Origin of the sequence: Roseburia sp. 499, assembly GCF_001940225.2 — a bacterium.
Lineage (GTDB): Bacteria > Bacillota > Clostridia > Lachnospirales > Lachnospiraceae > Petralouisia.
Window position 1 is genome coordinate 1,268,774 of the sequence record NZ_CP135164.1, and the last position, 115,343, is coordinate 1,384,116.

Genomic DNA, 115,343 nt, shown 5'->3' on the forward strand with positions numbered 1-115,343 from the left:
AAACAAATACAGTAGATGAAACAGAGGAAGATAGTGAGACAGAAGAAATAAGGCCTGATTATCTGTTGGCAGATTTGCCATTCGATGGAGAGGAATGTACTGTTCCGGATACAGTAGCTTCTCCGGAAAAATATACCTATGTTGATGAGACATTAAGAATTACACAGGAGCAAAAAGATGCTTTTATAGCGGAATATGGCGAAGAAGAGTATGAAAGTGCAACATCTTCACTTTCACAAATGTTTCATATACAGAAAAATTCACCGATATATCCTTCCTATACAACAGAATTGAAAGAAACGTATACAATGGAGGATGTAGTTCTTACGTCTGAACTGGATGGACATCATATTACTGCCGATTATATTTTGCAATCCGGTTCCAAAGATAATGATACAGTTATCATGGTTCATGGAATTAGTGGAACACGTCGCAGTATGAAAACAGATATATTATTTTATCTTAGTTTAGGATACAATGTGTTAACTTATGACCAGAGAAGTTCCGGTGAAAACGATGGATTCTTCTATACATTAGGAGTATGGGAACAATATGATCTTATGGACTGTGTGAATTATGTGGATGAACAGATTTCAGCAGATAAGAAAATAGTTGTTCTTGGTCAGTCATCAGGTGGTACAAGTGCAGGACTAATACTTGGAAATAAGGAAGCACAGGAAAAAGTTGATTATGTAATTTTTGATTCTCCGGTTATGAGTATGTATGATATTCTGAAGTCTAACTTATATCGATATGTTAAGAAAGATCAGGTTGACTATGTGATGCAAAGCTGTGAAGATTTTATGAAATTTATGTATGGTTTTGGATTTGAAGATGGAGAAGTGGCGAATTTTGTGGCTGACACAACGATTCCGGTTCTTATTTTGACAAGTGAGGTGGATGATATTGTGCCTATGGAGCAACCACAGCGTATATATGACACAATCAAAAGTAATAATAAAAAAATTGTGATTTCAGAAATTTCCGGTCACTGTGCAATGAAAGATACCGAACACGAATTATATGAAAAAGAAGTGAGAGATTTTTTAGGATTATAAATTACCTGTCATAAATCTACGTTCCGTAGGTTGTAGTCATGATGTGAATCCTTTACAATACATGTAACGATTAAATGTGAAAGAAAAGAGGATGAAGGATAATGAACTATATAACAGGAACTGTGATTAGAGAATTGCGGGAAAAGAAAAAGTTGACACAGAAGGAATTGGCTGAAATTCTATGCGTTAGCGAAAAGACAATATCTAAGTGGGAAACAGGCAGAGGCCTTCCGGACATCGGGATTTTACCTGAATTGTCCGGAAGTCTTGGCATTTCCGTTGCGGAACTTCTTACAGGAAAACTTGCCGAGAACGAAAATCGTGAGGCAAATATGAAAAAACAGCAGTTTTATGTATGTCCTGTATGCGGAAATGTAATTGCAGCAACAGGGAAGGGAGTATATAGCTGTCATGGCATCACCCTTCCTGCGTTAGAGCCGGAGGAACCGGATGAAGACCACAAAATTATTCTGGAAATGGTAGAGAGCGAATACTGCGTGATGGTAAAGCATCCGATGACAAAAACACATTACATTTCTTTTATTGCCTATGTGACCAGTGATTGTATGGAATATAAAAAACTCTATCCGGAGCAAGATGCGACAGTGAGGTTTACACGAAAAGGGCATGGGTTGATTTATGCATATTGTAATAGACACGGATTGTTTCAGGTAAGGGTATAGGAGAGGAAAGTATGTGTACAGTTTTTACCGGTATAGAACCGCAGTGTTATTTTTTGGCAAAGAATTATGATTGCTTTGTAAATGGAGGAATGGTGTTTACCAATAAACGAAAGGTAAAAAGAAAATCACTGGTTGTTCCACCCGAAAAAGAGTTGGAATGGGTATCTCATTTTGGAAGTGTGACTTTCTCACAATCGGGGAAGGGGATGCCTGTCTGTGGAATCAATGAGAAGGGACTTATTGTAGAGCAGGCAACTTTTCCGGCTGCGTTGTATCCGGATACCACAGAAAAGGAACATATCAGCTGTCTGGAAGCCATTCAGTACCTTTTGGATTGCTGTGCAGATGTGGAACAGGCGATTCAGGCATTTTCAGATTTTGCAATTAGTAATCAGTCGGCGAAGCTCCACTATTTTCTCATGGATAAAAAGGGGAATCGGGCAATCGTAGAATTTGTAAATGGAGACAAGAAGGTGTTTCAGGGAAAAACAATGTTACCCATTCTTACCAATAGCAGTTATGAAGCACTTTGCCTTGGAAAAAAGCAGAACACATCTGAGTATGAAGAAAATTCCTTTATGCGTTTTCAAATTGTAAAGGAAGCCTTGGAAAAAGAAAATTCCTTGACAGTGGATTCTGCTTTTGCTATTTTGGAAAAAGCAGAGAGAAAGGATACGGTCTGGAGTGTTGTCTATGATCTTACAGCGAATAAAATTTATTTCCGGGATGAAAAGCGAAGGATTAAGGAAATTCATTTGGAGGAGATTGATTTTAGCGAAAATGCGGCTTCTAAACTTTATGACTTGGAGGATGACAGGGATGAGTTTTTATGGGAGCCATACAGCAGACAAGAGAATCGGAAAAACATTGAAAAATTCTATGGGAATCCATTGGTATTGCAGGTTCTGAATTTACCTAATGCAAAGTTTGTCATTGATTCTTTTGATGAGCATATTTCAAGAATAGAAGAGGGAAAGCTGTAAGTTGCCGTAAGAAAAATGAAAAGAGGTATAAGAAGTGGAAGTAAGACAGATATCAGAAATGAATAGAGAGAAAATGCGAGAGCGTATTATTTCGTATTTAAATAAATATGGTTTTTCTGAGTATGAAAGCATTGAAATTGCAAGTATGTTTCAAATGGAGAAGGTGAAGAAAAATCAAGTGATTATTGATATGAATGAAAGTCTAGATAAGATATTTCTTATAACCGAAGGAATTGCCAGAGGCGTATATTTTGATATGGATGGGAAAGAGTGTACAAAATGCTTTGCCACAGAAGGAATGTGGTGTGGGGTATATAACTATATAAAAAGAACACCATATGAATTTCGGATAGAGGCAATAGAAGATATGGCATTGGCAGCAATTTCCGTGAAAGATTTAGAATTGGTATTTCAAAGAATAGATAGATGTGAGAAGATTTTTAACCAACTGTGTATGGAGACTTTTTTGAAGGAAGAGCAGAGAAATTATCAGCTCCTGATGCTAAATGCTGAGGAAAGATATAAAAAGTTTGTAGAAGATTTTCCGAATATAGCGAACCGTGTGAAGCAGGAATATATTGCCTCATATATTGGAGTTACACCTAGTTCGTTAAGTAGAGCATTGAAAGAAAAAGATAATTTATTGTCATATGACAATGAAATAAGCTCTCCAAAATGATATATTGCATTCAAATATAATAGAAAAGAGGAAAGAAAATGAATGCAGTATTAATAACAGGTGCATCATCAGGTATTGGTGAATGTTTTGCTAAGAGATGTGCAAGTCAGGGAAAGAATTTGGTTGTAGTTGCCAGAAATGAGGAAAAACTTTTTCAGTTAAAAAAGGAATTGGAAGAGAAAAATAAGATAACAGTAACCGTGATAAAGGCAGATTTATCCAATGCCAATGCGGCAGAAGAAGTTTTTCGAACAACACAAAGTAATAATATATTTGTAGAAATGCTTATAAATAATGCAGGTTTTTCTACCAAAGGGTTATTTCATAAAGACGATTTTGAAACAATGGAAAATGAGATGAATGTGAATATGCTGGCGTTGACAAAACTATCATATTTCTATGTAAATGAAATGGTTGAGAAAAAGAAAGGGATGGTCATAAATATTGCATCCGCAGTCTCATTTAATCCATTGCCATATGGTGCGGTTTATTCAGCCACAAAGTCATATGTGTTGGCATTAACGGAGGCATTGTATTATGAATATAAAGACATGGGAATCAAATTTTTAGCAGTGTGTCCGGGTGCAACGGATACTCATTTTTTTGATAAGATAGGAAGAATGAAAGGAGAATTAAGGAAACCGGAAGATGTAGTGAATACAACATGGCGAGCTGTTGCAAAGAAAAAGATAGTTGTGTGTGATGGAGTGATGTCAAAACTACAATCATTCATGCCAAAAATTCTGTCAATGAAAAAAAGAGTTGCAATAACAGGAAGAGTAGGAAAAAATACTTGGGGAATATAGTGGAGAAAAAGAAATTTTATATTAAAAATTGAAAAAAGAACAAATGTTTGGTACAATAAGGACATCTAGAAAGTGGAAGGAGAATTCACATGGAACAGATGTCCTTATTTGATGATAGAAAAGTATATGCACCTTTGGCAAGCAGACTTCGCCCGGAGAATCTGGATGATTTTATCGGGCAGGAGCATCTTTTGGGGCAGGGAAAGATGCTACGTCAGCTTATAGAAAGAGACCAGATATCCTCCATGATTTTCTGGGGACCGCCCGGTGTGGGGAAGACAACACTTGCAAGTATTATTGCCGGTCATACCAAGGCAGATTTTATTAATTTTAGTGCAGTTACCAGTGGGATTAAGGAAATAAAGGAAGTTATGGCACAGGCAGAGAATGCCAGAAAGATGGGGATTCGTACCGTGATGTTTGTGGATGAGATACATCGGTTTAACAAGGCGCAGCAAGATGCTTTTTTACCCTTTGTGGAGAAAGGAAGTATTCTTCTTATCGGTGCTACTACGGAGAATCCTTCTTTTGAGATTAATGCGGCGCTTTTATCTCGTTGCAGAGTGTTTGTCTTAAAGGCACTTACCGAGGAAAATTTGGTGCAGCTTTTGAAAAATGCATTAAAAGCGCCGGCAGGTTTTGGCAATCAGAACGTTCATATGACAGAAGAACAGATTCTGGCAATTGCAAAAGTGGCAAATGGAGATGCGAGAACAGCGCTAAATACATTGGAAATGGCAGTGTTAAATGGGGAACTTGCGGCAGATGCTTCTATTACTGTGACAAATGAGGGGATGGAACAGTGTATTAGCAGAAAATCTTTACTCTATGATAAGAACGGCGAAGAACATTATAACCTGATTTCAGCTCTGCATAAGTCTATGCGTAATTCCGACCCGGATGCGGCAATATATTATATGCAGCGAATGTTAGAGGGTGGGGAGAATCCACTTTATATTGCAAGGCGGCTGATACGTTTTGCCAGCGAAGATATAGGAATGGCAGATAGCGGAGCTTTACAGGTGGCAATAGCAGCATATCAGGCATGTCATTTTAATGGTATGCCTGAGTGCGATGTGAATCTGGCACATGCGGTAACCTATCTTTCCATGGCACCGAAGTCAAATGCACTTTATATGGCATGTGAGGAAACAAAGAAGGATATTCGTACCAGACGTACTGACCCGGTACCACTTCAGATTTGTAATGCACCTACCAAACTGATGGAAGAACTTGATTATGGAAAGGGATACGAGTATGCTCACGATTATGAGAATAAGCTGACGCGAATGCAGTGTTTGCCGGATGCCTTGGCAGAACGAAGATATTATCGTCCAACCAGTCAGGGAGCGGAACGGCAAGTAAAGGAGCGCCTAGAAGAGATAAGGGAGTGGAAAAGGAAAAAATAGATAATTTAATCTTACATTGACAGAATAAAAGTAAAGGTGTATAACATAAATACGAACAAAAATATAAAACGGTCGTAAATGGAGGAGAAAATGAGAACGAGAACATTTTCAGAAGAGGAAAAGAAAGAAATAAAACAAAAAATGAAAGAAGTGGGGATGCCAATGTTAAAAGAGCAAGGGCTAATACATATGTCCATTAGCAAACTTGCGAATGCAGTTGGAATAGGGAAAAGTACATTTTATAGTTTTTATCCATCAAAAGAGGAATTTGTAGAAGATATGCTGGCTGACAACAGGAAACAACTGTTAGAAGATTTGCAGGCTGGTTTACAGGGGAGAGAGAGATACTCTATTGAAGAAAGCAAGGCAATAGTGCGAAAGATGGTAATGGATGCAGATAATATTTATCAGAATTTTTCTTCTGAAGACGAGGCTGCCCTTAAGAAAATGTACGAAAAAAGAGGGGTTCCTTTTGTAGACTTGGAGAAAGAAAAGCGTGTTATTGAGTTCATTACATCTATGATGGATGGTGTAAAGAAAAACCTCGATTATGCGGTTATTGCAAATATCATTAAGATTATTGTTCTTTCCTATGAGCAAAAAGAGATGCTACATGAATCAGGGGTTGAGAGAACCATGGATATAATGGTTGATTTATTAATTGATTCAATTTTTGAAATGTAAGGAGACGATGGTGATGATAAAGGTATTCGCAATTATAGGTATCATAGGCGGAATGTTATGTGCAGTGGCAGATTTGCTTTTGGATTTAAAAGGGGACGATAATCAGAAGCTTGGAAAAATGAAAATGATAGACAGTAAGTGGAAAGTAATGTCTCATGGAAGATTTGTATGGTCAGATATTCTTGCGATGTTTGCTGTTCCTATGTATTCATGTGGCTTCGTGGCACTTATGATGCAGCTATATAAGGTAAAAGTTGAACTGGCAATGGGAATGACAATCATGTTTTTGTGTGGGGCAATGGGGGGATTTATGATTCACACATTTCTGTGTATGATGCCTACGATATATCAGAAGATAATAGAGAAGGCAGATTTTGAAATAGCTGAGGATGTAATTGAAGGAGTATTTCGACAGATATATGTTCCGTTCTTTGTATTGTATTCTATGTTAGTTATTGTTCCTGCATTTATAGTTATGGGACTTATTGCTTTTGGAATCTTAGAACTGCCATTGTGGTGTATCATTCTTAATCCCTTGTGTTTTCAACTAATAGGTCTTTTATTTAGAGCAACCGGACTCAAGATTTTCGTTGATGCGCCAAGTTGCTGTGCAGCAAGTCTTGGACTTGCAATGTATGGAGTATTAGCATTGATGCTGATTTAGTTGGGAGAGGGGATTACTTTACAGTAAGAATGAAACGGTCACACTTTTTTCACAATTTTATTAGCACTCGCCTCTTGACAGTGCTAATAACAAGTGTTATAGTACAACTAGAACAAAGGAAAAGGAGGAAGGACCTATGATGGCACCAGGAAAACATTATCCAATGAAAAGTGATATAAGGGAAAGGGATGATAAATATGTGTTGGAAATTGACCTTCCCGGATTTCGAAAAGAAGACATAAAGGCATATATCCAGAATGGATACCTGATTGTATCTGCATTCCGAGAAAGGGAAAAGAACAAAGAAAATCACAAGTGGATTCGTCAGGAACGATATTTTGGTAACTATCAGAGAAGCTTTTATATTGGCACAGGAATTTCACAGGAGGATTTGAAGGCATCTTATCGATTCGGTGTTTTGAGAATTCAGATTCCAAAGATACCAAAGCATTTGGAAGATAATGCAGGAAACATTCAGATAGCATAAAATAGTAACAATTTAGAAATAGAATTTTATAGAGTTTAAGGAGGAATGACGTATGTTAGCACCTAGTATTTTGGGAAGAAGTTTTGTAGATGATTTTTTCAATGATTCATTTGATGATATGTTTCAAGAGATGTTTCGTACACCGTATGAACATGCCAGTGCAGGCGGTCTGATGTGTACTGATGTGCAGGATATGGGTGACCATTACCAGATGGAAATGGAACTGCCGGGGTATCAGAAGGAAGATTTAAAGGCAAATCTGAAAAATGGATATCTGACTATTTCTGCGGAACACAAAGAAGAAAATGATCAGAAGGATGAAAATGGTAAGTTTGTCCGCAGGGAGCGTTACATGGGACATTGCCAGAGAAGTTTCTATGTCGGTGAAAATATTACTCAGAATGATATTCATGCCGGATTCGAGGATGGTGTTTTGAAACTGACGATTCCGAAGAAAGAAGCAAATGCAGTCGAAGAACAGAAATATATCGCTATTGAATAATAAGTAGAACGAGATGAAACACGCTTTGCGAGTTTCACTCGTTATCGCGGTGCTCCTCGAATGCCCATGCAAGCATGGCATTCTCATCGCTACTCGCGTAAATAAAAAGAGGAAAGAAATCTTAAAAATTTAGGATTTCTTTCCTCTTTTCATATGTTATATTACCACAAAATCGCTAAAATTTCAAGACTACTAATCAATCCGTGAACGCTGTATAATCGAAAAACCATATGCAGAAGGGAAGGTAACGAAATGGAAGAAAAGGATTGGTTAGAGCTATTGTCGGGAAAAAATCAGCTTCAAAAAGTAATTGATATGAATCAAAAAACGGAGAAGTTTGGGCTTGCACTTACTGAGGAAGAAGCAAAGTTGTTAGTAGAAAGGAGGCAAGAAAACTTAAGAGAACAGCAGCGTGTAGAATTTGGAGAAGGAATACTGCCGAAGCTGATTTTTACTTTTTGCGATTCGCCTTATATTTATCAGGAAAATTATGTGGAGACAATCACCAGATTGCAGGAGATTTTTTATCTATACAAAAATGAGTCTATGGATGAATTAACAGATGATGAGTTGCTTGATTATATGAAAGAGGCTTTTGAAGGGGAATGTGAAGGCTCTTTGGAATTTTTAGAGGAAACAGTGTTGGAAGGATTTGCCAGAAATATTAGAAGAGAAGGAAATTTTTTCTTCGGAAAGAACTATAAAATAAGGGGAGGAGAGAAAGAAGATGAATAATTATGAAATGGAAGAGCTCTTACCCCTTGTTGCAGAGCTTACAGAAAAATACACTTCAAAGGAAAGTACCTCTATTTCTTATGAAAGGGCGAGACAGCTCATGGAGGCAGTTATTTACTGTATTCATCAGTGTGAGGATGACAATCAGTTAATCAGTGCAGAAAAATTGTCTGCAAAAGATGCGTATTATTTTGGGTGTGAAAAGCTAAAGGAAAAAGTGAAAAGGACCCAGACCGCCTATAATAAAATGATTATAGATTTTAATTCCTTTGGCAATGAGAATTATAATGATACGGTAACCAAAGGGATTCCGGGATTTTTTCGATATTATGATATTTGGTTTGCGCCGCAGGAAACTATTATTACAATGGATTATCCCACAATCTGCCCAATGAAAGGAGTTACCGGAATAGATGCCATTGAAAAATATGTGGAATACATTTCTTATGAACAAAGATTTATGGGAGCATTGCCGGAGAATTATGTATGTGAAATACTATATAGATTTCAAAAAAGCTACAAAAAGCAGTTTTACAATATTTGCAGTATTATTTTGCGCCATATTTTAGGGCATATGATAACCGGACAAAAATTAGGGATGGTTGCTTCTGATGAGGATTATATAAGGTTACAGGAGATTATTCAGGCACATGACAAAGCCTGGCTAGAAACGAGACTTGTGAATTTATTGGAAAGTCTAATCCGGGAAAAGTACGAGGGAAACCTATTGATGCAACTTTATCTGAAAGAGGACCTCAAAGACTTTGCAACAGAGATGTATCTTGCAGCACAAACCCAAAATCTACCGAAAGTGATTGTGTTATAGTAACAATACAGCATTGAAAGGTAAAAATAATTCGCACTAAATCATATGAAATTACTGTGGTTTTCTCTGTAATAAGGTAAAATAGAAGAAAAACTTTATCGCAGAGGTGCAAAATGAGCCGAGAGCAGGAAAGAATCAGAAAGAAACTTGAAAACAATCCCATTGCTGAATGTAATAAGATTCAGAACAGATTTTGTCCGGAACTATTTTCGATGTTCGGCAGAGTAAAAGATCCCCGTAATCAGAGTTACATTGATTATTCTTCAAGAGTCATGCTTGGAACTATGTACTATAAAAGTATTGCAGGGATTTCGAGCATGCAGGAAATGACAAGAACCTTTAATGATGAGAAAATCTGCAGAAATTTATACAGATTCATGGGAGAAGAAGTAAAAGATTATATGCCCCATGGTGTGACAGAAAATGAATTTCTGGAAAGATTAGATCCAAGGGAGTTAGAGAATGTTCAGCAGAATATCGTATATTCCATGATTCGTCGAAAGACCTTTGATAATGCCAAGGTGTTAAAGAAATGGCAGATTATTGTAGATGCAACCGAATTGGACGAAGGATACCAAAAGAAGAATGAGCATTATCTGAGCCGGTGTTACAACAGAGGCTCAGATAAAGAGTACATTAAGTATCACAGAAGCATACTTGAGGCAAAAATATACTTTGGAGAAAATCTTGTATGCAGTATTGCATCAGAAACAATAGAAAATTCGGAGAAATATATAAATCAAAGTGATGAAGCAGTAAAACAGGATTGCGAAAGTAAAGCTTTTGTAAGACTTGCTGCCAAAATCAAACAGAAATTCCCGAGGCTGCCAATTATCATTACGGCAGATGGACTGTATGTTACAAAAACAGTTTTACAGATATGTAAAGATTATCATTGGGATTACATTATCCGATATAAAGAAGGCTGCGCTTCATCAATAGCTAAAGAATACCGTGCACTTCCGGAAAAAGAAACAATTGGAACTGATATAGAGTATCAGAATAAAATCATGTTCAATGACTTTGACGTGAATCTAATCTATTATCGGGAAAGGTGGATTGTAAAAGGTGAAGAGAAAGAAAGAGAGTTTGCCTGGATTACAAGCATCGAGATTACGAAAAGTAATGCAAAAAAAATCGTACGTGCCGGACGTAACAGATGGAAAATAGAAAATCAGGGATTTAACCGCCAGAAGCATTGGCAGGGAGATATAGAGCACGCATGTAGTTGGAATGAGCGGGCACAGAAGAATCACTATCTGATGGAACAGATAGCGGATTTTGTGAAGCAGCTATATGAGTATTTCTATCTTGAAAAAAATGGAATAAAAAAGCTGCAAAAAAATATATCTCCTGAATTGTTAGCCAGCTTTGGACGGCAACTAACAGAAACAGAAGATATACCAGTTCAACTGAATAACTCAGTTCAAAACTGAATTAATTGTAGCAAAGAAGGTGATGCCTGCCAAGAGGAAAATGCAAAATTTATTCACAATTTTTTTTGACAGGAATTTGTGTAAGTATGCAATGTGGATAACTTAAGACATTTTCACACGAAATGTCGAAGATAAGCATTTTACGGAAATGGTAGGCTATAAAACAAATTTACCTTTCAATGCTGGTAACAATACAATTTGATTGATATTATGACACTGGTACTATAAAATAGTAATTGTGAAACAAAGGATAAAGTGTTTCACAAGGAGGAAATAAGGAATGTATCATATAGTAATATGTGACGATAATACAGAGGATTTGAAGCGGTTCGTGGATTTTGTTCAATCAAGTAGAGAGTATGAGAATAGTATGAAAATCAGTACATATTCTTCCGGTGTTGATTTTTTAGAAGCGGGAAAAGAGGCAGTTGATTTGATGATTTTGGACATGCAGATGACTGGAATGGATGGATATGAGACTGCCATGGAACTGCGTACCTATAATAGTCAGGCGGTGCTGGCATTTTGTTCTTCTGTGTGTATGCCAAGTCCGGAACATTTCAATGTTCAGCCTTACCGTTATCTTTTAAAAGATTATTCAGATGAAAAAATAATGCAGGCAGTAGATGAGTTATTGATAGAGATGAAACGTCGCAGTTATAAAAAACGGTTGGAAGTAACCCAGGACGGCAAAGCAATATTATTAGAAGCAGAGGAAATCTTATATCTTGGTAAACTAAAACGGGGAACTAAAGTAGTGCTTGCGGCAGATGCAGCATTATATGGGAAGGTCACAGATCTTGTGATTCGGGAAAAGTTGGAAGAATTAGAGAAGGAACTACTGTCGGAAGGATTTGCAAAGCCGCATTCCAGTTATCTGGTGAATCTGAAAAGAGTGAGGGCAGTAGATAATATGGAATTGTTGTTGGAAAATGGAGAAGGAATTAATATTAGCCGTTCCTGTCGGGAGAAATTTCACCATGCTTTTTCAGAGTTTTTTAGCAGAAAATACAGAAGAAGGACAAGTTAGAGGTTATTTCTTCCATATTATTTTTGAATAAAGGCAAAGTGATATAATGGGAAAAAAGATAGGAGGGGCATATGCAGGAATTTTTTTGGCTAGTATCAGGAATTTTAGAAGTTTATCCTGATTTATTCACGGTTGTGCCGTGAAAGTGGCTGAAAGCCACATTGTTACTGTATTTTAACTGAATATTGCTTTTCACTTATTAAGTGAATAAAAAAAGAGCATCCAAATGTGGTAAAATTAAGGTGTCGAATCTTAAATCATAACCCAAAAGGAGCCCTTTATGAGTATTGTAAACACCTTATCTCTTGAAAGCAATAGACAAATTAAAATAAATTTTGACGGAGGTGATTTGTCCTCCGATGCAGGCTTACTTCTTATCAAAGAATTCGTAAGCAAACTTGGTATTGATAAGCTTTTTGACAAAGCTTTCAAGACCAATGATTCTGCATTATTCAGATATCATACGGATCAGAAAAATCTGCTCCAGATGATATATATGATCATTGCCGGTTATTTCGAAGATGATGCTTCCGATGAACTTACAAATGATCCTGTATTCAAGTCTGTACTTGAAAAAGATGCCCTTGCATCACAACCTACGGTATCAAGATTTTTTAACCGTACGGATGAAGATACCTTAAACCAGTTCCTTACTATTGGCAGAATGCTGAGAAAGAAAATCTACAGTATCCAGATGCCACAGGCTGTTATTCTGGATCTTGATTCCACTCTTCTTGATGCATATGGTAAACAGGAAGGAAAAGCCTTTAACTTCCACTATCAGAGTAATGGATACCATCCGCTTGTCTGTTATGATGGAATGACCGGGGATCTGATTAAAATCCAGCTTCGTGATGGAACACAGTATTCCTGTACCGGAGTGGTTGACTTCCTGCAGCCGATACTTGATGAATACCTGAACGATTATCCGGCAATCCGTATTCTGCTTCGTGGTGACAGCGGTTTCGCTACGCCTGATCTTTATACGCAGTGTGAGGAAAATGGCACAAGCTATGTTATCCGGCTGAAAGAGAATGGAATTCTCCGTGAAAAAGCATCCCATCTTGTGGATGAACTTGATGAGATAACAAGGAATAACAAAGTTGATTATGCGGTAGTTTATGGTGAATTCATGTACAAAGCAGGTTCATGGCCTTATGAAAGGCGCGTGGTCTGCAAGGTTGAAAAGCCAGAGAACCAGATGATTTACATGTACACATTTATTGTCACAAACATGGATTCCTCACCAGAGTATCTCATCAAATTTTACTGCAAAAGAGGACTGATGGAAAACTTCATCAAAGAAAGCAAATCCGGTTTTGATTTCGCTTCCGTAAGCAGTCATACCAGAATGGTAAATGCCAACAGGCTTCAGGTACACGCTCTTGCGTATAACATATTTAATTGGTTTAGACGATTGGCGTTATCAGCAAATATGCGAAAGCAACGCATTGATACCGTCCGTTTAAAACTGCTGAAGATTGCTGCGAAAGCAGTTCATTCAGCAAGATATATAACATTCAAGCTGTGTAGTAGCTGTCCTTACAAGAATGAGTTTTATGAAACTCTGTCAAATATCAGCAAGCTTAGTATACAGCTGGAATAGCAACTATTAACGAACCTTGACAGCTCGATAACTGCTCTGAAATTTTCCATAGGTATTTTATACCCTTTTGCAGGTGATTTGAGAGAAGTTGTTACGGCAAGGATTAGATTTTTTGATTCACGGTAAATTTATTGGTTCAGATACTGATCCGTGAATAATTCAGGGTTGATACAAAAAATATTTCAATAATAGGTATTGATGGTCTTGGTGGCGCGGGGAAGAGTACAATATCTGAAAAGATATGTCAGAAATTTATAGACAACAATTATCATACACTTTTACTTCATATTGATGAGTTCACCAAGGTGCGGGAAGTAAGATACGATTCTGCATATCCTGAGTGGCAATGTTATTATGACTTACAATGGAGATTTGATTATTTTTCGGAGGTAATAAAGGAAATCAAAAATAACAAGAAAGATTATATTGACATTGAGTTATATGATAAAGACAAAGATACATATTTTCATCGGCGTTTTGATGTGGGGAAAAATACCATTGTGATTGTAGAAGGAATATTTCTTCAAAAAAAAGAATTCGAAAATGTATTTGATTATATGATATATCTTGATATTCCGGAGAAAGTCAGACTTAACAGAGTGATAAAAAGAGATACCTATATTGGTGATGAGCAACAAATCATTGATAAATATCAAAATAGGTATTTCCCAGCCGAGCATAGGTATATAGAAGAATACCAGCCTAAAAACAATGCTGATTTTGTAATAGGTGAATAAGAAACAACAGGAGGAATAGAATGGAACGAATAGAATTAAGAGAACTTCATGTTGATGTTATTGAAGAAATTAAAACATTTTTTGTAGAGATTTTTACAAAAGAACCATGGAATGATGATTGGAGTAATCAGGAACAACTTCATGCATATATCATGGATTTGATAGGAAATAAAAACTCCTTGGCACTTGGATTATTTGAAGACAATGTCATGGTTGGACTTGCCATGGGAAATATAAAGCATTGGTATACCGGAACAGAGTATTACATTGAGGAACTTTGCATTAAAAGGGAAGAACAGGGAAGAGGTCTCGGAACACAATTTCTGAAAGCGATTGAAGGATATATAAAGTCAAAAGGAATTACTCATATTTTCCTACAAACAGAGAGAACTGTTCCGGCGTATAGTTTTTACAAGAAGAAGGGGTTTGTTGAATTAACAGAACATGTTTCCTTTATTAAAGAATGCTAGAAATAGTTGAGGAAGTAATGGAGAAATAATTATGAACAGTAAAGAAATTATTGAGGAATTAAAATCAGAGTCATCTGAAAAGTATAAGGCAAATGTTGTAAAAATGGGAATACCGGAAGAATATAGTATAGGAGTTTCCACAACTATAGTAAGAAGTATTGCTAAGAAAATAGGTAAGTCTACGGAATTGGGATTTGAGTTATGGAATACCGGTTACCATGAAGCCAGGCTGCTTGCAGTTCTATTATTCGACCGCAAAGACATAACCCATTCTGATATAAAAAGGCTTATGTCAGATGTTATTTCATGGGATTTATGTGATCATTTGTGCAAGAACTTAATTATTAAGATGAAAGATTATCAGGATTTTATATTTGAGTGGATTACTTCTCCTCATGTATACGAAAAACGTGCTTCGTTTACCTTAATAGCATCATCTGCGATACATGATAAAAAATTATCAAATGATGTTCTGGATACATATCTGAAGTTAGTACGAGAAAATTCGGATAGCGAACATGAACATATTAAAAAGGCGGTTTCGTGGGCATTAAGGGAAATAGGGAAAATAGATTTTAGCTATAACGAGAAAGCATTATTATTAGCCCATGATTTAAAGGAAAATGGAAATAAAGTACAAGTATGGATTGCTAAAGATGCTATGAAAGAATTAGAAAATGTCGTTAAGGTGGAAGGAAGAACACGTCTGATTTCCACTAAGACCAAAATGGGAAGCACGATATCATAGTTTCTATTAGTGCAGAATTTAAATGGAAAGGGTACTATTATGATAAAAAAATATAAGCTAGGATTTAATGTATGGGGATTGCTATTGTTTTTGATAATTATGTTACCAAATTTTTATTGGTTTGCTGTTCCGGCGCCAAATGATGTATTAAGAGCAGAATCTACTACCGGAACAATAGATACAATAGCATCTATAGCACAAGTGTTAATGATTATTGCTTTGTGCATAATTGTGAATAAAGACAGTAAAAAAATCATGATGAGTCCGCTTATTATAGCTACAATTATAAGTTGTTTCTTATATTTTATGGGATGGATATTTTATTATCAGGGTGTGACAAATGCAGTAGTTATTTTAACATTGTGTGTGTTTCCATGTCTGGCATTTCTATTTTTTGCTATTGATAGGAAAAATAGGGTCGCAATTATACCTATATTGATTTTTACAGTATGTCATTTAATATATGGGGTAATAAATTTTGTTTAAGTTGTAGGTCTATACCATTCATTGAAACAGAGTGAAAAGGAAATTGTAAGGAGATGAAGAAACTATGAGAGCAAATAGGAAGATAAGCTTATTGTTGTGTATTTTTAGTTTGATTTTTTTCTGTATAGGTTGTGGCGAAGGTAAATTTAATGGTAGTATGGTGGGCAACGAGAATGAGTTTAGTTTAGAATATTCAGTGTTTAATACAACGTATGAACATAACTTTAATCTGGAAAAGGGAGACGTTATTCGGTGTAGTATTGTGGCGGATAAAGGAAGTATTGACATTAGTATTCATAAAGGTGAGGATGTAAGAGCATATCAAGGAAATGATGTCACTACGGGAAATTTCGATGTAGAAGTGGAAGAAGCTGGAGAATATACCATTACTGTTACAGGAAATGAGGCATCCGGCAGTGTGTCTTTTGAAATACTGGAATAGCTTGTAGAGGTATATGGAAAAGAGGTATGTGAAGTGGAAATAAGACAGATATTAGAAAAGGATAGAGCAAAAGCCTTAGAACTTGTGTGGAATGTGTTTTTACAGTATGAATCCCCGGATTATTCAAAAGAGGGGATAGAAGCCTTTTACCAATCTGTTATTATAAATGAGGATTACATAAATAATATTGTGATGTATGGGGCTTTTGAAAACAATGAAATAAAGGGTGTCATTGCTACTAGAAATAAAGGGAATCATGTCGCATTATTTTTCGTGGATGGAAAATATCATAAGCAAGGAATAGGAAAGTCTCTATTTCAAAAAGTATTAGCGGAGAGCACAGGAGATGAAATAACCGTGAATTCATCTCCTTATGCAGTAGAGGTGTATCGACATCTTGGATTTTGTGAAACAGATACCGAACAGATCGAAGATGGTATCAGATATACGCTAATGAAATATCAGAAATCATACTTATATACAAAGATTCGGGAAAATATATGGCAGATTGAAGAAGAGAATGGGGTTTGTTGTACGTTAATCAAGGGAAGTGAAATGGCGATACTGGTTGATACCGGATATGGACACCGTAACCTGAGAGCTTTTGTAGAAAAGAATATTTCGACTCCGTATATAGTAATCAACAGCCATGGGCATCCGGATCACATCGGAGGGAATCATTGGTTTGATGAAGTTTATGCGATAAAAAAGGAATGGGATGTAATAAAGCATTTTGAAGAACCGGGAAATAGAACATACGGGTTAAAGGAATTACAGGTGGATAGTCACATTTCTTTAGGGGATATTCAGGTCGATGTTGTATTATTAGAAGGCCATACAAAGGGCTCCATAGGCTTATTGGTGTTGGAGGAGCAGCTTTTGATTGCGGGAGATGCATTGAATGAAGGGTTATGGTTATTCAACTATGGCTCTTTGTCTATGAAAAAACTTTACGAAACCATGCAAAAAGTGATGCAGATGAAATTTTCTACTTATTTATGCGGACACAGTAATCAAGAATATAAGAAAGAAAAATTATTGGCACATATTCATAATCTGGAAAATTTAAAAGTGGATGAAAATACGAAACAGGATACGATAGGTTTCGAGACATACTGTAGCAGTTATGAGGATTCTCATGGAAAGTCAGAAATCGTATTTACTATTGATAGACTAGAGGTATAGAATATTAATAAGTGCAAACAGTTATAGGAGTGTAAAAGAATGAGAGAAAAAAATATACAATTAAAAACAAAACGACTACTGATTTCCCCCATGTCCGATGAAGAGATGAGGCAGTTAATCATAGAAACACCGATTAGTGAATTAAAGCGGGCTTATAAGGAAATGTTGGGTGGATGTCTGAAAAATCCAGAACATCGTTTATGGTATACTGCTTGGAAGATAAGTTTAAAGGAAAATAAGCAACTTATCGGGACTGCGGGATTTAAAGGACCTGCAAACAACTGTAGTGTGGAAATAGGTTATGGAATCGATGATGGATTTGAAGGAAATGGATACGCTACGGAAGCCGCAAAAGCACTCATTGACTGGGCATTTGAACAGGAAGGCATCTGTTTCGTTGAAGCTGAAACAGATCCTGACAATATAGCATCCCAGAGAATATTAGAGAAATTGTCGTTCAAATCAGATGGAGCAGGGGAAGAAGGACCACGATTTGTATTGGAGAAGGGGGAAACTTCATGGATGGCAATTTATATGTGTTTTGGACTTAGTATAGGAACGGCATTGGGAGCAACCATGAACAATATGGCAATAGGGATGTGTTTTGGTATGGCAATAGGGATGTGTCTTGGAGTAGCAATTGATTCAGCATCAAAGAAAAAACGGAAAGAAATTCGGGAAGAACGGGAAAAACAGTAAAATACCAGATAAACAGGAGGATATTATGGGAGAATTAACAAAGTTACCTAATTTGGGAAAGGTATTAGAGGAACAATTAAATAGTGTTGGCATTTTTACAGAAGAAGAGTTAAGAAAAACAGGCGCCAAACAGGCATGGTTGAAGATACAGCAAATAGATACTTCTGCCTGCCTGCATCGTCTTATGGCATTAGAAGGAGCAATACAGGGGGTAAAAAAGACTTTATTGCCGGAAGAAGTAAAAGCGGAATTAAAAGAATTCTACCAGTGGAATAAGAAATGAGTGGAATAGGAGTGCTATTAAAATGAATATAAGTAATGAGTTGCTTGAAAATTTGGATAAATTACATACAACGGAATTAGGAGTTGTACGAATTAAGAAAAATCTTTCTTTGGATACAGAGGATGTAGTTGACTGGTGCAGAGTTAAAATAGAATCGCCGAATGCTGTTATTACAAGGAACGGAAAGAACTGGTATATTAATGTAGATGGTAGCATCATAAGTGTGAATGCTTACAGTTACACAATCATTACAGCCCATAAGGAAAAATTAAAGTAGTGGAGGGATAAGAATGAAACAATATATTGTAGATGCATTTACAGATAAAGTTTTTTCAGGAAATCAAGCAGCGGTATGTGTTCTTGAAGAATGGGTTTCGGAAGAATTGATGATAAATATTGCAAAGGAAAATAATTTTTCAGAAACAGCATTCACTGTGAAGGAAGGAGAGAAATTTCGTCTTCGGTGGTTTACTCCCGGTGGAGAAATTGACCTTTGCGGTCACGCTACACTTGCAACTGCGTATGTTATCATGCAGTTTTATGAGAAAGAGATATCTTCTGTAGTATTTGAAACTTTATCAGGAACTTTAAAGGTTCATAAAAAAGAAGAATTGTACGAAATGGATTTTCCGGCTTATGAATTTAAGCAAATTCCTGTGACAGATGAAATAGAAGAAGCAATGGGAGCACGACCGATAGAAGCATACTTGAGTAGGGATCTTTTAGTTGTATTCGATTCAGAAGACACAGTTAGAAATTTAAAACCAGATCAGGAAAAAATGAAGAAACTGGATGGATTAGTTGTTGGAGTTACAGCAAGAGGAAAAGAATATGATTGTGTTTCCAGAGTATTTGGCCCTAAGTTAAATGTACCCGAAGATCCGGTCACAGGATCCACACATTGCCTGATTATTCCTTACTGGGCTGAAAAACTTGGAAAGAATAAATTGATTGCATATCAGGCCTCAGAGAGAACAGGCATATTATATGCAGAGCAGATTGGAAACAGAGTAAAGTTGGCAGGAAAAGTTGCGCTGTATTCGGTGGCGGATATTTTAGCAAAATAAATTTATAAGCATTAAAGTAAGAACAGCAATTGGGAAGTAGCATTTCTTGGACATAAAAGAGTCCGCGAGCGGACTCTTTGTTTTAATTTATTATTGGAAGTGTTCAGAAATATATTGTTGTACTGCGGAACACATTTCGTCTTTACATGTCCAGTGCAGATAATGTGGACCATTTAAGGAAATCACCTTTTGCAGAGAAGGATTGGTTATATATGTTTCATAGAATGAAACACTTGTTTTTCCGTCATCGCGAGGTTTCTGATTGCTGTCGTCGGTAGTAAAGAATAAGACTGGTAAATCTTTTCCAAATGTCATATCATGTGTTTTAGCAATACTGTCACTAATATGATTCATCTGATCAATTACATTTTTGTTCTGCGCTTTCCAGGAGGCAATATGGCGTTGCAAGGAAAGGTTCTCATCGGTATAATAATTATTGCTGTTGTCAGAAATAAAAGTGTCTGGTGCGAAAAGAGTAATCAATCGCATAACGCCCAGATTAACAAGCTGGCCTGTTGCAAGCAGGGTATGCTTGGGAAGTTCTTCGTCAAAATACTCAGCCATTCTAGGCAATGTACAGTCAATACCAATGATTCCGGCCACTTCATCAGGATAGGTATTTGCATAATAGACGGAATGGATACCGGATATGGAATGTGGCATAAGGATATAAGGCGCATCAATTTCGGCAGTATGTAGCGCAGAATGTATTTCTTTTACTTCATTTTCTATTGTTCGCTCTTTCGATGTAATATCGCTCCATCCATATCCAAAGGGTTCAACTATTACAACGCGGTTTTCCTTGGCAAGGCCTTGGGCGAGTGGCAGAAAATCAAGAACAGGTGAAGCAGTGCCAAGACCAGGTAGAAGGACTATGGTATTTTTACCTTCGCCTAGGATATATAGATTCATGTCCTTTCCATCAACATTGACATATTGTCCAATCGTAGGATTATTTTTCTTTTCGATAATGGTTAGAATCTGATGAATTGTAGTGATTAGTATTAAAACAGTAATAATTACAAGTAAAATAATTTTAATGATTTTAACAAATTTCTTCATAAAACTCCTTTCGTATCTAAAATGTAATATTTTTGAGGTAAATAAAATATATCAGATGAACCTTGAGATAATCAGGAGTAAACCTTGAGATAACCTTGAGATTTCTTTTTTTCTCCACAAAGAGGCGCAGAAAAGGTATAATCAAAGAAGAAAGGAAGGAATATTTAATGAAGAATAGCTGGATAAAAGAAAAATCAATTTTGATTGTTGATGATGAAATAGAATTACTAACGATGTTAAAATCAATTTTCGAACGTGCCGGATATATAAATATTATGACTGCGGTTTCAGGAGAAGAAGCATTAAAGATGATATCAGTGAAAATACCGGATATGGTCATATCTGACGTAATGATGCCGAATATTGATGGATTTGAACTTCTACAGGAAATACGTGCTGTAAGCAAAATACCTGTACTTATGTTGACCGCACGGGGAGAAGCTGAAGACCGTTTTGCTGGTTTTGAAATGGGAGCAGATGATTATTTGGTGAAGCCTTTTCTTCCGAAAGAACTTCTTTTGCGGGTAGAAGCAATCATGAAACGTGTTTATCCGGAAGAAAATCGTTTGGTAACGCTAGAAAATGTGGTAGTTGACCTTGATAGAGCAGAAGTACATAAAAATAATGAGGTTATTCCATTAACAGCAAAGGAATATGGAATTTTTTTAAAGCTTGCAGAAAATGCAGGCAGGATAGTGACAATTGGTGTTTTGTGCCAGACTGCTTGTGGTGAGATATGGCAAGGCTATGAAACGACACTCATGACACACATCAGACATTTGAGAGAAAAAATTGAGAAGGATCCCTCTAATCCTGTTTCATTGCTTACGGTAAAAGGTCTTGGCTATAAATTAATAGTGAAATAGTAGTGTTTTGTGTACGAGATGGAGAAGGTATGAATACAATAAACAAATTTTTTAAAAAGTATTTATGGAAAAGTATATTGATATTACTTTTATTTTTAGTATTGAATTTAGTCTTTGGAATAGGTTTTTTAACGGCAATGAAAAACCATACTATTGATGCAGAAAAGGAAGTTAGCAAAATTGCAGAAGGAATCAGGCAAAATGATTTAAAGCAAATTTCAATAGATGAAAATACAAGGGAATTATTGTCTGAAAAAGATTCCTGGGCAATGATTCTTGATGATAGTGGAAAGGTTATATGGGACTATTATATGCCGGAAGATATTCCCCAATATTATTCTGTTTCTGATGTGGCAAAATTCAGCCGATGGTACTTGGAAGACTATCCTGTTCTGGTGCATGAACTATCCTTTGGACTTTTAGTTGTTGGTTATCAGCCGGATAATATATTGGGAAGCAGTATGATAAAGCTGCATTATGTAACAGATTCTGGTTTTGTCAAGGTGGCATTTATTGGTGGAATATTACTGTTGCTCGTGAATATAGTGGTGGTTGTGTTGATTTTTTTGAATAATACCAGAAAGGTAGAAAAGGAAATCGTCCCTATTTTGTGTGGAATTGAAGAGATTTCCCATGGAGGAGCGGTTTCTCTTCCGGAAAAAGGAGAGCTGGCCAATATTAATATAGAACTGAATTATGCAAGCCAATATATCATGAAAAAGGATAAGGCAAGGGCAGATTGGATCAACGGAATATCTCATGACCTTCGAACACCATTGTCTATGATTATGGGATATGCAGGAGAGATAGAGGAAGATGAACTGATATTTTCTGAAACACGAAAACAGGCAGGAATCATTCGAAGTCAAGCAGAAAAAATAAAAAAATTGATAGCAGATTTGAACTTAGTTTCAAAATTAGAGTATTCCATGCAACCATTGAGAATAGAGAGTATAGACTTGCTGGAGTTAGGAAGACAGGTAGTAGTAGAATTTTTAAATGATGGTTTAGAGGAAAAGTATGAAATCGATTATGACATTTCCGAAATTTCACAAGAGCCTCTTTTAATAGAAGGGGATGTATTCCTTTTAAAACGAATGCTTGCGAATCTTATTCAAAATAGTATTTCTCATAACCCTGAAGGGTGTCATATTGTTCTGGCGATAAGGGATACCGGGAAAGAATGGGAATATTCTGTATCTGATAATGGAATTGGAGTGCAACAAGAAAAGATAGAACAACTAAATCGTGGTGTTATTTCCGGCGAAGATTATTTGGACAACGGAGAAACATCCCATGGATATGGACTAAAACTGGTCAGACATATTGTAGAAGCTCACCGGGGCAGGATTTTTTTGAAATCCAATGTTCCACAAGGCTTGTGTGTGGAGATTTTTTTGGGGCATAGGAATGATTTAAGAAACAAAACTTAGCGAGAGCGTAAAGAAAAAGTGTGTTGACAATTAGCATCTATGTTTGTATAATACAGATATAGACCGACGGTCGGTCGTAATAATGGAGAAGATTTTGCGAAAGTAGATTTGCAATATGTAGAAAGAGGTAAAAGTGTGAGAATTGTAAAGGAGCATGATGAGCGAAAGAACGAAATTATTGATACAGCGGAACGTTTATTTGCAATGAAGGGATACGAACAGTGCAGCGTAAACGATATTCTGACAGAAATAGGAATTGCTAAAGGAACCTTTTATCATTACTTTAAATCGAAGGAAGAAGTGTTGGATGCCGTTATCGGAAAATCTACGGGAATGATTGCAGAACGTGTAACTGAAGTAGTGGATAATAAAAGTTTAGCTCCGGATGATAAAGTGTTACAGGTATTTCTTGCAATGAAGATAGAAAACCAAATGGAAGAAGGGTTTCTAGAAGAAATGCATAAAGTGGAGAATACTTTGATGCATCAGAAGTCTTTGGTTTCTATTATTGAGGTATTAACTCCCATATTGACACAGGTGGTAGAAGAGGGAAATCAAAGTGGAGCGTTTCATTGTGAATATCCGGAGCAGTTTATGCAGATTTTTCTTTCCTCTGCGATAACATTACTGGATGATGGTATTTTTCAGGTCGCACCGGAAAAAATCCAGGGATTGTTTATTGCCTTAGTTGCAGTATTGGAAAAGATGTTGGGAGTAGAAAAGGGAAGGTTTTGGAAGAGAATTGGGGAGTATTTGAGTGCATCCTAATTATGAAGTAATGTTTTATAAAGTAGAAGGTCACATGGAAGACCTTCTATTATTTGACAAAGCAACAGACCGACAGTCGGTCGATGAAGAAAGGAGAAAAAGAAATGAAGAAGTTTTTATTGATTTGGATAGGGGAGTTGATTTCCAGTATAGGAAGAGGGATGACAGCATTTGCATTATCTATTTATGTTTATCAAATGACAGGGAGTGTAAGTTATGTATCGTTAGTTACCTTACTTGCCTATATGCCAACGATTTTATTAAGTCCCATTGGAGGTGTATGGGCTGACAGATATGACAGGAGACTTCTTATGATTATAGGAGATTCCTGTTCGGCATTGGGGCTTGCATATATTTTGTGGCAGATACAGTTTGGCACCTTTCAAATGCTACCGATTTTGTTAGGAGTGGCATTTAATGCAGTTTTTGTGGCCTTAATGGAGCCTTCCTACAGAGCTACGGTTACAGATCTTTTGACGGAAGAAGAATTTGCAAAGGCAAGCGGAATGGTGCAGATGACAGGAAATGCAAGATATCTGATTTCACCGGCGATTGCAGGTGTACTTCTTGGCGTAGCAGATATTCGATTGATTCTAATAATTGATATTTGCACCGTTGTAGTTACAGTTTTTACGACTGCAATAGTGAGAAAAACAACCAAGAAACCAATACCGAAAGAAGGACAGGGCTTTATAAAAGAAATGAAAGTCGGACTTGGTGTGATTAGGGAAAATAAGGGTGTTTTGTCATTGGTTGTTATTATGGCATTTGTCTGCTTTTTCATTGGATTTGTTCAAACATTGTCCGGACCGATGGTATTGGCAATCAGCGATGCAAAAACAGTAGGTATCATGGAATCGGTATGTGCCATAGGTATGCTTGTAGGAAGTGTGTGGATAGGAATTGTTGGAATTAAGAAAAAGTATGCCACAGTTTTGTGTGGAGCAGGAATCTTGAACGGTCTATTTATGGCATTGGCAGGTGTAAGCACAAATCTGATTTTTACGGGCTGCAGTATCTTCTTATTTTTCTTGTCCTTACCGTTTGTGAATACTTGTGCAGATGTAATGGTAAGAGTTAGTGTTCCGAATGAAGTGCAGGGAAGAGTATGGGGAATGATAAGCCTTTTGACACAGTCGGGAACAGTATTGGCATATGTACTTTGTGGAGTGTTGTCTGATTATATATTCGAGCCAATGTTAGCAGAGGGAGGAATACTTTCGGACAGTATTGGCAAAGTGATTGGTACTGGAGAAGGAAGAGGAATCGGACTATTGCTTATTTTATCGGGAATTGGAATGATGGTAGCAGTATGGATGACAGGACGTAGTAAAGCAGTTCGTAGTATAAAGGTATCTTAAAAGAAGGAGGAATTTATGTATTTCAAGTTGCTGAAAAATGATTTCAAAAAGAATCCGGGAAAACATTTGATTTTATTGTTGTTTATGTCTTTATCAGTGACACTTGCAGTATCCGTTTTTCTGATGCTGGTACAGTTATTTACTTCTATTTCTTCTATGTATGAGACCGCAAGACCACCCCACTTTTTACAAATGCATAAGGGCGAAATAAACCAAGAGTCTATTGATGAGTTTAACCAATCTTATCCGGGTATGGAACACTGGCAGACGGTTCCTATGATTGATGTTTATGGGGATGAACTGGTCGTGAAAAAAAACGATGAGCAGAAGGAATTTACATTAGGGGAATGCAGGCTGGATATTAGTCTGGTAAAACAGAATGAACAGTATGATGTACTACTTGACCGGGAGAGAAATGTACTTCATATAGAAAAAGGAGAAATTGGTGTACCGGTTATTTTGCTGGAGAATTATCCCATTGATATTGGAGATGAAATCTGCTTAAAAGGGGAAAATATGGAGAAGCACTTCGTGGTAACGGAGTATGTTTATGATGGACAGATGAATTCCACACTTTGCTCTTCTACAAGATTTTTAATTAGTGAGGAAGATTTTGAAGAGTTGTTTGGAAAAGCAGGAGAAACAGAATATTTGATAGAAGCGTATTTTGAAGATTCTGCTATGGCTGCTGATTATCAGACTGCATATGAACAAAGCGAGAAAAATCTGCCAAAGGATGGACAGGCGATAACCTATACGTTGATTTTTCTTTTAAGTGCCATGACGGATATTATGATGGCAATGGTATTTTTGCTGATTGGCATATTGTTGATTGTTGTTGCTATGATTTGTCTGCGGTATACCATTCTTGCCAAGATAGAAGAAGACATGAGAGAAATCGGAACTATGAAGGCTATGGGAATTCCGGGAGCGGGAATCCGAAGTCTTTATCTGGGGGAAATTCGGATACTAATGGGTATTGGATGTGTAATAGGATATGGTGCAGCTTTACTTGTAGTTACTTTTTTGACCGGACATATGAGCCGTACCTTTGGAAAACATCAGGTAGGAATGGGAGTCTACATAGCGGCAGTGGGAATCTGTATTCTGGTATATGGAATTATAATTCTATTTACGCGGAAGATACTTGGCAGACTGCGCAAGGTAACGGTAGTAGATATCCTTGTAACAGAAAAAGGCTTTGGAAAGGAAGGAAAGACAAGAGATGGAATTCATAAGTCGCTTCGGCTTCCGGTGAACTTACTTGTGGGCTTACATGAAGCAAGAAATGGATATGGGATTATTTTCAGTTTACTGTTGATTGTTACCTTTCTTGTTACAGTACCTTATCGTATGGTGCATACTATGGAAGATAAGGAATTTAGTACCTATATGGGAAGTGCAATTTGTGATGCACCAATAGAAGTGGAACAGGGGGAAGAACTGGAAGCAAGAAAGGAAGCAGTAGAGAAACTTTTACTGTCGGAAAAAGAAAAGGATTATGTATCTGATTATAAGATGCTACGCAGAGTGCGGTTACAGGTAGAAGACAGCGAAGGAAAATTACAGGGGATTCACATTGATACCGGAGAACAGGCAGGAGAAGGAATAAAGTATCTCACGGGAAAACAGCCGGAAACAGAAACGGAACTGGTATTGTCTAGCCTTATGGCAGATCAGCTTGGAAAAAAAGAAGGGGATATGGTTACCATTTTTTGGAATGAGAAAGAACAGGAATTTGTGGTAAGCGGCTTTTATCAGGATGTGACAAGTGGAGGAAGAACTGCAAAAGCGGTGTATGATTTTAAAGAGGTAGAGGCAGAACAGTATACATTTGAGGTGAATTTCGGCAAAGCACCTGAAAGCAAAGAACGGATAGCAGTATGGAGAGAAGAGTTGGGCAGTGGTTATACTGTGGAATATATGGAGGATTTCATTGCACAAACTCTAGGCGGAGTAACAGCACAGGTACGGCAGGCATCCATGACAGCATTTGTAATAGGTATTTGCCTGATAGGAATGATTGTCATGTTGTTTTTGAAACTTAGAATTGCAAGGGAAGGAAGAATGCTGGCAGGAAAGAAAGCAATGGGCATTTCATTTTCAGCTATTTGCCGGCAGGAATTATATCCTGTTTTGCTGGTAGGTGGACTTGGAGCAGTGGTAGGACTTGTATTGGCGGGAATCGTAGGAGACAAGATTTTTGGTGCTCTATTCAGTGTGATGGGACTTGGAATTGAACAGATAGAATTTGCTGCAATGCCTGTAATGATGTATGTTTTGATACCGGTTATATTATTAGCAGTATTGGGAGTAGTTACAATAATTTCTTGTCGTCAGATAAAAACAATGAAGATAACAGAGTACTTTAGTGAATAAAGAAGGGTAGGAATAAGATGATAAAAATAAACGGGATTTGTAAGAAGTTTGGAGAAAACGAAATATTAAAGAATATTGATTTTCATATAAAAGAGGGTGAATTTGTTGCAGTTATGGGACAGTCAGGCTGCGGAAAATCCACGCTTCTGTATAGCATTAGCGGAATGGATAAACCTACCGGTGGTCAGGTGTTGTTTGAAGGGAAGAAGTTGTATGAATTTTCGGAAAAGGAGATGGAAAAGCTGCGTCTTAACCGTATGGGATTTATTTTCCAGAAGGCAAATTTTTTAAAGAATCTTTCTATCGAGGATAATATTGTATTTCCGGCATTTCAGGCAGGCAAAAAAAGCCGTGGGGAAGTTGTAAAGGAAGCTGAAAAACTAATGGAACAGATGGGGATTTTACATATTGCAAAGCATGATATACGAAAAGTATCCGGTGGACAGTTGCAGCGAGCCGCTATTTGCAGGGCAATGATAAATCATCCTGCTATACTATATGGAGATGAGCCTACGGGAGCACTGAATTCTTCGGCAACAAGAGAGGTCATGGACATTATCAACCGGATTAACAAACAGGGGACGACTGTTTTATTGGTAACGCACGATGCTAAGGTTGCAGCAAGAGCAGACCGTGTGATTTATTTAGAAGATGGAAGGCTAAAGGAAGCCTTAGAGTTGGGAAAATTTGTAGAAACAACGGCGGCAGACAGAGAAGAAAAATTAAAAGAATGGCTAGAAAAAATGGGATTTTAGAAAAAGTATAATTTAGATGTTGACTCTCCCCTTACGGGAGGCATTAGGATATCCTCGTAAGGAGGATATGAGATATGAGTACATGCATTGAAGTGAGAAACCTCACAAAGTCTTTTCGTGGAAGAACGGTTGTAAATAACCTGTCTTTTGAAGTGAAGAAGCAGGAAGTGTTTGGGCTTTTAGGTCATAATGGTGCAGGAAAAAGTACCACCATTGAAACCATTCTGGGTATGAAAAAGCAGGATAGCGGAAGTGTAAAAGTGTTTGGCAGAGAGCCTCGTAAGAATCGCAAAGAAATTTTTGAACGCGTAGGTGTGCAATTACAGGCTTCGAACTATCAAAATAACATTAAGGTAGGAGAAATCTGTCAGGAGATATCTGTGTTGTATAAGAATCCGGCAGATTATCGGGAACTTTTACGAAAGTTTAAGCTGGAACAATTTGAGAAAGCTCAAGTAAATAAGCTGTCAGGAGGAGAACGTCAAAAACTGTCTGTTGTGTTGGCATTGATTCCGAAACCGGAAATTGTCTTTTTGGACGAATTGACCACAGGACTGGATACAGCTGCCAGGCGGGAAGTATGGAAAACGCTGAAAGAACTAAAAAAGGAAGGTACAACGATTTTTCTGACTACACATTATATGGAGGAGGCAGAAAGTCTATGTGACCGAATCTGCCTGATCAAAGAGGGAAAAAAGGTTATCGAAGGTACAGTAGAGGAAGTTGTAAACAAGAGTCCTTATGATAATTTGGAAGAAGCATATCTTTGGCATATGGGCGAGGAGGTTACATTATGAAAAGATTTTTAAAACTTTATTCGGTGGAACAAAAACTGGGATTTCGTTCTGCAGATTCGATGATATTCGGTGTTGCAATGCCGGTGGGCGTGTTAATGTTAATTGCTATAGTTGCAGGTGGAAAAATAGCAGGAGATAGCGGGTATACTTTTTTAGAAAGTGCCTTTGCATCTTTGATTGCAGTTGGAATTTGTGCCAGTGCCTTTATGGGAATTCCACTGACGATTGCAGATTACCGGGATAAAAAGATATTGAAGCACTTTTTTGCAACGCCTTGTAGTCCAATTTGGATTCTCGGAGCAGATGTATTGTGTTGTACTGTAAATGCTATACTGTCAGCGGTTGCAGTAACAATAGTTGCGGTATTTGCCTTTGACTATCGGATGGCAGGAAATATACTACTTTTTTTAGGTGCGTGGGTGTTGACCTTAGTTTCCATGTTTAGTATAGGGTTATTAATGGCTAGTTTTTGCAGAACAGTAAAGGCAACGAATGTAATTACAAGTGCGGTATACTTTCCGATGCTATTTTTATCGGGAGCAACGATTCCGTTCGAATTGTTTCCGGAAGGTTTACAGAAAGTAGCTTCTGTGTTACCGTTAACACAGGGAATTAAGTTGATGAAGGAAGCATCTCTGGGAGTACAAACCGAGGATGTAATCTGGAGAATTGTACTTCTTTTAGGGATTACTGTAGTATGTACAGCTATTTCTGTAAAAACATTTCGTTGGGAATAGCAGATAAATTTGAAAGAGTGTTTGGAGGGAGAACGGAAATGAGAATGTATCGAGAACATGATTATTGTAAAGAAGAGAAAGAACCGCCTAGATTGTATAAGATTGGTATGTTTGCGGCAATGAATCATGTAACGATCAAGACCTTGCGGTATTATGACGAGCAAGGTCTTTTGAAACCGACGTATGTAGATGAGATAAATGGATATCGTTATTATCTTGCCAGTCAGATTGCAGATCTGCATCAGATTCTTGCCTTGAAAAATATGGGATTTTCCCTAGATGATATCAGAGCGATTCTGAAGGGAAAATCAGAAAAAGAATTGCTTATGGCAAAGAAACAGGAAATTTTAAAGGAACTGGCAGAACTTACGACAAAATTGGCACAGGTGGAAAGTTACTTGGCGGAAGAAAATTTGGACTTGTCAGCACCGGTATTGATTAAGCGTATACCGGAAGTGATTGTGTCAACTATGGAAGAAAGAATAGATACTTATGATGCCTTGTTTGAGGTGATGCCAAAGATGGGGGCAGAGATGGAGCGACTTGGGTGTGTATGTGCGGAGCCGGATTATTGTTTTACGCATTATTTAGAGGAAGGTTATAAGGAAGAACAGATACTGATTGAAGTTTGTGAAGCAGTTACGGAGGTAAAGGAAGACTCAGAATTAGTTCGGTTTAAAGTGTTTCCGGAGATAAAAGAAGCGGCATGTATTTTCCATAAAGGGTCTTATGATACATTTCCAAAATCTTATGGGATTTTATTGAAATTTATCGAAGAAAATGGATATGAAATCTGTGGAAATATCAGAGAATCCTATATTGACGGTGTGTGGAATAAAGAGTCTGAGGAAGAATGGCTGTCGGAAATTCAGATACCGGTTTGCAAAAAGGGAGGAAAGGAACATGTCTAATCAGAGCAGAATTATCATTAAGGGATTACATCAGAATAATCTGAAAAATGTGTCATTGGAAATCCCTAAAGGGAAGATTGTAGTTTTTACCGGAGTCTCGGGCTCCGGTAAATCCAGTATCGTGTTTGATACTATCGCAGCAGAAAGTCAAAGGCAGATGAATGAAACGTACACTGCATTTATGCGTGGACGTTTGCCAAAGTATGAGAAACCCAAGGTGGATTCTATTGAAAATTTGTCTCCTTCTGTTGTGATTGATCAGACCAGACTTGGAGGAAATGCCCGTTCTACTGTAGGAACAATCAGCGATATGTATGCAGCTTTGCGATTGCTATATTCCAGAATCGGAGAGCCTTATGTTGGAACGGCATCTTACTTTTCTTTTAATGATCCTAATGGTATGTGTAAAACCTGTTGTGGTATCGGTAAGGTGACAGATGTAGATGTTTCGGTAGTATTAGATGAGGAGAAGAGTTGGAATACGGGAATGGTGGAGCTTCCTGGTTTTCGTAATGTAGGTAACTGGTATTGGAAACAGTATACGGAAAGTGGTCTGTTTGATCTGGAGAAGCCGTTAAAAGAGTATACGGAAAAAGAAAGAAATCTTTTGCTTTACGGTGCGTATGAAAAGGACGGAAAGCAGGTAGATAAGCATGTGGCCGGTGTATATAATCATTTGACCAGATTACTGATTAAGCGTGATACGTCTAATGCTCATGAGGTGACGAAGGATCGTTTAGAGCGACTAATCAAGCAACGCGAGTGTCCAGTGTGTCACGGAAAACGCTTAAATCAAAAAGTATTAGACTGTAAAGTTGCAGGATACAATATCCACGAAATGTGTGAGATGGAATTTACAAGATTGCGTGAAGTACTTCAGACGATTGATGACCCACGGGCACAGACCATTGTGCAGTCCCTGACAGCAACCTTAGACCGTATGATAGATATAGGGCTTCCGTATTTGAATATGAACCGGGAGTCTGCATCACTTTCCGGTGGAGAGGCACAGCGTCTTAAATTGGTGCGATATATGGGAAGTGCCCTCACCGGTATGACTTATATATTTGATGAACCAAGTACGGGGATGCATCCAAGGGATGTGCACCGAATGACCAGACTTCTTAAAAGCTTGCGTGATAAAGGAAATACAGTACTAGTGGTAGAGCATGACAAAGATGTGATTTCCATTGCAGATGAGGTGGTAGATGTAGGACCTCTTGCAGGGAAAAATGGTGGTCAAATTCTATTTCAGGGAAGTTATGAGCAGTTGCTTGTATCAGGCACTCTTACTGGAAATGCCATGAAGGAAGAGGTTCCTATTAAGAAAAATCCTCGTGTTCCTGAGGAATTTTTAACTGTTCAAAATGCCAGCATTCACAATTTGAAGAATGTTTCTGTGGATATTCCATTGCATGTGCTTACAGTTGTAACAGGTGTGGCGGGTTCTGGAAAAAGCAGTTTGATACGGGATGTATTTGCGAAAGAGTATGAAGAACAGGTGGTACTTGTGGATCAGTCTCCGGTAACAGCAACAGGACGTTCTACACCAGCTACGTTTCTTGGGTTCTTTGATGAAATACGAAAGATTATGGCAGCAGAAAATGGGGTAAGTCCAGCGCTGTTCTCATTTAATAGTAAGGGAGCATGTCCGGTTTGTAATGGAAAAGGTGTAGTTGTAACAGAATTGGTATTTATGGATCCGGTAACTACAGTGTGTGAAGCCTGTGAGGGAAAGCGTTATAGTAAGGAAGCGTTGTCATATTGTTACCGAGGAAAAAATGTAGAAGAGATTCTTCAGATGTCAGCAGAGGAAGGATTGGAATTTTTCAAGGATAACCGGAAAATCAGCAAGGTATTGAAAGCTATGATAGAAGTAGGAGTACCTTACTTATCATTAGGACAGCCGTTGTCTACCTTGTCAGGAGGAGAACGACAGAGGATAAAGCTTGCAAAAAATCTTGATAAGAAAGGAAATATCTATGTATTAGATGAGCCTACAACCGGATTGCATGCTTCTGATGTGAAGAATATTATGAAGCTGTTAGATGGTTTGGTGAAACGTGGAAATACTGTAATTGTGATAGAGCATAATACGGATGTTATGAAGCAGGCAGATTATATCATAGATGTGGGACCGGATGGTGGTACAGCAGGAGGAGAAATAGTCTTTACAGGTACACCATCGGAAATGATTGAGAAGGCAGATACCATTACTGCAAGATATTTACGAAAAAGCGAAAAAGCGTAAGAATGTAAATCTTGTAAAATCTTACCGGCTGGTATATAATAGCACATAGCGGTTTACTCCGAAAATAAGTAGAAATAGAAGATAGAAGGAGAAAAGTTATGAGTAAAGTAAGAACACGGTACGCACCAAGTCCAACCGGAAGAATGCATGTGGGAAATCTGCGTTCTGCTTTGTATGAGTTTTTAATTGCAAAGCATGCAGGTGGAGATTTCATGCTTCGTATAGAAGATACTGACCAGGAACGTTTTGTAGAAGGAGCTACGGAGATTATTTATCGTACTTTGGAAGAAACAGGATTAAAGCACGATGAAGGTCCGGATAAGGACGGTGGAGTTGGTCCTTATGTTCAGAGCGAGCGTATGAAGACCGGAATTTACATGAAATATGCCCAAGAACTGGTAGAAAAGGGTGAGGCATATTACTGTTTTTGTGATAAGGAACGTTTGGAATCCTTGAAGACAGAGGTTATTGAAGGCAAGGAAATCATGATGTATGATAAGCATTGTCTGCATCTTTCTAAAGAAGAAGTAGAAGCGAATCTGGCAGAAGGAAAGCCTTTTGTTATTCGTCAGAATATTCCAAATGAAGGAACAACTACCTTCCATGATGAACTTTACGGAGATATTACAGTAGATAATGCAGAATTAGATGATATGATTTTGATTAAGTCTGATGGATATCCTACCTATAATTTTGCAAATGTGGTAGACGACCATACCATGAACATTACACATGTAGTAAGAGGAAACGAATATCTGTCTTCTTCTCCAAAATATCAGCGTTTGTATGATGCGTTTGGTTGGGAGTCCCCGGTTTATATTCATTTGCCATTGATTACGGATGAAAATCATAAAAAACTGTCTAAGAGAAGTGGTCATGCATCTTTTGAAGATTTAATCGAGCAGGGATTCTTAACTAAGGCAGTAGTAAACTATATTGCATTGTTAGGATGGAGTCCGGAAGATAATCGTGAAATTTTTTCTTTAGATGAATTAATTCAGGAATTTGATTATCATAGAATCAGCAAGTCTCCGGCAGTATTTGATATTGTAAAATTAAAATGGATGAATGGCGAATATTTAAAGGCTATGGACTTTGATGAATTTTATGAGATGGCAGAACCTTATATTAAGAAAACAGTTACTAAGGATTATGATTTGAAAAAAATCGCTCAGATGGTAAAGACCAGAATTGAGATTTTCCCGGACATTGCAGATCATGTTGACTTCTTTGAAGCAGTACCGGAGTATGATATTTCCATGTATGCTCATAAAAAAATGAAGACTACACCGGAATCTTCCTTAGAAGTGTTAAAGGAACTGTTGCCACGTTTCGAGGCACAGGAGGATTATTCTAATGATGCACTATATGAGGTACTTTGCAAGTATGTAGAGGAAAAGGGCTGCAAGAACGGATATGCTATGTGGCCGGTGCGTACCGCAGTTTCCGGAAAACAGATGACACCGGGCGGCGCAACCGAGATTATGGAAGTGCTGGGAAAAGAAGAATCTGTAGCACGTCTTAAGGTAGCGATTGCTAAGTTAGAAGCAGAGATTCCTGCATAAGAAGGAAATAGTATATATGAGTTTTAATTTATCTCAGACAGAGGCAATCGGACACGGAACCGGACCAATGCTTGTATTGGCTGGTCCCGGGTCCGGTAAGACCCTTGTTATCACAGAACGAACAAAGAATTTAATTGTCAATCAGGGCGTAGACCCATCTCGTATTCTTGTTATTACTTTTACCAAGGCAGCAGCAACTGAAATGAAAGAACGTTTTTTTCGATTAATGGGAGGAAAAAGGTATCCCGTTACTTTTGGTACCTTTCATGCAGTATTCTTTAGTATTTTAAAACATGCTTATGGATTTCGGGCAGATAATATTATAAAGGAAGAACAGCGTTTTGCACTTATGCGAGAAATTATCACAAGAATGCATTTGGAGTATGAGGATGAAAATGAATTCATCGGAGATATTTTAGGTGAAATCGGTCTGGTAAAGAATTCCGGTATTCCCTTGGAGCATTATTATTCGAAAAACTGTGGAAAAGAGATTTTTGAACAGATTTATCAAAGTTATGAGGGACAGATGCGTCAGAAGCGGTTGATTGACTTCGATGATATGTTGGTGTATTGTTATGAGCTTTTTACCCAGCGAAAGGACATTTTAGCTGCGTGGCAGAAGAAATTTCAGTATATTTTAATTGATGAGTTTCAGGATATTAATAAGATACAGTTTGATATTGTAAAAATGCTGGCAGAACCGGAAAATAATTTGTTTATAGTAGGAGATGACGATCAGTCTATTTATCGTTTCCGCGGTGCAAAGCCGGAAATTATGTTGGGGTTTGAAAAAGCATATCCACAGGCAAAGCGAATTTTATTGGATGTGAATTATCGTTCCGGTAAAGAAATCGTAGAAACATCTTTGCGTTTGATTTCACATAATGAAGCCAGATTTGAAAAAAGTATTCATGCGCATAGGAAAAGTACGCAGGGAGTTTCTTATCAGATGTATGAAAGTCCATTAGAAGAGAGCAGAGCAATTATCAGAACCATATTAGAGGGATGCGAAAAGGGAAAAAGCTACAATGACTTTGCAGTTTTATTTCGTACCAATACTCAGCCGCGGATTTTGATGGAACAGATGATGACATATAATATTCCGTTCCGTACCAGGGATAATATACCAAACCTCTATGAGCATTGGATTACCAGAGATATTTTAACCTACATAAGGCTTGCTATGGGTGGACGTGAGAGAAGAGATATTCTTCAGATTATGAATCGCCCAAAACGTTATATTACCAGGGAAAGTGTAGATGATGAAGTAATTGCATTTGATGCATGGGCAGAGTATTTCTACGAAAAGAAGCAACCCTGGGTCGCGGAACGGATTGAGCAGTTAGAGGCGGATTTGCGAGTGATAAGTAGGATTTCGCCTTATGCAGCCATTAACTATATTCGTCATACCATAGGATATGAGGAGTATTTGAAAGAATATGCAGATTATCGAAGAATCAGTGAAGATAGTCTAATAGAAGTGTTGGATGAACTTCAGGATGCGTCCAGAGAATTTAAGATTTATGGAGCGTGGTTTGATCATATGGATGCATATACGGAAGAATTAAAGGAGCAGAAGCGACAACAGGAGATGATGACAGATTGCGTTTCTTTGGCTACCTTACATAGTTCCAAAGGATTAGAATATCCGATAGTGTTTTTATTAGATGTAAATGAAGAAATCATGCCTTACAAGAAGGCTGTTTTAGATGCAGATTTACAGGAAGAGCGAAGGATGTTTTATGTGGGAATTACCCGAGCAAAGGAAGCGTTATATGTAAACAGTGTGAAGAAGTACAATGGAAAAGAAGTAGAGCCCTCTCGTTTTGTGGAAGAAATGGCAGAAAAGAAAATGGAAGAAGAATGATGTGGATTTTCTGATTTGCTTATGCTATACTGTGTTTACTACAAAAGAAAAAAGTGTTTATAAAACACATGGAATAGAACCCCCGATTGCCAGCACCGTCAAGGAGGAAACTATGACAGATAGTAAAAAAATTGATGTGATTCTGAATTGTATGCAGAAAATGGATGAGCGAATGGACAAGATGGACGCGCATATGCAGAAGATGGATGAGCGAATGGACAAGATGGACGCGCATATGCAGAAGATGGATGAGCGAATGGACAAGATGGACGCACGAATGGATACAATAGAATCACAGATAAAACAGTCAGAACGAGTATTAAAAAATGAAATCCGCAATAGTGAAAATCTTATTCTAGATGAAGTAGAGCGGGTACATAAGATTCTGGAAAAGCATAAGAATGACAATAATAAACATATTGCATAACAGTAATGAAATGGAGCTGTGGTATCACAGCTCCATTTTTATACCATAGGAAAGAATTTATTGCGTTAAAGTACGAAAGTATATGAATTTCCTATGATATAAAAAACGTTTCTTTTACGGAAGTTTTACAGAAATTACAAAAATCTGCGTATAACATTTTACATGTAGATGCTAGAATTGGACAGTAATTTTGTTCTTAATTGTAGGGAGAGTATATTGTAGAGAATGGTGAGTATGTTGCAAAAGCGGGAACACAGTCCGGCTCAAAATGGACAGTACTTCGAAAAGGAGAAAATGGAGAACTCGTAGAAGAAGTAATCCCAATGCAGACCATTTATTATGATAATAGCAATACAAAATGGGAGACCATAAATCTTCATTATTGAGGAAGTGGAGAAACTACTTGGCCGGGACTTCCAATGGAAGCAACAGAAAATGCGAATATTTATAAATTACAAGTGCCGGTAGGCATTTCCGGAATGGTATTTAACAGTACGGTAGATGGTGAAGAGGTAAGAAGCTTTGATGTAAATGATATTGTAGATGGAGCGACTTATGTTGCAGTTGATCTGGATGCTGCTGGAAAATGGGCAGTATGTCAGAGTGATAAAATACCACAGAAGCCGGAAAATCCTACAGACGAGCAAAAGAAAGCAAAACAGGTAAATACACATGTAGGTGCAGATTATGATACCGTGTACTTATCTTTTACAACAGCAGCAGAGGTTGAGTCAAAAGTAGTATTGAAGAGTGTATCAGGAGAAGAAACAACTTTCACGGGAGAACATTCTTATTCCTATGTATCAGAAAGCTTTAAGCATAAAATTGAATTAAGTGGTTTGAAACCATCAACCAAATACACTTATACCATTGGGGAAGGAAACTATAAGTTTGAAGGAAGTTTTACAACAGTTCCGGCTAAGGGAAGCAATGCTACATTAAAATTTGCATTCCTTGCAGATACTCAGGTAAGTAATGGGGTAAATGCTAAGGCAGCAGGAGCAACCTTTAACCAATTAAATCAGATTGACGATTTAGGATTTATTTATATTGGTGGAGATATTACAGACAATGCAGATAATAAGCTTCAGTGGGAAACACTATTTGAAAATGACGGTGCATACCCAACCGCAGGAATTGATTGTTTATCCAACAACTTATTAGCTGTTACACAGGGAAACCATGACAAAAATTACAATAATTCTTCTTTGTCAAATTATATCAATGCACCGGCAGAGGCTGGGAACTTAGTATATTCCATTGATTATGGTAAGGTAAAATTCATTGTATTGAATCTTGAAACAGCAAAAGAAAGCGATGCAGTACGTGATGAGCAGAAAGCATATTTAGAAAAAGAAGTTGCAGATGCAAAGGAAAATGGTCAGTGGACTATTGTAGGATTTCATAAGTCAATTTACACCGGAGCTTCTCATATTGTAGATAGTGATGTGAAAGCGGCAAGAAAGTACTGGAGCCCGGTTCTTGCAGAACTTGATGTGGATGTAGTATTAGAAGCACATGACCATGTGTATGCCCGCGGATTCATCAACGGTGATGGAACCAGAGGAGAAGTAGAACAGGATAGCACAGGAGCATATATAAGCAAGGATAATGCACCATTATACATGGTAGGTGGTCATGCAGGTGGATTAAAGTGGTATTCTCAAAAGGATTATACAGTAGAAGAGGGGGATCCACTTCTTCCAAACTATGAGTTTTTGGATGTAAATTCAACAGATGGAGAAAATGGAAGTAACGTAAGCAAAGAACAGGTATATACTATTTTTGAAGTAAACAATACAGAACTGAAGAGTACAACATATATGTTTAAGTATGATACAGATACTGATACAATTACTACTGAGCCATATGTATACGATTCTGTTACAATATAAAGAACGGTTGCAGCTGAGAATCCGGAAGAACCGGAACAGCCAACACAGCCGGAACAGCCAATACAGCCAACAACAGATAGAACTTTGAGTACAGAGCAGGTGGAAAAAATTGTTTCTCAGATTAAGAATGCACAGAGCGGAGCGAACATTACCATTTCTATGGAAAATGCAACAATTTTGCCAAAAGAAATATTAGAGACAGCACTGGGAAAAGACATCACTCTTGAACTTCAGATGAATGGATATACATGGAAGATTCTTGGAGCAACAATAAAAACTGGTGAGTTAAATGATATTAATCTGGAAGTAAAAAGAAATACAACTAATATTCCAAGTAATTTGGTTTCTGCAATAGCAGCAACTAATCCGGTAGAACAAATTTCCTTAACACATGATGGAGCATTTGGATTTACTGCATACCTGACTCTGAATGTGGGAAGTCAGTACACGGGAAGAGCCGGAAGACTTTACTACTATAACAATGGAAGTATGGAATTTATGAACGAAGGAGTAATTACTGCTGACGGTAACGTATCCTTAATGTTCAATCATGCTTCTGATTATGCGATTGTAATAAAGGAAGGGATAGCTGCGGATACAACAACTACTACTACAACAACAACTACTGCAGCAACTACCAATGCAACGGCTACTAATGCTCCGAAGACAGGCGATACACAGAACATGGGAGTGTGGTACATATTGTTAGCACTTAGTGGAATCTGCGTAGCTGGAAACTGTTATGCAGTAAAAAAGAGAAGAGCAGGAATGAGATAAAGGTATATAGATAAAAACCAAAAGAGGAGTCTTTGAAAAAGACTCCTCTTTTAAACTTATAAATTTCTTAATCCATTTCATCAAAGGCTTCTTCGTCCAGAAGTTCATCGAAACGGTCAGCAACTGCTTCGTATTCATCGTCTTCTTCAATGTTTTCCAGAGAAGGATTTCCCTCTTCATCTTCAAAATAACGATAGATGTATACTTCACCGTCTTCATTGCCTTCACCATTTTCGTCCAGAGGGAGAAGTGCAATGTAGTTCTGTTCTCCTACATCAAAAATAGTAAGGATTGCACATTCTACATCGGAACCATCATCTAATGATAGAGTGACACGCATATCAGAACCATCATCTTCGGTTATGTCATTTGCTTTGTTTGGATTTTCATTCATATAAAATACCTCATTCTTTCATAAATTAGTTATATGATTGCCTGAATGTGAAGTTCAGGGTGTTTCATTAAGTCAATGTATTCATTTGTCATGGTGTGGATTACCGGGCGGGAGAGATACTTTTGATTCATGAGGACGATTTTTCCACATGTACCATCATTTAAAAGTACACTGTTGCAGATATAAGTATCAACAATACGATTCAGGAAGGTAAGAATATACCTGGAATCATATTTAGTCAGTCCATCTCTTTCAAAAGTAGCAATTACTTCGAATGGGCATAGTCCCTTGCGGTAGCAGCGATTAGCAGTCATTGCATCATAGACATCTGCAATGGCAATAATTTTAGCAAAGTCATCAATGTCTGCATCTTTCAATCCCATCGGATAACCAGTACCGTCACAACGTTCATGGTGCATTAAAGTAGCACGGATAACACGTTTGTCTAAGGGCTGTGTTTCTAATATCTCAGCACCATAGCGAGCATGTTTCTTTACTTCTTCGTATTCTTCAGAAGAGAGATGAGCTGGCTTGCCAAGAATCTCTGGAGGAACCATACATTTTCCAATATCATGCAGTAAGCCGGCAAGAGTTAATGTTTCCAAATTATCTTCAGATAATCCAACCCATTCGCCAAGCATGCGAGAAATTAAAGCAACATTTAAGCAATGGGCATAAGTAGAATCATCAATTTCACGCATGTTGTGTAACATATCGAAGATAGAAAGCGTTGTCAGGTTATTTTTGTACAGACTACTAACCTGGTCTAAAAGAGAAGAAGTGTCTACCGGAACATTTTTCTTAAGTAAGTCATTCATGGACTTTTGAAGAAGTGTTACCTTTTTTCCATAATCAATCTTAAACATATGGAAAGATTTACTGCGGCGAATTTTCTGTGAATAAGAGATAATTTCCTCATGCTCATTTCCGGCAAGTTCTTCTATTGCGGAATTTCGCAATTCGTCTTCTGGAATGATGGCAACCCACTCTATACCATAAAATTCCAGACGGGAAATCTGCTGCACTGTTAAAATAGAATGTTCAGGAAGAATCAACTGACCTGTAGCACTATATACCGGAGCAGCAGTAAACATTCCCGGTTTTACATCAACAATTGCTGTTTTTGTCATATAAATACACCCCGTTTCCTATTTATGAAAAATTTATGTTATTTTTATCATATCATAACTGGAAAAAAAATACTATATTTTTGTTGACAAAGTAGTTTTTTGTGATATACTTTGACTATCAAACTATTTGCAAATCAAAATATAAAGGAGATTAAAGACATGTTAGAAAAAATGAAAGAAATTATTGCAGAACAGTTAAGCGCAGAGGCAGCTGATATTACAATGGAGACTTCTTTTAAAGAAGATTTAGGAGCAGATTCTTTAGATTTATTTGAATTAGTTATGGCTCTGGAAGATGAATATTCTGTAGAAATTCCTTCTGAAGATTTAGAAAATCTGCTTACTGTAGGAGATGTTGTTAATTACTTAAAAGATAAAGGTGTAGAGTAAAAATGAAAACAAGAATCACAGAACTGTTACAAATAGAATATCCAATTATCCAGGGTGGCATGGCATGGGTAGCAGAGCATAATCTTGCGGCTGCAGTGTCACAGGCAGGAGGTCTTGGAATTATTGGTGCAGCCAATGCACCGGCAGAATGGGTGCGTGGAGAAATACGCAAGGCAAGAGAACTCACAGATAAGCCGATTGGTGTTAATGTAATGTTGTTGAGTCCATATGCAGATGAAGTGGCACAGGTATTAGTAGAGGAAAAAATTCCAGTAATTACTACAGGTGCGGGAAATCCGGGAAAGTATATGGAAATGTGGAAAAGTAATGGAAGTAAAGTGATTCCCGTAGTAGCAAGTGTAGCATTGGCAAGAATGATGGAAAAAGGTGGCGCAGATGCAGTCATTGCAGAAGGAACAGAATCTGGTGGACATATCGGAGCCTCCACAACCATGACACTGGTTCCACAGGTAGTAGATGCTGTGAATGTTCCGGTGATTGCAGCCGGAGGTATTGGAGATGGAAGAGGAATGGCAGCAGCACTTATGTTAGGAGCTGAGGCAGTTCAGATGGGAACCAGATTTGTAGTAGCAAAGGAATCCATCTGCCATCAGAATTATAAGGATAGAATCATTAAGGCAAAAGATATTGATTCTGCTGTTACCGGAAGAACTCATGGACATCCGGTTCGTCAGCTGAGAAATCAGATGACAAAGGAATACCTGAAGAAAGAGCAAGAAGGAGTTCCATTTGAAGAGTTAGAACTTTTGACAGTAGGAGCTCTGAAAAATGCTGTTGTAGATGGTGATGTGAAGAACGGAACCGTTATGGCAGGACAGATTGCAGGAATGGTTAAGAAAGAGCAAACCTGTAAGGAAATGATAGAAGAAATTATGGCAGAGACAAAAGGTTTGTTACAGAAAGCAGGAACATTGTATGAGTAAAGTAGCATTTGTTTTCCCGGGACAGGGAGCACAGTATACCGGAATGGGAAAGGATTTCTATGAGAATTTTGACCGGGCAAAGGAAGTATTTGCCGTAGCCAACGAGGTGTCCGGTATGTCTATGGAAGAACTGATTTTTCAAGAAAATGAAAATCTTCATATTACAAAATATACCCAGATAGCAATGCTGACGGTGGAAATTGCAATTTTAAAAGTATTGCAGGAAAAGGGAATCCATTCAGAAGTAAATGCAGGCCTTAGCCTTGGAGAATATGGTGCTTTGGTAGCGTCTGGAGTATTATCTGTGCATGATGCATTGGAGGTAGTAGTAAAACGTGGTGCATATATGCAGGAAGCAGTTCCTACAGGTGGAGCTATGACAGCAGTTATGGGACTCTCTAATGATGTGATTGAAAAGGTCTGTGGTGAAACAGAAGGAATCGTATCAGTTGCAAATTATAACTGTCCGGGACAGACAGTAATTACGGGAGAAGAGGATGCAGTAAACAGAGCTGCGGAAAGCTTAAAAGAGGCTGGTGCAAAACGGTGCATTCCATTAAAAGTAAGTGGACCGTTTCATTCTAAGATGTTAGAGGAAGCGGGAAAGAAACTTGCACAAGAATTGGAAAAAGTAGAAATACAGGAAATTGATATTCCGTACATTACGAATGTGACAGCAGATTATGTAACAGATAAGAATCAAGTAAAGAGTTTATTGGAGAGACAGATTTCCTCTTCTGTATGTTGGCAGCAGAGTGTAGAGCGTATGGTGCAGGATGGTGTAGATACTTTTATTGAAATCGGACCAAAGAAGACTTTAACCGGATTTTTGAAAAAGATAGCACCGGAAGCAAAAGGATATAATGTAGAAACCATAGCAGATTTGGAAAAATTATTAGAGGTATTGGCATGAGTTTAAAAGGAAAAATAGCGTTGGTGACAGGAGCATCCCGCGGAATTGGGAAAGAGATTGCAAAGACACTGGCAGAAGAAGGAGCTTTTGTGGTTGTAAATTACAACGGTTCAAAAGAGGCGGCAGACCAGGTAGTGGCAGAAATTGCAAAAGAGGGTGGAACAGCAGAAAGTTATGGCTGTAATGTCTCAGATTATTCAGCAGTGGAAGCAATGATAAAAGAAATCATCGAAAAGCATGGCAGACTTGATATTTTAGTAAACAATGCCGGAATCACCAGAGATAATCTGATTATGAAGATGAAAGAAGAAGATTTTGATAATGTTATTGCTATTAATTTAAAGGGAACTTTTAATACATCAAAGCATGTTGCAAGACAGATGCTAAAGCAAAAGTCTGGTTGTATTATCAATATTTCTTCCATTTCCGGGGTGATGGGGAATGCTGGTCAGGCAAACTATGCCGCTTCTAAAGCAGGAGTTATTGGACTTACAAAGTCACTGGCGAGAGAATTGGCAACCAGAGAAATTCGTGTAAATGCCGTTGCACCTGGATTTATTGAAACAGATATGACAGGACAGCTTTCTGAAAGTGTAATTGAGGCAGGAAAGGCACAGATTCCTTTTGGAAGATTTGGAAATCCAAAGGAAGTTGCCAATGCAGTAAAATTTTTAGCATCGGATGATGCATCCTATATTACCGGACAGGTATTGCATGTAGACGGCGGCATGGGGATGTAAGGCAAAACAGAAAGAACAGGAGAGATTTCATGAAGAGAGTTGTAATTACCGGAATGGGAGCAATTACCCCAATCGGATTAAATGTAGAAGAATTCTGGGATGGAATCCATCAGGGAAAAATCGGTTTCAGTGAGATTACCCAGTTTGATACCACAGATTATAAAGTGAAAATTGCAGGAAATGTGAAAGGGTTTGATGGAAAGAATTACATGGACCCTAAGTCTGCGAGACGTATGGAGTTGTTTTGCCAGTATGCAGTAGCAGCAACGAAAGAAGCATTGGAACAGTCTGGTATTGATATGGAAAAGGAAGATCCTTATCGGATAGGATGCGCTATTGGTTCTGGAACAGGAAGTCTTAAGGCAATGGAAAGAGAACACAAAAAGCTTTTGGAAAAAGGACCAAGCAGAGTGAATCCGTTACTGGTGCCATTGATGATTACAAACATGGCAGCAGGAAATGTAGCAATCCAGTTTGGATTAAAAGGAAAAAGTCTGAATGTGGTAACGGCTTGTGCAACAGGAACCAATTCTATTGGAGAAGCATATCGCTCTATTCAGTGTGGAGAAGCTGATGTTATGGTAGCGGGTGGAACCGAAAGCTGTGTTACACCAATCGGAGTAAGTGGATTTACTGCATTAACAGCGTTATCTACCTGTAATGATGTGAATCGTTGTTCCATTCCTTTTGACAAAGACAGAAGCGGATTTGTCATGGGAGAAGGAGCAGGTGTCGTAGTTCTGGAAGATTTAGAACATGCAAAAAAGCGTGGAGCTAAGATTCTGGCAGAAATTGTTGGATATGGATGTACCAATGATGCTTATCATATTACATCTCCGGCAGAAGATGGTATGGGAGCAGCTAATGCAATGAAAAATGCAGTAGCAGAAGCAGGTATTGCACCAGAAGAGGTAGAGTATATTAATGCTCATGGAACTGCAACTCATCATAATGATTTGTTTGAAACCAGAGCAATTAAAATTGCTTTTGGAGAACATGCCTACGATATGAAGGTGAATTCTACTAAGTCCATGATTGGTCATTTGTTAGGCGCAGCAGGAGCAGTTGAAGTTATTGCTTGTGTATTGCAGATGAATCATGATTATATTCACCAGACAGTAGGATTGGAACATCCGGATGAAGAACTTGATTTGGATTATGTTCAGGGAAAAGGAATAGAGAAAAAGTTTAAATATGCTTTAACAAATTCATTAGGCTTTGGCGGACACAATGCCAGCCTGCTTTTGAAGAAATATGAGGAGTAAGACCATGGAATTTGAACAGCTTATCACATTAATTACAGCCGTATCGGATTCTGAACTCACCCGTTTTTCTTATGAAGAAAACGGAACAGTAATTCAGATGCGAAAAGAAAAGGAAGAAAAACTGGTAACAGTAAATGGAGTAGCTCAAGATGTTCCTACATTAGTAGAGCAGGGAGCAACTCAGACGGTAGGGAAAGAAACGGAAAGCGTTTCGGGAAATGTTGTCACATCACCGTTAGTTGGAACCTTTTATGCGTCTTCTTCTCCGGAGGCAGAACCTTTTGTAAAAGTAGGAGATTCTGTGAAAAAGGGTCAGGTACTGGGAATTGTAGAAGCAATGAAGTTAATGAATGAAATTGAAAGCGATTATGATGGCATTGTAAAGCAGATTCTAGTATCAAATGAAGATGTGATTGAGTATGGACAGCCAATGTTTGTCATCGGTTAGGAGGAGCGCATATGTCATTAATGGGAACAAAGGAAATTATGGAAATTATTCCTCATCGTCAGCCATTTTTATTGATTGATACTATTGAGGAATTAGAACCGGGGAAAAGAGCTGTTGCTAAAAAATGTGTTAGTTATAATGAGCCATTTTTTGGCGGACATTTTCCGGGAGAACCGGTTATGCCGGGAGTATTGATTATAGAAGCACTGGCACAGGCTGGTGCAGTAGCTATTTTAAGTGAGCCGGAATTTAAAGGGAAGACGGCATATTTCGGAGCAATCAACAGTGCAAAGTTTAAACAGAAGGTAGTGCCGGGGGATGTGTTGATGCTGGAACTTGAGGTTATCAAGGTGAAGGGGCCGGTTGGCGTTGGAAAAGCAACGGCAACCGTAGACGGAAAAGTAGTAACACAGGCAGAACTTACCTTTGCTATTGGGTAAAATGTAAAAGTTAAAGGAGCATTTAAATATGTTTCAAAAAATATTAATTGCAAATCGAGGAGAGATTGCAGTAAGGATTATACGCGCGTGTCGCGAAATGGGAATCCTTTCTGTAGCAGTTTATTCAGAGGCAGATAGGGATGCGTTACACACCCAACTTGCAGATGAAGCAGTATGTATCGGAAAAGCACCGTCTTCTGACAGCTATCTGAATATGGAGAGAATTTTGAGTGCAGCGATTGCGACAAAAGCTCAAGCAATTCATCCGGGATTTGGTTTTTTATCAGAAAATGAGCATTTTGCAGATATGTGTGTGAACTGTGGTATCGCATTTATTGGACCTTCAGGTGACTTGATTGGAAAAATGGGTAACAAGTCTCAGGCGAGAACTACCATGATGGAAGCAGGAGTACCGGTAGTTCCGGGAACAAAGGAACCGGTGTATACCGCGGAAGAAGGAACTAAAATTGCAGCGGAAATTGGGTATCCGGTAATGATTAAGGCATCCTCCGGTGGTGGTGGAAAAGGAATGCGTATTGCCATCGAACCGGAAACATTTGAAACAAACTTTAATCTGGCTCAACAGGAGTCTATCAATTCCTTTGCAGATAATACTATGTATATTGAAAAATATATTGAAGAGCCAAAACACATTGAATTCCAAGTTTTAGCAGATAAATTTGGAAATGTCATTCAGTTGGGAGAACGAGATTGCTCCATACAGAGACGACATCAGAAGATGATAGAAGAATCTCCTTGTGCTGTTATGGATGAAGAGTTGCGTAAACGAATGGGAGACACTGCCGTATTGGCAGCGAAGGCAGCAAAATATGAGAGTGCAGGAACGATAGAATTTCTCCTGGATAAAAATAAAAATTTCTATTTTATGGAAATGAATACCAGAATTCAGGTGGAACATCCTGTTACTGAAATGGTTACTGGAATTGATTTGATAAAAGAACAGATTCGAATTGCTGCGGGAGAACCGTTGCGTATGAGGCAAGAAGATGTTGTATTGCGTGGGCATGCTATAGAGTGTCGTATCAATGCAGAAAATCCGGAGAAGAACTTTATGCCTTGTCCGGGAACGATTGAGGAATTGCATTTTCCGGGTGGAAATGGGGTTCGAATTGAGTCAGCGCTTTACAATGGATATACTATTCCGGCATACTATGATTCTATGGTGGCGAAAGTGATTGTTCACGGGGAAAACAGGCAGGATGCAATACGAAAGATGCAGAGTGCTTTAGGTGAAGTTGTAGTAGAAGGTATTGTTACAAATTTAGATTTTGAGTATGACATTTTAAGTCATCCGGTGTTTGTGTCTGGAAAGACCAACACACATTTTATCCCGGATTATTTTGAATGATTTGGCAGAAAGGTGAGGAAACATGCTGAAATTTAAGAAAACCAACTATATTGCAGTACAGGGGAATGAACCTCAGGTACCGGAAGGACTATGGATAAAATGTGATGCGTGCGGGGAAATGCTTTATAAGGAAGATGTAAAGTCAAACCGCTATATTTGTTATAAGTGCGGAAAATATTTCCGTCTTACAACGAAAAAACGTCTTCAGATGGTGGCAGACAAAGGAAGTTATGAAAAATGGGAGGAAGGCTTGGAAAATGGGAATCCGTTAGATTATCCGGATTATCAAGAAAAAATAACAAGTCTGAAGGAAAGGTTAAAAATAGATGAAGCAGTTACTTGTGGAAAATGTACGATTCATGGGGAAGAAGCAGTAGTATGCGTTTGTGATGGAAGATTTCTAATGGGAAGCATGGGTTATGTGGTCGGAGAGAAAATCACAAGAGCAGTAGAACGTGCAACTAGCGAGCAACTGCCGGTTATTATATTTACCTGTTCCGGTGGGGCAAGAATGCAAGAAGGAATGGTATCGTTGATGCAGATGGCAAAAACTTCAGCGGCATTCAAACGCCATTCAGAAGCAGGGCTTTTGTATATTTCTGTTTTAACAGATCCAACTACTGGAGGAGTAACTGCAAGCTTTGCTATGTTGGGAGATATTATTCTGGCAGAGCCGGGAGCATTGGTTGGTTTTGCAGGACCGAGAGTGATTGAACAGACCATTCGTCAAAAATTACCGGAAGGATTCCAGCGAGCAGAATTTTTGCTGGAACATGGGTTGATTGATGGTATTGTGGAAAGAGAAGAACTGAAAGACACTCTGGCAAGATTGATTGTAATGCATCGTCCGGTAGAAAAAAAGGAAGCATTGATTCCGAATAAGCGAAAAGAAGTGGAGAAGGAAGAAATTCAGGAAAATGTAACTGCTTGGGATAGAGTGCTTCGTGCAAGAGCAGCTGATAGACCAGTTGCAATGGATTATATTCAGGAAATTTTTACAGACTTTATGGAATTTCATGGGGACCGTCATTGTGGGGATGATGGTGCTGTAGTGGGCGGAATTGCTTATCTGGATGGTTGTCCGGTTACTGTAATTGGACAGCAGAAGGGAAAGAATACTAAGGAGAATCTGGTGCGTAATTTCGGTATGATGTCACCGGAAGGATATCGTAAGGCATTGCGTCTTATGAAACAGGCAGAAAAGTTCAATCGCCCAATTATTTGTTTTGTGGATACACCGGGAGCTTTTTGCGGTATGGAGGCAGAAGAGCGCGGACAGGGTGAGGCAATTGCCAGAAACCTGTTTGAAATGTCAGATTTGACCGTGCCTGTTTTAAGTATTGTTATAGGTGAAGGTGGAAGTGGTGGAGCTCTTGCACTGGCGGTTGGAAATGAAGTATGGATGATGGAAAATGCGACCTATACGATTCTGTCACCGGAAGGATTTGCTTCTATTTTGTGGAAGGATGCTTCGAAAGCACCAAAAGCGGCTGAAGTTATGCGAGTGACTGCAAAGGATTTAAAGGAGCTGGGAATTATTGAAAAAATTATTTCAGAGCCGGAACCGGCAAATCCAAAGAATGTAGAACAGATTGCAGGAGAAATGCAGGAGGAAATTCGTAGATTCCTTCACAAATATCTGGATATGGGGAAAGAGGAGCTTGCAAATCAACGTTATGAAAGATTCCGTAAAATGTAGGAGAGAAGGAAAAAAATGAGTAAGTTGGTAATCAGAGATTTAGCGGCAAAAATCCCTGTAATACAGGGTGGAATGGGTGTAGGAGTGAGTTTGTCGAAACTAGCGGGAAATGTGGCAAAATGCGGAGGAATTGGTATTATTTCCACAGCCCAGATTGGTTATCAGGAAGAGGGATTTGATGAGCATCCCATAGAGACAAATATGAAAGCAATAGAAAAACATATAAAGAAGGCAAAAGAAATTGCCAAGGGTGGTATCGTGGGCGTGAATATTATGGTAGCAACCAAGCGGTATGAAGAGTATGTGAAAGCAGCAGTGAAAGCAGGAGTAGACTTAATTATTTCCGGAGCAGGGCTTCCAACACGACTACCGGAATTTGTTGCAAAATCCAAAACAAAAATTGCTCCTATTGTATCCTCTATAAAATCAGCAAAGGTCATATGTAAGTTATGGGACCGTAAGTATCAACGCTGTCCGGATATGGTTGTTGTTGAGGGACCGAAAGCAGGTGGACACTTAGGATTTTCTTATGAAGAGTTAAAAGAGATTACTTCGGAAAAATATGCGGAAGAAATCAAAGGAATCATTCAAGTAGTAAAGGAATATGGCGAAAAATATAATTACCATATTCCGGTAGTAGCTGCAGGTGGCATTTACGATGTGGAAGATATGAAGCGTACGATGGAACTTGGAGTAGATGGTGTACAAGTGGCAACACGATTTGTCACTACTTATGAGTGCGATGCAAGTGAAGCATACAAACAGGCTTATATTGATGCTCAAAAAGAAGATATAGAGATTGTAAAAAGTCCGGTAGGAATGCCGGGAAGAGCCATTCGTAATGAATTTATTGAAAAAACAGAACATGAGCCGGCAAAAATCACAAAATGCCATCAGTGTTTAGAACATTGTAAACAGAAGGATATTCCTTACTGTATCACAGATGCATTGATTAATGCAGTGAAAGGAAAAGTGTCGGAAGGACTAATTTTTTGTGGTGAGAATGCATGGAGAGCCAAGAAACTGGAACATGTTTCAGATATTATGGAAGAATTTGGCAGTTACATGATGGTATAGGGAAAACGGGAAGAAAAGAATCTTCCTGTTTTTTCTTGTATATTTACTAGATTGGGACTTTTTTTCTGGCAAGGAAATTGATATAATAAAAGGAAGAGCAAAAAACAGGAGGCATGTATGAAATTTCAAATCTGTACCGGAAAGTATGAAACATTCGGCGTAACAAAAGAGAAGGACATCCTTTCATTTTCCTTACAGGCAGGAGAGAAAGCCACCTGTAATTTGTTATTGTATCCGAAGGGAGAAGAAAAAGCGCATAGAATTCCTATGCAGAGAAACAAGACATATCACACGGTTTATACTGTGGGAATCCATGGACTTGATTGGCAGGAATATGATTATAACTTTGAAATAGATGGAAAAGAAGAGACAGATCCTTATGCCAGACGAATTATTGGAAGAGAAGTGTGGGCAGAGGAAGAACGAAGACCAGAGGAAGAAAAAAAAGAGAACTTTGTTCCGGAAAAAATAAAAAGACAACGTGAGCAGTTAAAAAGGCAGAAACAGAAAAAAATAAAAAGTGGATTTTATTTTTCAAATTATAACTGGAAAAACGATAAAAATCCAGAGATAAAGAAAGAAGATATGGTGATTTATAAGCTGCATGCCAGAGGATTTACCATGGGGATGAAAACAGAGAATTCCCAGAAGGGGACCTTTGGGATGATAGAGAGAAAACTTAATTATCTAAAGGATTTAGGTGTTACCAGTTTATTGTTTCTTCCGGTATATGAATTTGAAGAATTTTTGCAGTTGGATAAGAGTAAAAGGGAGGAACATCCGGCAAATCTGGTGAATTACTGGGGGTATACGGCAGGAAGTTATTTTGCACCGAAAGCATCGTATCTTGGAAAAGAAAATGGTCCTGATGCGTTGAAGAGATTAATCTACAAGATGCATCAGATGGATATGGAATTTATGGCAGAATTCTATTTTGATAAAAAAATAAATCCATATTTAATTATAGAAGTTATACGTTATTGGAAGCGGGAATATCATGTAGATGGATTTCGAATAATTAGCAGTTATCCGGTTGCAGAGTTGCTGGCGCAGGATGCTCTGCTTAGTGGATGCAAGTTGTTTTATGAGGGATTTTCAGAAGAATTAGCATCCTCCCAGTCGCGATTAGGACCAGAACTATTTTCTTATAATGATGCATTTATGTATCCGGTACGGCGACTTTTGAATCACCAAGGTGGAAATATCTATGAGTTTTCCTGTCAGATGAAACGTCAGCAGGAACATCAGGGATTTGTCAACTTTGTGGCGGAGAATAACGGTTTTACGTTGTGGGATGTATTTTCTTATGGAAGAAAGCATAATGAAGAGAACCTGGAAGAAAACCGGGATGGAAGTGATTGGAATTATAGTAGCAATAGTGGACAGGAAGGAATTGTAAAAAAGAGAGAAATTATCCGATTACGGGAACAAAAGGTGCGAAATGCATTAGCAGCAACAGTGTTTTCACAGGGAATACCACTTATCTGGATGGGGGATGAGTGTGAAAATACTCAGAATGGTAATAATAATGCATATTGTCAGGATAATGAAGTGGGCTGGAAGGATTGGAAGAATACAAAATCCAGCAGAGAAATGATTGCGTATCTCAAGACAATTTTGGAGTTGCGAAAAAATTATCCGGTGCTTCGGAGTCCTAATCCTTATCAAATGATGGACTATGAAAAAAAAGGATATCCGGATCTTTCCTATCATAGTGAAGATGGATGGCAGATTGATTTCGAACGAAATCGCGGATTTATAGGCATGTTTTATTGTGGCGTTTATGCTGGTGAGGAACATTTGTATGTTGCATATAATTTTCAGAATGAACCACAGAAAATGGCTTTGCCAAGAGAAATTTCGTGGGAGATTATATTTGGTACCGGAAGAGAAGAAAGTGAGAAGAAAATTGTCACAGGAGAAGTTGTGGCAGAAGCAAATACCATTCTGCTATTGAGAGGACGAGAAAAGTCAAGAAAGGAAAGAATAGAAAAGAATGGAAAAAAGCGGAATCGGAATTAATAGTTTTGTATTGAAATGGATTGCAATTATTGCAATGTTGATAGATCATGTTGGGGCAGTCTTATATCCACAGTATTTGATTTTTCGTATTATAGGAAGAATTGCATTTCCGATTTTCTGTTTTTTGTTAGTGGAAGGAGCAATGCATACCAGTAGTATTCGCAGATATGAGGGGCGAATGTTGCTGTTTGCTCTGCTATCGGAGTTACCTTTTGATTTGGTTTTTTATGAAGAAATAACATTAGAGCATCAGAATGTCTTTTTTACCCTTCTTATTGGCCTGGTCATGTTAGATATCATGGAACAAACCAAAGACAGTTATTTCCCCTTCCTAGCGATTCTGGGGGCTATTGCGCTGGCTGAAATATTGGCTGTAGATTATGGTGCAGGCGGAATTTTGCTTATTTTATGTTTTTATGAGTTATATGAGCGGAAATTCCTAAGACAAGTGGCCTTTGTTACAATGAATATTCTCTATTTTGGAGTAGGAGTTCAGGCATATGCAGGTCTGGCGGCAATTCCAATGTTGTTATATAATGGAGAACGTGGACTGGGAATGAAACAATTCTTTTATCTTTTTTATCCTGCTCATTTATTAATTTTATATTTAATTATTAGATTATAGGAGTGAAATACATGAAGGTCTGGCAGCATTTTAAGACAATCAATCATCATAAGTATCTAGTTATGAAAGGATGCTTTCGGGTGGGGCTTTATAAACAGGGACTATTGCACGATATGTCAAAATATACGCCCACAGAGTTTTTAGTAGGGTGCAAATATTATCAGGGAACAGCCAGTCCAAATAATCGAGAAAGGGAAGAACGAGGCTGTTCCAGCGCATGGTTGCACCATAAAGGAAGAAATAAGCATCATTTAGAGTATTGGATTGATTATGGTGTGGGAACAGACAAAGCCATGGTGGGAATGAAGATGCCTTTAAAATATGTGGTGGAGATGTTCATTGACCGAGTAGCAGCATCTAAAAATTATCAGAAAGAAAAGTATACGGATGAAAGTCCGTGGAACTATTATGCTCATGGTAAAGGACATTATATGATACATCCGGATACGCAAGCGCTGTTAGAAAAACTTCTGCGGATGCTAGCAGAAGAGGGGGAAGAAAAAACCTTTTCTTATATTAAGAATGTTTTGTTGAAACAAAAAGACTATTAAAAGTTAAAACAAAATTATATAAATTGATTTGTCTCTGAATCATAGCAGTAGTCGATAGATGCCAGAGTGTCTGTTAATTCGGGAAGAGAGATATTAAGACTCTTTCCGAGTTCTTCCAGAGATGGATAAAAGTCACGCAGTTGTGTGTTGATGTAGCTTAGTAGAATAACAGGGTCTTTTGGTATCTGATTCATGATTTACCTCCGTAGTCAAATCGTTTATTGATGTAGCATAGTATACTCCCATTAAAAGTAGTTTGCAAGAAAACAAAAAAAGAATTTCAGAGTGGAAAGGCACTTCATGGCTTGATTTTTCATAGAATGTAATAAATCAGCTTAGAGGTGCTTTTTTGAAAACTTTTTTAATGCCATTAAATGCAGAGGAAGAAACATATTATTTGAAAAAAATGAAAGAGGGCGACCTTGAAGCTAAATATACTCTGATTGAACGAAATTTGAGATTGGTAGCACATATCGCCAAAAAATATCAGAATTCAGAGGAAGATATGGAGGATTTGATTTCCATAGGGACGATTGGATTGATTAAGGCAGTATCTACTTTTAATCATGAGAGAGGAAACCGCCTGGCAACCTATGCAGCAAGGTGTATTGACAATGAATTATTGATGTATTTTCGCGGGAAAAAGAAAACTTCAAGAGAAGTATCCTTGTATGAACCCATAGGAACGGATAAAGAGGGAAATCAGATTAATCTTATGGATGTGGTGGAAAGCCAAGAACGTGACATTTTTGAAACAATTGAATTAAAAGGGAACAGCAAGAGGATTTATGAGATGATACCAAATGTGTTGGGAAGTCGGGAACAAAAGATTATCGAAATGCGTTATGGACTATACAATAAGAAACCGGTGACACAGAGAGAGATTGCGGATAAGATGGGAATTTCACGTTCCTATGTGAGTAGAATTGAAAAACGGGCATTGGAGAAACTAAGAGCCTGTTTTGAAGAGTGAATGGGAGAGGCATTGCCAAAAGGGAGAAAGCATGGTATGATGAATTTATCTTTTTATCTTAGGGCACATCAGCCCATGATTCCCGTAAGCTAGCACAAAGGGAGGCATTTGTGTATAGTATTGTATCTACCGCAAGTATAAGCGGAATTGAAAGTGTTTTAGTACAGGTGGAAGCTGACGTATGTGATGGCATGCCTGTGTTTGAAATGGTAGGTGAACTTTCTACAGAAGTAAGAGAATCCAAAGAGCGGATTCGTGCAGCAATCCGTAATGCAGGAATTAGGTTGGCACCAAAGCGGATTACCATAAATCTGTATCCGGCAGATTTGAGAAAAAGTGGTACTGGATTTGATTTGCCTATTGCACTTTCTGTATTAGCAGCTTATGGATATATTTCGGCAGAATGTTTAGAAGAAACGGTATTTGCCGGAGAAGTTAGCCTGAATGGTGATATACACCCGATTGATGGGGTTTTGCCTATGGCAATGGCAGCGAAAAAATCCGGTAAAAAGAGAATTTGTATTCCGGAGGCAAATGCAAAAGAAGCAGCTATGGTAGGAAGTGTTGAGATATTACCGGCAAAGAATCTTAGCCAGGTCATTACAATGTTGCATAATCCGGATAATTTTAAAATGGCATATAATATAGAAGAAACGCATTCTGTGAAAACAGAAAGAGAATACGATTTTCAAAAAATACGCGGACAAAAAGTGTTAAAGAGAGTGTGTGAAATTGCCGCAGCAGGGAGACATAATCTTCTGATGCTTGGACCGCCTGGTGGTGGAAAAACAGCTGCGGCAAGAGCTATTCCAGGAATTTTGCCACAGCTCGCAGAGGAAGAGGCATTAGAACTTGCTAGAATCTACAGTGTCAGTGGATTATTCGGAAAGAGGGAGAAAAAATTAAGAGAAAGACCTTTTTGCCATCCGCACCATACCATAAGTGTGGCGGGAATGGCAGGTGGCGGAAAAATTCCCAAGCCGGGAGAAATCAGTCTTGCACACAACGGAGTATTATTTTTAGATGAAATGACAGAGTTTCAAAGAGCAACGCTTGAGGTATTACGTCAGCCATTAGAAGAAGGAAGGATACATCTGGTGCGAAATAATGGGACATACTCTTATCCGGCGGATATTATGCTGGTAGCGGCAATGAATCCCTGCAACTGCGGATATTATCCTGATCGAAATAAATGTACCTGTACACCTGCCATGATACGTCGACATTTGCAGAAAATCAGTCGTCCGCTTTTAGATCGAATTGATTTGTGTGTAGAAGTGCAAAAGCCAAGAATACAGGAACTGACTGGAAGAACAAAAGAAGAGTCCTCTTATGAAATCAGTTTACGTGTAGAAGAAGTGCAAAGAATCCAGAATCTACGGTATTCAGAAAGTAGTATTCGCTATAACAGCAGAATTCCGGCAGAGCAGATAGAGTATTTTTGCCCAATGCATCAGGAAGCAAAGGATATGTTAGCAGAAGCATTTGAAACTATGGAATTAAGTGTCAGAGGTTATTATAAAGTAATACGGGTAGCCAGAACGATAGCAGATTTAGAAGGAAAAGAGCGAATAGCTAGTCAGCACATTGCTGAAAGTCTTATGTATAGAAATATTGATGGAAGGGGATGGATAGGCAGTGATGTATAAAAGATGGCTAGGAGGAATTTTCGGGATATCTGCAACGAAGAAAATTGCCTTGGAGGAGCAAGTAGGAGATGCAAAGGGGATATATGATATGGATAAAAGCACACTTGAAAAAATATCTTTTCTGACAGAAAAAGAGTGCGACATATTAGTGGAAAGCAAACAGAAAAATCTCCGGAAAGAATGGGAAGAACAGGAAAGGAAGGGGATTTCCTTTGTTTCTTTTTGGGAAAATGGATATCCTAAGAGGTTGAAAAATATATATCAGGCACCCTATGGTCTTTATTATCATGGAAAATTGCCAGAGGAAGAGAAGGGAGCAGTGGCATTAGTGGGGGCACGCAACTGTTCGGAGTATGGAAGAACAGTTGCCAAAAGAATAGGATATCTTATGGCAGAACGGGAGATAGAGGTGATTAGTGGAATGGCATCCGGAATTGATGGAGCGGCCCAATGGGGGGCACTGAAAGCGCAAGGAGCAACTTATGGTATTTTAGGATGTGGTGTCGATGTCTGCTATCCGAAGCAAAATCAAAGTTTGTACGAAAAAATACCCGAAAAAGGCGGGGTTATCAGCGAATATCCACCGGAAACTATGCCAAGACCTGCTTTTTTTCCAAGTAGAAATCGAATTATTAGCGGAATGGCCGATGCTGTTATTATAGTAGAGGCAAGAAAAAAGAGTGGCTCTTTGATTACCGCAGATTTTGCATTAGAACAGGGAAAAGAAATATATGCGGTTCCAGGAAGGATAGGAGACAAGTTAAGTGAAGGTACAAACCGCCTGATTCAGCAAGGCGCTGCGATTTTTACGGGGGAAGAAGAAATGCTGCGGGAAATGAATATGCTGACAGACAAAGAGACCGTTTTTTCAAAAAAAACAGGAAAGGCACTTGAAAAATTAGAAAGGTTGGTGTATAGTTGTGTGGATTTAACCCCGAGAAGTTTAGAAGAGTTAATGAGAAATACAGGTCTTTCTCTGGGAGAAATAATAAGAATTCTCAATATATTAAGGGAAAAAGGCTATATTTCAGAAGTATATAAGAATTATTTTATTCGTACGGATATATAGTTTGAATAAAATAATGGGGAAAGGTTTAAAGGAGTAGGCACATGGCGAAATATCTTGTGATTGTGGAATCACCGGCAAAAGTAAAAACGATTAAAAAATTTTTGGGAAACAATTATGAAGTTGCAGCATCGAACGGACATGTCAGAGATTTACCAAAAAGTCAATTGGGAATTGATGTAGAACATGATTTCGAACCCAAATATATTACAATCCGTGGAAAGGGAGATATTCTGGCAAAACTGCGTAAGGAAGTGAAAAAGGCAGATAAAATATATCTGGCAACGGACCCTGACCGTGAAGGAGAGGCTATTTCATGGCATCTCTCAAAAGCATTAAAGCTAGAAGAGAGAAAGAATGTATATCGTATCAGTTTTAATGAGATTACGAAAAATGCGGTAAAGGCATCTTTAAAACAGGCAAGAGAGATTGATATGAATTTGGTAGATGCCCAGCAGGCAAGACGTATGTTGGATCGTATGGTGGGGTATCGTATCAGTCCACTGTTGTGGGCGAAAGTAAAGCGCGGATTGAGTGCAGGTCGTGTGCAGTCAGTAGCACTTCGTATCATCTGTGATCGAGAAGAAGAGATTAATGCATTTATTCCGGAGGAATATTGGAGTCTGGAGGCCCAATTTGCTGTTCCGGGAGAAAAGAAATTGTTAAATGCGAAATTCTACGGCAATGAAAAAGGAAAAATGACAATTGGTTCTCAGGAAGAGCTAGACTGGATTCTAGAAAGCTTGAAAAAAGAAAATTATCAGGTGCTAGATGTGAAAAAAGGAGAGCGTGTAAAAAAAGCGCCTCTGCCATTTACCACAAGTACTTTACAGCAGGAAGCAGCAAAAGCGTTGAATTTTTCTACGCAAAAAACAATGCGTTTGGCACAGCAGTTATATGAAGGAATTGACATTAAAGGTCAGGGAACCGTAGGTTTGATTACCTATCTGAGAACTGATTCCGTGCGTATTTCAGAAGAGGCAGATTTTGCTGCAAGAGAGTATATTCAAAATGCTTATGGTGAGAAATACACTTCCAGTAAAGAAGAAAATGCGAAAAAGTCAGGTGCAAAGATTCAGGATGCTCATGAAGCAATTCGTCCTTCTGATATCACCAGAACACCGGTTATGGTAAAAGAATCTTTGAGCAGAGATCAGTTCCGTTTGTATCAGTTGATATGGAACCGATTTGCAGCAAGTCGTATGAGCAGTGCCGTGTATGAGACCACTTCCATTAAGATTGGGGCAGGAGAATATCGGTTCCATGTGTCTGCGTCTAAAGTGGCGTTCGAAGGATTTATGTCTGTCTACACCAGCGAAGATGATGAAAAGGGAGAAAATAATCTACTGTTGAAATCCATAGATACCAATACAAAACTAACATTGAACGGATTGGAAGAAAAACAGCATTTTACTCAGCCACCGGCACATTTTACAGAAGCGTCACTGGTAAAAACTTTAGAAGAGCTTGGAATTGGACGTCCAAGTACTTATGCACCTACAATTACTACACTATTGGGTAGACGTTATGTAGTAAAAGAGAATAAAAATCTTTATATTACAGAATTGGGAGAAGCTGTTAATAATATTATGGTAGAAGCGTTTCCGGTTATTGTAGATGAACGGTTTACGGCTAATATGGAATCTTTGTTGGACAAGGTGGCGGATGGAGCCATTCCTTGGAAAACAGTTGTCAGCAACTTTTATCCGGATTTGGAAGAGGCGGTACAGGCTGCAGAAAAGGATTTGGAAAAGGTTAAGATTGAAGATGAGGTAACGGATGTTATCTGTGATTTGTGTGGCAGAAATATGGTGGTGAAATACGGACCTCATGGAAAATTCCTGGCATGCCCGGGATTTCCGGAATGCAGAAACACCAAACCGTATTTAGAGAAAATTGGTGTAAACTGTCCGAAGTGTGGAAAAGAAGTAGTATTAAAGAAAACCAAAAAAGGAAGAAAATACTATGGATGTGAAGCAAATCCGGAGTGTGATTTTATGTCATGGCAGAAACCTTCCGGTGAAAAATGTCCGGAATGTGGCGGATATATGGTAGAAAAAGGAAATAAGTTGGTGTGTGCAGATAACCAATGTGGATTTGTGAAAGAAAAGCAAAAATAGTGTGATAATAATGGAGAGAAAACGGGAAAAGGGCAAGAAAGTTAGAAAACTTGTTGAATTTCTGCGGAAAAGGTGGTAAAATACAAAAAAGTTTTAAATTTTATAATGCTGAAATAGGAGGTATATTATGAGCGTTCAGTTGTTGGACAAAACAAGAAAAATTAATAAACTGTTGCATAATAATAATTCCTCGAAAGTAGTCTTTAATGATATTTGCGAAGTATTAACGGAGATTCTTGAATCTAATATTTTGGTTATTAGTAAAAAAGGAAAGGTACTGGGAACAAGTACCTGTGAGGGAACCGAAGAAATTACAGAGCTGATTGCTGACGAGGTAGGAGGTTTCATTGATCCATTATTAAATGAACGTCTTCTTGGTATTTTGTCTACGAAAGAAAATGTAAATCTGGAAACATTAGGATTTGTTTCGGAGGATGTGAAAAAGTATCGTGCAATTATCACACCGATAGATATTGCAGGCGAACGCCTAGGAACCCTTTTTGTATATCGTCTGGAAAGACAGTATGATATTGATGATATTATATTGAGTGAATATGGTACTACAGTAGTTGGGTTGGAAATGATGCGTTCTGTAAATGAAGAAAGTGCAGAAGAGAGCCGTAAGGTTCAAATTGTTCGTTCTGCGATTAGTACACTTTCTTTTTCGGAATTAGAAGCCATTACCCACATTTTTGATGAAATGGATGGCAAGGAAGGGATTTTGGTAGCAAGTAAGATTGCTGATCGTGTTGGAATCACCAGAAGTGTTATTGTCAATGCGTTACGCAAATTCGAAAGTGCCGGTGTTATTGAATCCCGTTCTTCCGGAATGAAGGGAACCTATATTAAGGTTTTGAATGATGTAGTGTTCGATGAATTGGAAAAGGTAAAAAAACAGAATATGAATCATAACTAGAATATGAGACTGGAGATTTATAGCACAACTGTAAATCTCCTTTTTATATACAAAAAAATCCATACTAAACTCCATATCCTTTTGATGGCAATTGTGTATGGAGGTCCATAGTAGATAAGAAAAAAAGTATGGTGTATAATCTTACCGCAAATTGTGTTTGATTTGACAAAAAACTACAATATCGTGTAAAAAAACAGAAAAAACACTAAAAAATACTTGCAAAATTGTATAGATAATTTATAATAAAATAGAGTAGGGTAATGGTACTAAGTACGAAAGGAGTAATGGGATGTTTAGCAGTGATATTTATAATTATATCAACGTTATGGATAAAGCAGCAGATGCTACATGGTTAAGACAGACTGCTATTAGTAATAATATTGCGAATCAGAGTACACCGGGATATAAGCGTCAGGATGTGGATTTTGAAGGGACATTGGAGAGGGAATTGAATAAGTCAAAATATACATCTTTGGATAGTAAGGTGAAGAATTTACATTTAAACCATTTGAATGTAGAGACATATACAGATTCATCCAACTATTCTTATCGACTTGATCGAAATAATGTGGATCCTGAGCAGGAATATGCAGAACTGGCATCTGCACAGATTCGATATAGCGCATTGATTGATAGTATGAATAGCGAGTATGCGAGAATAAAGAGCGTTATTAAGTAGCAGATAGCTGAAACAATATAAAATTGGGAGGAATTCAATATGTCATTATTTCAGTCTTTTAATATCAACGCGTCTGGTATGACAGCCCAGCGCTTTCGTATGGATGTCATTTCTGAAAATGTTGCTAACGTAAATACCACAAGAACGGAAAATGGAACTCCATATAGAAGAAAAATTGTTACTTTCGAAGAAAAGGATGTAACATCTTTTAGTAAGGTGTTGGAAAATACCAGAAATGCTTATGTTGGAAATGGAGTAAAGGTATCTAGTGTAAAGGAAGATACAGAATCAGATTATATTAAGAAATATGACCCATCTCATCCGGATGCGGACGAAGATGGCTATGTGTCGTATCCGAATGTAAATATTGTAACGGAGATGACGAATATGATAGATGCAAGCCGTTCCTATGAGGCGAACGTAACTGCATTTCAGACCAGCAAGTCGATTGCTATGAAGGGGCTTGAATTAGGTAAATAATTTGTTAAGGAGGCTTTTTAGATGGATATAACATCATTAACAGGAATTGATTCCAGTTATATTAAAAACGCGGCAATTGAGAGTCAGAATCTCAAGACAGAGGATTCCAGCTTTAGTAGCGTGTTACAGTCAGCAAAGGATATGCTGAATGAGACCAGTGAATTGCAGAATGCTGCGGAAGAAGCGGAAATGCAGTTTATGTTAGGATATGCAACCAATACCCATGACTTGCAGGCGGCTCAGGAAAAGGCGGATATTGCATTGAATTACACAATTGCAGTACGTGATAAAATGCTGGAAGCATATAAGGAAATAATGAATATGCAGATTTGATTTTATGCAGGTAGATGAGTAGGAGAAGCAGATGGACAAGATAAAAGAAATTCCCCAAAAAGTGTTGGAATGGTGGAACAAATTTTCTGTAAAACAAAAGACATTGATTGCTAGTATTGTAGTGTTTGTTATAATTGGATTGGTGGTTGTTGGAAAAATAGTTACTACTCCAACTATGGTGACAATACGAGAATGTGAGAATACAAAAGAAGCAGGCGAGGTAAAGGAACTGCTGGAGAGTGAAGGAATTAGCTATACTACTTCGGATGATGGATTAGTTTTCAAGGTTAATTCAAAAGAACAGGCAGATGCGGCTATTCTATTAGGCGAAAATGGCATACCTGCAACTACATATGAGTTGAGTAATGTATTTGATGGAGGATTTAGTACTACAGAAGCAGACAAGTCCAAGAAGTATCAGTTATATTTAGAAGAACAGATTGCAGAACAACTTCAGGAACTTGATTCTGTAGAGTCTGCGAAGGTGAAACTGAACATGCCGGTAGATGATGGAACGATATTGGCAAATCAGCAGGATACTTATGCAGCGATCACATTATCTCTGAGTGACAAAAATGCGGTTGATGAGGAAACAGCGGCAGGACTTGCTAAATGGATAGCAACTGCGATTGGAAATGAAGATACCAATAATGTTTCTATTATGGATACAGCAGGAAATATGTTATTTATGGGAGCAGATTCCGGAAGTTCTATGGGAACTGCAACTTCTCAGCTCTCTTATCAGAGCAAAGCTGAGAATATTGTGAAGTCAAAAGTAAAAGAAGTAGTACTTGGAACCAGCGTGTACGATAATGTATCTGTTGCCCCAAATTTGGTTATGAGTTTTGATCAGACCAATACAACAGACCATCAGTATTATACAGAAGATGGAGCGGAACATGGACCAATTGATTCTGAAAGTAATTACAGTTCAGAGTCAACAGGAGGAAGTGCAGGAGTACCTGGTACTGATTCAAATGATGACACAACGTATATGATAGAAGATGGTTCAGTATCTTCCCAGACAATTACAGATGAGACAAAACAATATAAGACAAGTGAAAAGATTACAGATACTACGGGAGCAATTGGAAATATCGATTACGATGCCTCTTCTTTGACGTTGGTGGCAACACAGTATCACATTTATGATGAAGATGCACTGCGTGCAAGCGGTGAGCTGGATGACAAGACTTTTGATGAGTTTGTAGCGGAAAATCGTGATAAAGTGAAACTGGATGTGGATCAGGATTTCGTAGAAATGGTATCCCGTGCAACTGGTTTTTCGGAGGATAACATTAAGATTGTAGCATATGAAGTGCCGTTTTTTAATTATTCAGATGGTAGTGGTAAAGGTATTATGGACTATCTTCCATTGATTATCGCGGTAGTGATTATGCTGATGTTGGGATTTGTAGTATTCCGTAGCACGAGAAAAGAACAGTTGGAGGAAGTGGAACCGGAACTTTCTGTGGAATCATTGCTTTCTTCTACAAAAGAGGCACAGGAGACATTGGAAGATATTGGATTTGCGGAGAAGTCTGAAACCCGCATTTTAATAGAAAAATTCGTGGATGAGAATCCAGAAGCGGCAGCTTCGCTGCTTAGAAACTGGCTGAATGAGGAGTGGGAATAAGCAATGGCAGGTAAAACAGAAGAAATGAATGGAGTTCAGAAGGCGGCAATACTGCTGATTACATTAGGACCAGAAAAATCGGCAGCTATTTTCAAACATCTGAAGGAAGAAGAAATTGAAGAGTTGACATTAGAAATTGCAAATACCAGAAGTGTAGCGCCTCAAACCAAAGAAGATATTTTGAATGAATTTTATCAGGTGTGCCTGGCACAGCAATATATTGCTGAAGGTGGTATTGGTTATGCGAAGGAACTGTTGGAAAAAGCATTGGGAGAAGAACGTGCTCAGAATGTTATTTCTAAGTTGACGGCATCTTTGCAGGTACGTCCTTTCGAATTTGTGCGTAAGACAGAGCCAAGTCAGTTACTGAACTTTATTCAGGATGAACACCCTCAGACAATAGCAATGATTTTGTCGTATTTGTCTTCAGGGCAGGCGGCAATGATTATTGGTGCATTGCCACCGGAAAAACAGGCAGATGTAGCAAAGCGTATCGCATTAATGGATCGAACATCACCGGATGTTATTAAGGAAGTGGAACGCGTATTGGAAAGAAAACTTTCTTCTTTAGTAAATCAGGATTACACCATTGTTGGTGGTGTAGATGCTATCGTAGGCATTTTGAATACGGTAGATAGAGCAACTGAAAAACATATTATGGAATCTCTGGAAATTGAAGAACCAGAATTGGCAGATGAAATCCGTAAGAAGATGTTCGTATTTGAAGATATTCTTCTTCTGGATGACAGAGCAATCCAGCGTGTACTTCGTGATGTAGACAATAATGATTTGGGTGTTGCATTAAAGGCGGCGAATGAAGAAGTACAGAATGTTGTCTTTAAAAATATGTCTAAACGTTTGGCAGCCATGATTAAGGAAGATATGGAATTCATGGGACCGGTTCGTATGAAGGATGTAGAAGAAGCACAGCAGAAGATTGTTGGTATTATTCGTAAGCTGGAGGATTCAGCAGAAATTGTAATCTCCAGAGGTGGAGGTGACGAAATCGTTGTCTAATTTGTATAAACAAAGATATGTGGTGACGGACGGAAATGGAGCCAGGATTATCAATTCAAATGCGTTGGTAGCAGAAAAATTAGACGAGTTGGCAAGAAAGACACAGAGCCTGGATCAGGGGATACCTGATAAAGATGGATTTGTAGCTGGTCTTAGCATAGAAGCGGTAGAGGTAATTCCGAAGGAAGAAGCGCTCTCTATGGAAGAAGTGCTAGAACAGAAATCAGCTGAAGCAGAAGAAATTCTGGAAAAAGCAAATGAACAGGCAAAGGAAACTGTGGAGACAGCAAATCAGCAGGCAGAAGCAATTCGCCAGCAGGCGCAGGAGGAAGGGTACAATCAGGGGCTTTCCGAAGGCAGACAACAGGCACAGGAAGAATTGGAAGAACTTCGTCGCCAGATAGATGACGAGAGAAAAGCAATGCAAGAGGAGTATCAGCAGCAGCTAAAGGAATTGGAGCCGATGCTGGTAGGTGTTATTGCAGATGTATTTGAACAGGTGTTTCATGTGCAGTTTGATGATAAAAAAGAAATTTTGATTTATCTGATACAGAAGACAATCCTAGAAATTGAAGATGCAAAGGAATTTCAGGTAAAGGTTGGAATAGATAATTTCACTTTTCTGGAAGACCATATCAATGAGATTCGTGAGAAGGTAGGACAGTCTGTAAAGATAGAAATTATGGCAGATGCCAGCATGAAGGATGGACAATGTGTCATAGAAACAGATTCCGGTGTTTTTGACTGTGGAAGAGATATTCAGCTTGAGAATCTGATAAAGACATTACGTTCCTTAAGTTTGCGAGGATAGATAACGTGGGATATAATATCGAGAAATATCGTCAATTGACAGAACATAAATTTTACAGAAATCTGGGAAAAGTGGTAAAAATCGTAGGTCTTACCATAGAATCAGTAGGACCGAGCGCAAAGCTAAATGACCTGTGTCGTATTATAATTGATCCCAAAGAGGACATTTCCGTAATGGCAGAGGTGGTTGGATTTCGAGATAAGCGATTGCTCCTTATGCCTTATGATAGTGTGGAAGGATTAGGAGTAGGATGTATCGTAGAAAATACGGGGCATCCTTTATCTGTTTCTGTAGGAGAGGAATTGCTGGGACATACTCTTGACGGTATGGGAAGACCAACTGATATTGAAGAATTAATTACGGAAAAAGAATATCCGGTAGAAGCAGCACCACCGGATCCGATGGCAAGAAAAATTATTGATGAAGTTCTGCCATTGGGAGTAAAGGCAGTAGATGGTCTTATTACAGTAGGAAAAGGACAAAGAATTGGAATTTTTGCAGGTTCCGGAGTGGGAAAGAGTACACTGCTTGGTATGTTTGCGCGTAATACCAGGGCTGATATAAATGTAATTGCACTGATAGGAGAACGTGGCCGAGAGGTCCGGGAATTTATCGAAAGAGATATGGGAGAAGAAGGAATGAAACGTTCCGTTGTAATAGTGGCAACTTCTGACCGTCCGGCACTGATTCGAAACAAAGCGGCGAAAACGGCTACAGCTATTGCAGAGTACTTTAGAGATCAGGGGAAAGATGTTCTTCTTATGATGGACTCCTTGACTCGTTTTTCTATGGCTCAAAGAGAGATTGGATTGGCTTCAGGAGAACCACCGGTTACAAGGGGATATCCACCAAGTGTATATTCCGAGATGCCGAAACTTCTGGAAAGGGCAGGAAATTCTGATAAAGGTTCTATTACCGGATTATATACAGTCTTAGTAGATGGTGATGATTTTAATGAACCTATTACAGATACAGCAAGAAGTATTTTGGATGGGCATATCATGTTAGATCGAAAGCTTGCACATAAAAATCATTATCCAGCCATTGATGTATTGCAGAGTATTTCTCGTGTTATGAGTTCTATTGTGAATTCAGAGCATAAAGCGGCAGCAGGAAATCTAAAGAATGTGTTGGCAACTTATCAGGAAGCGGAAGATTTAATCAATATTGGAGCTTATAAGAAAGGTTCTAATAGTAATATTGATTATGCCATTGAAAAAATAGATACTGTAAATGAATTTTTACTGCAGGAAACTCATGAAAAATTCTCCTTTGAAGAAATTGTGGAGAAGTTGGAAGCTTTATTTTAAAAGTAGGGAATGATGTATGGCAAAATTTACATATAAGATGCAGAATATTCTTGATATTAAATATAAGCTAGAAACTCAGGCTAAGACTTCTTTTTCTATCGCAGCAGCGACTCTAGATAAGGAAGAAGAAAAATTGGCAGAATTGAATCTGCGAAAGTGGAATTACGAGAATGAAGCACGAAAACTAGTTGCGGATAAACTCGATTTTCAAGCAATCAAGGTGAATAGGGCAGCTATTGAGAATATGAAAGGTGCCATACGAAGCCAAACATTAGCAGTGCATGTGGCTCAGCGAAATCTGGAAAGTGCCAGAAAACATCTTCAGGAAGTGATGACGGAGAGAAAAACACATGAAAAGCTGAAAGAAAAGGCATTTGATGAATTTAAGAAAGAAATTGAAAAAAACGAAAGCAAGGCAGTGGACGAACTGGTAAGTTTTACCCATAATCATGCCAAGAATGAATAAGGTGGTGAACAGCATGGCAGCAGAAGAAGTAATGGAACAAGAAGAAAAAAGCGTAGATAAAAAGGCAGAGAAGAAAGCCGCCAGAGCAAAGAAAAAGGAAGAAAAAGAAGCGAAGAAAAAAGCAAAGGACGAGGAAAATACAGAAGAAGAGTCTGGTGGAAGTCGCATAGCAGTTGTAGCTGTGACGATTGCTTTTATTGCTGTCTGGCTTGGAATTTTGGTATTGGTAATTAAGACTGATATTGGAGGATTTGGTTCGACTGTGTTACAACCAATTTTAAAAGATGTACCTTATGTGAATAAGATTCTTCCGGATACGGCAGAGGAAGAGACTGTAGATGCGCAGTATCCGTATACAACGTTGGATGAAGCAATTGCCAGAATTAAGGAATTAGAGGTACAGTTGGCAGATGCACAGTCTCAGACGAATGCAAGTTCTGATAACGTAGAACAGTTGCAGTCAGAAGTGGCAAGATTGAAAGAGTTTGAGGAACAGCAAGCAGCTTTTGAAGAGGAAAAAACAAAATTCTACAAAGAGGTTGTATTTGCAGATAATGCACCCGATATAAGTGAATATAGAGCTTATTATGAAAGCATCGATCCCGCCAATGCGGAAATTCTATATAAACAGGTAGTAGAGCAGGAAGAAGCGGATGCCAAAATTCAGGAATATGCAGATACTTATGCTCAGATGAAGCCAAAACAGGCAGCTGCTATTATGGAACAGATGACAGATAATTTGGACTTGGTAGCAAAAATTTTGCAGAATATGGATACGTCTGCTAGAGGTGCTATTCTTGGCGCTATGGATTCGGAGGTAGCAGCCCGAGTTACAAAAATCATGGAGCCTTAAGAATAAATAAAATAAAGAAGAAAGGAGGAAAAGGGGTGACAGACACTAAGATTTCACAATTATCGTCCATGTTGCAAGGTATGAAAAACATGGCTTCCACAGTGGAAACATCAAAGAAGGCAGAAGCAGCATTCGGAGCATTATTGAACCAAACGGCAGGCAAAGGGTATGAGGAACAGTACTCATGGACAAGTCAGATAGGAAAAAACTCTGTTGCGGTAGGAAGTAATCAGGTGATTTATGAAAAAGAAGCTGCACAGAACAACTTCAAAGATACGAGCTTTGTGAAAGCAAGCAGTTCTGACATTACCAGTAAACTATCGGAAGATGCTCAGGAACAAATAGAAACAGTTGTAACTGAAGTAAAGAATGTTCTGAAAGAAAAATTAGGTGTGTCGGAAGAAGAACTGGTTCATGTAATGGAAGAGTTGGGACTTACAGTATTGGATTTGTCAGAACCAACAAAAGTCACACAATTGGTAATGGAACTTACCGGAAGTCAGGATGGAAGTGAGTTGCTAGTAAATCAGGATTTTCAAACATTAATGTCCCAGATAACAGAACTTTTCGGACAACTGACAGAAGGTTTGAATTTGACAACAGAAGAGTTACAACAATTATCAAAACAGTTGACAGAAATGCAACAGAATATAGTTGTAGAAGAAGTACCGGAACAGGTTCAGACGGAAAATGTTTCTGAGGTAGAAGTAAAAACAGAAATAGAACCGGGAACAGAATTGCAGGATAATATAGTGCTTGCAGAGGCAGAAGAAACAGTAACGCAAAGTGAGCTCAAGACAAAAGAAAAGACAGTTTCAGATACTGCAAAGCAGGTGGAAACCGAAGTCACAGAGGAAGTAGAAGAAAAGACGCTGGTAAAGCAGATTGAAAATGTGACAGAAGAAGATACTAGCGAAGAATCCAATAGTGATGAAAGTAAGCAGAAAACGGCAACAGCAGAGTCTGATGTTAAACCACAGGCAGAAACAAAGGGACAGCAGACACAAGTAAGCTTCCAGACAACCACACAGACCATAAATAATGGTCAGACAGTAGAAGTTGTGCAGACGGTAACGCAATCTCAGATTGATGTAGAGAGTATTTTGCGTCAGATTAGCCAAATGACTAGAATCAGTGTTACACAGGCACAATCATCTATTGAAATGCAGTTGAATCCGGAGAATCTGGGTAAGGTTTATTTACAAGTGATTTCGAAGGATGGTGCTATCACAGCACAGATTGCTGCACAGAATGAAGCTGTAAAAGAAGTATTGGAAAGCCAGATTGCAGTCTTGAAGGAAAACATGAATCAACAGGGCATGAAAGTAGAAGCAATTGAAGTAACTGTTGCCAGCCACGAATTTGAACGGAATCTGGAAGAAAATCAGGGGAATCCGTCAAAAGAGCAGCAGGAAGCAGAAAAACCTTCCAGAAGAGGAATCAATTTAAACAATCTGGATGAATTGGAAGGAGTAATGTCCGAAGAAGAAACATTGGCAGCAAAAATTATGCGGGATAATGGAAACAGTGTAGATTTGACCGCATAGGAAAGGAGAAGATATGGCAGTTATACAGCAAGTACAGGATGGAAAGGTAGTAGATACTTCAGCGTCCAGTCAGTCTTTATCAAGTGTAACCAAGTCTGATAACAGTTCCTTAGACAAGGAAGCATTTTTGCAGTTGTTAGTAGCGCAGATGAAATATCAGGACCCATTAGAACCGACGTCAAATACAGAGTATATTTCTCAGTTGGCAACATTCTCATCACTGGAAGAAATGCAGAATTTAAATTCCACTATGGAAACTTCACAGGCAACTAATTTAGTAGGAAAAACAGTTATTATGAAGGTGACTAGTGCGAGTGGTGAAACTACTTATGTAACAGGACAAGTAGATTACATCGTACGAGAGAATGGAAATACATATTTGTCTATAAATGATGGATTGTATTCCTTGGATGATTTAGATACGGTTGTTGATGAAGATTATTTGGAGGCAACCAATGCAGCAACAGCATTCCAATATATGGTGGCAAAGTTACCAAATGTACAACGACTTTCCTTATCAGATAAAGATAAGGTAGAAGAGGTTCGTAAATTCTATGACGAATTAACGGATTACCAGAAACAGTACATTACGAATAATGTAGATAAGGCATATATGGAAAAATTGGAAGCGTTGGAAGCTGAATTAAAATCCTTACTCGAAAATGCAAACACCAACACAGATGGTGATGCAGATACAAATGATAGTAACAACACGGATGGAGATAACTCAGGCGCTACAGCGTGAGGAAGCAGGGAAGCTTAGAATGGAGAGATTGCTATGAACAAGATTTCAAATCAGTTCTCTTCGATAGAACAGATAACAGACCGGTATCTGAAAAAGGATGGAAGAAGTTCTGTAAGCAATAATGCGGAATTGTCCTTTGGTGAGATATTAAAACAAAAACAGGCTGTTAACGAAAGTTCTGTATTAAAATTTTCCAAACATGCATCACAGCGTTTACAAAGTAGAAACATAGAGCTTTCAAATGAACAGAAAGAACGCTTGGAGACAGGGGCGGAAAAAGCAGAAGCGAAGGGAATGAGAGAATCCCTTGTGATTGTAGATTCGTATTCCTTTATTGTGAATGTACCCAGTAAGACTGTGGTGACAGCAATGGATCAAAACGAGTCAGAAGAAAACATTTACACAAATATTGATGGCGCTGTAATTATGTAGCTGGACCGTAAGGAAGCTAAGGTCTTTGAATGACAGAGAAGACCATGCAGCGAAAGATTAGGAGGTCATTTCACTATGATGAGATCATTGTATTCTGGTGTATCAGGATTAAAAACACACCAGACAAAAATGGATGTAATTGGTAATAATATTGCAAACGTAAATACGGTTGCTTTTAAATCATCCTCAACAACATTTAGCGAGATTATGTATCAGACCATTTCCAGTGCATCTGGAGCAACTCAGACAAAGGGTGGTATCAATGCAAAACAGATTGGTCTTGGTGTTACAACAGGATCTACTTCTGTAAATATTACATCTCCGGGAGCAACTCAGACTACAGGTGATGCATTTGATTTAAAGATTACAGGAGATAGTTTCTTTATTGTAAACAATGGTACAGAAAATCTTTTTACCAAGGCAGGGGCGTTCTATATTGATGGAGCTGGAAACCTTGCAACCAAGGCAAATGGTTATAACGTTATGGGGTGGCAGGTAGATCCGGCAACCGGAACGATTAAAAAGGATACGGTATCTGCACTTCGAATCATGCAGGAAAAGAATTTGACATCTTCACCGGAAGCAACAACGGATGCAACTTGCGGAGGTATTTTGGATGCTAATAATACAAATGTTAACAGTGCAAATGGTTATACCATGAATTTGAACTTCTATGATGCATTAGGATACAGTTATACAGCAAAGTTTGCAATAAAGACTTCAAATCCGGATACAAAGACATATACAATAGAACTTTCTGATATTTTGGATTCTACGAATCATTCTATTTTGAATGACTATTTGGATACTACAATTCCGGGAAACGCTGCCCATTCAATGGCTGATATTTTTGGTCAACAACAGAGTACAAATGTTACGAAAAATTTAGCAACAGGTTATGCCAATATTACACCAGGTACGACCGGTACCGTTGATAAGACTTTGAATGATGGAACAGTAGTGACCCTAACATATGACACAAATACAGGAAACTATGTAGGAAACAATAATGGTACTCAGATTGTTAGTACACCACAGGAAATTTATGGATTGTCAACAGAAGAACAGGCCAATTTTGATCCAGCAAACATTCAGGCAGATGGAACTTATCAATATACTCAGCTTAGTTATTCCTATGAATTAGATTATGATGAAAATACAGGGTTATTCAACTATATTGGAGCTGCTGGAAATAATACTCAGATTCTTAATATGAGTGCATTAGGTGGTAATTTTGCGGATATTACTATTGATTTTAGTACAACGAAGAACATGGATAACTCCGGAAAGTGTACCATGGATATTGATACAGGAAATGTAAACGACAGTACTCTTGGAAAAGGTAAGAAATTGGGAGCACTAACAGGATTACAGGTAGCTGAAAATGGTGAGATTTACGGAAGTTATGATAATGGTAATACCGTATTGTTAGGACAGATAGCTGTTGCTGTATTTTCTAATCCATCTGGTTTGGAAAAGGTTGGAGATAACTGTTATCAGAAAACATTGAACTCTGGAGAATTTGATGGAATCGGACAGGATATCACAGCAGATGGTGGCAAGATGAATAGTGGTGTTTTGGAAATGTCTAACGTAGACCTTTCTACTGAATTTACAGAAATGATTACTACACAGAGAGGTTTCCAGGCAAATTCCAGAATTATTACAACATCCGATACACTTCTGGAAGAGTTGATTAATTTGAAACGTTAATTTTTAAATAATTAATACGACATTTTGGGGAATTATATGACAATATTCCCCAAAATGTGGTATAATAAAGAGGTGAACTCTATGATAGAAGTTACAAAGCTAAATGGAAGTAAGGTTTTGATTAATGCAGAATTAATCGAATCGGTAGAGGAGACCCCGGATACTGTCATTTCTTTTGTCACTGGAAAGAAGATAATTGTAAAAGAAAGTAGACAAGAGATTAAAAATTTAGTAATATTATATAAGAGAGATTTTATGACAACTGGGCTTAGCTGGCTAACCCCAGATGAAAAGAAAGAACAGTTGTGATGAGGAGTCAAGGAGCGGATTTCTCATAGAAGAAAAAGAATAATTTCATGGATGAAGAGGGTAGGTGGCTAAGTTGGATATAGCGTCTTTAATTGGATTTTTATTAGGTGTCGGAATGTTTGTTTTCGGCGTTATTTATGGCGATGATGGTATTAATGTGGCGGCATTGGGAAGTTTCTTACATATACCATCCGTGCTGATTACCATTGGTGGTTCATTAGCGGGTGTACTTGCTTCCCATACACTGGAAGACTTTATAAATGGTCTAAAGGGATTTGTGAGAATTTTTAAGGCATCTAAGGCAGATATAAGTGAAGTGATTAAGAATATTATTGATTTATCGAATATAGCACGAAAAGAAGGACTCCTTGCACTGGAAGAAGCAGCAAATGGAATTGAGGATGAATTCTTGAAAAAGGGTGTTATGCTTGTTGTAGATGGTACGGATCCGGAATTGGTAAGAGGAATTTTAGAAACGGACTTAACTTGTATTGAGACAAGGCATAAAAAAGTAATTGGATTTTGGCAGAAATGGGCAGAATTAGGTCCTGCTTGGGGAATGATTGGTACATTGATTGGTTTGATTAATATGTTAAAAACAATGAGTGACCCTTCTACCGTCGGACCGAGTATGTCAGTAGCATTGGTTACTACTTTGTATGGTTCTTTGTTAGCAAACTGGCTTTGTAGTCCGGTTGCAAATAAATTAATTGTTAATAACGATGTAGAAATTATGATTAAGGAAGTTACAGTGGAAGGACTTTTGTCCATTCAGGCAGGTGAGAATCCTCGTGTAATTGAAGAAAAACTGAAATCTTTCCTGTCTCCAAAGATGAGAGAGAGCATGTCGGAGGAACAGGCCGGAGGTGAGGCATAGTGGCTAGAAAGAAAAAAGAGGAGCCGCAAGGTGGCGGTGCTAGCTGGATGAATACCTTTGCCGATTTGATGAATCTGTTGTTGTGTTTCTTTGTATTGTTGTTTTCAATGTCTACTGTAGATGCAGAGAAGTTTGATCAGTTGATAGCATCCTTGCAAAATAGTTTTAGTATTTTCCCTTCGGGAGGAGCATCTATTGGAGATGGGATGATGGTATCTTCTGGCGTGAGTCAGTTGGAATTTTTGGATACCTATTATACTGAGGGCGCAAATTCTGCTTCGGAAGAAGATGGAGAGAGCGAAAGTGAACAACAGGAAGAACAGGACTTAAAAGCGGAATATGAAGAAGCTGCTTTAAAAGAGTCTGAGCAAATGGCAGAGGCGATTGAACAGCAGTTGGCGCAGTTACAGATTGCAGATCAGGTAGAAGTAGAATCTAATGCACAGTATGTGATGTTGACGCTAAATGGAGCATTGCTGTTTGATAGTGCCAAATCAGAGATTCGAGAGGATGCATTGCCATTAGTGGATAAGTTGTCCACGATATTGCAAAGTTATGATAGTAATCGTATTTATATAGAAGGACACACAGATAATGTCCCGATACATAATGATAAGTATGAGAATAATGATATTCTTTCTTCTTATCGAGCGCATTCTGTTAAGAATTATGTATTATCAAAGACGTCATTGGACCCAGCTAAAATAAGGGCAACCGGATGTGGGGAGTACAATCCCATTGCAGATAATTCTACACCGGAAGGAAGAGCAAGAAACCGAAGGGTAGAAATAAAAATATATAATTCCTATAATTCTAATTAGAAAGGAAAGACAGTATGAAAAAGAATTTAATGAGCGTTTTAATTCTGGCACTGGTACTTGCAAATTTAATTTTGACAGCAATCCTTATGATTTCTGTTGTACCACAGTCAAAAAAGGCAAATGAATTGATTACAAAGGTATGTTCAGCAATTGATTTGGAGTTGGAAAGTGGAAAAGAAGAAGGAGCAATCAATGTTCCAATCGAGCAAATCGAGGAAGTAAAGATTTCAGAGGGAGAGAAAATGACAATCAACTTGAAGAATACAGATGGAAAAGACCATTATGTAATGATGTCAGTTTCTGTTACCTTAGATACAAAACATGAGGATTATACAGATGCAAAAGCTATTACAAACAAAGAAGGAATCATCAAGGATGAAATCAATAAAATTGTATCTAGCCATAGTATTGATGATATGAGAAATGATACAAAGGGAATTCAAAATGAAATTTTAAAGAGCCTTCGTAAGATGTATGATTCTGATTTCATTGTAAGTGTTGTGTTCTCAGATATCAATTATCAATAGAGAAGTAAAAGTAGTTAATGTCAGGTGGTGAAAGAAAATGGGAGAGGTCTTATCGCAAAATGAAATAGACAGTCTGCTGAATGCTCTCAGCAATGGAGAGTTAGATGTAGACGAGATGAAAGACACCGGGGAAAAACAAGTAAAGAATTATGATTTTGCAAGACCTGCGAAGTTTTCCAAAGAACATCTTAGAACAATGGAAATTATTTTTGAGCATTATGGGCGATTGCTATCTACGAATCTTCCGGTATACTTAAGAAAAAATATCCAGGTTGAGGTAATGAATTCAGAAGCTGTTACTTATTCTGAATTCTCAAATGCCTTGTCGAATCCGGTGCTTCTTGGAATTGTAAACTTTGCGCCGATGCCGGGAAATATTATTATGGAGTTGGCATCAAATTTGGGATATGCGATGGTAGATCGTATGTTAGGCGGTGCAGGAGAACCGTTGGAACGAACCAGAGATTTTTCGGAGATTGAGTTACTGATTATAGAGAGAATTATGAATGTGTGTATCAATCTTTTGAGAGAACCATGGGAGAATGTTGTGGATATTCATCCGCGTTTAGAGCGAATAGAAACCAATTCACAATTTGCACAAATCATATCTCCTAGTGAAATGATAGCAATTATTACTATCAATCTGAAGATTGGAGATGTGGAAGGATTGATGAATGTGTGTCTTCCATATATGACTCTGGAAGATATAATGGATAAGTTAAATACGAAATATTGGTATTCTACCATGCAGGAGTGTGATGAAAAAGAGTATACCGAAGTAATTGAGGCAATGATTTCAAAAGCTCCAATGCCGGTAAAGGCAGTGTTAGGAAAGAGTAATATTTCGGTAAATGATTTTGTTAATCTACAGGTTGGAGATATTATCCGACTAGATACCAAAGTAGACCAGGAGTTAGAAGTATACGTTGGTAATATAAAAAAATTTACTGCTCTGCCCGGTGCTTCGGACGAACAATATGCAGTAAGAGTTACATCAGTAATTAGAGAGGAGCAGTGAGAAGATGGATGGTGTTTTATCACAAGAAGAAATTGAAGCGCTGTTGAGTAATGATGCCAATGATGACACAGTAGAAATGGCGGAAAATGATGAAAATGGGTTAACACCGGATGAAATCGATGCAATCGGAGAAATTTCCAATATAAGTATGGGAACTGCCGCTACAACGTTATTTTCACTAGTAAACCGTAAAGTTGATATCTCAACTCCGGTAGTTTCTTTTGCAAATTGGGAGGATATTGTAGATTCTTACGAAAAACCTTGTGTATTTATTCGAATTGCTTATACAACGGGGTTAGATGGAAGTAATCTTTTAGTTTTAAAAGAAAGAGATGTTAAGGTTATTACTGATTTGATGATGGGAGGCGATGGTACTAACACGGATGGCGAATTAGGAGAGTTACATCTGAGTGCTATCAGTGAAGCAATGAATCAGATGATGGGTTCTGCAGCAACATCATTATCTTCCATGTTAAACAAGATGATAGATATCAGTCCGCCAGCTGCAGATTTGGTTGATTTAAAAGATTCTGTAGATGAAGCAGGTATAGCAGAATTTTTAACTGGACAATTTGTAAAGATTTCATTTAAAATGGAAATTGGAGATTTGGTAAATAGTGAGATAATGCAGTTGTTCCCCTTCTCCTTTGCAAAAGAGATGTGCGCAGGAGTTGCAAAGACTATGGAAGAAGATGTTTCTTCTACAGAGGCAGCCCCACAATCTGCACCGCAGCCAGTACCACAAACGGCACCGCAGATGCAGTCACAGCCACAACCACAGATGCAGCCGATGATGGGGCAGCCAATGATGGGAGCGCCTATGAATAATAATATGACACAACAGATGTACACACAGCAGCCGGTTAACGTACAGCCGGCACAATTCCAGGCATTTGCCGGAGATTTTAATCCAGTAACACAGCAGGAGAACATAGGATTGATTATGGACGTACCGCTGGAAGTAACTGTGGAATTAGGAAGAACAAGCAAATCCATTCAGGATATTTTGGAATTTGCACCTGGTACAATCATTGAATTAAATAAGATTGCCGGGGAACCTATTGATGTGCTGGTAAACGGAAAATATATTGCCAAAGGTGAAGTAGTGGTAATTGAAGAAAGCTTTGGTATCCGTATTACAGAGATAATAAATAATTAAGAAATTAAATCTAGAAAAAAGATGTAAGGAGAGAAACAGATGGCAAAGAGTATTTTAATATGTGATGATGCAGCATTTATGCGAATGATGATTAAGGACATTTTAACAAAGAATGGTTACGAAATTGCAGGAGAAGCAGAAAATGGAGCAAAGGCAGTAGAAAAATACAATGAAACAAAACCGGATTTGGTATTAATGGATATTACCATGCCGGAAAAAGATGGAATTCAGGCTTTGAAAGAAATTAAAGCAGGAGATCCTTCTGCAGCCGTTATTATGTGTTCTGCAATGGGACAGCAGGCAATGGTTATTGAAGCAATTCAGTCTGGAGCAAAGGATTTTATTGTAAAACCGTTTCAGGCAGAACGTGTATTAGAAGCTGTTAAAAAAGTAGTAGGTTAGTATGATTTTACTTGAAATATCTTCAGGATGGGAAAGCTTTTTTCAGTTGATTGGCGTTTTGCTTATATTCTTGTTTGTATTGGCGATTACATATTTTACAACTAAGTGGATTGCAGGCTACCAGAAGGGAGCTATGTGTAACAAGAATATAAACGTCATCGAAACTTTTCGAGTGAATAATAATAAATTTATTCAGATTATTCAGATTGGAGAGAAGTATTTGGCAATTTCTGTGTGCAAAGATACTATAAATGTATTGACAGAATTGACCAAAGAACAGCTGACATGGCTTCCGCCGGAAGATGAAAAGGCAGTTGCTAAGACTCCGAACTTTCAAGAGATTTTTGAAAAATTGAAGGGAAAATTCCCTGGGAAGTAGGCAAAGTTTTATGAAAAAGCTGAAAAAAATATATTGTGGAACTTCCTTTGCCTTTGGAACGATTACCTTGATTCTGGCATTAGTTTTATGCTTGGGACAGAATGCATATGCAACAGAAGCAAATCAGGACTTAACAGAACAGACGACCAATGAAGTGGGACAATTGGATAGTGGGACACAGAGTCAGGTACAGGGTGCAACTACTGATAATACCAATGGAGTACATGTGACCTGGAATAATGAGGATGGAGATTTCTCAGGGAATTTAAAAATATTGCTGGTGCTTACCGTAATCTCGTTAGCACCATCAATTTTAATCATGCTGACTTCATTTACTAGAATTATTATTGTTCTGCATTTTGTAAGAAATGCAATTGGTACACAAACAGCACCACCAAATCAGGTGTTGATTGGATTAGCATTGTTTCTGACATTGTTTATTATGAATCCGGTTTTTACGGAGATTAATGAAAATGCAATTAAGCCTTTTGACGCAGGTGAAATTACACAGGAGCAGGCAATCGAAGAAGGGGAAAAGCCTTTAAGAAGGTTTATGTACAAGGAAACACAGCAAAAAGATTTGAATCTGTTTTGCGATATAGCAGGAATAGATGATATTGATACTAGTGATGAAGAACAAGTAAATCAACTTTCTATGACAATTATTATTCCGAGTTTTATTTTAAGTGAATTGCGTACCGCATTTATCATGGGATTTTTGATTTATGTTCCGTTTATTGTAATTGATATGGTAGTGGCATCAGTACTTATGTCTATGGGTATGATGATGTTGCCGCCTACAACGATTTCCTTACCATTTAAGGTGTTACTATTTGTTCTTGCAGATGGCTGGGATTTGGTAATTGGAAGTCTTGTGAAGACATTTTATTAAGTAGAGGTGGATACAGATGATTACAGAAGGACAGGTCTTGGATATAGCAAAAGAGGCGTTGTATCTTATTATAAAAACGTCAGCACCTCTACTTTTAATTTCACTGATTGTAGGTTTGGTAATTAGTATTTTCCAGACGGTCACCTCCATCCAGGAGCAGACATTAACATTTGTTCCCAAGATTATAGCTGTTTTTCTGGGACTTATGCTCGTAGGTGGATGGATTTTAGAAAATTTAACAGGCTTTATGACAGAATTATGGAATAATTTTGGCCTGTATTTACGATAGGTTGACAAAAGTTATGGTAAATTATGAGTTTTCAATTTATACATTTGAATATTTTCTGATGATATTGGTAAGGATTGCATCATTTGTATCTATTGCACCGTTTTTTGGAATGAAGAATACCCCTAATCGTGTGAAAATTGGGTTGTCGGTATTTACATCCTTGATTCTATATCAAGTAATGTTGCCGAAGGAACCGCTGGAATATTCTGGAGTAATAGAGTTCGCCATCATCATCTTGAAGGAAGGAATTACAGGATTGCTCATTGGATTTGCGGCAAATATTTGTAATTCCATTGTTTTATTCTCGGGTAAAATGATTGATATGGAAATTGGAATGGCTATGATGAATGTTTTTGATCCATCGTCCAATCAGCAGGTGGCAATTTCAGGACAGTTCTATAATTATATGATAATGATGTTATTAATAGTAACCAATATGCATCATTACATTTTAAGGGCATTGATAGATTCTTATCAGGTAATTCCTATCAATGGAACTGTTTTTCAGTGGGATAGTTTATTAGCAACTATGACAGCTTATATGACAGATTTAGTAGTAATTGGATTTCGAATTATATTGCCGGTATTTGCTACTAACATGATTTTGAATTGTATTCTTGGTGTGATGGCGAAAGTATCCCCTCAAATGAATATGTTTGCGGTGGGTATTCAGTTAAAGCTTTTGTTAGGACTTACAATTTTGTTTGTAACAATAGGGTTATTACCTAATATTTCAAATTTTATTTTTACAGAAATGAAAAAAATGATGGTTTCAATAATTGAAGGAATGTATTAACGTGGAAGAAGAAAAGTATTTTTTCTTGGAGTATAATCTTCAGTGGTTTGCAAAAGATGGGGAAGGTGGAGAAAAGACCGAACCAGCTACTGCTAAGAAGTTAAGGGACGCCAGAGAAGAAGGGCAGGTGGCCAAAAGTAAAGAATTGAGTGCTGCCGTTGATTTGATTGCTTTATTTCTGGTGTTGAAAATATTTATTTCTTATATTGGGGAAAATCTCATAAGCATGTTCCCGGTTATCTATAAAAAGATGCCGGATATTATAAATGACAGTGCAGGAGGAATGTCTATTTTTTCTGCCACAACAGTAGTCAATAATGTAATGCTTGTCATTTTAAAGATTGTGGCACCGGTATTTGTAGTAGGTGTTTTGGTCTGTATCTTGATTAATATTTTCCAGGTAGGATGGAAAATTACAACTAAGCCTATGCGGCCGAAGGCAAGCAAGATAAATCCATTAAGTGGATTTAAGAGAATATTTTCCAAGGATTCCCTCTTTGAATTGGTGAAATCAATTGCTAAAATAGCATTGATTGCATATGTAGCTTATACCGCTATTAAAGGGCATCAGAATGAGTTGTTTTTGTTGTATGATATACCGTTGATGCAAGTTATCATCCTAGTTGGAAGCATTGTGATAGATGCAGGATTTAAAATTTCGTTGGTTTATCTAGTGGTTGGTATTGCGGACTGGTTTTATCAGAAACACAAATTTAAAGAAGATATGAAGATGACCAAGCAGGAAGTAAAAGATGAGTATAAGAATACAGAAGGAAATCCTGAAATAAAGGGGCGCCAACGTTCTAAGATGCGTGAAGCATCACAGAGGCGTATGATGCAGAACCTTCCTACTGCAGATGTGGTCATCACCAACCCGACTCATTTGTCAGTTGCAATTAAATATGATGCAGATAAGAATTCTGCACCAGTGGTTATTGCAAAGGGAGAAGATTATCTGGCGATGAAAATTCGTGAGATAGCAAGAGAAAATAATATTGAGATTGTAGAAAACAAGCCTTTGGCGAGAATGTTATACGCTAACGTGGAGGTTGGTGCAGAGGTTCCGCCAGAGTTATATCAGGCAGTAGCAGAAGTATTAGCTTTTGTATACAGTTTGAAGAATAAATAATTAATAAAGAAACAGAGGAGGAAATAGCATGAAAAAGGCAGATTTGGGAGTGGCATTATACATATTGGCAGCCGTTATTTTCTTTATTGTTCCCATTCCTTCTATTTTATTGGATATCATGCTGGCTTTTAATATCGCAGTTGCTTTGGTAATACTAATGAATGCGTTATTTGTAAAAGAAGTGCTAGATATGTCATTTTTCCCGACACTGTTATTATTTACTACTATTTTTAGAATTTCCTTAAACGTTTCTTCTACACGTTTGATTTTAAATACAGGAAATCCAGGAAATGTAGTTCGAACTTTCGGAGAATTTGTTGGTGGAAATGATTTAATTATTGGTGCAATCATATTTGTTATCTTATTGATTATTCAGTTCGTAGTAATTAATAAAGGTTCCGAACGTGTTGCAGAAGTAACGGCCAGATTTACGTTGGATGCAATGCCAGGTAAACAGATGGCGATTGATGCAGATTTGAATACTGGTATTATTAGTGAAAAACAGGCAAGAGAACGTCGTGATAAGATTCAGCAGGAGTCTAGCTTTTTTGGAGCCATGGATGGTGCTACCAAATATGTAAAAGGAGATGCAATGGCAGGTCTTATTATTACATTTATTAACCTGGTTGGTGGTACAGCCATGGGAATAATAAATCAGGGACTTGCCTTTGGAGATGCGATAAGCCAGTTTGGTATTCTTACTATTGGTGATGGATTATCCAGTCAGATTCCATCTTTATTAATTTCTCTGGCAACCGGTATTTTAGTAACAAAGGCATCTAAGGAAGCTGACTTTAGTCAGATATTAGTAAAACAGTTATTCGGAATTCCAAAAGTATTGTATATTGTGGGTGGAGTTTTGATTTTTTTAGGAATTACCACACCTTTGGATTGGAAATTGTTTATTGCTTTAGGAACAGCATTTATTATAACTGGTAGAAGTGTAGAAAATAGCATTGGTATTGAAGCTATTGAAGAAGAAGTGGATACGGCAGAAACCCAGGCGGAAGAGATTCGTAAGCCTGAAAATGTGGTATCTTTGTTACAGGTAGATCCGATTGAATTAGAATTTGGTTATGGTATTATTCCGTTGGCAGATGTCAGTCAGGGAGGGGATTTACTGGATCGTGTTGTAATGATACGACGTCAGATTGCTTTAGAACTTGGTATGGTTGTGCCGATTATTCGTTTGCGCGATAACATTCAGCTGAATCCAAATCAGTATATTATTAAAATAAAAGGAATTCAAGTAACGGAAGGCGAGATTTTGTTTGACCATTACATGGCAATGAATCCGGGGTTTGTAGAAGAAGAAATATCCGGTATCCCAACCTTTGAACCTTCTTTCCATTTGCCAGCGCTGTGGATTACAGAAAGTCAGAGAGAACGTGCGGAGAGCCTTGGATATACGGTAGTAGACCCACCTTCTATTATTGCAACACATTTGACAGAGGTAATCAGAAGTCACGTGGACGAATTGTTGACAAAACAGGATGTACAGAATCTAATTAATAACGTAAAAGAAAGCAATCCGGTATTAGTGGATGAGTTGATACCGAAATTGCTTGGAATTGGTGAAATTCAGAAGGTACTGCAGAATCTTTTGAGAGAAGGGATTTCCATTCGTGATTTACTCACAATTCTGGAAACACTTTCTGATCATGCTGCAACTACCAGAGATGTTGATGTGTTAACAGAGTATGTAAGACAGAGTCTGAAACGTGCTATTTCCAGCAAGTACTTTCCTGCAAATGAAGTTACTAGTGTAGTAACTTTAGATCCAAAGGTAGAACAGGAAATTATGGCCTCTGTAAAGCAGACAGAACAGGGGGCATATTTGACTTTGGACCCGGAAAAGACGAAGGCAATTATGGCTTCTCTGGAAACAGAAATTGCAAAATTAGAGAATCTTGGCAAAAATGCCATTATTATTACGTCGCCGATTGTGCGAATGTATTTTAAAAAGTTGACAGAAGATTATTTTAAAGACTTGATTGTTGTTTCCTACAATGAGGTAGAGTCTAATATTGAATTACAATCAGTAGGGATGGTGAGCCTTTCATGACAATAAAGAAATTCCAAGGAAAAACAGAAGAAGAAGCCACTTTAAAGGCAAAACAGGAATTTGGGGCAGGGACAGTTATTATGAATGTAAAAGAAGTGAAGCCCAAAGGATTTTTTAAAGCATTTAAAAATAGTACATATGAAGTTACTGCGGCAGTAGAAGAAAATGAGAGAGCAGTTGCTATAAAAACACCGGAGATACCTAAGCCGGGCAAAATAGATATTTCTGCGGATGAGGACATTCAGATTCCAAAACCGGAAGAAACGAAGAAGAATGATTCTGTAGCTGTAGAAAATATGTGGGCTTCCTTGGAAGAAAAAATGAAAAATGAAAGCAAAAAGGAAATAGCTGTAGAAAATAATCTGGAGGAAAAATTAGAAAGTCTTCAGAATTTTCTGGAAAAGAAGTTGGCTCCGGAAGAAACCAAGGAAGAAGAACCGCAAGAAGTTCCGGAGGACGAAGGATTTAAATTTATGAAGATGATTTACAGCATTCTATTAGAAAATGAAGTAGATGAAAAATATGTAAATCAGATTATGGATGAAGTAGAGACAGTGAGAAAGAATGGTTCTAGTGTGGATCATATGCTCTCTAGCATTTATCAGAAGATGATTTTGAAATTTGGTCAGCCACAACCGATTGAATTAACTGAAAGTAAGCCGAAACTGGTATTTTTTGTAGGCCCTACTGGAGTTGGGAAGACAACAACAATTGCAAAGATTGCATCCAGATTTAAGGTAGAAAAGGGAAAAAAAGTAGCATTATTGACAGCCGATACATATCGTATTGCTGCGGCAGAGCAACTTCGTACATACGCAAATATTTTGGATACTCCTATTAAGGTGATATATTCTGCTGAAGAATTGAACGATACCTTACAGGAATGGAAAGACTATGATTTAGTATTGGTGGATACAGCAGGGCTCTCTCATAAGAATGAAGAACAGAGGAATGATATTAAAAATCTGATATCAGGTGTGTCAGAGGAATATGAAAAAGAAATATATCTAGTATTGAGTGCTACCACAAAGTATCGTGACTTGAAAGAAATTGTAGATGCATACAAGGCAGAGTTCGAGTTTAAATTGATATTTACAAAGTTGGATGAGACTAGCTGTTACGGAAATATTTTAAATATGAAACTGTATACCGGAGCTGATTTATCTTATGTAACATGTGGGCAGAATGTACCGGAGGATATAGAAGTTTTCAATATGCAGAAAAATGTAAAGATTCTGCTTGGAGGAAAATAATTTATGGATCAGGCAGAACAGTTAAGAAATATAGTAAAACAGAAAAATCAACAGATTGTTTCAAATGCAAGAGTGATTACTGTTACTAGTGGAAAAGGGGGAGTGGGAAAATCAAATGTAGCGGTAAATTTGGCGGTTCAAATACGGAAATCAGGGAAGAAAGTTATTATTATTGATGCAGATTTTGGACTGGCAAATGTAGAAGTTATGTTTGGCGCAATTCCAAAATATAATTTTAGCGATTTAATCTACCGTGGAAAGAGTATTCGTGATATTATATCATTAGGACCGATGGAAATTGGATTTATATCTGGTGGTTCCGGTATAGCGGGGGTGAATAATCTAACGCGAGAACAGATTGAGTATCTGATTAGCAATATGAAAGAGTTGGATCAGATGGCAGATGTAATCATTATAGATACCGGAGCTGGAATATCTGATAGCGTTTTGGAATTTGTACTTGCAAGTCCTGAGATTGTTTTAGTTACTACGCCAGAACCAAGTTCTTTGACAGATTCCTATTCTCTACTGAAAGCGTTATATCGAAATTCAGAATTTCAGTGGGAAAAGAAGAAAATCAAAGTGGTTTCCAATCGTGTAACATCAGTAGAAGAAGGAAGAGCTGTATTTGAAAAATTGAATACAGTAGTAGGACAATTCTTGGATGGAAGCTTGGAATACTTAGGAATGCTTCCACAGGATAGTATGTTGGAAAAGGCAGTAAGACAGCAAAAACCAGTTACTATTTCTTATCCAGAAGCAAGAGTGTCCAGAGCATTTGAGGCATTGACAGAATATTTATTGGAAGAAAAAGAAAGTCAATTCCAGATGAAACGGGGAATTGCACAGTGGTTTTCCAGCTTAATTAGCAGAAGAAAATAAGAATAGAGGTGCAAAATGAGTTTCAATCTTATTCGTGTAGGTAACAAAATTGATATTCGGGTATTACAGCAGGTAGACCAGGAAAGATCCGAAGGAATTATGGCAAAGGTATATAAGAGTAGCGTGCAGGATATAAAAAAGAACGGATTGTTAGAAATATCGATGCCTATGTACGCGGGAAAAATGGTATTACTTTCTGCAGGGGTTCGTTATGAGTGTATTTTTTATACTGCAAATGGACTTTATCGATGTGTAGCGCAGGTAAAAGAACGCTATAAAGTAGCGGGGTTATATATGCTTCTGATGGAGCCTAAAAGTCCAATGGAGAAATTTCAGCGCAGGGAATATTTTCGATTTGAATGTGCTATGGATATAGATTACTGTAAGATTACAGAAGATGAGGCAAGGATAGAAAATATTGAGGAGCTGAAAAAAAGTCACAAAGAAATGTCACCGGAAGCGGAAATGCGTCAGGGAATTGCAGTAGATTTAAGTGGTGGTGGAATCCGTTTTGTGGCAGAGGAAGAGGGAAAAAAAGGTGAATATCTATTAATTAGCATTTTCCTTAGAAGCATTGAGGTAAATCAATTATTGGAAGTTGCCGGAAGAGTACTTTCTTGTAATAAAATACAAGGGGATGCAGGACAGGGAAAATACGAATATCGGATACAGTTTTTAATGAAAAATCAAAAGAAACGAGAAACAATTATTAAATATATTTTCGAGCAGGAGCGCAAAAACAGGCAAAAAGGATGATAGTATGAAGAAGAATATTTTAGTTGTTGATGACTCTGCACTCATGAGAAGGGTTATATGTGATATAATCAATACAGATAGTACATTTCAGGCAACTGATGTATGTAGAGATGGTCTAGAGGCATATGAGAAGCTAAAGACAACAAAGTATGATGCAGTTGTCTTAGATGTAAATATGCCGAGGATGGATGGCCTGGAATTACTAGAGAAATTGCAACAAGAGCATATTAGCGCTACCGTTATTATGGTAAGTACCACTACAACCGCAGAGGCAGAAGTAACCATGTTGGCTATGGAACGCGGGGCAGTTGATTTTGTTGCAAAACCATATAACATCATAGAGGCAAAGGGCGAAGATTTCAAAAGAAAGCTATTAAGTGTTTTGCAGGCAGTACTGAAGAGTGGAAATGCGGAACGATTTTTTGAAACAACTCCAAAACCATCCGCAAAACCTATAGTTTCTAAGGCTGTTTCAGTTGCCAAAACAGCGAGGACAGCTGGGAAAAAATTGGTTGCGTTGGCGTGCTCTACAGGAGGACCAAAGGCATTGCAGAGTGTAATTCCATATCTTCCGAAGAACATGGATGCACCTATGGTTCTTGTACAGCATATGCCAAAGGGATTTACAAAGTCCATGGCAGAACGTCTGAATGAAATCAGTGAAATTTCCGTAAAAGAAGCAGAAGAAGGAGATATACTGAGAAAAGGGTGGGTTTACGTTGCACCAGGCGGTAAGCACATGGAGATAGTAAAGACCGGAGGTGGCGAACACAAGATTCATTTGAATGATGAGCCGGCAATTGGCGGACTAAGGCCGTGTGCAAACGTAACCTATGAATCTTTACGGACAAGCGATTTTGACAAAATTGTTTGTGTGGTTTTGACAGGAATGGGAGCAGACGGGACAAAAGGAATTCTTTCTTTAAGAGAAAAAAAACCTTTACATGTAATCGCTCAAAATGCTCAGACTTGTGTTGTATATGGTATGCCAAAAGCAATTGCAGATGCAGGTGTTGTAGATGAAGTAGTTCCATTAACGGAAGTAGCACCAACAATTATTAAGAATGTGGGGGTACGTTAGTATGGATGTAAGCCAATATCTTGAAATTTTTATTGATGAAACAAACGAACATTTACAGAATTTATCAGATTGCATTATGAGTCTGGAAAAAGATCCAGAGAACATGGATACCATTAATGAGATTTTCCGTGCTGCACACTCCTTGAAAGGAATGGCAGGAACTATGGGATTCAAACGTATGCAACATTTGACCCATGATATGGAAAATGTATTCCAGGAAGTGCGCAGTGGTAATATGAAAGTTACCAGTGGACTGGTAGATGTATTATTCCAATGCTTGGATGCGATTGATGCATACTTGGAGAACGTAAAAGAGAGTTCTGATGAAGGAACCGAAGACAATGAGGCAATCATTCAGGAACTGAATGATATTTTGGCAGCAGAAACCGGAAATGTATCAGAAGAAAAAACAGCAGCTGCACCTCAGCAGGAAGAAAAGAAAGAAGAAGCAAAGAACGACGAATACGAGAAACGGTATTTTAGTGTAGAATTATCTGAAAAAGAAAAAGATTCTATTAAGAGTGCAGAAGAAAGAGGAATGAATGTATATGGAATTACTGTATATATTCAAGAGGAATGCTTGTTAAAGGCTGCTCGAGCATTTTTGGTTTTCAAGGCTGTAGAAGACTACGGAAATATTTTAGTGTATTATCCAAGTTCTCAAGATATTGAGGATGAAAAGTTTGAAAATGATTTCAGTTTCTTCTTAGAGACAGAAGCTCCGTTAGAAAAAATTATGGAAGTTTCTAAGGCTGTTTCTGAAATTGCAGAAGTTGTGGGCGAAAAAGTGAATTATAAGGATTTGGTAGCAGTAGCAGAAAAGAAGGAAACTGCTGAGGTGGAGACAGAAAAAACAGCACCTGTAGCAGTAGCCGCACCGGCAGAAAAAACAGCACCTGCAAAAACTCAGACTAAGGCAGCAACAACTAAGAAACAGGCGGCAGGAAAGCCGGTTACCAACCGCACCGTCCGTGTGGATATTGAAAAATTGGATGCATTGATGAATCAGGTCAGTGAGTTGATTATTGCAAAGAATTCATTAGTGTCTATTAGTAGCACAGAAGGAAGTAGTTTGCAGAGTCAGACTTTCCATGAACAAATTGAATATCTGGAAAGAATTACAACTAATTTGCATGAATCTGTTATGAAAGTTCGAATGGTGCCAATTGAGAGTGTTGTAAACAAGTTCCCGCGTATGATTCGTGATTTATCTAAGAAGTTAAATAAAGAAATGGAACTGATTATGACCGGTGAAGATACGGAATTGGATAGAACTGTTGTAGACCAGATTGGAGATCCATTACAGCATCTGCTTCGTAATTCTGCTGACCATGGTTTAGAGAGTGGAGAGACGCGTCGAAAAAGAGGAAAGCCAGAAAAAGGTACAATATGTTTAAATGCGTTCCAGGAAGGAAATAACGTTATTATCGAAGTAAGTGATGATGGTAACGGTATTGATACAGAACGCGTGAAAGAAAAGGCAATTGAACGTGGTCTTGTCACACCGGAACAGGCGGAGGCACTGAGCCAGAAAGAAATAATTGACTTCTTGTTTATGCCAAGTTTCTCCATGGCAAAACAGATTACGGATATTTCCGGTCGTGGAGTAGGACTTGATGTAGTTAAGTCTAATATTGAAGCACTGGGCGGAGATGTAGAAGTAAAGAGTGTCATGGGAGAAGGAACTAAATTTATTGTAAGATTACCATTAACACTGGCAATTATTCAGGCATTGATGGTAGAAGTACATGATGAAAAATATGCAATTGCATTAGGTTCTATTCAGACCATAGAAGATATTCCGGTAAGTGAGATTAAGTATGTACAGGCAAAAGAAGTAATTCATATTCGTGGTTCTGTCATTCCTTTGATTCGTTTGGAAAAAGTATTAGATATGGAACCGACAGAGGAAGAAAAAGAAAGCCTGACCGTTGTTATTGTTAAGAAGGGCGAAAAATTCGCCGGTCTTGTGGTAGATAACTTAATGGGTCAGCAGGAAATTGTTATCAAATCTATTGGAAAATACATTAATAATACTAAGATTATTAGTGGCGCAACTATCCTTGGAGATGGTGAAGTAGCATTAATCTTGGATGCAAATGTGTTGTTATAGGGGGTGACGGAATATGGCAAATAATGTGGCAATATTAGAAAATGATAGAAAACAGTTTATTGTGGTGAAAATCGGTAGTGAACAATATGGAATTGATATCAGTTATGTGGATAATATTGTGCGTATGCAGAAGATTACTAGAGTACCAAAGGCTCAATGCTATTTTAAGGGAATCATTAATTTGCGTGGAGAAATTGTTCCGGTTATGAGTATTCGCACGAAAATGGAATTGGAGCCGGATGAGATTACAGATGCGACCAGAATTATTATCTTAAAAATTGAAGAGATGGGAACATTTGGAATCATTGTGGATGAGGTGAAAGAAGTTGTAACTCTAGGGGAAGAGGAAATTGATAAGGTTGCAAGTTCTAATTCATGTTCAGGAGCAGGTGCAAAGGATACTTTTATCAATGGTGTTGGAAAACATGGAGAGGAATTGATTTCTCTTTTTGATATCAATGCAATTATTGAGGAAAAAGAAAATGCATAAATAGGCTTTTGGAAGAATGAACGGCTGTTGCAGAAGCGTTAAGACGTTAGCAACAGCCTGTTCACAATAAAATAGGGAATGGAGAAGCTATGGCTAAGTTTGATTTAAATCAAGTCAATGATATGTATGTTGACGTATTAAGGGAAATTGGAAATATTGGAGCAGGAAACGCAACTACTGCGATATCCAATATGCTTAATTTAAGAGTGGACATGGACGTGCCCAAGGTTGAACTTTTGAATTTCCAGGAGCTTCCGGCGGCAATTTCAGCAGAAGAAGAGACTATTGCAGGGATTTATCTGGAAGTAGAAAGTGATATTAGTGGAAGTATGATGTTCTTACTGAAGATGGATTCGGCACATTATCTTGTAAATCGTCTTATGGGAAGACCGGATGATTACAATGAAGAATTCAACGAAATGGATTTATCTGCATTGAAGGAAATAGGAAATATTATTTCAGGTTCCTATTTGTCTGCATTGTCTTCTATGACGAATATGTGTATTACATCTTCGGTTCCATATCTGGCAATTGATATGGCAGGAGCAATTTTAAGTGTACCGGCAATTCAGTTTGGGCAGTTTGGAGATAATGCACTTTTAATTGAGACAGAATTTGGTGATGATGTAAAAATTCAGGGATTTTTCATTTTATTACCTGATATTGATTCTTACGATAAAATATTGACATCCTTGGGAATTCAAATATAAGGAGTGTAGGTATATGGCTACAATCAAGGTGGGAATGGCGGACTTAAATATATGTAAGTCACCAGATATGATTACAACGCTGGGTCTTGGGTCATGTATTGGGATAGCCCTGTATGATCCTGTGACCAAAATCGGAGGGCTTGCACATATCATGCTTCCGGATAGTACACAGATGAGAAATAATACCAATATTGCAAAATTTGCTGATACAGGAATTGAAGAATTGGTAAATAGAATGGTAGCAGCGGGAGCTAATAAGAGTAGATTAGTTGCCAAAATAGCTGGTGGAGCCAAGATGTTTGAAGTAAGTGGTCTTTCCGCTATTGGAAATGTTGGAGAAAGAAATGCATTGGCTTCCAAAGAAAAATTAAAGCAATTGGGAATTCCGCTGAAGGCGGAGGATACTGGCTTAAATTATGGACGAACTGTAGAGTTGTATACGGAAACAGGAGAATTTCGTATTAAGTCAGTAGGAAAAACAGTAAAATCAATTTAAAGGATGATGGCATATGAAGACAAAACAAGTGCCTGCAATTATTATGCTGATTGCAGGATTGGTGACTAGTATTGCCGCGATTTTAAGTCACATGGAAACAGCACAGTTCTTAAAAATACTGATTATTGTGTTGATTGTGTTTTACATATTGGGCTGTATTGTAAAAGTGATTTTGGACAAGAACTTCAAGGAAGAGGTAGAAGAAGAGGCCGGGTCGGAGACAGAGGCTGAAGAAAAGGAAGAGTCTGCAGAAGAGACAGAAGAAATACAGGCAGAAGAATAACCTGAACTTGGGGGTTTTGGATGAAAGCAGCAGAAAGAGAAAAATTATGGGAAGAGTTTTTTAAGAATCCGTCAGCAGAACTTAGAGAACAGATTATCATAGAATATGCACCGTTGGTAAAAATTGTTGCTGGACGGTTGAGTATGTATCTAGGTTACAATGTGGAATATGATGATCTGGTGGGTTACGGAATTTTCGGACTGATTGATGCAATTGATAAATTTGACATAAATAAAGAAGTGAAATTTGAAACTTATGCAAGCCTTAGAATACGCGGTTCTATTTTGGATCAAATACGAAAAATGGATTGGATTCCGAGGACTGTGAGACAGAAGCAGAAGAAAATTGATGAGGCAATAAGGAAAATAGAAACGGAAACAGGAAGAAATGCACAGGATGAAGAAATTGCCAGAGAGTTGGGGGTAAGTGAAGAAGAATTAACTAGTTGGCAATCTCAATTAAAGGTGACGAATCTGGTTTCTTTAAACGAGTATGTGGACCAGGGCCTAGAACCAGTTATGGATGCAAGAGGTAATTCGCACTTCGCTCAACCGGAGGATGCTATTGCCGAAGAAGAATTGAAAAAGGTATTGACACAGTCACTTGAGGTATTAACAGAAAAAGAACGTAAAGTAATTACGTTGTATTATTATGAAAATCTTACCCTAAAAGAGATTAGTAATATTCTTGAAGTATCAGAATCTCGTATTTCACAACTTCACACAAAGGCATTAACGAAAATGAAGAAGATTATGGGACCTTATATGGAGATATTAACAGATTAAAGCAGGGAGGGTAATTATGGGAAGTAGAAATGGATATTTTAAACTGAATATGAGGGATGAAGGAGTTTCCCTTATAGTATATTCGCCAAAAGAAGGTGGAAAATCTGTAGATATCAAAGAAGTAATTGCTTATCTGGATAGGAAAAATTATAATAAATACGATTTGAAAGAAGTAAATCGAGCAGTAAATACTATGCAGGAATCAGAAGAAGTCTATATAGGTGAGTGGAATGGGCTTTATGAAAATGAAATGATGGAAGTAAATGTTTCTAGTGATAAGATGTTGGCATTTTGTCGCTTTTATCCGCCATCTAATAATGGTAAACTGTTAACGATGGAAGATATTATCGGCGATTTGAAAATGCAAAAAATAGTGGTTGGAATTGACGATGATGAGATAAAAAAGTTTTTAGAAGAGAGAAAATATTGTACCAATTATATTCTTGCAAAAGGAGTTCCGCCAGTAAATGGAACAGATGCAAAAATTGAGTATTTTTTCAATACGAATCCGAATTTAAAGCCTAAAAAGAATGAAGATGGTACGGTAGATTATCATGAACTGAATACCATTAGTAGGGTAGAAGAGGGACAACTTCTGGCAAAACTTCATGAAGCGGTAAAAGGGCAACCGGGGCAAGATGTATTTGGAGTAGCAATTCCAGCAAGGCAGGAGAAAAACTTAAAATTGGAATTTGGAAATAATATTACTATTTCTGAGGACAAAACAGAAATTTATTCGCAGGTGACAGGTCATGCCAGTTTAGTGCAAGGTAAGGTATTTGTATCTGATGTATACGAAGTGCCGGCTGATGTAGATAATACAACTGGTGATATCACCTATAATGGAAATGTGTCCATAAAGGGAAATGTGAAAAGTGGATTTTCTGTAAAAGCAAAAGGTGATATTATAATAGATGGTGTGGTCGAAGGAGCGATATTGTCAGCCGGTGGACAGATTATTGTAAAACGTGGAATCCATGGAATGAATAAAGGAAAGGTAGAGGCCAAAGGAAATATTATTACCAAGTTCATTGAAAATGCAACGGTTGTATCCGGTGGATTTATTGAAGCGGGATCCATTTTACATAGTCAGGTGTCAGCGGCAAATGAAGTACGCGTAAGTGGAAAAAAAGGCTTTGTAACAGGTGGAGTTATTCGTGCCGCCAGTTTGGTGGAAGCGCAGATTATTGGATCAGATATGGGAACTATAACACGGGTTGAAGTGGGTGTTGACCCAGAGATGAAGGAGCGGTATAATTCTTTGCATAAGCAGATTTTGGATATTGGCAAAGAAATGGAAAAATGGAAACCGATTCTTGTAAACTATAGCGAACGAGTAGCCAAAAAGGAAAAAATCAATCCGGAAACGGTAGTTCAAGTCCAATCAGTTGCTAAGAAATATAAGGAGAAGCAGGAAGAACTTGCAAAAATCCGGGAAGAATTTATTGGAATTCATGAGCAGATTCAATTGGAAACCGGTGCAAAAGTAAAAGTAAATGGAAGCGTATATCAAGGAGTTTCCATTGCGATATCTGATGTCAGCTATAATGTTAAGGGCACTATATCCTATTCAAAATTTGTGAGAGAACAGGGTGAGATTGTAGTGAAGCCGCTATAAAAGGAGTTGATTAGATGTCAATTAGGCCGATTGATTTTAATGGGATGATTCAAAGAACGCAGGATGTTAGTACGCTGAAACAGAATGAGGATAATAAACCATTTCTGGAGCAACAGAATATTCAAACCCAGTTTAGTAAAGAAACGGTGCATCATATGAAACAGGTTACCCATGCAGATGATGCTGGAAATCAGCAGAAACGTTATGATGCCAAGGAAAAAGGTAGCAACGAGTATGTGGGGCAGCAGAAGAAAAAGAAGGAAAAAAAGAAAGATGGAAAGGTGATAGTAAAGTCTGCCAGTAGCGGATTTGATATCAAGATATAGGTAGAAGTTTATGACAGCAATAGAGATTGTTTTAATCGTAATAGGCGTTATCATGATGATTGCCAGTTTCTTTGTAATGGAGAAGCTTTCTAATAGTGAAGTAAATAAGATGGCAGAATTGAGTTCGGCGGAGATACAGCGTATTATGGAACGAAGTATGAAGGATGCTGAACAAAAAATAAATGATAAAATTGACGGTGTGATTGAAGAATCAATAGAACAATCTACAGAACAGGTGGAACGTGCTCTGGATAAGGAAACCAATGAAAAGATAAAAGCAATTAATGAATATTCTGACACAGTGCTGGAATCTATTAACAAAACCCATAATGAGGTTATGTTTTTGTACAGTATGTTGAATGATAAACATTCAGAATTAACGGCATATGCAGGAAAAATTGCACAATTGGCAATTCATTTAGAAGAACTGCAGGAAAATATTGAGCAGACCATAGAAAAATCACAAGAATTTTTAGAACATCCCATAAAGCCAACGGAACCGTCAGAGGAAACTGCAAAAATTATAGAAGAGTTGGAAGAAAAAACAGAACAGCAGGAAAAGGAAAAAAATCAAAAGCAGCAGATTCTTCAGATGCATAAAGATGGAATGGAAGCTGTTGAGATTGCACGGGAACTTAATATGGGTGTTGGTGAGGTTAAACTGATAATAGGATTGTTCAGAGAGGAAGATATGTAATACTATGAAGTTGAAATATTATTTACGGGGACTAGGTGTTGGAATTATCTGCACAGCTATTATTATGGGAATTGCTTTATCTGGAAAAGGGAAAGAAAGGCTGACAGAGGATGAGATTATAGAAAGAGCTAGACTTCTCGGAATGGTCATGGCAGATGAACAAGAAACAGAGATAGAAGAACCAGAAGAATCGGAGAAATCCGAAGGTGCAGAAGAAGATAGTCAAAAAAATCAAGCACAAGATACAGAAGAAAATAATCAGGAAAGTCAAATTCCACAGGTGGAAAATGAAGAACAAGTTGTACCTGAGACGCCAGTAGAGCAGCCGACATCAGAGCCGGAAATAAAGACAATTGAAGTGCTTCCGGGAGAGTATTCGGATGTAGTAAGTCAGAAGTTGTTTGAAGCCGGATTGATTCCGGATGCGGTTGCTTTTAATAAGTACTTGATGGATTCGGGACAAGATCAGAATATTATGGTGGGAGTTCATCAGATTCCTTTAGGAGCAAATCAGGATGAAATTATTAAAATTTTAGGGGAAAAACCACAATAGGTATTGTCAGGAAGTATTTCCTGTGATATAATCTTTGAGGCAAATAATCAAAAAACACATATGTGGATCAAAGAGCCGGTGCCCTATCGGTAGCTTTTTGAGAGGAAGCATATGGAAGAATTTAACCAATGGAGGTAAGAAAAATGGGCGTTATTTCAATGAAACAGTTATTAGAGGCAGGTGTTCATTTTGGACATCAGACAAGAAGATGGAATCCTAAAATGGCTCCATACATCTACACAGAGAGAAATGGTATTTATATCATTGACTTACAGAAATCTGTAGGAAAAGTAGATGAAGCTTATAAGGCAGTTTCCGATATCGCAGCAGAAGGCGGTACAATTCTTTTTGTAGGAACTAAGAAGCAGGCACAGGATGCTATTAAGGCAGAGGCAGAGCGTTGTGGAATGTTCTATGTAAATGAAAGATGGTTAGGAGGTATGCTTACCAACTTCAAGACTATTCAGAGTCGTATTGCAAGATTAAAAGCAATTGAGACAATGGCAGAAGACGGAACATTTGATGTATTACCGAAGAAAGAAGTAATCGCATTAAAGAAAGAATGGGAAAAGTTAGAGAAAAACCTTGGTGGAATTAAGGATATGAAGAAGATTCCAGATGCTATCTTTATTGTAGATCCTAAGAAAGAAAGAATCTGTGTACAGGAAGCACATACTTTAGGAATTCCATTGATTGGTATTTGTGATACAAACTGTGATCCAGAAGAATTGGATTATGTAATCCCAGGTAATGATGATGCTATTCGTGCGGTAAAATTAATCGTTGCTAAAATGGCAGATGCTGTTATCGAAGCAAATCAGGGAACGATTGAAACAGATGAAGCTTATGTAGAAGAGGAAGAAGTTGCAGAAGAAGCATAATCTGTAATATCAGATTTAGAATGATAAGAGGACAGACAGTTTTGCCTGTCCTCAACTATAAGAATGGAATTATTACATGGAGGGAATTGAAATGGCTATTACAGCAGCAATGGTAAAAGAATTAAGAGAAGCAACCGGCGCAGGAATGATGGACTGCAAAAAGGCTTTAAATGAAACAAATGGAGATATGGAAGCCGCAGTTGAATTTTTAAGAAAGAATGGACAGGCAAAGGCAGAGAAAAAAGCTGGAAGAATCGCAGCAGAAGGTCTTTGCGCTGTAGTTATGAAGGATGATAAGACAGCAGCAGTTGTAGAGGTTAACTCTGAGACAGACTTCGTTGCTAAAAATGCAACATTCCAGGAATTTGTAAACTCAGTGGCTGAACAGGCAGTAAATTCTAATGCTGCAGATATTGATGCATTTATGGCAGAAACCTGGAATGCAGATAACAGCAAAACTGTAAAAGATGCATTAGTAGAAAAGGTAGCAGTAATTGGTGAAAATCTTACAATTAGAAGATTTGAAAAAGTTGTTGCAGAAAATGGATGTGTTGTTTCTTACGTACATGGTGGCGGAAGAATTGGTGTTGTTGTTGAGGCAGAAACTACAGCTGTTAACGATAACGTAAAAGAAGCATTGGCTAATATCGCAATGCAGATTGCTGCTTTAAATCCAAAATATGTTTCTGAAAATGAAATTAGTGATGAATATAAGAAACATGAAGAAGAAATTCTTCGAGCACAGATTATGAATGATCCAAAAGAATCTCAGAAGCCAGAAAAGGTAATTGATGGTATGATTAAGGGTCGTTTAAATAAAGAATTTAAAGAAATTTGTTTGTTAGATCAGGTATACGTAAAAGCAGAAGATGGAAAGCAAACTGTTGGAAAATATTTAGAGCAGGTATCTAAAGAAGCAGGCGCTCCAGTAAGCGTTAAGAGATTTGTTCGTTTCGAAACCGGAGAAGGAATCGAAAAGAAAGAAGAAGATTTCGCAGCAGAGGTTGCAGCACAGTTAAAATAGTAAATGGTAAAATAAAAGGGACATCTTGAAGTATATCAAGATGTCTCTTTTTGCAGTATCTCTTCCAATTGAATTTTCAGAATATTTCGAAAAAAACAAAAAGAAATAGTACATATTTTTTCGCATTTTTTTAATGCGTTTTAAGAAAAATGTGTTACAATATCTTGGGAGGGTAATACATGGAAGATAAAACAAGTAGTGGATTGCGTGAACAGCGTTTGCGCCGTAGACGGATTAATCGGATGAAGAGCACTATCGTAATGACATTGGCACTGTGGGTTTTGTTGTCGATGATATTGATAGTAGTTTTACTGATAAAGTTATTTTCGTTGGAACATAAAGTGGACAAGATAGCGGAGTCAATGATTTCGGTAGAACAGATAGCGGAAGGTAAAGATACTAAGGGCGCTTCATTGCCGGATGAGGAACCACAGGTAGATGCATCAGTACCGCAGGAAGATGGTTCGGAGATAATAGGAAATGATAATACAGATGCAGTGAATGTACAGAACCAGATGGATATGGAAAACCAAAAGGTAGAGGGACAGACGCAGAAAGTATATCTTACTTTTGATGATGGACCAAGTGAGAATACAGCAAAAATTTTGGATATTTTGAAAGAAAAGAATGTAAAGGCAACTTTTTTTGTGATTGGCAAGGAAGATGAAGAGTCGAGAGCTCTTTATCAGAGAATTGTTGCGGAAGGGCACACTTTGGGAATGCATTCATTTTCTCATAAATATAGTGTGATTTATGATTCTCTTGAGGCGTTTGAAGAGGATGTAAATCATCTACGCAGTTATCTAGCAGAGATAACTGGCGAGGAACCGGATATTATACGTTTTCCGGGAGGAAGTAGTAATCAGGTGAGCAATACAGATATGACAGAGTTTATTCATTATCTGAATCAAGAAGGTATTACCTATTATGATTGGAATGTTGCAAGTGGAGATGCTACCAGTCAGGCATATACAGCTGATGAATTGGTGCAGAATGTTATAACAGATGTGGAAAAGTATGACACATCTATTGTGTTAATGCACGATGCTGCTACAAAAGGGACTACTGTGGATGCACTTGGTCCTATGATAGACCAGTTACAGACAATGGGCGTTGAGTTGTTGCCTATTGATGAAAATACAAAGCCGATTCAGCATATACCAGCTGACAGCGTAAACTAAAATAAAAATATGGAGGTACATATATGAGTTTTTTTAAGGATTTTAAGGATGATCTTTCACAGGCAGTAAATGAATTGATGCCAGGAGAGGAATTAAAGGAAGAAGAAAAGAAAGAAGGACAGGAACAGCCAGATGAGGTTGTAAATACATTAGAGCAGGAAGTTGATGTAAAGTCTGAACTTCAAAAATTAGAAGGACTTTTTGAAAAGGTAGAAGAGCCGGAAGAAACATTAGAAAATGTAATTGAGAAGAATCAGAAAGAAGAAGCAGCAAAGGCTGAAAAAGAAGAACTCAAACAGGAGGAAAAGACTGTGAATAATGAAACAATGCAAAAGGAAGTGTCTGATGAAGTGACTATTATTACAGAGGGAACATCTCTGACAGGTAATTTAGAATCTACAGGTTCTTTCGAATTAAGAGGAAAGATTGAGGGAAATGTTCGTTGTAATGGAAAGATGACTGTTACAGGAAGTATTAAGGGTAATTCCGATGCAGCTGAATTTTTCGCAGATGCGGCAAAGGTTGAAGGAGAAATTACTACAACAGGAACTGTAAAAATTGGTCTTGGTTCTGTTGTGATTGGTAATATTTCTGCTACTAGTGCAGTAATTGCAGGTGCTATTAAAGGTGATATTGATGTGCAGGGACCTGTTGTTGTAGATACCTCTGCAGTTGTTATGGGAAATATTAAGTCTCGTTCTGTACAGATTAATAATGGTGCAGTTATTGAAGGTTTCTGTTCTCAGTGCTATGCAGATGTAGATGTAAACAGCCTTTTCGATGAAAAGAAGGGTTTATAGAATGAAAAGAATATTATTAAAGTTGAGTGGTGAAGCCTTAGCTGGTGAGAAACATACTGGTTTTGATGAGGCTACAGTAACTGTAGTAGCAAAGCAGGTAAAGCAACTTGTGGATGCAGGGACAGAGGTTGGTATTGTTATCGGTGGAGGAAATTTCTGGAGAGGAAGAACCAGTGAAACTATTGATAGAACAAAAGCAGACCAGATAGGGATGCTGGCAACAGTTATGAATTGTATTTATGTGTCTGAAATATTCCGTTCTATTGGAATGAAGACACAGGTATTAACACCGTTTGAATGTGGTTCTTTTACAAAATTATTTTCTAAGGATAGAGCGAATAAGTATTTTGCAAGAGGAATGGTATGCTTTTTTGCAGGTGGTACGGGACATCCGTATTTTTCAACAGATACAGCTACTGTTTTGCGTGCAATAGAGATTGAGGCAGAAGGGATTCTGTTAGCAAAGGCAATTGATGGCGTTTATGACAGTGATCCAAAGGTGAATCCAAATGCAGTAAAATATGATGAAGTGTCTATTCAAGAAGTAATTGATAAGAAGCTTGCGGTAGTAGATTTGACGGCTTCAATTATGTGTATGGAAAATAAAATGCCGATGTATGTATTCGGACTGAATGAAGAGAACAGTATTGTAAAAGCAATGAACGGTCAGTTCTCAGGAACAAAGGTTACCGTTTAAACAGAATATCAATATAATCTTTGGAGGATTTTTTTATGGATGAAAGATTACAGCAGTATGATAATAAGATGCAGAAATCACTTCAAAACTTATTAGAGGAGTTCGGTTCTATCCGTGCAGGACGTGCGAACCCTCATGTACTGGATAAAATTAAAGTGGACTATTATGGAACACCAACAGGAATTCAGCAAGTAGCTAATGTTTCTGTTCCGGAGCCTCGTATGATACAGATTCAACCATGGGAAGCAAGCATGGTACGTGAGATTGAAAAAGCGATTATGGGATCTGATTTGGGAATTAATCCAACAAATGATGGAAAAGTGATTCGTCTTGTATTCCCTGAGTTAACAGAGGAACGTAGAAAAGAATTGGCGAAGGATGTTAAGAAAAAAGGCGAAAATGCTAAAGTAGCTGTTCGTAATATTCGAAGAGATGCAAATGATGCATTGAAGAAACTTGGAAAATCAAATGAAGTTTCAGAAGATGAAGTGAAGCAGTTAGAAGACGAAGTACAGAAGTTGACAGATAAGTATATTGTCAAAGTAGACAAAGCGGTAGAAGAGAAGTCAAAAGAAATTCTTACCGTATAAGGTTTCAGGGGACATGACGTTAGTTCGTGTCCTTTTTGAAATCATAGGGATATAGGAGGTGGAAAAATGAATGTTCCACAGCATATAGCAATTATTTTGGATGGAAATGGACGATGGGCAAAGCAACATGGAATGCCACGAAATTTTGGACATACGCAGGGAGCAAAGAATGTGGAAACAATTTGTCGAGAAGCGTGGAATTTAGGCGTGAAATATTTGACGGTATATGCTTTTTCTACAGAGAATTGGAGCAGACCAAGGGAAGAAGTAGATGCGTTGATGAAGCTTTTGCGTAATTATATGAAGAACTGTGTTAAGACAGCAGAGAAGAATCATATGAGAGTCCGTATTATTGGTGATAAGACAGGTCTGGACGAGGATATTCAAGAAAGTATTGCGCGGTTAGAGGAATCTTCCAAAGATCATGATGGATTAAATTTTCAGATTGCAATTAATTACGGAAGTAGAGACGAGATGCTTCGTGGCATGAGAAAGATGCTTCAGGACTATAAAGAAGATAAATTTTCTTTGAATGAACTAAATGAAACAAAGTTTCAGAGTTATCTGGATACGGCTGATATACCGGATCCGGATTTGTTAATCCGTACCAGTGGAGAACAAAGGATATCTAATTATCTGTTGTGGCAGCTGGCATATACGGAATTATATTTTACCAATGTGCCATGGCCGGATTTTACAAAAGAGGAATTAGTAAAAGCCATTGAAGACTATAATAGTAGAGACAGACGCTATGGTGGGATAAAGGAGGAATAACCTTGTTTAAAACACGTTTATTAAGTGGAATCGTATTGGTGGCGGTAGCGCTTGCCTTGATTATTACAGGAGGAAACGTGCTGTTGGCAGGACTTACGATTATTTCACTGATTGGAGTATTTGAACTTTATCGAGTATTTTATATAGAAAAAACTCTGGTTGGAGTAGTGGGATACGCAGCAGTTCTTATATATTATGCTAATTTGTTATGGAATTTCATACCAGATATGATGATGTTCGTATTAGGAGTTCTGGTGGTATTTATGACAGTATATGTATTTTCTTTTCCGAAATATAAGGCAGACCAGATTTTTGCAGGATTTTTAGGCATTTTTTATGTTGCAGTTATGCTTTCCTGTATTTATCAGACCAGAGAACTTTCAGCGGGAACTTATATTGTATGGCTGATTTTCCTATGTTCTTGGGGATGTGATACTTGTGCCTATTGTGTGGGAATGCTAATTGGCAAGCATAAGATGGCACCAGAGTTAAGTCCAAAGAAATCTGTAGAAGGAGCTGTAGGAGGTGTGCTGGGAGCAGCATTACTTACTGCAATATATGGACTTGTTTTTCAAAAACAGATGGAATTGTCTACAGAATATATTTTTGTCTTAGCAGGAATCAGTGCGATAGGAGCTTTGATTTCTATGATAGGAGATTTGGCAGCATCTGCTATTAAACGTAATTATGACATTAAAGATTATGGGAAACTGATACCGGGACATGGTGGAATCTTGGATCGCTTTGACAGTGTGATTTTTACGGCACCGATTATTTATTATCTTGCATTGTATTTAATATAAACAGAGGTTAGTTATGAAGAAAATTGCGTTATTAGGGTCTACTGGTTCCATTGGTACGCAAACTTTGGAGGTAGTTAGAGAACAGGGCGATATTCAAGTGGTTGCGATGGCGGCCGGGAAAAATATTCGTCTTCTGGAACAGCAGGTACGGGAATTTCAGCCGAAACTTGTATCTGTCTGGGAAGAAAAAGATGCCAGCGCTTTGCGGGAAAGTCTGCGGGATATGGAAGTGCAGGTAGTATATGGAATGGAAGGACTTCTGGAGGTCGCGGTAGTACCGGAAGCAGAGATATTGGTTACGGCAATTGTGGGAATGCTTGGAATACGTCCTACTATAGCGGCAATTGAAGCGGGAAAGAACATTGCTCTTGCAAATAAAGAAACGTTGGTTACAGCGGGACATTTGATTATGCCGCTGGCAGCTGAAAAAGGAGTTTCTATTTTACCGGTGGATAGTGAGCATAGTGCTATTTTTCAGTCTTTAAACGGAGAAAAAAATAACAGAATTCATAAGATTCTATTAACGGCTTCCGGTGGTCCTTTTCGTGGCAAAAAGCGAGAAGAACTTATAAATGTTCAGGTAGAAGATGCCTTAAAACATCCAAATTGGTCAATGGGAAGAAAGATTACTATTGATTCGGCGACCCTTGTAAACAAAGGATTGGAAGTTATGGAGGCAAAATGGCTATTTAATGTGGAATTAGAACAGATTCAAGTAGTGGTTCACCCACAGAGTGTGATACATTCCATGGTAGAATATGAAGATGGGGCAGTAATTGCACAGCTTGGAACACCGGATATGCGTCTTCCAATACAATACGCTCTTTATTATCCGAATCGAAGAAATTTATCAGGAGAAAAACTGGATTTTTACCAATTGTCAAATTTGACTTTTGAAGAACCGGATATAGAGACTTTTACAGGACTTAAGCTTGCCTTTCAGGCAATGAAGCAGGGAGGAAATATTCCGACTGTATATAATGCAGCGAATGAAAGGGCCGTAGCGTTGTTTTTGAATCGAAAAATATCATTTCTGGAAATACCAGAAATCATAAATGCATGTATGGAAAATAGTAAATACGTAAAACATCCTAACGTAGAGGAAATTCTGGCGACAGAGGCAGAAACTTATGCATTTATAGAGAGCAGGTGGTAACGTGAAAATTATAATTGCAATTTTAATATTCAGTATCATTATTTTATTTCATGAATTGGGACATTTTCTTTTAGCAAAGAAAAACGGTGTCAGAGTAAATGAATTTTGTCTGGGATTGGGACCAACATTGTTTGGGATTACCAAAGGAGAGACAAAGTATTCCATAAAACTGTTGCCTTTTGGTGGAGCTTGTATGATGGAGGGGGAAGATGGAGAAAGCTCTGATGAAGGAGCTTTCAACAATAAGTCTGTCTGGGCACGTATTAGTGTAGTGGCAGCAGGCCCTATTTTTAATTTTATCATGGCTTGGGTATTTGCCTTAATTATTATGATTTGTGTAGGATTTGATAAACCAGTGCTTACTGATGTAATAGATGGATATCCGGCACAAGAGGCGGGAATGCAGGCAGGAGATGAAATTATATCAATTAACGGGAGAAAAATTCATTTTTACCGCGAAGTAAGTATGTATTCTTTTTTTCATGCAGGCGAAGAAGCAACGGTAGTTTTTGAGCGAGATGGAAAACAAATGGAAGTTACAATAACGCCTAAACTGGATGAAGAGTCTGGTAGTTATTTATATGGTTTTACCGGTTCTTCAGCAAGACAGCGTGGAAGTGCAGGAGAGACCATTACACATAGTTTTTATGAGGTGAAATATTGGATAAACTATACTGTAGATAGCTTGAAATACCTAGTAAGCGGAAAAGCCAGTGTAAATCAGTTGAATGGTCCGGTAGGTCTTGTTAAAAATATTGGTGATGTTTATGAGCAAAGTAAAGATAGCGGTGGATTGTATTTAGCACTTTTGAGTATGCTTAATATGTGCATCTTTATTTCTGCAAACCTTGGTGTTATGAATTTGCTCCCAATTCCAGCCTTAGATGGAGGAAGATTGGTGTTCCTAATTATTGAGGCAATTCGTGGAAAGCGTGTGGACCCGGAAAAGGAAGGTATGGTTCATTTTGTGGGGCTGATGTTGCTTATGGCACTGATGGTATTTGTTATGTTTAATGATATCCGTAATATCCTTTAGGAGAAGCATATGGAAACGAGTATAGTAAGAAAAAAAACAAAAGAAATACAGATTGGTAATAAGAAAATCGGTGCAGGTAATCCTGTTTTGATTCAGTCTATGACAAATACAAAGACAGAAGATGTGAAAGGAACCATAGACCAGATTCAACGTCTCACTTCCGCCGGATGTGACATTATCCGTTGTGCTGTTCCTACGATGGAGGCAGCAGAGGCATTAGAAGAGATTAAAAAGGGAATTACGATTCCGTTGGTGGCAGATATTCATTTCGATTATCGTCTTGCTATTGCAGCTATGGAGCACGGTGCGGATAAGATTCGCATTAATCCGGGAAATATTGGTTCTAAAGAGAAGATAAAAGCTGTTATTGACGTGGCGAAGGAACGTAATATTCCGATTCGTGTAGGAGTAAATAGTGGTTCCTTGGAGAAGAATCTGGTAGAAAAATACAATGGTGTTACAGCAGAAGGCATTGTAGAAAGTGCATTGGACAAGGTACATATGATTGAGGATATGGGCTATGATAATTTGGTGATTAGCATCAAATCGTCCGATGTTTTGATGTGCGTGAAAGCGCATGAACTGATTGCCGATAAAACAGATTACCCCTTACATGTAGGGATTACGGAGTCCGGAACTGTTACTAGCGGAAATATTAAATCTGCCATGGGACTTGGAATGATTCTGGGACAGGGAATCGGTGATACCATAAGAGTATCCTTAACAGGAGATCCTTTGGAAGAAATCAAGTCTGCCAAGATTATTTTGAGAACGTTGGGACTTCGCAAAGGTGGAATTGAAGTGGTATCCTGTCCGACTTGTGGAAGAACCCAAATAGATTTAATTGGTCTTGCAAATCAGGTAGAAAATATGGTGGCAGATATTCCATTGGACTTAAAGGTTGCGGTCATGGGATGTGTGGTAAATGGACCAGGAGAAGCCAGAGAAGCCGATATTGGAATTGCAGGTGGAATTGGTGAAGGATTGCTTATTAAGCATGGAGAAGTATATAAAAAAGTAAAAGAAGAAGAGTTGTTAGAGGCTCTTAGATACGAGTTGTTACATTGGAGTGAATAAAATGAGTAAGCTGTTTTTTGATGTTTTTCCGGAACTTAAGGTGAATCAGGATATGGAGAAGCTATTGGCAGATGTGGAGGTGACAAAGGTTTCCACGAATAGCCAGCGAAACCATCTTCGAGTATATCTGTTAAGTACCAGACTGATTTGGAAAAGTAATATTTTCCATTTGGAAAATAACATCAAGAAACAGCTTTTTCCGCATCATGATGTTTCTGTAAAAATTATTGAAAAATATCAGTTGTCCGGACAATATAATCCTAAGAAATTGATGGATGTATACAAAGACAGTATTTTAGAAGAATTTCGGGCATACAGCCTTTTGACCTATAATGTTCTGCGGATGGCACAGATGGATTTTCCGGAAGAAAATAGGATGATACTTACTCTGGAAGATTCCGTCATCGCAAGGCAGAGATCAGAAGAAGTAGTACAGATTTTGGAGAAAATTATTTGTGAACGATGCGGCATGGATGTGAATATTCAGGTAGAATATGCTGAACCCAAAGAGAAGAAATACAAGAAAAATAGTGATATTCAGATAGAAAACGAAGTTAAGAGTATTGTAAGTCAATCTTCTCTGTCAAAGGAAAAGCAGCCGGAGGAAGAGAATATACAGGAACTGCCGGTGGAGAATTGTGGAGAGGCAGCACCGTTTTCACCAGATTCTGTTGTATTGGAGGCAGCACCTATTCCAGAGAAGAAAGAAGAGAAAAAAGAATCACCAAAGAGTGGATTTCAAAAAGGCGGCTTTAAGAAGGGTGGATTTTCAGGAGGAGCAGGAGGCGGATTTAAAAGATCTGATAATCCTGATGTGGTATATGGAAGAGACTTCGAGGAAGAGACCATTGCTATCAAAGAGATTCTGGGTGAAATGGGTGAAGTGGTAATTCGAGGTCAGATTTTAAGTTTGGAAACAAGAGAAATCCGAAATGAGAAAACGATTATCATGTTTGCCATTACTGATTTTACAGATACCATTATGGTAAAAATGTTTTCAAAGAACGAGTTCGTACCGGATATTACAGCAGAGGTAAAAAAAGGCGCCTTTCTAAAGATAAAGGGTGTCACCACAATTGATAAGTTTGATGGAGAACTTACGATTGGCTCTATTGCGGGAATTAAAAAAATACCGGATTTTACGTCTACAAGAATGGATAATAGCCCTCAGAAACGAGTAGAACTGCATTGTCATACAAAAATGAGTGATATGGATGGAGTTTCCGAGGTAAAGGATATTATTAAGCGTGCTATGAAGTGGGGGCATAAAGCGATTGCTGTTACGGATCATGGTGATGTACAGGCCTTCCCGGATGCGAATCATGCGATTTCACCAGAGGATGATTTTAAAGTAATCTACGGGGTGGAAGCATATCTGGTAGATGATTTGAAAAGTATCATTGAGAATCCAAAAGGACAAAGTCTGGATGATACTTATGTGGTATTTGATTTAGAAACTACAGGATTTAGTCCTTTGAATAATAAAATTATTGAAATTGGGGCAGTTAAAGTAGTTGGTGGAAAAATTACAGAGCGTTTTTCTACTTTTGTTAATCCGGAAGTGCCGATTCCATTTAAGATTGAAGAATTAACCAGTATTCGAGATGACATGGTATTGGATGCACCCAAAATAGAGGAAGCTTTGCCTGAATTTCTGAAGTTTTGTGAAGGGGCAATTATGGTGGCCCACAATGCTGGGTTTGATATGAGCTTTATCAGTAAGAATTGTGAACGGCAAGGGTTAGAATGTGAATATACGATTATTGATACGGTAGCATTGGCAAGAGTGCTGCTTCCGCAATTAAACCGTTTTAAGTTGGACACAGTGGCAAAAGCGTTAAAAATATCTTTGGACAACCATCACCGTGCGGTTGATGATGCAGCATGTACTGCTGAGATTTTTGTGAAATTCATTGAAATGCTAAAAGAACGTGGTATTGAGACGTTGGAACAGGTCAATGAAATGGGAAGTACTTCCGTTGATAATATTAAAAAATTACCATCTCATCATGCGATTATTTTGGCTTTAAATGATACAGGAAGGATTAATATGTATCGGTTGGTTTCAGAGTCTCATTTAACCTATTATCATAGGCAACCCAGAATTCCGAAAAGTGAGTTCTTGAAACATAGGGAAGGATTAATGATAGGTTCTGCTTGTGAAGCAGGAGAGTTATATCAGGCAATTTTGCGTGGAGGTTCTGAAGAAGAAATAGCACGCTTGGTACGTTTTTATGATTATTTGGAAATACAGCCCCTTGGAAATAATGCATTTATGCTGCGGGGAGATAACCCTACGGTAGCTTCGGAAGAAGAATTGAAGGATATTAATCGGAAAATTGTTAAGTTGGGAGAACAGTTTAATAAGCTGGTAGTTGCAACCTGTGATGTACATTTTCTGGATCCGGAAGATGAGGTATACCGTCGGATTATTATGGCAGGAAAGGGATTTAAGGATGCAGATGACCAAGCACCGCTTTTCTTGCGAACAACAGAAGAAATGCTGGAAGAATTTGCTTATCTTGGCAGTGAAAAAGCAGAAGAAGTGGTTATTACGAATCCCAACAAAATAGCAGATATGTGTGAAAAAATTGCACCCGTAAGACCTGATAAATGTCCGCCGGTTATTGAAAATTCAGATCAGATGTTAAGAGATATCTGCTACAATAAGGCGCATGAAATATATGGAGAAAATTTGCCGGATATTGTATATGAGCGTCTGGAAAGAGAATTGAATTCCATTATATCCAATGGATATGCCGTAATGTATATTATTGCACAAAAGTTGGTGTGGAAGTCTAATGAGGATGGGTATCTGGTAGGTTCCCGTGGTTCGGTAGGTTCTTCTTTTGTAGCAACTATGTCAGGTATCACAGAGGTAAATCCATTGTCACCGCATTATTATTGTCCGGAGTGTCATTTCTATGACTTTGATTCACCAGAGGTAAAGGCATTCAGTGGCAGAGCTGGTTGTGATATGCCGGACCGGAAGTGCCCGAACTGTGGAGCAGACTTGAAGAAGGAAGGATTTGATATCCCATTTGAAACATTCTTGGGATTTAAGGGAAACAAAGAGCCGGATATTGACTTAAACTTTTCAGGAGAATATCAAAGTAAGGCCCATGCTTATTGTGAAGTTATTTTTGGATATGGACAGACCTTCCGTGCCGGAACAATTGGTACACTGGCAGATAAAACAGCATTCGGCTATATTAAGAATTATTATGAGGAGCGCGGAGTCAGAAAAAGAAATTGTGAGATAGATCGTATTGTACAAGGGTGCGTGGGAGTTAGAAGAACTACCGGACAGCATCCGGGAGGAATTGTTGTTCTTCCGGTGGGAGAGGAAATCAACACGTTTACGCCAGTACAGCATCCTGCAAACGATATGACTACAGCCACAATAACGACGCATTTTGACTATCACTCTATTGACCACAATTTGTTAAAACTTGATATTCTTGGACACGACGATCCAACCATGATTCGTATGTTGGAAGATTTAACAGGAATTGATGCGCAAAAGATTCCGTTGGATGACAAGAAGGTCATGTCGCTGTTTCGGAGTACAGAAGCACTTGGCATTGCACCGGAGGATATTGGTGGATGTCCATTGGGCTCTCTTGGAATTCCTGAGTTTGGTACAGACTTTGTTATTCAAATGTTAATTGATACACAGCCGCAATCCTTTTCTGATTTGATTCGTATTTCGGGATTATCTCATGGTACGGATGTATGGTTGGGAAATGCTCAGACATTGATTGAAGAAGGAAAGGCAACCATTTCTACTGCAATCTGTACCCGTGACGATATTATGATTTATTTGATTAATATGGGAATTGAGAGTGAACTTTCCTTTACTATTATGGAAAGTGTTCGAAAGGGAAAAGGATTAAAGCCGGAATGGGAAGAAGTTATGATAGAACATGGAGTACCGGATTGGTATATCTGGTCTTGTAAGAAAATTAAGTACATGTTCCCAAAAGCCCATGCGGCAGCATACGTTATGATGGCATGGCGTATTGCATATTGTAAGGTATATCATCCATTGGCATATTATGCAGCTTACTTTAGTATTCGTGCAACAGCATTTAATTATGAGTTGATGTGCCAAGGAAAGGATAAGTTGAGCTATTTTATGGCGGATTACGAACGCCGTAAGGATATTCTGAGTAAAAAAGAACAGGATACTTATAAGGATATGAAAATTGTTCAGGAAATGTATGCCAGAGGGTTTGAGTTTTTACCAGTGGATTTGTTTGTGGCGAAGGCTCATGCATTCCAGATTATAGACGGAAAGCTGATGCCATCTTTAGATTCTATCGAAGGACTGGGAGATAAAGCAGCAGATGCGGTGGTAGAAGCTACGAAAGATGGAAAATTTCTATCCAAGGATGATTTCCGCCAGCGAACCAAGGTATCCAAAACAGTGATTGACTTAATGGATGACCTTGGAATTCTGGGAGACTTACCTGAATCAAATCAGTTATCCTTGTTTGACTTTTAGTAGTTATTCGTTCTCAAATGTAAATTTTTCTACGTTAATAGCTTCGTTGGTTGGGGTTTGGAAAAATTCATCCTGATTTCTGAAATTTCGGAAATATACATAATTGGAAGTGATGTTAATATCAGAGTAGATACCTTCTGCAATTACTTCCTCTTTGGATGAAGCATCCAGACCTTTCCGGCAGAGCTCATATATTTCATTATCTATATCAGCTTTCTGATAATAAACATAGTCGCCATAGACATTATAGCAGTCTATCCGGCATTCTGAAATATCTGTTTTTTCCTGACTATTTTTTTCTATTCTGGTAAGATGATAGTCGTTAGTGCAATCCATAAAATAAATATAGGAACCATCATCAATAGGATTCCAACAATTTCCCTCATAGAGAAGGGAAGAGGTATCACTTGCCGAATTCCATGACCAAATGTTGTGATTTGAGTCTAAGCCATTATAGCATAGTGTTCCATTTGCGGCAGGAGAAAGCAGAAGAGGAGAAGAATTTAGTTTCTGTTTTTCTGTACCATCTATTTTTACTTTGTACAAGGTAGAAGCAGTTTCTTTATCATAGTGTATGTAATAAATGTAATTCCCGGATAATGCAGCATAGAGAGAGGGGTCATTATCTAAGATAACGCTTTGTTTGCCATTGTGATTTATTCGACATAGGCTGTTGGCAGCATATGTGATAAAAGCAAACGAGGAATCAGAACGTGATTTTTTTAAATTATCACGAACATAGTAAACATAGTTATCGTCAGCATTGATAAAAGAGACTTTGTCTGTACATAACTGGTGAGCTTCTGTTCCCTGAGGAGTCATTTCATAAAGGCTATAGTCATCATAGGGATTGGAGAAATACACCATACCATTATGCTCACAGAATAGTCCGGCATTGTAATAATTTCCGGCAGTATTTCCGGAAACATTTGTAGGATTGAAACGAGTGCGGTTTTGTAAGTGGAAAAAAATAGAAATACCAATAATTATCAAAATAACGATAATAATTAATATCCAGATAAAACGCTTTGTACTTTTTTTCATAAGAATCCCCCTCTTCCTTTTTATAAATTAATAGTATTATATATTTTTTAAGAAAAACATGCAACATCAATATACAGAGAAAATAAAAGTAAAATAAAAGTAAAATCAAGTGGAAAACTTGTTTTTCGTCGGTAGTTGTTATATTATAATAGAAAACACTTTAAGGATGTGACGTATGAAAGATTTAATAAAGATTAGAGAAGAAATTGATAAAATAGACAGCGAGATTATAGAATTATATGAAAAACGTATGGAATTGACTACAGAGGTAGCGGAATATAAAATTTCAACCGGGAAACAGGTACTGGATAAAAAAAGAGAAAATGAAAAATTAGACAGAGCAGAAGCGCAGGTACGGGATGAGAAGAACCGTTATGGAGTAAGAGAACTGTTTGAACAGATTATGGCTATGAGCCGTAAGCGGCAGTATCAGCTTTTGGTTAGTCAGGGCCTTGGCGAAAAGATAGAGTTTGAGCGGGTAGACAAACTTCCTTTTGAAAATGGTAAAATCGTATATCAAGGAGTAGAGGGGGCTTATAGCCAGATTGCAATGCAGGAATATTTTGGAAAGGATGTCGACAGCTTTCATGTAGATACCTGGAGAGATGCCATGGAAGCAATTAAAAATGGAGAAGCAGATTATGCGGTACTTCCCATTGAAAATTCTTCTGCCGGAATTGTAAGTGAGAATTATGATTTGTTGGTAGAATACGAACACTACATAGCAGCAGAGCAGACGGTTAAGGTAGAAAGTGCTTTGTTGGGAGTGCCGGGAGCAGAAATGTCTGATATTACTTGCGTCTATTCTCATCCGCAATCCTTTTTACAAAGTGTAGATTTTTTGAATGAGCATAAAGATTGGGAACAGATTCGTCTGATTAATAATGCAGTTTCAGCTAAAAAAGTTAGTGAAGAGGGGAAGAAGAATCAGGCGGCAATTGCAAGTCCTATCAATGCGGAACTTTATGGACTTAAGATTTTAAAAGAACGGGTAAATTACAGTGCAGAAAATAGCACGCGTTTTATTATTGTAACAGGGAAAAAGGTTTATACCAAAGATGCAAATAAAATAAGTATTTGTTTTGAAATTCCACATGAAAGTGGGTCTTTGTATCGTATGTTGTCTCATTTTATTTTCAATAACATCAATATGGTGAAGATTGAATCACGTCCGATAAAGGACAAGAGCTTTGAGTATCGTTTCTTTGTAGAGTTTGAAGGGAAACTTACAGATGGGGCTGTGCAAAATGCGTTAAAAGGATTAAGTGAAGAGGCAAGTGCTGTAAAGATATTAGGAAATTATTAGATAAAGAGGTTATAGAAATGAAAAGCACAAAGGATTTGATTTTATATAAGGAATTCGATTCAGAAGAGGTATTCTATGATGTTACATGGATTATAGAAAATTATGAGAATGACTATTACAACAAAGAAGATGTAAGAGCATTGTGGTACGAATGTTTTCATGAATTGATAGAATTGTCGGCAAGTCATGGATTTGAAGGAAATCTTTGGCATAATTACCTAACCTATCTTTTGGTAAATAACGAAAATGCCTATAGTAAGGCATGCGAGATTAAGGGGAAAGTAGAAGGAAGTATTAATCAATTGGCATTGCATGATTTCGGTATTTTTAGAGAATTATTTGAATTTGATTTAAAGCAGATAGAAGTTGTACTGGGAACAGATTGTATGCCGATTTTGGAGAACTACACCAGAACAGAAGGAACCGGAAAGATTTTTAATCATCGTATCCGAGACCGTATTTGTAATTTGAGCAGACGTTTGGAAGAAACAGAAAGTGCAGAAGAATTTAAGGATGCAGTGACTGAGTTTTATAAGGACTTTGGAGTAGGAAAACTTGGACTGCATAAGGCATTCCGCATTGAACATGGTGAACAGGAAGCAAAGATTGTACCAATTACCAATATTGCACATGTACATCTTGATGACCTGGTAGGATATGAACTTGCAAAACAAAAACTCATTGATAATACAGAGGCTTTTGTAAATGGAAAGCAGGCAAATAACTGCCTGATGTTTGGTGATGCAGGAACTGGAAAGTCTACCAGTATTAAGGCAATTATCAATCAATATTACGACCAGGGATTGCGTATGATTGAGGTGTACAAGCATCAGTTTCAGGATTTGAATTCAGTAATTGCACAAATTAAGAATCGAAATTATAAATTTATCATATATATGGATGATTTGTCTTTCGAAGAATTTGAAATCGAATACAAATATTTGAAAGCAGTGATTGAAGGAGGTTTGGAGAAAAAGCCGGATAATGTGCTGATTTATGCAACTTCCAACAGACGACATCTGGTGCGTGAAAAATTCAGTGATAAAGAGGAACATAATGATGACTTACATACCAATGATACGGTGCAAGAAAAATTGTCATTGGTGGCAAGGTTTGGCGTTACCATTTACTTTGGTGCTCCAAATAAGAAAGAATTCCAGAATATTGTAAAGACTCTGGCGAAGAAATATCAGGTTCATCTGCCAGAAGAAGAACTTCTGGCAGAAGCGAATAAATGGGAATTGAGTCATGGTGGATTGTCAGGAAGAACAGCGCAGCAGTTTATCAATTACTTACTCGGCAAGCAATGACTTAGCCGATAAGAGAAAGGAACAGACAATGAAAATCACAACATTTGCAGCAATTTACATTGGTTCTTATGAAGTTAGTTTAAAGGTATTTGAAATTTCTGCCCGTAGGAAAATACGCCCTATTGATTATGTGCGAAGCAGGGTGGAATTAGGCAGGGATGCCTATACCAAAGGAATTATTGGATATGAATTGGTAGAGGAACTCTGTGATGTATTGAAGGAATTTCATACCATTATGGAAGGATATAAGGTAGATGCTTATGAAGCATATGCAGGAAATGTTATTCGTGATGTAAGTAATGAATTGTTTATTTTGGATCAGATTCGTCTTCGTACCCAGTTGAAGGTAACCGTGCTCAGTAACTCGGAGCATCGGTTTATGGGCTATAAGTCTCTGGCAGCCATGCCTGAATTTGAAGAGATGATACAAAAGGGGGCAGCTGTTGTAGATGTAGGTGGTGGCAGCATGCAGATTACTTTGTTCTGGAAAGGAAATGCCATTACTACTCAGCATATTGTACTGGGAATTATGCGTATCCGTGAAAAATTGTCCGGTATCGAGAATTTAGTTTCTCATTACGAAAATCAGATACAGGAATTGATTGATAAAGAACTGGAGATTTTTAAACGATTATATTTGCCGAAAAAGGACATAAAATATGTCATTGTAATGGGAGATTATATTAGCGAAATTGTAAAAGGGGTATCAAAAAAAGAAGCAGACGGAAGTATTGAGACAGAACGTTTTGTAAAACTTTTGAATAAGTTGAATAAAAAATCTCCGGAAGAAATTGCAAAGGAACTGAATCTCACAAATGAACATGACCAGTTGATTCTTCCTTCTGTAGTATTATATAAGCGTTTGGCAGAGGCTGTAAATGCACCGTATATCTGGGTACCTGGAGTAAATATCAGCGATGGTATTGTCTATGATTATGCAGAAAAGCATAATATGATTCGTTACGAACATGATTTTGATGAAGATGTTCTTTCCGCAGCGCGAAATTTGTCAGAACGTTATCAAGGCTATTCCACTCATACAGAGGCAGTAATGAATATGACGGGAACTATTTTTGATGCTATGAAAAAGGTACATGGGATGAAGAATAGAGAGAGACTTTTGTTGCAGACAGCGGCTATGCTTCATGACTGTGGAAGATACATAAGTTTAGTGAATCAGGGGGAATGTTCCTATCAGATTATTATGGCATCTGAAATTATCGGCATGACGCATTTGGAACGGGAAATTGTAGCAAGTACAGTAAAATATAATTCTCAACCATTGCCGCCTTATGAACAGATGATGGATAAGATGGATCAGGAGAGTTATATGATTGTGGCAAAGTTAGCAGCTATATTGAAAATTGCCAATGCCATGGACCGGAGTCATAAAGAGAAGTTTAAAAATGTGAAAGCAGTTTTGCGTGAAAAAGAGTTGCTTATTACTGTTGAAGCAATGGAAAGTATTGTGCTGGAAAAGGGATTATTCTCTACTTATGCAGATTCCTTTGAAGAAATTTTTAGTGTAAAACCAACGATAAAAGAAAAGAGAGTTTTCCAATAAGGAGGAGCTATCATGGAAAAGGATTATTTAAAACCGGAATATTATGAAAACAGAGAATTAAGCTGGCTGAAATTTAATGGTCGTGTATTAAATGAAGCAAGAGATAAGTCTATACCTTTACTGGAGCGCCTAAAGTTTGTAAGTATTACGTCTTCTAATTTGGATGAATTTTTTATGGTGCGTGTAGCATCTTTAAAGGACATGGTACATGCAGGATATAAGAAAAAAGATATTGCAGGGATGACAGCAACAGAGCAGTTAGAAGCCATTAATAAGGATACCCGTGCATTGGTGGAAACCCAATACTCTACTTACAATCGTTCTTTAGTTCCATTAATGAAAAATCATGGGATTGAAATTATTGATCGGTTTGAGGAATTAACAAAAGAGCAAGAAGAATATGTGGATCGATATTTTGAGGAAAATGTATATCCTGTACTTACTCCCATGGCAGTGGATGCATCAAGACCATTTCCATTGATTCGAAATAAAACATTAAATCTTGCTGCATTGCTTTCAAAGAAAGGGGATGCAAAAGGGGAGGTAGAATTTGCCACAGTACAGGTGCCTTCTGTATT

Annotated in this window: 119 protein-coding genes (2 of these 119 running past the window's edge); 114 read left to right on the plus strand and 5 right to left on the minus strand. The window is 37.9% G+C overall.

Annotated features, from left to right (window positions below):
- The 25 genes from BIV20_RS06305 to BIV20_RS06425 form a co-directional block, all read left to right on the plus strand.
- Positions 1 to 1,058 carry the 3' portion of an alpha/beta hydrolase gene (locus BIV20_RS06305; RefSeq protein ID WP_075719136.1) on the plus strand. It extends 103 nt beyond the left edge of the window, so only the last 1,058 of its 1,161 coding nucleotides appear in the window; its start codon lies beyond the left edge, outside the window; its stop codon occupies positions 1,056 to 1,058.
- Between the two features lie 101 nt (positions 1,059 to 1,159).
- On the plus strand, positions 1,160 to 1,741 hold the full coding sequence (locus BIV20_RS06310) for a helix-turn-helix domain-containing protein (protein ID WP_075719138.1): 582 nt from the start codon (positions 1,160 to 1,162) through the stop codon (positions 1,739 to 1,741).
- Between the two features lie 11 nt (positions 1,742 to 1,752).
- The gene (locus BIV20_RS06315) at positions 1,753 to 2,724 is read left to right on the plus strand and encodes a carcinine hydrolase/isopenicillin-N N-acyltransferase family protein (RefSeq protein ID WP_075719140.1); all 972 of its coding nucleotides are present in this window, start codon (positions 1,753 to 1,755) and stop codon (positions 2,722 to 2,724) included.
- 34 nt (positions 2,725 to 2,758) lie between these two features.
- On the plus strand, positions 2,759 to 3,403 hold the full coding sequence (locus BIV20_RS06320; protein WP_075719142.1) for a Crp/Fnr family transcriptional regulator: 645 nt from the start codon (positions 2,759 to 2,761) through the stop codon (positions 3,401 to 3,403).
- A gap of 38 nt (positions 3,404 to 3,441) precedes the next feature.
- A complete protein-coding gene (locus tag BIV20_RS06325) occupies positions 3,442 to 4,209 on the plus strand; it encodes an SDR family NAD(P)-dependent oxidoreductase (RefSeq protein WP_075719144.1) in 768 nt (255 codons plus the stop codon).
- 89 nt (positions 4,210 to 4,298) lie between these two features.
- Positions 4,299 to 5,618, plus strand: a complete 1,320-nt coding sequence (locus BIV20_RS06330) for a replication-associated recombination protein A (RefSeq protein ID WP_075719146.1) — start codon at positions 4,299 to 4,301, stop codon at positions 5,616 to 5,618.
- Positions 5,619 to 5,708: 90 nt separating this feature from the next.
- Complete coding sequence (locus BIV20_RS06335) at positions 5,709 to 6,302, plus strand: TetR/AcrR family transcriptional regulator (RefSeq protein ID WP_075719148.1); 594 nt, start codon at positions 5,709 to 5,711, stop codon at positions 6,300 to 6,302.
- A gap of 13 nt (positions 6,303 to 6,315) precedes the next feature.
- Positions 6,316 to 6,966 (plus strand): DUF6796 family protein, encoded by a 651-nt coding sequence (locus BIV20_RS06340; protein WP_075719150.1) that lies wholly within the window; start codon positions 6,316 to 6,318, stop codon positions 6,964 to 6,966.
- 136 nt (positions 6,967 to 7,102) lie between these two features.
- Entirely contained in the window at positions 7,103 to 7,453 is a 351-nt protein-coding gene (locus tag BIV20_RS06345; RefSeq protein ID WP_075719152.1) for an Hsp20/alpha crystallin family protein, read from the plus strand.
- Between the two features lie 52 nt (positions 7,454 to 7,505).
- On the plus strand, positions 7,506 to 7,955 hold the full coding sequence (locus BIV20_RS06350) for an Hsp20/alpha crystallin family protein (RefSeq protein WP_075719154.1): 450 nt from the start codon (positions 7,506 to 7,508) through the stop codon (positions 7,953 to 7,955).
- Between the two features lie 252 nt (positions 7,956 to 8,207).
- Positions 8,208 to 8,690, plus strand: a complete 483-nt coding sequence (locus BIV20_RS06355; protein ID WP_075719156.1) for a DUF6323 family protein — start codon at positions 8,208 to 8,210, stop codon at positions 8,688 to 8,690.
- Positions 8,683 to 9,516: a DUF6179 domain-containing protein gene (locus tag BIV20_RS06360; protein ID WP_075719158.1), complete on the plus strand. Its 834-nt coding sequence runs from the start codon at positions 8,683 to 8,685 to the stop codon at positions 9,514 to 9,516. Before BIV20_RS06355 ends, BIV20_RS06360 begins: the two co-directional genes overlap by 8 nt.
- A 113-nt stretch (positions 9,517 to 9,629) precedes the next feature.
- On the plus strand, positions 9,630 to 10,952 hold the full coding sequence (locus BIV20_RS06365) for a transposase family protein (RefSeq protein ID WP_075719895.1): 1,323 nt from the start codon (positions 9,630 to 9,632) through the stop codon (positions 10,950 to 10,952).
- Between the two features lie 280 nt (positions 10,953 to 11,232).
- Positions 11,233 to 11,982 (plus strand): LytR/AlgR family response regulator transcription factor, encoded by a 750-nt coding sequence (locus tag BIV20_RS06370; RefSeq protein ID WP_075719234.1) that lies wholly within the window; start codon positions 11,233 to 11,235, stop codon positions 11,980 to 11,982.
- A gap of 280 nt (positions 11,983 to 12,262) precedes the next feature.
- A complete protein-coding gene (locus tag BIV20_RS06375; protein WP_075717874.1) occupies positions 12,263 to 13,588 on the plus strand; it encodes an IS1380 family transposase in 1,326 nt (441 codons plus the stop codon).
- A 194-nt stretch (positions 13,589 to 13,782) separates the two neighbouring features.
- On the plus strand, positions 13,783 to 14,325 hold the full coding sequence (locus tag BIV20_RS06380; protein ID WP_278335663.1) for a uridine kinase: 543 nt from the start codon (positions 13,783 to 13,785) through the stop codon (positions 14,323 to 14,325).
- Between the two features lie 20 nt (positions 14,326 to 14,345).
- A complete protein-coding gene (locus tag BIV20_RS06385) occupies positions 14,346 to 14,795 on the plus strand; it encodes a GNAT family N-acetyltransferase (protein WP_143524512.1) in 450 nt (149 codons plus the stop codon).
- Positions 14,796 to 14,826: 31 nt separating this feature from the next.
- Positions 14,827 to 15,543, plus strand: coding sequence for a DNA alkylation repair protein (locus BIV20_RS06390; protein WP_075719238.1), 717 nt, complete (start codon positions 14,827 to 14,829; stop codon positions 15,541 to 15,543).
- Positions 15,544 to 15,627: 84 nt separating this feature from the next.
- On the plus strand, positions 15,628 to 16,029 hold the full coding sequence (locus BIV20_RS06395; RefSeq protein WP_242939793.1) for a hypothetical protein: 402 nt from the start codon (positions 15,628 to 15,630) through the stop codon (positions 16,027 to 16,029).
- Between the two features lie 64 nt (positions 16,030 to 16,093).
- Entirely contained in the window at positions 16,094 to 16,471 is a 378-nt protein-coding gene (locus tag BIV20_RS06400; RefSeq protein ID WP_083655121.1) for a hypothetical protein, read from the plus strand.
- A gap of 33 nt (positions 16,472 to 16,504) precedes the next feature.
- Positions 16,505 to 17,656, plus strand: coding sequence for a GNAT family N-acetyltransferase (locus BIV20_RS06405; RefSeq protein ID WP_075719240.1), 1,152 nt, complete (start codon positions 16,505 to 16,507; stop codon positions 17,654 to 17,656).
- A gap of 39 nt (positions 17,657 to 17,695) precedes the next feature.
- A complete protein-coding gene (locus BIV20_RS06410; protein WP_075719242.1) occupies positions 17,696 to 18,355 on the plus strand; it encodes a GNAT family N-acetyltransferase in 660 nt (219 codons plus the stop codon).
- Between the two features lie 25 nt (positions 18,356 to 18,380).
- The gene (locus BIV20_RS06415; RefSeq protein WP_075719244.1) at positions 18,381 to 18,638 is read left to right on the plus strand and encodes a TfoX/Sxy family protein; all 258 of its coding nucleotides are present in this window, start codon (positions 18,381 to 18,383) and stop codon (positions 18,636 to 18,638) included.
- A 22-nt stretch (positions 18,639 to 18,660) separates the two neighbouring features.
- Positions 18,661 to 18,915, plus strand: a complete 255-nt coding sequence (locus tag BIV20_RS06420; RefSeq protein WP_075719246.1) for a DUF3781 domain-containing protein — start codon at positions 18,661 to 18,663, stop codon at positions 18,913 to 18,915.
- A gap of 13 nt (positions 18,916 to 18,928) precedes the next feature.
- Positions 18,929 to 19,705: a PhzF family phenazine biosynthesis protein gene (locus tag BIV20_RS06425; RefSeq protein ID WP_075719247.1), complete on the plus strand. Its 777-nt coding sequence runs from the start codon at positions 18,929 to 18,931 to the stop codon at positions 19,703 to 19,705.
- A gap of 90 nt (positions 19,706 to 19,795) precedes the next feature.
- On the opposite strand, the gene BIV20_RS06430 is transcribed toward BIV20_RS06425, so the two are convergent.
- Positions 19,796 to 20,767: an alpha/beta fold hydrolase gene (locus BIV20_RS06430; RefSeq protein WP_075719249.1), complete on the minus strand. Its 972-nt coding sequence runs from the start codon at positions 20,765 to 20,767 to the stop codon at positions 19,796 to 19,798.
- A gap of 167 nt (positions 20,768 to 20,934) precedes the next feature.
- Here BIV20_RS06430 and BIV20_RS06435 point away from each other — a divergent pair, with 167 nt between their 5' ends.
- The 15 genes from BIV20_RS06435 (at position 20,935) to BIV20_RS06505 (ending at position 39,556) form a co-directional block, all read left to right on the plus strand.
- A complete protein-coding gene (locus tag BIV20_RS06435; protein ID WP_075719251.1) occupies positions 20,935 to 21,633 on the plus strand; it encodes a response regulator transcription factor in 699 nt (232 codons plus the stop codon).
- A 29-nt stretch (positions 21,634 to 21,662) separates the two neighbouring features.
- Positions 21,663 to 23,066, plus strand: coding sequence for a sensor histidine kinase (locus tag BIV20_RS06440; RefSeq protein WP_075719253.1), 1,404 nt, complete (start codon positions 21,663 to 21,665; stop codon positions 23,064 to 23,066).
- Between the two features lie 135 nt (positions 23,067 to 23,201).
- Entirely contained in the window at positions 23,202 to 23,834 is a 633-nt protein-coding gene (locus BIV20_RS06445; RefSeq protein ID WP_075719255.1) for a TetR/AcrR family transcriptional regulator, read from the plus strand.
- 104 nt (positions 23,835 to 23,938) lie between these two features.
- Complete coding sequence (locus BIV20_RS06450) at positions 23,939 to 25,195, plus strand: MFS transporter (protein ID WP_083655122.1); 1,257 nt, start codon at positions 23,939 to 23,941, stop codon at positions 25,193 to 25,195.
- Positions 25,196 to 25,210: 15 nt separating this feature from the next.
- Complete coding sequence (locus BIV20_RS06455; RefSeq protein WP_075719257.1) at positions 25,211 to 27,574, plus strand: ABC transporter permease; 2,364 nt, start codon at positions 25,211 to 25,213, stop codon at positions 27,572 to 27,574.
- Between the two features lie 17 nt (positions 27,575 to 27,591).
- Positions 27,592 to 28,329: an ABC transporter ATP-binding protein gene (locus BIV20_RS06460; RefSeq protein ID WP_075719259.1), complete on the plus strand. Its 738-nt coding sequence runs from the start codon at positions 27,592 to 27,594 to the stop codon at positions 28,327 to 28,329.
- A gap of 74 nt (positions 28,330 to 28,403) precedes the next feature.
- The gene (locus tag BIV20_RS06465; protein ID WP_075719261.1) at positions 28,404 to 29,126 is read left to right on the plus strand and encodes an ABC transporter ATP-binding protein; all 723 of its coding nucleotides are present in this window, start codon (positions 28,404 to 28,406) and stop codon (positions 29,124 to 29,126) included.
- Positions 29,123 to 29,863, plus strand: coding sequence for an ABC transporter permease (locus BIV20_RS06470; protein WP_075719263.1), 741 nt, complete (start codon positions 29,123 to 29,125; stop codon positions 29,861 to 29,863). Before BIV20_RS06465 ends, BIV20_RS06470 begins: the two co-directional genes overlap by 4 nt.
- Before the next feature lie 38 nt (positions 29,864 to 29,901).
- Entirely contained in the window at positions 29,902 to 30,774 is an 873-nt protein-coding gene (locus tag BIV20_RS06475) for a MerR family transcriptional regulator (RefSeq protein WP_242939794.1), read from the plus strand.
- Entirely contained in the window at positions 30,767 to 33,025 is a 2,259-nt protein-coding gene (locus BIV20_RS06480; protein WP_075719265.1) for an ATP-binding cassette domain-containing protein, read from the plus strand. The genes BIV20_RS06475 and BIV20_RS06480 overlap by 8 nt, the downstream gene beginning before the upstream one ends.
- A gap of 98 nt (positions 33,026 to 33,123) precedes the next feature.
- A complete protein-coding gene (gltX, locus tag BIV20_RS06485; RefSeq protein ID WP_075719267.1) occupies positions 33,124 to 34,590 on the plus strand; it encodes a glutamate--tRNA ligase in 1,467 nt (488 codons plus the stop codon).
- Between the two features lie 16 nt (positions 34,591 to 34,606).
- Entirely contained in the window at positions 34,607 to 36,457 is a 1,851-nt protein-coding gene (locus tag BIV20_RS06490) for an ATP-dependent helicase (RefSeq protein ID WP_075719269.1), read from the plus strand.
- Positions 36,458 to 36,569: 112 nt separating this feature from the next.
- Positions 36,570 to 36,884: a hypothetical protein gene (locus tag BIV20_RS06495; protein WP_075720031.1), complete on the plus strand. Its 315-nt coding sequence runs from the start codon at positions 36,570 to 36,572 to the stop codon at positions 36,882 to 36,884.
- A gap of 419 nt (positions 36,885 to 37,303) precedes the next feature.
- Entirely contained in the window at positions 37,304 to 38,779 is a 1,476-nt protein-coding gene (locus tag BIV20_RS06500) for a purple acid phosphatase family protein (RefSeq protein ID WP_075719271.1), read from the plus strand.
- A gap of 84 nt (positions 38,780 to 38,863) precedes the next feature.
- Positions 38,864 to 39,556 (plus strand): hypothetical protein, encoded by a 693-nt coding sequence (locus BIV20_RS06505; RefSeq protein ID WP_075719273.1) that lies wholly within the window; start codon positions 38,864 to 38,866, stop codon positions 39,554 to 39,556.
- Positions 39,557 to 39,623: 67 nt separating this feature from the next.
- On the opposite strand, the gene BIV20_RS06510 is transcribed toward BIV20_RS06505, so the two are convergent.
- Entirely contained in the window at positions 39,624 to 39,950 is a 327-nt protein-coding gene (locus BIV20_RS06510) for a DUF1292 domain-containing protein (protein WP_075719275.1), read from the minus strand.
- 29 nt (positions 39,951 to 39,979) lie between these two features.
- Positions 39,980 to 41,080: an HD-GYP domain-containing protein gene (locus BIV20_RS06515; protein WP_075719277.1), complete on the minus strand. Its 1,101-nt coding sequence runs from the start codon at positions 41,078 to 41,080 to the stop codon at positions 39,980 to 39,982.
- Between the two features lie 159 nt (positions 41,081 to 41,239).
- On the opposite strand from BIV20_RS06515, the gene acpP reads away from it, so the two are divergent.
- The 13 genes from acpP to BIV20_RS06580 all read left to right on the plus strand — a co-directional run bounded on the left by acpP (position 41,240) and on the right by BIV20_RS06580 (position 53,563).
- Complete coding sequence (gene acpP, locus BIV20_RS06520; protein WP_075719279.1) at positions 41,240 to 41,470, plus strand: acyl carrier protein; 231 nt, start codon at positions 41,240 to 41,242, stop codon at positions 41,468 to 41,470.
- A gap of 2 nt (positions 41,471 to 41,472) precedes the next feature.
- Positions 41,473 to 42,414, plus strand: a complete 942-nt coding sequence (gene fabK, locus BIV20_RS06525) for an enoyl-[acyl-carrier-protein] reductase FabK (protein WP_075719281.1) — start codon at positions 41,473 to 41,475, stop codon at positions 42,412 to 42,414.
- Entirely contained in the window at positions 42,407 to 43,327 is a 921-nt protein-coding gene (gene fabD / locus BIV20_RS06530; RefSeq protein WP_075719283.1) for an ACP S-malonyltransferase, read from the plus strand. Before fabK ends, fabD begins: the two co-directional genes overlap by 8 nt.
- Positions 43,324 to 44,067 (plus strand): 3-oxoacyl-[acyl-carrier-protein] reductase, encoded by a 744-nt coding sequence (gene fabG, locus BIV20_RS06535; RefSeq protein ID WP_075719285.1) that lies wholly within the window; start codon positions 43,324 to 43,326, stop codon positions 44,065 to 44,067. The genes fabD and fabG overlap by 4 nt, the downstream gene beginning before the upstream one ends.
- Before the next feature lie 29 nt (positions 44,068 to 44,096).
- Positions 44,097 to 45,332 (plus strand): beta-ketoacyl-ACP synthase II, encoded by a 1,236-nt coding sequence (gene fabF, locus BIV20_RS06540; RefSeq protein WP_075719287.1) that lies wholly within the window; start codon positions 44,097 to 44,099, stop codon positions 45,330 to 45,332.
- Between the two features lie 4 nt (positions 45,333 to 45,336).
- On the plus strand, positions 45,337 to 45,780 hold the full coding sequence (accB, locus tag BIV20_RS06545) for an acetyl-CoA carboxylase biotin carboxyl carrier protein (protein WP_075719289.1): 444 nt from the start codon (positions 45,337 to 45,339) through the stop codon (positions 45,778 to 45,780).
- Positions 45,781 to 45,791: 11 nt separating this feature from the next.
- Positions 45,792 to 46,220, plus strand: a complete 429-nt coding sequence (gene fabZ, locus BIV20_RS06550) for a 3-hydroxyacyl-ACP dehydratase FabZ (protein ID WP_075719291.1) — start codon at positions 45,792 to 45,794, stop codon at positions 46,218 to 46,220.
- Between the two features lie 28 nt (positions 46,221 to 46,248).
- Positions 46,249 to 47,589: an acetyl-CoA carboxylase biotin carboxylase subunit gene (locus tag BIV20_RS06555; protein WP_075719293.1), complete on the plus strand. Its 1,341-nt coding sequence runs from the start codon at positions 46,249 to 46,251 to the stop codon at positions 47,587 to 47,589.
- Positions 47,590 to 47,611: 22 nt separating this feature from the next.
- Positions 47,612 to 49,288: an acetyl-CoA carboxylase carboxyl transferase subunit alpha gene (gene accA / locus BIV20_RS06560; RefSeq protein ID WP_075719295.1), complete on the plus strand. Its 1,677-nt coding sequence runs from the start codon at positions 47,612 to 47,614 to the stop codon at positions 49,286 to 49,288.
- 15 nt (positions 49,289 to 49,303) lie between these two features.
- Complete coding sequence (locus BIV20_RS06565; RefSeq protein ID WP_075719297.1) at positions 49,304 to 50,365, plus strand: NAD(P)H-dependent flavin oxidoreductase; 1,062 nt, start codon at positions 49,304 to 49,306, stop codon at positions 50,363 to 50,365.
- Positions 50,366 to 50,482: 117 nt separating this feature from the next.
- Entirely contained in the window at positions 50,483 to 52,387 is a 1,905-nt protein-coding gene (locus tag BIV20_RS06570; protein ID WP_075719299.1) for an alpha-amylase family glycosyl hydrolase, read from the plus strand.
- Positions 52,362 to 53,012 (plus strand): TraX family protein, encoded by a 651-nt coding sequence (locus tag BIV20_RS06575; protein ID WP_075719301.1) that lies wholly within the window; start codon positions 52,362 to 52,364, stop codon positions 53,010 to 53,012. Before BIV20_RS06570 ends, BIV20_RS06575 begins: the two co-directional genes overlap by 26 nt.
- 11 nt (positions 53,013 to 53,023) lie before the next feature.
- Positions 53,024 to 53,563 (plus strand): DUF5662 family protein, encoded by a 540-nt coding sequence (locus BIV20_RS06580; RefSeq protein ID WP_075719303.1) that lies wholly within the window; start codon positions 53,024 to 53,026, stop codon positions 53,561 to 53,563.
- A 14-nt stretch (positions 53,564 to 53,577) separates the two neighbouring features.
- Here the strand turns inward: BIV20_RS06580 and BIV20_RS06585 are convergent, their stop codons facing one another.
- A complete protein-coding gene (locus BIV20_RS06585) occupies positions 53,578 to 53,757 on the minus strand; it encodes a DUF4250 domain-containing protein (protein WP_075719305.1) in 180 nt (59 codons plus the stop codon).
- A gap of 155 nt (positions 53,758 to 53,912) precedes the next feature.
- Here BIV20_RS06585 and sigK point away from each other — a divergent pair, with 155 nt between their 5' ends.
- The 57 genes from sigK (at position 53,913) to BIV20_RS06870 (ending at position 109,541) form a co-directional block, all read left to right on the plus strand.
- Positions 53,913 to 54,536, plus strand: coding sequence for an RNA polymerase sporulation sigma factor SigK (gene sigK / locus BIV20_RS06590; RefSeq protein WP_075719307.1), 624 nt, complete (start codon positions 53,913 to 53,915; stop codon positions 54,534 to 54,536).
- Between the two features lie 110 nt (positions 54,537 to 54,646).
- Positions 54,647 to 56,185, plus strand: coding sequence for a YifB family Mg chelatase-like AAA ATPase (locus BIV20_RS06595; RefSeq protein ID WP_075719309.1), 1,539 nt, complete (start codon positions 54,647 to 54,649; stop codon positions 56,183 to 56,185).
- Positions 56,178 to 57,254, plus strand: a complete 1,077-nt coding sequence (dprA, locus tag BIV20_RS06600; protein WP_083655123.1) for a DNA-processing protein DprA — start codon at positions 56,178 to 56,180, stop codon at positions 57,252 to 57,254. Before BIV20_RS06595 ends, dprA begins: the two co-directional genes overlap by 8 nt.
- Positions 57,255 to 57,295: 41 nt before the next feature.
- Positions 57,296 to 59,371 (plus strand): type I DNA topoisomerase, encoded by a 2,076-nt coding sequence (topA, locus tag BIV20_RS06605; RefSeq protein WP_075719313.1) that lies wholly within the window; start codon positions 57,296 to 57,298, stop codon positions 59,369 to 59,371.
- A 127-nt stretch (positions 59,372 to 59,498) separates the two neighbouring features.
- Positions 59,499 to 60,287, plus strand: a complete 789-nt coding sequence (gene codY / locus BIV20_RS06610) for a GTP-sensing pleiotropic transcriptional regulator CodY (RefSeq protein ID WP_075719315.1) — start codon at positions 59,499 to 59,501, stop codon at positions 60,285 to 60,287.
- A 289-nt stretch (positions 60,288 to 60,576) separates the two neighbouring features.
- Positions 60,577 to 60,966 carry a flagellar basal body rod protein FlgB gene (gene flgB / locus BIV20_RS06615; RefSeq protein ID WP_075719317.1) on the plus strand — a complete coding sequence of 130 codons (390 nt, stop codon included), beginning with the start codon at positions 60,577 to 60,579 and terminating at the stop codon, positions 60,964 to 60,966.
- Between the two features lie 39 nt (positions 60,967 to 61,005).
- Positions 61,006 to 61,446, plus strand: coding sequence for a flagellar basal body rod protein FlgC (gene flgC, locus BIV20_RS06620; RefSeq protein WP_075719319.1), 441 nt, complete (start codon positions 61,006 to 61,008; stop codon positions 61,444 to 61,446).
- Positions 61,447 to 61,467: 21 nt separating this feature from the next.
- On the plus strand, positions 61,468 to 61,779 hold the full coding sequence (fliE, locus tag BIV20_RS06625; RefSeq protein WP_075719321.1) for a flagellar hook-basal body complex protein FliE: 312 nt from the start codon (positions 61,468 to 61,470) through the stop codon (positions 61,777 to 61,779).
- A gap of 31 nt (positions 61,780 to 61,810) precedes the next feature.
- Complete coding sequence (locus BIV20_RS06630) at positions 61,811 to 63,415, plus strand: flagellar M-ring protein FliF C-terminal domain-containing protein (RefSeq protein ID WP_075719323.1); 1,605 nt, start codon at positions 61,811 to 61,813, stop codon at positions 63,413 to 63,415.
- Between the two features lie 3 nt (positions 63,416 to 63,418).
- Positions 63,419 to 64,432: a flagellar motor switch protein FliG gene (fliG, locus tag BIV20_RS06635; protein ID WP_075719325.1), complete on the plus strand. Its 1,014-nt coding sequence runs from the start codon at positions 63,419 to 63,421 to the stop codon at positions 64,430 to 64,432.
- Positions 64,425 to 65,243 carry a FliH/SctL family protein gene (locus tag BIV20_RS06640; RefSeq protein WP_075719327.1) on the plus strand — a complete coding sequence of 273 codons (819 nt, stop codon included), beginning with the start codon at positions 64,425 to 64,427 and terminating at the stop codon, positions 65,241 to 65,243. The genes fliG and BIV20_RS06640 overlap by 8 nt, the downstream gene beginning before the upstream one ends.
- Before the next feature lie 5 nt (positions 65,244 to 65,248).
- Positions 65,249 to 66,553, plus strand: a complete 1,305-nt coding sequence (fliI, locus tag BIV20_RS06645) for a flagellar protein export ATPase FliI (RefSeq protein WP_075719329.1) — start codon at positions 65,249 to 65,251, stop codon at positions 66,551 to 66,553.
- Positions 66,554 to 66,569: 16 nt separating this feature from the next.
- A complete protein-coding gene (gene fliJ / locus BIV20_RS06650; RefSeq protein WP_075719331.1) occupies positions 66,570 to 67,019 on the plus strand; it encodes a flagellar export protein FliJ in 450 nt (149 codons plus the stop codon).
- Positions 67,020 to 67,032: 13 nt separating this feature from the next.
- Positions 67,033 to 67,872, plus strand: a complete 840-nt coding sequence (locus BIV20_RS06655; RefSeq protein ID WP_242939796.1) for a MotE family protein — start codon at positions 67,033 to 67,035, stop codon at positions 67,870 to 67,872.
- A 35-nt stretch (positions 67,873 to 67,907) separates the two neighbouring features.
- Positions 67,908 to 69,419, plus strand: coding sequence for a flagellar hook-length control protein FliK (locus tag BIV20_RS06660; protein ID WP_075719333.1), 1,512 nt, complete (start codon positions 67,908 to 67,910; stop codon positions 69,417 to 69,419).
- Positions 69,420 to 69,432: 13 nt separating this feature from the next.
- Positions 69,433 to 70,164 carry a flagellar hook assembly protein FlgD gene (locus BIV20_RS06665; RefSeq protein ID WP_075719335.1) on the plus strand — a complete coding sequence of 244 codons (732 nt, stop codon included), beginning with the start codon at positions 69,433 to 69,435 and terminating at the stop codon, positions 70,162 to 70,164.
- Between the two features lie 33 nt (positions 70,165 to 70,197).
- Positions 70,198 to 70,596, plus strand: a complete 399-nt coding sequence (locus BIV20_RS06670; RefSeq protein WP_075719337.1) for a TIGR02530 family flagellar biosynthesis protein — start codon at positions 70,198 to 70,200, stop codon at positions 70,594 to 70,596.
- Positions 70,597 to 70,671: 75 nt separating this feature from the next.
- Positions 70,672 to 72,309: a flagellar hook protein FlgE gene (locus tag BIV20_RS06675; RefSeq protein WP_075719339.1), complete on the plus strand. Its 1,638-nt coding sequence runs from the start codon at positions 70,672 to 70,674 to the stop codon at positions 72,307 to 72,309.
- 81 nt (positions 72,310 to 72,390) lie between these two features.
- The gene (locus BIV20_RS06680; protein WP_075719341.1) at positions 72,391 to 72,618 is read left to right on the plus strand and encodes a flagellar FlbD family protein; all 228 of its coding nucleotides are present in this window, start codon (positions 72,391 to 72,393) and stop codon (positions 72,616 to 72,618) included.
- 73 nt (positions 72,619 to 72,691) lie between these two features.
- Entirely contained in the window at positions 72,692 to 73,495 is an 804-nt protein-coding gene (locus tag BIV20_RS06685) for a motility protein A (RefSeq protein WP_075720035.1), read from the plus strand.
- Positions 73,495 to 74,316, plus strand: a complete 822-nt coding sequence (locus BIV20_RS06690) for an OmpA/MotB family protein (protein WP_075719343.1) — start codon at positions 73,495 to 73,497, stop codon at positions 74,314 to 74,316. Before BIV20_RS06685 ends, BIV20_RS06690 begins: the two co-directional genes overlap by 1 nt.
- A 14-nt stretch (positions 74,317 to 74,330) precedes the next feature.
- Positions 74,331 to 74,843 carry a flagellar basal body-associated FliL family protein gene (locus BIV20_RS06695; protein ID WP_075719345.1) on the plus strand — a complete coding sequence of 171 codons (513 nt, stop codon included), beginning with the start codon at positions 74,331 to 74,333 and terminating at the stop codon, positions 74,841 to 74,843.
- Between the two features lie 37 nt (positions 74,844 to 74,880).
- Entirely contained in the window at positions 74,881 to 75,861 is a 981-nt protein-coding gene (gene fliM, locus BIV20_RS06700; protein ID WP_075719347.1) for a flagellar motor switch protein FliM, read from the plus strand.
- 4 nt (positions 75,862 to 75,865) lie between these two features.
- A complete protein-coding gene (fliY, locus tag BIV20_RS06705; RefSeq protein ID WP_075719349.1) occupies positions 75,866 to 77,020 on the plus strand; it encodes a flagellar motor switch phosphatase FliY in 1,155 nt (384 codons plus the stop codon).
- Between the two features lie 39 nt (positions 77,021 to 77,059).
- On the plus strand, positions 77,060 to 77,422 hold the full coding sequence (locus tag BIV20_RS06710) for a response regulator (RefSeq protein WP_075719351.1): 363 nt from the start codon (positions 77,060 to 77,062) through the stop codon (positions 77,420 to 77,422).
- A 1-nt stretch (position 77,423) separates the two neighbouring features.
- Positions 77,424 to 77,801: a flagellar biosynthetic protein FliO gene (locus tag BIV20_RS06715; RefSeq protein WP_075719353.1), complete on the plus strand. Its 378-nt coding sequence runs from the start codon at positions 77,424 to 77,426 to the stop codon at positions 77,799 to 77,801.
- A 10-nt stretch (positions 77,802 to 77,811) separates the two neighbouring features.
- Positions 77,812 to 78,693: a flagellar type III secretion system pore protein FliP gene (gene fliP / locus BIV20_RS06720; protein WP_075719355.1), complete on the plus strand. Its 882-nt coding sequence runs from the start codon at positions 77,812 to 77,814 to the stop codon at positions 78,691 to 78,693.
- Positions 78,694 to 78,709: 16 nt separating this feature from the next.
- Positions 78,710 to 78,982: a flagellar biosynthesis protein FliQ gene (gene fliQ / locus BIV20_RS06725; RefSeq protein WP_075719357.1), complete on the plus strand. Its 273-nt coding sequence runs from the start codon at positions 78,710 to 78,712 to the stop codon at positions 78,980 to 78,982.
- A 13-nt stretch (positions 78,983 to 78,995) separates the two neighbouring features.
- Positions 78,996 to 79,778 carry a flagellar biosynthetic protein FliR gene (gene fliR, locus BIV20_RS06730; RefSeq protein ID WP_075719359.1) on the plus strand — a complete coding sequence of 261 codons (783 nt, stop codon included), beginning with the start codon at positions 78,996 to 78,998 and terminating at the stop codon, positions 79,776 to 79,778.
- Between the two features lies 1 nt (position 79,779).
- Entirely contained in the window at positions 79,780 to 80,907 is a 1,128-nt protein-coding gene (flhB, locus tag BIV20_RS06735) for a flagellar biosynthesis protein FlhB (RefSeq protein WP_330554467.1), read from the plus strand.
- A 28-nt stretch (positions 80,908 to 80,935) separates the two neighbouring features.
- The gene (gene flhA / locus BIV20_RS06740) at positions 80,936 to 82,972 is read left to right on the plus strand and encodes a flagellar biosynthesis protein FlhA (RefSeq protein ID WP_075719363.1); all 2,037 of its coding nucleotides are present in this window, start codon (positions 80,936 to 80,938) and stop codon (positions 82,970 to 82,972) included.
- Positions 82,969 to 84,225, plus strand: coding sequence for a flagellar biosynthesis protein FlhF (gene flhF / locus BIV20_RS06745; RefSeq protein ID WP_075719365.1), 1,257 nt, complete (start codon positions 82,969 to 82,971; stop codon positions 84,223 to 84,225). The genes flhA and flhF overlap by 4 nt, the downstream gene beginning before the upstream one ends.
- A gap of 3 nt (positions 84,226 to 84,228) precedes the next feature.
- Positions 84,229 to 85,107, plus strand: coding sequence for a MinD/ParA family protein (locus tag BIV20_RS06750; RefSeq protein ID WP_075719367.1), 879 nt, complete (start codon positions 84,229 to 84,231; stop codon positions 85,105 to 85,107).
- Positions 85,108 to 85,122: 15 nt separating this feature from the next.
- Complete coding sequence (locus BIV20_RS06755; RefSeq protein WP_075719369.1) at positions 85,123 to 85,863, plus strand: flagellar brake protein; 741 nt, start codon at positions 85,123 to 85,125, stop codon at positions 85,861 to 85,863.
- Between the two features lie 4 nt (positions 85,864 to 85,867).
- Positions 85,868 to 86,944 (plus strand): chemotaxis-specific protein-glutamate methyltransferase CheB, encoded by a 1,077-nt coding sequence (gene cheB / locus BIV20_RS06760; RefSeq protein WP_075719371.1) that lies wholly within the window; start codon positions 85,868 to 85,870, stop codon positions 86,942 to 86,944.
- 1 nt (position 86,945) lies between these two features.
- Entirely contained in the window at positions 86,946 to 89,057 is a 2,112-nt protein-coding gene (locus tag BIV20_RS06765) for a chemotaxis protein CheA (protein ID WP_075719373.1), read from the plus strand.
- 13 nt (positions 89,058 to 89,070) lie between these two features.
- Positions 89,071 to 89,547 (plus strand): chemotaxis protein CheW, encoded by a 477-nt coding sequence (locus tag BIV20_RS06770; RefSeq protein WP_075719375.1) that lies wholly within the window; start codon positions 89,071 to 89,073, stop codon positions 89,545 to 89,547.
- Between the two features lie 89 nt (positions 89,548 to 89,636).
- A complete protein-coding gene (locus BIV20_RS06775) occupies positions 89,637 to 90,257 on the plus strand; it encodes a chemotaxis protein CheC (RefSeq protein ID WP_075719377.1) in 621 nt (206 codons plus the stop codon).
- A 13-nt stretch (positions 90,258 to 90,270) separates the two neighbouring features.
- Positions 90,271 to 90,753 carry a chemotaxis protein CheD gene (locus BIV20_RS06780; RefSeq protein WP_075719379.1) on the plus strand — a complete coding sequence of 161 codons (483 nt, stop codon included), beginning with the start codon at positions 90,271 to 90,273 and terminating at the stop codon, positions 90,751 to 90,753.
- A gap of 13 nt (positions 90,754 to 90,766) precedes the next feature.
- Positions 90,767 to 91,036, plus strand: coding sequence for a hypothetical protein (locus tag BIV20_RS06785; RefSeq protein ID WP_075719381.1), 270 nt, complete (start codon positions 90,767 to 90,769; stop codon positions 91,034 to 91,036).
- Positions 91,037 to 91,056: 20 nt separating this feature from the next.
- Positions 91,057 to 91,821 carry a FliA/WhiG family RNA polymerase sigma factor gene (locus BIV20_RS06790; RefSeq protein ID WP_075719383.1) on the plus strand — a complete coding sequence of 255 codons (765 nt, stop codon included), beginning with the start codon at positions 91,057 to 91,059 and terminating at the stop codon, positions 91,819 to 91,821.
- Positions 91,822 to 91,837: 16 nt separating this feature from the next.
- Positions 91,838 to 93,439, plus strand: a complete 1,602-nt coding sequence (locus BIV20_RS06795; protein WP_075719385.1) for a DUF342 domain-containing protein — start codon at positions 91,838 to 91,840, stop codon at positions 93,437 to 93,439.
- A gap of 14 nt (positions 93,440 to 93,453) precedes the next feature.
- Complete coding sequence (locus BIV20_RS06800) at positions 93,454 to 93,765, plus strand: hypothetical protein (RefSeq protein ID WP_075719387.1); 312 nt, start codon at positions 93,454 to 93,456, stop codon at positions 93,763 to 93,765.
- A 10-nt stretch (positions 93,766 to 93,775) separates the two neighbouring features.
- Positions 93,776 to 94,462 carry a DUF6115 domain-containing protein gene (locus BIV20_RS06805; protein ID WP_075719389.1) on the plus strand — a complete coding sequence of 229 codons (687 nt, stop codon included), beginning with the start codon at positions 93,776 to 93,778 and terminating at the stop codon, positions 94,460 to 94,462.
- Positions 94,463 to 94,466: 4 nt separating this feature from the next.
- The gene (locus tag BIV20_RS06810) at positions 94,467 to 95,015 is read left to right on the plus strand and encodes a hypothetical protein (RefSeq protein ID WP_075719391.1); all 549 of its coding nucleotides are present in this window, start codon (positions 94,467 to 94,469) and stop codon (positions 95,013 to 95,015) included.
- Positions 95,016 to 95,158: 143 nt separating this feature from the next.
- Complete coding sequence (rpsB, locus tag BIV20_RS06815) at positions 95,159 to 95,896, plus strand: 30S ribosomal protein S2 (protein WP_075719393.1); 738 nt, start codon at positions 95,159 to 95,161, stop codon at positions 95,894 to 95,896.
- Between the two features lie 91 nt (positions 95,897 to 95,987).
- Positions 95,988 to 96,920: a translation elongation factor Ts gene (gene tsf / locus BIV20_RS06820; RefSeq protein ID WP_075719395.1), complete on the plus strand. Its 933-nt coding sequence runs from the start codon at positions 95,988 to 95,990 to the stop codon at positions 96,918 to 96,920.
- Positions 96,921 to 97,099: 179 nt separating this feature from the next.
- Positions 97,100 to 98,101: a polysaccharide deacetylase family protein gene (locus BIV20_RS06825; RefSeq protein WP_075719397.1), complete on the plus strand. Its 1,002-nt coding sequence runs from the start codon at positions 97,100 to 97,102 to the stop codon at positions 98,099 to 98,101.
- Between the two features lie 23 nt (positions 98,102 to 98,124).
- The gene (locus tag BIV20_RS06830; protein WP_075719399.1) at positions 98,125 to 98,901 is read left to right on the plus strand and encodes a polymer-forming cytoskeletal protein; all 777 of its coding nucleotides are present in this window, start codon (positions 98,125 to 98,127) and stop codon (positions 98,899 to 98,901) included.
- A 1-nt stretch (position 98,902) separates the two neighbouring features.
- Positions 98,903 to 99,598 carry a UMP kinase gene (pyrH, locus tag BIV20_RS06835; protein ID WP_075719401.1) on the plus strand — a complete coding sequence of 232 codons (696 nt, stop codon included), beginning with the start codon at positions 98,903 to 98,905 and terminating at the stop codon, positions 99,596 to 99,598.
- A 35-nt stretch (positions 99,599 to 99,633) separates the two neighbouring features.
- Positions 99,634 to 100,188: a ribosome recycling factor gene (gene frr / locus BIV20_RS06840; RefSeq protein WP_075719403.1), complete on the plus strand. Its 555-nt coding sequence runs from the start codon at positions 99,634 to 99,636 to the stop codon at positions 100,186 to 100,188.
- Positions 100,189 to 100,254: 66 nt separating this feature from the next.
- On the plus strand, positions 100,255 to 100,962 hold the full coding sequence (locus tag BIV20_RS06845; protein WP_075719405.1) for an isoprenyl transferase: 708 nt from the start codon (positions 100,255 to 100,257) through the stop codon (positions 100,960 to 100,962).
- A 2-nt stretch (positions 100,963 to 100,964) separates the two neighbouring features.
- Entirely contained in the window at positions 100,965 to 101,765 is an 801-nt protein-coding gene (locus BIV20_RS06850) for a phosphatidate cytidylyltransferase (protein ID WP_075719407.1), read from the plus strand.
- 13 nt (positions 101,766 to 101,778) lie between these two features.
- Positions 101,779 to 102,921, plus strand: a complete 1,143-nt coding sequence (gene dxr, locus BIV20_RS06855; RefSeq protein WP_075719409.1) for a 1-deoxy-D-xylulose-5-phosphate reductoisomerase — start codon at positions 101,779 to 101,781, stop codon at positions 102,919 to 102,921.
- Position 102,922: 1 nt separating this feature from the next.
- Positions 102,923 to 103,957, plus strand: a complete 1,035-nt coding sequence (gene rseP / locus BIV20_RS06860) for an RIP metalloprotease RseP (protein ID WP_075719411.1) — start codon at positions 102,923 to 102,925, stop codon at positions 103,955 to 103,957.
- Between the two features lie 9 nt (positions 103,958 to 103,966).
- Positions 103,967 to 105,034 (plus strand): flavodoxin-dependent (E)-4-hydroxy-3-methylbut-2-enyl-diphosphate synthase, encoded by a 1,068-nt coding sequence (ispG, locus tag BIV20_RS06865; protein ID WP_083655124.1) that lies wholly within the window; start codon positions 103,967 to 103,969, stop codon positions 105,032 to 105,034.
- A 1-nt stretch (position 105,035) separates the two neighbouring features.
- Positions 105,036 to 109,541: a PolC-type DNA polymerase III gene (locus BIV20_RS06870; RefSeq protein ID WP_075719413.1), complete on the plus strand. Its 4,506-nt coding sequence runs from the start codon at positions 105,036 to 105,038 to the stop codon at positions 109,539 to 109,541.
- 3 nt (positions 109,542 to 109,544) lie between these two features.
- Here BIV20_RS06870 and BIV20_RS06875 read toward each other — a convergent pair whose 3' ends face one another.
- Positions 109,545 to 110,585: a DUF5050 domain-containing protein gene (locus BIV20_RS06875; protein ID WP_075719415.1), complete on the minus strand. Its 1,041-nt coding sequence runs from the start codon at positions 110,583 to 110,585 to the stop codon at positions 109,545 to 109,547.
- Positions 110,586 to 110,760: 175 nt separating this feature from the next.
- Between BIV20_RS06875 and BIV20_RS06880 the strand changes: the two genes are divergently transcribed.
- The 4 genes in view from BIV20_RS06880 to BIV20_RS06895 are tightly spaced (at most 17 nt apart) and all read left to right on the plus strand, a layout consistent with a single transcriptional unit that may run on beyond the window.
- Positions 110,761 to 111,891 (plus strand): bifunctional chorismate mutase/prephenate dehydratase, encoded by a 1,131-nt coding sequence (locus BIV20_RS06880; RefSeq protein ID WP_075719417.1) that lies wholly within the window; start codon positions 110,761 to 110,763, stop codon positions 111,889 to 111,891.
- Between the two features lie 17 nt (positions 111,892 to 111,908).
- Positions 111,909 to 113,201, plus strand: a complete 1,293-nt coding sequence (locus BIV20_RS06885) for an ATP-binding protein (protein WP_075719419.1) — start codon at positions 111,909 to 111,911, stop codon at positions 113,199 to 113,201.
- On the plus strand, positions 113,140 to 114,765 hold the full coding sequence (locus BIV20_RS06890) for a Ppx/GppA phosphatase family protein (RefSeq protein ID WP_242939797.1): 1,626 nt from the start codon (positions 113,140 to 113,142) through the stop codon (positions 114,763 to 114,765). The genes BIV20_RS06885 and BIV20_RS06890 overlap by 62 nt, the downstream gene beginning before the upstream one ends.
- 12 nt (positions 114,766 to 114,777) lie before the next feature.
- Positions 114,778 to 115,343 carry the 5' end (the start) of an RNA degradosome polyphosphate kinase gene (locus tag BIV20_RS06895; protein ID WP_075719421.1) on the plus strand. 1,561 nt of this gene lie beyond the right edge of the window, so 566 of the gene's 2,127 nt are visible here — the first part of the coding sequence; its start codon is at positions 114,778 to 114,780; its stop codon lies beyond the right edge, outside the window.

What these genes read in the sequence shown, in the direction of transcription:
- BIV20_RS06310 (WP_075719138.1), top strand. Translation starts at nt 1,160, where the DNA reads ATGAACTATATAACAGGAACTGTGATTAGAGAATTGCGGGAAAAGAAA.
- BIV20_RS06315 (WP_075719140.1), top strand. Translation starts at nt 1,753, where the DNA reads ATGTGTACAGTTTTTACCGGTATAGAACCGCAGTGTTATTTTTTGGCA.
- BIV20_RS06325 (WP_075719144.1), top strand. Translation starts at nt 3,442, where the DNA reads ATGAATGCAGTATTAATAACAGGTGCATCATCAGGTATTGGTGAATGT.
- BIV20_RS06330 (WP_075719146.1), top strand. Translation starts at nt 4,299, where the DNA reads ATGGAACAGATGTCCTTATTTGATGATAGAAAAGTATATGCACCTTTG.
- BIV20_RS06335 (WP_075719148.1), top strand. Translation starts at nt 5,709, where the DNA reads ATGAGAACGAGAACATTTTCAGAAGAGGAAAAGAAAGAAATAAAACAA.
- BIV20_RS06340 (WP_075719150.1), top strand. Translation starts at nt 6,316, where the DNA reads ATGATAAAGGTATTCGCAATTATAGGTATCATAGGCGGAATGTTATGT.
- BIV20_RS06345 (WP_075719152.1), top strand. Translation starts at nt 7,103, where the DNA reads ATGATGGCACCAGGAAAACATTATCCAATGAAAAGTGATATAAGGGAA.
- BIV20_RS06350 (WP_075719154.1), top strand. Translation starts at nt 7,506, where the DNA reads ATGTTAGCACCTAGTATTTTGGGAAGAAGTTTTGTAGATGATTTTTTC.
- BIV20_RS06355 (WP_075719156.1), top strand. Translation starts at nt 8,208, where the DNA reads ATGGAAGAAAAGGATTGGTTAGAGCTATTGTCGGGAAAAAATCAGCTT.
- BIV20_RS06360 (WP_075719158.1), top strand. Translation starts at nt 8,683, where the DNA reads ATGAATAATTATGAAATGGAAGAGCTCTTACCCCTTGTTGCAGAGCTT.
- BIV20_RS06365 (WP_075719895.1), top strand. Translation starts at nt 9,630, where the DNA reads ATGAGCCGAGAGCAGGAAAGAATCAGAAAGAAACTTGAAAACAATCCC.
- BIV20_RS06370 (WP_075719234.1), top strand. Translation starts at nt 11,233, where the DNA reads ATGTATCATATAGTAATATGTGACGATAATACAGAGGATTTGAAGCGG.
- BIV20_RS06375 (WP_075717874.1), top strand. Translation starts at nt 12,263, where the DNA reads ATGAGTATTGTAAACACCTTATCTCTTGAAAGCAATAGACAAATTAAA.
- BIV20_RS06385 (WP_143524512.1), top strand. Translation starts at nt 14,346, where the DNA reads ATGGAACGAATAGAATTAAGAGAACTTCATGTTGATGTTATTGAAGAA.
- BIV20_RS06390 (WP_075719238.1), top strand. Translation starts at nt 14,827, where the DNA reads ATGAACAGTAAAGAAATTATTGAGGAATTAAAATCAGAGTCATCTGAA.
- BIV20_RS06400 (WP_083655121.1), top strand. Translation starts at nt 16,094, where the DNA reads ATGAGAGCAAATAGGAAGATAAGCTTATTGTTGTGTATTTTTAGTTTG.
- BIV20_RS06410 (WP_075719242.1), top strand. Translation starts at nt 17,696, where the DNA reads ATGAGAGAAAAAAATATACAATTAAAAACAAAACGACTACTGATTTCC.
- BIV20_RS06415 (WP_075719244.1), top strand. Translation starts at nt 18,381, where the DNA reads ATGGGAGAATTAACAAAGTTACCTAATTTGGGAAAGGTATTAGAGGAA.
- BIV20_RS06420 (WP_075719246.1), top strand. Translation starts at nt 18,661, where the DNA reads ATGAATATAAGTAATGAGTTGCTTGAAAATTTGGATAAATTACATACA.
- BIV20_RS06425 (WP_075719247.1), top strand. Translation starts at nt 18,929, where the DNA reads ATGAAACAATATATTGTAGATGCATTTACAGATAAAGTTTTTTCAGGA.
- BIV20_RS06430 (WP_075719249.1), bottom strand. Translation starts at nt 20,767, where the DNA reads ATGAAGAAATTTGTTAAAATCATTAAAATTATTTTACTTGTAATTATT.
- BIV20_RS06435 (WP_075719251.1), top strand. Translation starts at nt 20,935, where the DNA reads ATGAAGAATAGCTGGATAAAAGAAAAATCAATTTTGATTGTTGATGAT.
- BIV20_RS06440 (WP_075719253.1), top strand. Translation starts at nt 21,663, where the DNA reads ATGAATACAATAAACAAATTTTTTAAAAAGTATTTATGGAAAAGTATA.
- BIV20_RS06450 (WP_083655122.1), top strand. Translation starts at nt 23,939, where the DNA reads ATGAAGAAGTTTTTATTGATTTGGATAGGGGAGTTGATTTCCAGTATA.
- BIV20_RS06455 (WP_075719257.1), top strand. Translation starts at nt 25,211, where the DNA reads ATGTATTTCAAGTTGCTGAAAAATGATTTCAAAAAGAATCCGGGAAAA.
- BIV20_RS06460 (WP_075719259.1), top strand. Translation starts at nt 27,592, where the DNA reads ATGATAAAAATAAACGGGATTTGTAAGAAGTTTGGAGAAAACGAAATA.
- BIV20_RS06465 (WP_075719261.1), top strand. Translation starts at nt 28,404, where the DNA reads ATGAGTACATGCATTGAAGTGAGAAACCTCACAAAGTCTTTTCGTGGA.
- BIV20_RS06470 (WP_075719263.1), top strand. Translation starts at nt 29,123, where the DNA reads ATGAAAAGATTTTTAAAACTTTATTCGGTGGAACAAAAACTGGGATTT.
- BIV20_RS06475 (WP_242939794.1), top strand. Translation starts at nt 29,902, where the DNA reads ATGAGAATGTATCGAGAACATGATTATTGTAAAGAAGAGAAAGAACCG.
- BIV20_RS06480 (WP_075719265.1), top strand. Translation starts at nt 30,767, where the DNA reads ATGTCTAATCAGAGCAGAATTATCATTAAGGGATTACATCAGAATAAT.
- gltX (WP_075719267.1), top strand. Translation starts at nt 33,124, where the DNA reads ATGAGTAAAGTAAGAACACGGTACGCACCAAGTCCAACCGGAAGAATG.
- BIV20_RS06490 (WP_075719269.1), top strand. Translation starts at nt 34,607, where the DNA reads ATGAGTTTTAATTTATCTCAGACAGAGGCAATCGGACACGGAACCGGA.
- BIV20_RS06495 (WP_075720031.1), top strand. Translation starts at nt 36,570, where the DNA reads ATGACAGATAGTAAAAAAATTGATGTGATTCTGAATTGTATGCAGAAA.
- BIV20_RS06500 (WP_075719271.1), top strand. Translation starts at nt 37,304, where the DNA reads ATGGAAGCAACAGAAAATGCGAATATTTATAAATTACAAGTGCCGGTA.
- BIV20_RS06510 (WP_075719275.1), bottom strand. Translation starts at nt 39,950, where the DNA reads ATGAATGAAAATCCAAACAAAGCAAATGACATAACCGAAGATGATGGT.
- BIV20_RS06515 (WP_075719277.1), bottom strand. Translation starts at nt 41,080, where the DNA reads ATGACAAAAACAGCAATTGTTGATGTAAAACCGGGAATGTTTACTGCT.
- acpP (WP_075719279.1), top strand. Translation starts at nt 41,240, where the DNA reads ATGTTAGAAAAAATGAAAGAAATTATTGCAGAACAGTTAAGCGCAGAG.
- fabK (WP_075719281.1), top strand. Translation starts at nt 41,473, where the DNA reads ATGAAAACAAGAATCACAGAACTGTTACAAATAGAATATCCAATTATC.
- fabD (WP_075719283.1), top strand. Translation starts at nt 42,407, where the DNA reads ATGAGTAAAGTAGCATTTGTTTTCCCGGGACAGGGAGCACAGTATACC.
- fabG (WP_075719285.1), top strand. Translation starts at nt 43,324, where the DNA reads ATGAGTTTAAAAGGAAAAATAGCGTTGGTGACAGGAGCATCCCGCGGA.
- fabF (WP_075719287.1), top strand. Translation starts at nt 44,097, where the DNA reads ATGAAGAGAGTTGTAATTACCGGAATGGGAGCAATTACCCCAATCGGA.
- accB (WP_075719289.1), top strand. Translation starts at nt 45,337, where the DNA reads ATGGAATTTGAACAGCTTATCACATTAATTACAGCCGTATCGGATTCT.
- fabZ (WP_075719291.1), top strand. Translation starts at nt 45,792, where the DNA reads ATGTCATTAATGGGAACAAAGGAAATTATGGAAATTATTCCTCATCGT.
- BIV20_RS06555 (WP_075719293.1), top strand. Translation starts at nt 46,249, where the DNA reads ATGTTTCAAAAAATATTAATTGCAAATCGAGGAGAGATTGCAGTAAGG.
- accA (WP_075719295.1), top strand. Translation starts at nt 47,612, where the DNA reads ATGCTGAAATTTAAGAAAACCAACTATATTGCAGTACAGGGGAATGAA.
- BIV20_RS06565 (WP_075719297.1), top strand. Translation starts at nt 49,304, where the DNA reads ATGAGTAAGTTGGTAATCAGAGATTTAGCGGCAAAAATCCCTGTAATA.
- BIV20_RS06570 (WP_075719299.1), top strand. Translation starts at nt 50,483, where the DNA reads ATGAAATTTCAAATCTGTACCGGAAAGTATGAAACATTCGGCGTAACA.
- BIV20_RS06575 (WP_075719301.1), top strand. Translation starts at nt 52,362, where the DNA reads ATGGAAAAAAGCGGAATCGGAATTAATAGTTTTGTATTGAAATGGATT.
- BIV20_RS06580 (WP_075719303.1), top strand. Translation starts at nt 53,024, where the DNA reads ATGAAGGTCTGGCAGCATTTTAAGACAATCAATCATCATAAGTATCTA.
- BIV20_RS06585 (WP_075719305.1), bottom strand. Translation starts at nt 53,757, where the DNA reads ATGAATCAGATACCAAAAGACCCTGTTATTCTACTAAGCTACATCAAC.
- dprA (WP_083655123.1), top strand. Translation starts at nt 56,178, where the DNA reads ATGTATAAAAGATGGCTAGGAGGAATTTTCGGGATATCTGCAACGAAG.
- topA (WP_075719313.1), top strand. Translation starts at nt 57,296, where the DNA reads ATGGCGAAATATCTTGTGATTGTGGAATCACCGGCAAAAGTAAAAACG.
- codY (WP_075719315.1), top strand. Translation starts at nt 59,499, where the DNA reads ATGAGCGTTCAGTTGTTGGACAAAACAAGAAAAATTAATAAACTGTTG.
- flgB (WP_075719317.1), top strand. Translation starts at nt 60,577, where the DNA reads ATGTTTAGCAGTGATATTTATAATTATATCAACGTTATGGATAAAGCA.
- flgC (WP_075719319.1), top strand. Translation starts at nt 61,006, where the DNA reads ATGTCATTATTTCAGTCTTTTAATATCAACGCGTCTGGTATGACAGCC.
- fliE (WP_075719321.1), top strand. Translation starts at nt 61,468, where the DNA reads ATGGATATAACATCATTAACAGGAATTGATTCCAGTTATATTAAAAAC.
- BIV20_RS06630 (WP_075719323.1), top strand. Translation starts at nt 61,811, where the DNA reads ATGGACAAGATAAAAGAAATTCCCCAAAAAGTGTTGGAATGGTGGAAC.
- fliG (WP_075719325.1), top strand. Translation starts at nt 63,419, where the DNA reads ATGGCAGGTAAAACAGAAGAAATGAATGGAGTTCAGAAGGCGGCAATA.
- fliJ (WP_075719331.1), top strand. Translation starts at nt 66,570, where the DNA reads ATGGCAAAATTTACATATAAGATGCAGAATATTCTTGATATTAAATAT.
- BIV20_RS06655 (WP_242939796.1), top strand. Translation starts at nt 67,033, where the DNA reads ATGGCAGCAGAAGAAGTAATGGAACAAGAAGAAAAAAGCGTAGATAAA.
- BIV20_RS06665 (WP_075719335.1), top strand. Translation starts at nt 69,433, where the DNA reads ATGGCAGTTATACAGCAAGTACAGGATGGAAAGGTAGTAGATACTTCA.
- BIV20_RS06670 (WP_075719337.1), top strand. Translation starts at nt 70,198, where the DNA reads ATGAACAAGATTTCAAATCAGTTCTCTTCGATAGAACAGATAACAGAC.
- BIV20_RS06675 (WP_075719339.1), top strand. Translation starts at nt 70,672, where the DNA reads ATGATGAGATCATTGTATTCTGGTGTATCAGGATTAAAAACACACCAG.
- BIV20_RS06680 (WP_075719341.1), top strand. Translation starts at nt 72,391, where the DNA reads ATGATAGAAGTTACAAAGCTAAATGGAAGTAAGGTTTTGATTAATGCA.
- BIV20_RS06695 (WP_075719345.1), top strand. Translation starts at nt 74,331, where the DNA reads ATGAAAAAGAATTTAATGAGCGTTTTAATTCTGGCACTGGTACTTGCA.
- fliM (WP_075719347.1), top strand. Translation starts at nt 74,881, where the DNA reads ATGGGAGAGGTCTTATCGCAAAATGAAATAGACAGTCTGCTGAATGCT.
- fliY (WP_075719349.1), top strand. Translation starts at nt 75,866, where the DNA reads ATGGATGGTGTTTTATCACAAGAAGAAATTGAAGCGCTGTTGAGTAAT.
- BIV20_RS06710 (WP_075719351.1), top strand. Translation starts at nt 77,060, where the DNA reads ATGGCAAAGAGTATTTTAATATGTGATGATGCAGCATTTATGCGAATG.
- BIV20_RS06715 (WP_075719353.1), top strand. Translation starts at nt 77,424, where the DNA reads ATGATTTTACTTGAAATATCTTCAGGATGGGAAAGCTTTTTTCAGTTG.
- fliP (WP_075719355.1), top strand. Translation starts at nt 77,812, where the DNA reads ATGAAAAAGCTGAAAAAAATATATTGTGGAACTTCCTTTGCCTTTGGA.
- fliQ (WP_075719357.1), top strand. Translation starts at nt 78,710, where the DNA reads ATGATTACAGAAGGACAGGTCTTGGATATAGCAAAAGAGGCGTTGTAT.
- fliR (WP_075719359.1), top strand. Translation starts at nt 78,996, where the DNA reads ATGGTAAATTATGAGTTTTCAATTTATACATTTGAATATTTTCTGATG.
- flhA (WP_075719363.1), top strand. Translation starts at nt 80,936, where the DNA reads ATGAAAAAGGCAGATTTGGGAGTGGCATTATACATATTGGCAGCCGTT.
- flhF (WP_075719365.1), top strand. Translation starts at nt 82,969, where the DNA reads ATGACAATAAAGAAATTCCAAGGAAAAACAGAAGAAGAAGCCACTTTA.
- BIV20_RS06750 (WP_075719367.1), top strand. Translation starts at nt 84,229, where the DNA reads ATGGATCAGGCAGAACAGTTAAGAAATATAGTAAAACAGAAAAATCAA.
- BIV20_RS06755 (WP_075719369.1), top strand. Translation starts at nt 85,123, where the DNA reads ATGAGTTTCAATCTTATTCGTGTAGGTAACAAAATTGATATTCGGGTA.
- cheB (WP_075719371.1), top strand. Translation starts at nt 85,868, where the DNA reads ATGAAGAAGAATATTTTAGTTGTTGATGACTCTGCACTCATGAGAAGG.
- BIV20_RS06765 (WP_075719373.1), top strand. Translation starts at nt 86,946, where the DNA reads ATGGATGTAAGCCAATATCTTGAAATTTTTATTGATGAAACAAACGAA.
- BIV20_RS06770 (WP_075719375.1), top strand. Translation starts at nt 89,071, where the DNA reads ATGGCAAATAATGTGGCAATATTAGAAAATGATAGAAAACAGTTTATT.
- BIV20_RS06775 (WP_075719377.1), top strand. Translation starts at nt 89,637, where the DNA reads ATGGCTAAGTTTGATTTAAATCAAGTCAATGATATGTATGTTGACGTA.
- BIV20_RS06780 (WP_075719379.1), top strand. Translation starts at nt 90,271, where the DNA reads ATGGCTACAATCAAGGTGGGAATGGCGGACTTAAATATATGTAAGTCA.
- BIV20_RS06785 (WP_075719381.1), top strand. Translation starts at nt 90,767, where the DNA reads ATGAAGACAAAACAAGTGCCTGCAATTATTATGCTGATTGCAGGATTG.
- BIV20_RS06790 (WP_075719383.1), top strand. Translation starts at nt 91,057, where the DNA reads ATGAAAGCAGCAGAAAGAGAAAAATTATGGGAAGAGTTTTTTAAGAAT.
- BIV20_RS06795 (WP_075719385.1), top strand. Translation starts at nt 91,838, where the DNA reads ATGGGAAGTAGAAATGGATATTTTAAACTGAATATGAGGGATGAAGGA.
- BIV20_RS06800 (WP_075719387.1), top strand. Translation starts at nt 93,454, where the DNA reads ATGTCAATTAGGCCGATTGATTTTAATGGGATGATTCAAAGAACGCAG.
- BIV20_RS06805 (WP_075719389.1), top strand. Translation starts at nt 93,776, where the DNA reads ATGACAGCAATAGAGATTGTTTTAATCGTAATAGGCGTTATCATGATG.
- BIV20_RS06810 (WP_075719391.1), top strand. Translation starts at nt 94,467, where the DNA reads ATGAAGTTGAAATATTATTTACGGGGACTAGGTGTTGGAATTATCTGC.
- rpsB (WP_075719393.1), top strand. Translation starts at nt 95,159, where the DNA reads ATGGGCGTTATTTCAATGAAACAGTTATTAGAGGCAGGTGTTCATTTT.
- tsf (WP_075719395.1), top strand. Translation starts at nt 95,988, where the DNA reads ATGGCTATTACAGCAGCAATGGTAAAAGAATTAAGAGAAGCAACCGGC.
- BIV20_RS06825 (WP_075719397.1), top strand. Translation starts at nt 97,100, where the DNA reads ATGGAAGATAAAACAAGTAGTGGATTGCGTGAACAGCGTTTGCGCCGT.
- BIV20_RS06830 (WP_075719399.1), top strand. Translation starts at nt 98,125, where the DNA reads ATGAGTTTTTTTAAGGATTTTAAGGATGATCTTTCACAGGCAGTAAAT.
- pyrH (WP_075719401.1), top strand. Translation starts at nt 98,903, where the DNA reads ATGAAAAGAATATTATTAAAGTTGAGTGGTGAAGCCTTAGCTGGTGAG.
- frr (WP_075719403.1), top strand. Translation starts at nt 99,634, where the DNA reads ATGGATGAAAGATTACAGCAGTATGATAATAAGATGCAGAAATCACTT.
- BIV20_RS06845 (WP_075719405.1), top strand. Translation starts at nt 100,255, where the DNA reads ATGAATGTTCCACAGCATATAGCAATTATTTTGGATGGAAATGGACGA.
- dxr (WP_075719409.1), top strand. Translation starts at nt 101,779, where the DNA reads ATGAAGAAAATTGCGTTATTAGGGTCTACTGGTTCCATTGGTACGCAA.
- ispG (WP_083655124.1), top strand. Translation starts at nt 103,967, where the DNA reads ATGGAAACGAGTATAGTAAGAAAAAAAACAAAAGAAATACAGATTGGT.
- BIV20_RS06870 (WP_075719413.1), top strand. Translation starts at nt 105,036, where the DNA reads ATGAGTAAGCTGTTTTTTGATGTTTTTCCGGAACTTAAGGTGAATCAG.
- BIV20_RS06875 (WP_075719415.1), bottom strand. Translation starts at nt 110,585, where the DNA reads ATGAAAAAAAGTACAAAGCGTTTTATCTGGATATTAATTATTATCGTT.
- BIV20_RS06880 (WP_075719417.1), top strand. Translation starts at nt 110,761, where the DNA reads ATGAAAGATTTAATAAAGATTAGAGAAGAAATTGATAAAATAGACAGC.
- BIV20_RS06885 (WP_075719419.1), top strand. Translation starts at nt 111,909, where the DNA reads ATGAAAAGCACAAAGGATTTGATTTTATATAAGGAATTCGATTCAGAA.
- BIV20_RS06890 (WP_242939797.1), top strand. Translation starts at nt 113,140, where the DNA reads ATGGTGGATTGTCAGGAAGAACAGCGCAGCAGTTTATCAATTACTTAC.